The following is a 113838-nucleotide window of genomic DNA, read 5'->3' on the forward strand; positions in this document are numbered from 1 at the left end:
CCGGTGGGAAAGGCCAGATACCCGCTCGCGGCGAACCCGGTTGCCAACAGCGCCACCGCCGCCGAGCTTTGCAAGATGATCGCCAGGAAAACACCGGTCGTGCTGGCGCCGATCAGACTGTGGTTGTCTGTGAGCATCCGCTGGAACGAGGCACCAAAGCTGCGCTCGATCCCCGTGCGCACCATCCGCACGGCGAACAGCAGCAGCATGGTGGCACCCGCAAGGCTGATCACAAAACTCACGATGGCCATGCTACGCCCCCACCAGATGCAGAAGGTCGGCATGAAGTTTGGCAGTTGCGGCCGTCACGACGCCTGACGTGCCAGACGACAGGGACAATGGCTGACCTTCCCAATCCGTGATAATGCCTCCAGCCGCTTCGATCACTGGAACCAAGGGCAAATAATCATAGGGTTGCAGATCTTCATCCACCACAGCATCGACATGCCCCATGGCTACCAACGCATGAGGATAACAATCATAGCCGAACCGACGCGTTTGACCTGCCGACAGAAGACGGTTGAAGGCCTGAGGATGTCGTACAAATATCTTCTCGGCTTCGTTGATATATAGAATCGCCCGATCCAGCGAAGTTTGTGATGAGACGTGAATCTTGTCACCGTTCAGCATCGCAGAGCCACCCCGCACACCGATCACCGTTTCGTTCAGCACGGGCATTCCGATCACGCCAATGGTGGGCACACCCTTGTAAAGTCGCGCCAGAAGAAATCCGTACAACGGGTGGCCAGACAGGAAAGACCGGGTACCGTCGATGGGATCTATGCTCCAGACATGGTCACAAGTCAGGTCAGATTGACCGAACTCCTCGCCCAGAATGCCATCTTCGGGAAAGTGCTGATCCAAATAGGCACGCACGCGCAGTTCGACACTGCGATCTGCCTGGGTGACAGGGCTTTCGTCGTCCTTCAGCTCGATCTCAAGCAGATGGCGAAAATACGCCATCGCAGAACTGCCTGCCAGATCGGCAATGCGATTGGCATGAACGACGGTTGTTTCAGCCTCCGTCAGCATTTCACGACCTCCGGATGTACCGCCTTAACGCTGATGTCCCAATTGTCCAACTGCCGCGCCAATTCATGCTCCGGCACCTGATCTACGATCATCCGATCAATGCGTTGCGGCGTGAATCCCTGATGGGGTGCTTTCGATCCGAATTTATGATGAGTCATTGCCACAACTGCCGCATCCGAGCAGTCGATCACCACGGACGCCAGATCCGCTTCCGCCCTGTTCAAATAAAGAAAGCCGCGCTTGGTGTGCAACGCATCGGCGCTAAGAACGGACAGATCATAACAGAACTGTCGCGCCTGTTGTTCAGCCACGTGACCGAATGCGCCCAGTTCGTCGACATGCATTTCCCCGCCCAAAAGGTAGACGTGATTGTCGTTGTGGCCCACCAAGGTTTGCGCGACCTGAACCGAGTTTGTCGTTATTGAAAGGCTGCCACGGGTGCGTAATTCCTCTGCGACGAATGCGGTGGTGCTACCGACATCCAGAAACAACGTCATGCCGTCTTCAATCTCGCGCACAAGGGTTTTCGCCACAGCGCGCTTCTCTCGCGCATACTGCTCGATCCGCTGGAAAAAGCTCGGGTCGCTCTGGGTTCCAACAAGATAGGCGCCGCCATGAACGCGCGCGACCGAGCCCGTCTTTGACAACGCCTTGATTGTGCGGCGTACGGTTTCTTCCGAGACATTCAGCGCAGTGGCAAGGTCCGAATTCTTGGCAAACCCGCCGACTCTGCGAATGGCGTCGAGCAATTCCAGCTCTCGATAGGAGTGTTTTGTCTCGCCTGCCATATCAGCCCCCAAGCATGTGGCTTAACCAAATCCTTTGGTTTTCCACATTTTCACACAATTTTGTGGATTTTTGCCCGAATCAAGACAAAATACAAGCCAAAACCAAAATTCTAGCCAACAGCCGTGAACTTGTTGTGCCGAGTGTTGAAAGCGGATGTGATCTACGCGTCGCGTGCCAACGCAACCTGACTATCTTTGTCGGCCCGCCAACCGGTTCTGGGGACCAGGGACATCGGCGGATAGACTTGGTGCACGGAGACGGGCGGTCAAATGTTTGAAGCGCGTGATGAACGGGTTGTAACCGACCTCCACCACATGTTGTTTCTTGGCGGAGTTTTCATCCCAGAGCGGCGGGTCAGCGGACTACGAAATCAGCATGGAGCGCACCCGCGGCTTTGATGCTTTTCAGAATATCGATCAAGTCGCGCGGGGCGACCCCCAGAGCATTAAGGCCGGCGATCACGTCTGATAGTGACGCGCTACCATCGACCTCGGCCAGGCCAATGCCCGGTTCTTCTTCGATACCTGCACTGGTTCGCGGCACCAGGATCGGCTCCCCATTTGAGAACGGGTTGGGCTGCACAACAACGGGCGTTTCCTGAATTCGAAGCGTCAGATTGCCTTGCGAAACGGCAACGCGGCTGATCCGCACATCCGATCCCATGACGATGGTCCCTGATCGTTGATCCACAACGACCTTCGCCTTTCGCTCGGGCTGGACGCCTAGATTTTCGATAGTGCCAATGGCATGGGCCGGAGAAATCGCGCGCGTGGCGCTGATGTCGACGACCACGGTTCCGCTGTCCAGCATCCGTGACACGACGCGGTCAAACTTGGCGTTGATCGCCCGTTCAATGCGTTCGGCCGTGGTAAAGTCCGGGGTTCGCAGCGCCAGTCGGATTGACTTCAGCTTGGTAAAGTCAAAGTCAATCTCTTGTTCAACGCGCGCACCATTGGGGATGACGCCGCTTGTCGGAACCCCTTGCGTAACCTTGCCCGCATCGCCTTCGGCGACTGCGCCACCAGCGATGATCGTGCCCTGGCCAACGGCATAGATCTCGCCATCCGCCGCATTCAGCGGCGTCATGATCAGGGTACCTCCCAGCAGGCTTTTGGCATCTCCGATAGCCGAAACGGTAACATCAATCCTCGACCCAGCACGGGCAAAAGGTGGCAGGGCTGCTGTGACGAAAACTGCAGCCACATTCTTCGGTCGGAACTGTTCGCCCGTAATGTTGACGCCTAATCTCTCCAGAATGTTGGACATTATGTCTTCGGTGAAGGGGGCGTTTCGAATCCCGTCGCCGGTGCCGTTCAACCCGACCACCAGCCCGTAGCCCACCAGATCGTTGCCACGCACGCCGTCAAATTCCACCAGGTCTTTGATACGCACAGGATTTGCTTGAGCCACGGACAATGACAACAGCATCGAAAGCAAGAATACAGGAAGCCGGTTCATCGCATATAGTCCGTGAAAGTCAGGTTAGAGAGCCGGGCCGTCACCGTATAAAGGCTTTCCATCTGGTCATAGAGGGCCTGCAATGCGGTTGCCGTTTCGTATGGATCTGCTGCGGTCAGGCGATTATATGACAGTTCCAACGCAGATTTTTCTGCTACATTGCTGGCAGAGGCGGCTTCGATCCGCGCCTCGACACTACCGATATTCGCCCGTACATTGGTCAGGTCATCAATCGCGTTCAACAGACCATTCGATGATCTGCTAGCAAGGTCCTTTTGGGCGTCCAGGTCACCCGTCAAGACACCTTCGCCCATGACCGCAGATTTGGTGAGAGCGGCCAACAGGTCACGTATTTCGGGGCTGTTCGCCTTGACAGGCTGTGACGCCACTTCGCCATCACGCAACCGAAACGGTCCCAGATCTTGACCTGACCCCAAATATCCCAACGTGTCAAATCCGCCGCCCGGCGCCTTGAACCAATTGTCGATCTGATCCGCAATGCCGGCAGCAGTGGTTTCTCCGGAGATCGCCGACATCACACCCGAGAGGATAGCAGAGGCGTCTGCCAGGGCCGGACCATCCGTTGCCGTCCCCGCAAAAAGCGCCCGCCCGCCGAGGCTCGTGTTCAGGTTCGAGATTACCGACGACAATCGTTCCCGCGCGTCCACCCCCGTATCCTGGAACACTCCCGCATTCTGGGACCCAATCGCAATATGCAGACCGCCGGACAGTGTCTCGACCTGATCCTGGATGTTGCCAAGAACGGTTTGGGCACCTTCCAAAATCGTCGCAGCTTCTTTTACGCTTTGGGCATAGGCTGTTTGCAGTTTCAGGCTATGTTCGATACCTGCCACCGGACCAAAGTCGCCAGAAACCTGAGTTGCCATATCTGTCTTGCGACCGGTCGACAGCTCAAGCCCCAGACGCGCCATATCCTGTTTGATTTGCGCCGTCAGATGGCGGGTTTGAAACGTGCTGGCAAGATCACCGTAACTCGCGAATGTCATGTCGTCCCTCCTAGATGGCCAGTATGGTCTGGATCATTTCGTCAGCTGTCGAAATGACACGCGCGTTGGCTGCGTAAGCCTGTTCGATCTGCATCAGCTTTTGCATCTGCGCGTCGGTATCAACACCTTGCGACAGCTCCATCTGGCGCAGCGCCTGTTGTTGGGATGTGGCGAAGCCCAGGCGGGTTTCGGTCTGAAGTCGGTCTGAAGTCACGCTCGACAGCAACTCCGATGCCAGTCCGGCAGCAGATTGCGACGTGGCGGAGAACCCACCAGAAACTGGCACCCGCGTCGTGCTGAATGTGTCGATCAGACCATTCAGCAATGCAGCATCGCCAACATTCCCTTGCGCAGCAGCCCCAAGACCGTCGCGCAGCCGCCACAGTGCGCCGCCTTGATCCGGATCGACAGCGGCATTTACCGAAATCCGGGTTGCCAGCGCCACTTCATCCACCGCAGCAAAAGTGGCCCCTGCATCGGTAAAGAGACCTGGGTCGCCCGGTGCGCGGGTCGCGTCCAGCGCGGGATCTTGAAACCGTTCAAGCAGGTCGCGCGCAAAACCATCTACCCGCACCTGCGCAGTGACGGCGATCTGATCGCGCACGGCAAACTGACCCGCAAGCGCGCCACCGGCAACAAGGCTGCGTTCACCTGCGCTGTCGATCGGTATGCCGTTAAGCGTCAGACCGGACAAGGCACCGCCAGCAAGCGTCATCTCTGGCACAATCATGTTGACCGAAGTGAAGTCCAGCCGCGCGGCCTTGCCATCCAGCAACACAGCCCCACCGGTTGTGACGAGGGCAACCGCCCCATTCTCGCGTGGCAGTTGTCTGAACGGCACAATCGGAGAAAGCGCATCGATCTTCTGCTGTCGCAAATCCATCAACCCGGACGGGTCAGCGCCACGCGCCTGTGCGGTTTGTATCTTCGCGTTCAGCGCTTGAACATCGTCCAAACCGGCGTTCAGTGTTGCCACCATCTCCGCGATCGCCTGATCCGCATTCAAGCGCGCGTTCTGGATATGGTCGGATGTGGCGTTCAAATGAGTGGTCAGGCTGTTGGCCGCGTTCAAGACCGCAGATTGGCGCGTCTGACTGTCTGGTCGCGCTGCGGCTTCGATGAGCGATGCTTCAAACTGCGCCAGACGCCCGGATAAAGACCCGGGCTGGTCGGGTGTGCCCAGCACCTGCTCCAGATCAGTCAGAAACTGCTGCTGTGCGCCGTGGTATCCTGCCGCTGCGTCCGCAAGACGACGGTCACCGATCAACACCTCATCCACCTGCCGTAATACACCTTCGACCCGGACGCCAGCACTGCCCGGCGTCCGCGTAGACAGTTCCAGCGATCTGGCGCCGTAGCCTTGGGTCATCGCGTTGGCAACGTTGGACGAGACAAGCTCGGCCGCGCGTGACGATGCGGTAAGCCCTGACAGGGCGTTAGAGAAGGCGCCGGAAATGCTCATCGGTCAGACTCTGGGATCCTTGTTTTCATCACCGTTTGATGTTGGTGGTTTCTTGCAGCATCTCGTCCACGGTTTGAATGACCTTGGCGTTCGAGCTATAAGCCCGCTGCGTTTGGATAAGGCTGGTCAACTCACCTGCGACGTCCGTCGTCGACCCTTCGCGCGCGAAGCCAACGACTTCGCCGGTCGGACCATCCCCGGCATCCCACATGAAGAAAGAACCGCTGTCCGGGGACACCTGATAGGCCTGGTTCGAGATCGAAATCAGTCCGTTCGGGTTTGGAACGTCAACCAATGGCACCTGATATATCGTGCGTATGAATCCGGTGTCATAGGTCGCTTGGATATACCCGTGTTCGTCAATCTGAACTGCGGTCAGATTGCCGACTGGCGAGCCGTTCTTGGTAATCGCCACCGGTGCGAAGCTGTCCGACAATTGGGTCAGGCCGTTCGGATCCCCGATCTTGCCGATGGTCAGCGAAAGCGGCCCGCCAGCGACGGTCAGGTCAAGCGTTCCGTTCACAGCATTATATCCGCCACCTGACACGACGGCGACAGACGCAAGCGATCCACCATCCGTCCGCGAATCGTCGAAGGTCAGAGTGTATTCGCCAATGGTGGTCCCGCCCGAGGCGCTATCACTGATGACCATCGTCCATTGATTTGAAGACCCGGTTGCCGGAACGATGGGTGTAAACGAGAAATCGAGCGTCTCGGATGTGCCGAGGTTGCCAAAATACTCCACTGATAGAGGCCGCACTGTCCCAGCCGATCCGGCCTCGGTTTCGACCGCAGGAAGATTGACACCAAGTTTCATCGTGGTTGTCGGATCGCCCGCCGTTTGGTTGGCGTTGATCACGACAGGTTCAAGTCCCACGCCCGTATCACGGGGATAGGTCGCCACGTTACCATCTGCATCCGCAGGCCAGCCCAGGAGCACCAAACCCGTCTCGGTCTTCAGAACACCTTCGGAATCTGTGCGAAACGACCCGGTTGTGGTCATCATCATAGGGCGTTCGCCGGGATTGGCTTCGCGATAGACCTCTTGCGTGACGGGCAACATGCCGCGCCCGCTGATCGCGATGTCCATCGGGTTTGATGTCGAAATCAGTGGTCCGTGTTCGTCGATCAAGCGTTGAGTGGTGGTTCGCACCCCGCCTGCCGAATAGGTGCCTGCACCGGCCAGACCACCAATCACCAGGTTCTGGAAATCAGCCGTGGCGCGTTTGTATCCAAATGTCGATGAGTTCGCGATATTATCCGAAATCGTAGCCAGTTTGGTTGCGTGAGCATTCAATCCGGCGACGCCGGCACTGAGTGAGGAGGAAATCGTCATGGTGCGCCTTTCTGCTGCATCTACCTCTATGTCGATCTCCATCCATAGGGGTCTGACCTTAACAGGCGACTAACGGTTAAAATTGCAGGCATTTCCGACGCTGTCTTGATGGCACGGGCCTAGCTATTGCCCGGACCGCAATAAGATCAGCTCGATTCGATTGTTGCGGATGGCCATGGCATTCGCGACCGCTGGTTCACGATCCGCATGACCCGTGACGCGAGTGATGCGTTCAGGCGCCAAAGCACCATCCTCGAACATCTTGCGCAGTTGGGTTGCGCGCCCAGTCGATAGATCCCAGGCTGTGTTTTCAATCACGACAACCGGCTGAGTTGCCACATGGCCTTCGATCGCAACGCCATTTTCAACCAAGGTGAACACGCGGGCTATCATTCCGGTCAGTTCGGACAAAACCGCAGTGGGTGTGGTTGTATTCGGTTCAAACAGTGGCGCACCATCCAGATCAAACAGTTCGACAAGCAGGCCTTCATCGGTGACGCGTGTCACGATATGACGTGCGATTCCGTCGCTGGCCATGCTTTCGCCGCCTCGGGCGAACAACATCTCGTTCAACTCTTCCAATCGTGCGTTTTCCGTTGCGGCATCGTCCGCCATACCACCTTCGGTCAGGCCTGGATCGCGCGGGACACCACCATTTCCGGTTTGCGACAGGGTTTCTTCGACAAAGACGCTGTCGCCGCCGAACGACCCGTCGCCGCCGCCAGACACGCGCGTCACAGGGATGGTCGGATTGAAGTAATCCGCAATCCCTTTACGTTGCTTTTCCGTTGTTGCGTTCAACAGCCACATCAAAAGAAAGAAAGCCATCATGGCGGTCACAAAATCGGCATAGGCCACTTTCCATGCACCGCCGTGGTGTCCACCACCGCTGACCTTTTTCACCCTTTTGATGATCACCGGCGCATTTGCGTTTGCGCGCATCTCACCACCTCGTTCTTCACCCGGGATCAGTGATAGCGGGCCGAGGTTGATACGGGCTTAATCTTTCAAATTGTTGGCAATCTAATACTTCACCTGTGAAATGTCGCTTTTCCTTGACTTCATTTCAATCGCAACGATACCATTGCGGGGCAAACAGGATTGACCCTGCGAAGGGTATTGAAACGAGGCTTCAGATGAACCAGCACAGCTCTGGGCGCGACATGACGCGCGCGGTGTCCTCTGTCGGCACCGAAACACATTACATGCCTGGATGGGCAAATGATTTCGAAACCGAGGCGCTGCCCGGTGCTCTGCCACAAGGCATGAACAGCCCGCAGAAATGCGAATACGGCCTGTATGGCGAGCAATTGTCCGGCACAGCTTTCACGGCAAACCCGCCGGAACGAACCTGGACCTATCGCATCCGGCCATCGGTGAAGCATTCGGCACGCTATACGAAAATTGACGTGGCCTATTGGAAATCCGCGCCCTGTGTTGACCCGGATGTGGTCAGTTTGGGTCAGTATCGCTGGGACCCGGTCCCCACCACCCAGGGTCTGAACTGGATCACCGGTATGCGCACGATGACCACGGCGGGGGACGTGAACACTCAGGTGGGTATGGCATCGCATATCTATCTTGTCACAGAATCCATGGTCGACGACTACTTCTACTCGGCCGACAGCGAACTGCTGGTCGTGCCCCAACAAGGCAAGCTGCGCTTTTATACCGAGCTAGGGATCATCGACCTTCAACCTCAAGAAATCGGCATCATCCCACGTGGGCTGGTTTACCGCGTCGAGCTGCTGGACGGCCCGGCGCGCGGTTTCGTCTGCGAAAACTACGGCCAGAAATTCGAGATGCCGGGCCGTGGTCCCATCGGCGCAAACTGCATGGCCAATCCGCGAGATTTCAAAGCCCCGGTTGCGGCGTTTGAGGATCGCGAAGTGCCGTCGACCATCACCGTCAAATGGTGCGGCCAGTTCCACAAGACCGAGATCGGGCAGTCGCCGCTGGACGTGGTCGCGTGGCACGGCAACTACACGCCCTACAAATACGACCTGACCACCTATTGCCCGGTTGGCGCGATCCTGTTTGATCATCCGGACCCTTCGATCTTCACCGTCCTCACCGCACCTTCGGGTCAGCCGGGCACCGCGAATATCGACTTTGTCTTGTTTCGCGACCGCTGGATGGTGGCCGAAAATACCTTCCGCCCACCGTGGTATCACAAGAACATCATGTCCGAGCTGATGGGCAACATCTATGGCCAGTATGATGCCAAGCCGCAGGGCTTTGTCCCCGGCGGGGTCAGCCTTCACAACATGATGCTGCCGCACGGGCCGGACCGGGATGCGTTTGAGGGCGCGTCGAACTCAAACCTCGGCCCCGAGAAGCTGGAAAACACCATGTCCTTCATGTTCGAAACCCGCTTCCCACAGCACCTGACCGCCTTCGCCGCGAACGAAGCACCCTTGCAGGACGATTACATCGACTGCTGGGACAGCCTTGAGAAGAAATTTGACGGGACGCCGGGCAAAAAATGATGACGCTGTACGGATACTGGCGGTCCACGGCGGCCTATCGGGTTCGCATTGCGCTGAACCTGAAAGGGATCAGTGCGAAACAGGTGTCCGTGCATCTGGTGAAGGATGGCGGGCAGCAGCATACGCCAACGTATGTTCTGAAGAACCCGACGCATTTGGTGCCGGCACTGGAGCTGGCGGACGGCACGGTTCTGACCCAGTCTCTGGCGATCATCGACTATCTTGAGGCGTTGCAACCGGACCCGGCCCTTCTGCCCTCAAACCCGGTGGCGCGCGCCAAAGTGCTTGCCGCTGCGCATGTCGTCGCGATGGACATTCACCCGGTGAACAACCTGCGTGTCGTGTCCCATCTGACGGATGCGTTTGGCGCGGATGCCGAGGCCAAGCGCCAGTGGATGTGCCATTGGATGGACAAGGGCTTTGCCGCGCTGGAACAGATGGTGGCGAAAGACAGCAGGTTTGCCTTTGGTGACACGCCGTCACTGGCGGATATCTGCCTTGTCGCGCAATATTACAATGCACGGCGCTGGGGGCTGGATCTGGCACCCTATCCGCGCCTGACCGAAATCGAAGAAACCTGTCTGGCCCTGCCCGCCTTTGCCGCCGCAAAGCCCGAGGCACAGCCGGACGCCGAATGAGGATCACATGAGCAAACTAAAGAAATCATGGGTCGACAGCGCGAACTCCGCCGAGACACCCTTTCCCCTCAACAACCTGCCCTATGGCGTCTTCTCGGTTGATGACGAACCACGTTGCGGCGTTGCGATCGGCGATATGATCCTCGATATGCAAGCTGCCGAAGAAGCCGGTCTGATCGAAATTTCGGACGAGCCGGTTTTCGACGTGCCATTCTGGAACGAGTTGATGGAGCTGGGGCCGGACGCATGGGCTGCACTGCGGACGCGTTTGGAACAACTGTTGCGCGAAGGTTCATCCGAGCGTGCGACGGTTGAGCCGCTGCTGGTCAAACAGGCTGATGCCGACCTGCACATGCCGTTCCTCGTGTCTGAATACACCGACTTCTATGCCGGTCGCCAGCACGCCGCCAACATGGGGGCGATCCTGCGCGGATCACCCGATCTGCCCGCCAACTGGCTGCATATTCCGATTGGCTATAACGGTCGGGCATCCTCGGTCGTGATTTCCGGCACACCGATCCACCGCCCCAACGGCCAGCGCAAAGCGCCCGACGCCGAAATGCCAGGCTTCGGCCCCTCGATGCGTCTGGATATCGAACTTGAGATGGGCGCCATCGTCGGCAAAGCCTCCGACTTTGGCCAGCCGATCACGGTGGACGAGGCCGACGACATGATCTTCGGCTACGTGCTTCTGAACGATTGGTCCGCGCGCGACATCCAGGGCTGGGAATACCAGCCGTTGGGTCCGTTCCAGGGCAAGGCCTTCGGCACCTCGATCAGCCCCTGGATCGTGACCGCCGCCGCTCTGGAAGAGTTCCGCGCTCCGACACCCGAGCGTGAGAAGGAGCTTCTGCCTTACCTCGAAGGCTCGAAGGACGGGCTGTATGACATTGACCTTCAGGTGCTGATGCAGCCCGAAGGCGCGGCAAAAGCCAGCGTGATTGGTGAAACCAACTATACCCGCATGTATTACTCCGCCGCCGAACAACTTTGCCACCATGCGATTGGTGGCTGCGGGATGAATGTGGGTGATCTGCTAGGGTCGGGTACGATTTCAGGGCCGACAAAATCGGAATACGGATCGCTGATGGAGATGAGCTGGGCAGGCCGCGAACCTTTCACACTCGACACTGGCGAAAGCCGGACATTCATCGAGGACGGCGACACCCTGACCCTGCGCGGGGCCGCGAAGGGCGACGGGTTCCAGATCGGGTTCGGCGATTGTGTCGGGAAGATCCTGCCCGCGGTGACGTGGCCGACTTGACAGACCCAAGGGCGTGCCCACCGCGCCCACCCATTTTCAACTGAAACGACAACGCGCAACGAGGACAGACCCCATGGCAAAAGCATTCGCATCGCAAGGCGACATGACCGAGAAGAACATCAGCTTCACCGAAGTGGGCGACGGGCTGTATGCCTTTACTGCCGAAGGCGACCCGAATTCCGGCGTCATCATTGGCGATGATAGTGTGATGATCGTCGAGGCTCAGGCCACGCCCCGCCTGGCGGGCAAGGTTATTGAATGTGTGCGCTCTGTGACGGACAAGCCGATCAGCCACGTTGTGCTGACCCACTATCACGCGGTGCGCGTGTTGGGGGCCTCGGCCTATGGCGCGGATCAGATCATCATGGGCGATGCGGCCCGTGCGATGGTGGTCGAGCGTGGCCAGGAAGATTGGGACAGCGAATTCCAGCGCTTCCCGCGTCTGTTTGAAGGGCATGAAAGCATCCCTGGACTGACCTATCCGACCACCACCTTTTCCGATGACATGACCGTCTATCTGGGCAATCGCCGCATCGACCTGATGCACCTTGGGCGCGCCCACACGGCAGGTGACATCGTGATCCATGTGCCGGATCAAAACGTGATGTTCACCGGCGATATCGTCGAATATCACTCGGCCTGCTATTGCGGTGACGGGCATTTCAGCGATTGGGGCGACACGCTGGACAACATCGCCGCGTTCGATGTGGACGCCATTGCACCGGGTCGTGGCGACGCACTTGTGGGCAAAGAGATGGTGCACGCCGCCATCGAGAACACGCGCGACTTCGTGGAAAGCACCTATCGCCCAGTTGCCAGAGTTGCTGCTCGTGGTGGATCGCTGAAAGAGGCATGGGATGCCTGTCGCGCCGAATGTGACCCGAAATTTGCCGATTACGCGATTTACGAGCACTGCCTGCCCTTCAACGTCGCCCGCGCCTATGACGAAGCGCGCGGCATCGACACACCCCGCATCTGGACCGCCCAGCGCGATATCGAGATGTGGGAAGCCCTGCAAGGCTAATACCTGACGGGGTGCGATGACGGCATATCAGCGCATCCCGACCAGATTCGTAGCTTTCGCAACGAAATGCGTTAAAATGCGTATCGGCGACCATCGCCAGCCGAAGGAGAACCGCATGAACAAGATTTTCGAAGTCCCGCTTTATCCCTATGACCGCAGCCCGGATCAGGATGCCGCCGCCCCCGTGCGCCACCCCGTCGTGATCGTCGGTGCCGGACCCATCGGGCTTGGCATGGGGATCGACCTGGCGCAGCAAGGCGTCAAGGTTGTTATCGTGGATGACAACGACAAGGTCAGCTTCGGCTCGCGCGCAATCTGTTTTGCGAAACGGCCACTGGAAATCCTCGACCGATTGGGCTGTGGACAGGCGATGGTCGATAAGGGAGTCGAATGGGATGTGGGCAAGGTCTTCTTCGACGACCGCGAGGTCTACAAGTTTGAACTGTTGCCCGAAGAAGGCCATCAACGACCCGCCTTCATCAATTTGCAGCAGTATTACTTCGAAGAATATCTGGTGAACCGGGTTCGCGAGTTGGAAGCCGAAGGTGCTCCGATCGAAATTCGTGGCGCCAACAAAGTCACGGCCATTGGCACCCATCCCGATCATGCCACACTGGAAATCGACACACCTGAAGGGTCATACAACATCGAAGCCGACTGGCTGATCGCCTGCGACGGCGCGGGCTCGCCCACCCGACAGATGTTGGGGCTGGATTTCGTCGGTCGTGTGTTCGAGGACAACTTCCTGATTGCCGACGTGATCATGGAGGCCGACTTTCCCACCGAGCGCTGGTTCTGGTTCGATCCGCCCTTCAACCGCGGTCAGTCTGCTTTGTTGCACAAGCAGCCGGATGGCGTGTGGCGCATCGACCTGCAACTTGGCTGGGACATCAACAAGGAAGAAGAAAAAAAGCCCGAGAACGTGATTCCGCGTCTGAAGGCCATGCTGGGTGACGATGTGGAGTTTGAGCTTGAGTGGGTCTCGATCTACACGTTCCAGTGCCGCCGGATGGAAAAATTTCGCTATGGTCGTGTGCTGTTCGCCGGGGACGCCGCGCACCAGGTATCGCCCTTCGGAGCGCGCGGGGCAAACTCGGGCCTGCAAGACACCGACAACCTTGGCTGGAAGCTGAAACTGGTGATTGACGGCAAAGCGGACGAGAAACTTCTGGACAGCTATGACATCGAACGCATTCACGGCGCAGATGAGAATATTCTGAACTCAACTCGCTCAACCGATTTCATCACGCCTAAATCCGAGATGAGCCGCCTGTTGCGCGATGCCGTTCTTGATCTGGCGGAACATTACGAATTTGCGCGTCCACTGGTTAACTCGGGCCGGCTGTCGGTGCCCTGCACCTATGATGGCTCTCCACTGAACTCAGCCGACGCGCTGGACGGACCGATCAAAACACGGCCCGGTTCGTCCTGTCCCGACGTGCCGTTGGGGGATGAGTTTCTTTTGCCAAAACTGGGCAATAAATTCACGCTTCTTACCATCGACGCCGACGCGCCGGATATGATTGAAGAGGACGGGATCAAGGTGACGCGACTGGCACTGTCGGTAAAAGACGACCGAACCGGTGCTCTCAAGCAACGCTATCTGGGCCATGCGCCCAGCGCGGTCTATCTTATCCGGCCTGACCAGCACGTCGCAGCCCGCCGCCCCAGCTTTGATGAAAATCTGTTCCGCGCCGCCATCCGTCGCGCGACGGGGAAGGAGTAATCGCCATGACCGACCTTATCCTGACACCAAACATCAACCGCGCCGATGACTTTTATGCCGAACTGCTGGCCGCACATGAGGGTTTGTCTAAAGACGATAGTGACGCTTTGAACGCTCGTTTGATTCTGATCCTTGCCAACCACATCGGTGATCGCGAGGTGTTGAGCCAGGCTGTGAAAGCCGCAGGTCTGCCGGATTAGGGCTATCGAACATAAGAACGAAAAAGCCCGCGGCACCGACCGCGGGCTTTTGTTTTGGGCTGACAAGCTGATGTTAGCTGGGGTCAGCCGTGGTGCGCAGATAGGGCAGCTTGAAGTCCACCTTGCCGAACTTCTCTTTTGCCTCGTCGTCGTTCAACGACAGCGCAACAATCACATCCTGCCCTTTGACCCAGTTGGCGGGCGTGGCGATGGGTGTGCCGAAGGTGGCTTGCAGACCATCCAGCGCGCGCAGAACCTCGGCAAAGTTGCGGCCCACGGACATCGGGTAGGTCATGATCAACTGCACCTTCTTGTCCGGCGAAATGATGAACACCGACCGGACGGATGCGGAATCGGCCGCCGTGCGCCCGTCGGGCAGATAGGCATCGGCGGGCAGCATGTCGAACATCTTTGACACGGCCAGATCTTCGTCTGCGATGATCGGAAAACCGGCTTTGGCGCCCGAATAACCTTCGATATCCTCTTTCCAGCTGACGTGTTCGGCGGCGCTGTCCACGGACAGGCCGATCACCTTGGTGCCACGTTTCGCCCATTCATCGGCAAGCTGGGCAACCGCCCCGAACTCCGTCGTGCAAACGGGGGTGTAGTCTTTTGGGTGCGAAAACAGGATGGCCCATTCATCGCCGATCCAGTCGTGGAACGTGATTTTCCCCTGATCCGTTTCCGCGGTGAAATTTGGCACCGTGTCGTTAATGCGAAGTCCCATGTGATCTCTCCCGTCCTGATGTTAGCTTGTCTAAGAGTTACGATCTGTTTCCCATTTTTAAAGACCCTGAACGGAATCAAACGCAACTAAATCGTTGCACGAGGAAAATTTGATCAAATTTTGTTTCCGTGGGTTGCGCCGGACAATTCCCGGTGCCAGAGTGCGGACAAATCCGACCAAGGAGACTGGAATGATCGAGAAACGCGATTTCTATATCAACGGCAAATGGGTTGCGCCCGCAGCGCCCAAGGACCTGAATGTCATCGACCCGTCAACCGAAGACGTTTGCGCGGTCATATCGCTGGGCGATCAAGCGGATACTGATGCCGCCGTTGCTGCTGCCAAGTCGGCCTTTGCCGACTGGGCTTTTTCCAAGAAACAGGATCGGCTGGCCCTGATCGAAACGCTTCTGAAGGTTTATCAGAAACGTTCGGACGATCTGGCCGAGGCGATGAGCATGGAAATGGGCGCGCCCATTGATCTGGCCCGCACCGCGCAGGCTGGATCGGGCACCTGGCACATCCAGAACTTCATCACCGCGTTCAAGGATTTCGAGTTCGACAAGATGCTGGGGGCACATGCGCCGAATGATCGTCTGCTTTATGAACCTATTGGTGTTTGCGCGCTGATCACGCCGTGGAACTGGCCGATGAACCAGGTCTCTCTCAAGGTTGTGGCGGCAATGGCGGCAGGATGCACCATGGTGCTGAAACCGTCGGAAATCGCACCGCTATCTTCGATCGTCTGGAGCGAGATTGTGGACGAAGCCGGCTTCCCCGCCGGGGTCTATAACATGGTGAATGGCGACGGCATGGGCGTTGGCACACAATTGTCCACACACCCCGATGTGGACATGGTCAGCTTCACCGGCTCGACCCGCGCGGGCATCGCGATCTCCAAGGCCGCCGCTGATACATTGAAGCGCGTCAGCCTTGAACTGGGCGGCAAGGGGGCCAACATCATCTTTGACGACGCCGACGAAAAGGCTGTGAAGCGGGGCGTGATGCACATGATGCAAAACACCGGTCAAAGCTGCAATGCGCCGTCGCGGATGCTTGTTCAGCGCGACGTGTATGACCAAGCCGTCGAAACCGCGCGCGAAGCGGCCGAGAAGGTTCAGGTTGGCCCTGCCAGCCAGGAAGGTCGCCATATCGGCCCGGTGGTCAGCGAGGCACAATGGAACAAGATCCAGGATCTTATCCAGATCGGCATCGACGAAGGCGCGCGCCTGATCGCTGGCGGCACGGGACGCCCCGAGGGTCTGAACAAGGGCTATTTTGTAAAGCCGACGATCTTTGCCGATGTGAACAACCAAATGACCATCGCCCGCGAAGAAATCTTTGGCCCGGTGATGGCGATGATCCCTTTCGACACTGAAGAAGAAGCAGTCGAGATTGCCAACGACACCGTCTATGGCCTGACCAACTATGTCCAGACGCAGGACGGCACCCGCGCCAACCGCGTGGCCCGCCACCTGCGCTCGGGTATGGTCGAGATGAACGGCACCTCGCGCGCCGCAGGCTCGCCCTTCGGTGGCTACAAGCAGTCCGGCAACGGGCGCGAGGGTGGCATTCTGGGGATCGAGGATTTCCTTGAGGTGAAGGCTGTGTCCGGCTGGTCGAACGGCTGACGCCCCAAAACCAAACTGCGAAAAGGTCCGCCTGCGCGGGCCTTTTTCACACAAGATCAGAACTTTTCGAACACGATGATCGCTTCGCCTACTGTGACGCCGAATTTCTTCACATAGGCGCGGTTCAAGACGCGATCATCTGACAGAAGCCACATCCAGTCATCGAAATCGACACGCATGGTCTTGCCGTCCCGTCCGGGCAGGTCGATCCGGTATGTCCAGTTGAAGGTGTCTCCGCGCTCCTCGCCATTGGCCTGACCGATGACGCCGGGGGCAGTGCCCGACCACGTGCCGTCCCCCGTCTTGTTCAACGTCCAGATGCGTTGTTCGGTGCTGCCATCGGCATAAGTGAAATCTTCGACCAAGGTCAGGGTCTGCCCATCCCAAGTGCCGTTTATGGCGACCTCAAAGCGTCGCTTCACGTTGCCGAACACATCCTGGAACTGCCCATGGGCGACGGTCTTGCCCTCAAAGAACTCTTCAAGGTTCAGATTTCGAGTGCTGAGCTTGGGATCATCCAGATCAGGTGCTCCTCCGCAACCGATCAAAAGCGTAAAAGCCAAAGCAGAAAGTTTCAGTTTCATGTCGCCCTCAGCGCGTTATTACGTCAAGAGGGTTACGCTGAAAGGTCGGGCTTGGATCACTTTTCACCGTCAGGCGCGGCGCACCACCACCGACCCAACCGAATACCCCGCCCCAAACGAACAGATCACGCCCGTATCCCCCGGCGCCAGATCATCCGAGTATTTCGAGAACGCAATAATCGACCCTGCGGATGAGGTGTTGGCATAGTCTTGCAGGATGTTGGGTTGTTCGCCGTCTTCCGGTGTGCGGCCCAGAACCTTCTTGCCGATGAAATCATTCATGGTCTTGTTGGCCTGATGCAGCCACAGTCGTTTCAGGTCATCGGGCGCGACGCCTATGTCGCCGATATGTTCCAGAATGTGTTTCGAGACGATGGGCAGCACCTCTTTGAACACTTTCCGCCCGTTCTGCATGAACTGCATATCGCGTCGGTCGGGCAGGTCATCCCCTGCCTCGCGTGTGCGGCGCAGGAAACCATTGTTGTTGCGGATGTTGTTGGAAAACTGCGTCAGACAGCGGGTCGACAGGATATCGAAATGGTCGCCTCTGGCGTCCTCTTTCCGTTCGATCAGGGTTGCGGTCGCCACGTCGCCGAAGATGAAATGACAATCGCGATCGCGCCATTCCAGATGGGCCGAGCAGATTTCCGGGTTCACCACCAGCGCCCGTTTGACCGAGCCTGAACGGATCATGTCCGCCGCTGCCTGTATGCCGAACGTGGCCGAGGAACAGGCGACGTTCATATCAAAAGCAAACCCGCCCGCGCCCAGCACCTCTTGGATTTCAATGGCAATCGCGGGATAGGCGCGTTCGTGGTTCGACGCGGCACAGATAATCAGGTCAACTTCGGTCGCGTTGCACCCCGCCTGCGCCAGTGCTTTCTCGCAGGCATCCACGCCCATCTCAGTCATGATGCCCGGTTCATCGTCTGATCGTTCGCGCAGTGTCGGGTGCATGATGTCCGGGTCCAGCACACCGATCTTGTCCATGACATAGCGCTGGTGGATGCCCGAGGCCGAGACAATGAAATCTTCACTGGAATGGTCGATCGGCTGAACCTCACCCGCCGTTATGGCCTCCGCGTTTTCGGTGTTCTGTTTGTCGGCATAAGCGTTAAATGCAGCGACAAGTTCAGCATTGGTGATGGTTTGTGCGGGTGTGAACACCCCGGTGCCAGAAATGACAGGCTGGATCATGTGGGACTCCTCGAAAGTTGGTCCAGTCAATCAGGAAGCACTCTTGGCGACAAGGGGAACTGACTCTGGGTCATGACCTCTAAAAGGGGCACTTTGCCTTGAAGGTCAGCCCTTTCCCCCCATCAGGGTGACGCAGGCGCAGGCTTTCGGCGTGCAACATCAGGCGCGGGGCATTGCGCGCCTGGCCGTCGGCATAGAAGGGGTCGCCCAGAATGGGGTGCCCGATTTCCTTCATGTGCACCCGCAACTGATGACTGCGCCCGGTCTGGGGAAACAGGCGTATACGCGTGGCTTGATCCTCGTATTTAAGAACCTTCCAGTCAGTGATTGCGGGTTTTCCGTTCTCGAAATCGACATGCTGCTTGGGGCGATTGGGCCAATCGACGATCAGGGGCAGATCAACCGTGCCTTCGCGCTCGGACACGCGTTCCCAGACCCGCGCCACATAGACCTTTTTGACCTGCCGCTTTTCAAATTGAAGCCCAAGATGCCGTTGGGCGTGCGAGGTCATGGCGAACACCATGATGCCGGACGTGTCCCGGTCAAGCCGATGCACCAGAAGCGCGTCCGGAAAGACCGCCTGAATGCGGGCGATCAGGCAATCCGCAAGATGCTCCCCCTTGCCCGGCACCGACAATAGTCCTGCGGGTTTGTCGACCAGAAGCAACTCGTGATCCTGGTGGACGATCACAAGCGGATCATCGGGCGGGGTGTATTCATCTGACATGGGCGCCAGATAGCCTGTGTGGCGGACGCGGGCAAGGCTCAGCGGCGGCGACGCATCCCGCGCAGCATTGACGTGGTATAGATTACCAGCGCCAGCCAGATCAGCGGAAACGCGATCCGCTTTGCGCCTTCAAACGGTTCGTCAAAGACAAACACCGCGACCAGAAAGATCATCGTCGGCGCGATGTATTGCAAAATCGCGATGGTCGACAGCCGCAAGAGCTTCGCACCATTGGCATAGAGCATCAGCGGCACAGCCGTCACCACACCGCAACCAAGCAAAAGCGCCGTGTCCAACCCGGTCAACAGGAAATGGCTTTGCCCCCGTGCCGTTAGCCAAGCCACAGCTGCCAGCGCAGGGATCAGAAGGATCAACACCTCAAGCATGAAGCCTTGATTGGGGCCGATGGGCAGGGATTTCTTGCACAGCGCGTAAAACCCCCATGTCAGCATCAGACCAACCGCCACCAAGGGCACCCGCCCCGCATCAAGCGTCAGGATCAGCACTGCAAGGAAGGCCAATGCCACCGCCAGCATCTGTGCACGGTTCATCCGTTCGCCCAGCAGAACCGTGCCAAGAAAGATCGAAAAAAGCGGATTGATATAATAGCCTAATGCGGCCTCTAGTGTCTGTTCATGCGCAATCGCCCAGACGTAAATGCCCCAGTTGAGCGAAATCAGCCCGGCGGTCAGAACCGCCAGAAGCAACATACGCGGATTGGCAATCGCTTCGCGCAAGGCGCGGGTGCGGCCCGTGGCAATCAGGATGACCCCCGCCACCGGCACCGACCAGATCACACGATGCGCGACGACCTCGACCGCCGGCATATGCGCCAGTGCCTTCATGTAAAGCGGCAGGAACCCCCACAGGAAATAGGCCGACATGGCCAGTCCCAGCCCCTGCGGCGTATCCTCGTTCGTCGATCTGGTCACATCCGTCATCTCGCGCTCCTGGTCCGTCGTTTAGGCCAGTAAAGCGGAAAGCGATAGCTCGATTTCTGTGTGCCGCGTCATAAGAAAACGTGATCAATCATCAAGTCTTGCCGGTAACGCCCTGCCGCGCCACCTTGACCCGCATCCACGCGTCGCGTTCCAGAACGAAGCAAAGCCATGGTGCAGGTGTGCCAGCGCCGATCAGATCCAACGCCGCGTCGGCCATCCGGACCGCGCCGAGCTTTGCAGTGGCTCTCTGCGACCGGGGATTGGTCGAATCAATATGAAACCAAACTCGGTCGAACGTCGCGAAAGCATGATTCAGCATCAGCGTCTTCATCTCGAAATTTGTCGCGCCGCCCCGATAGTTGTGGTTCAGAAATGTGAAGCCGATGGCGATATCTTCTGGCGCGTCGGGACCAACATAATACCGCGAGCAGCCGATCAGCGTGCCGCTGGCCTTGTCTGTCACAACACAGGCGCCCCCAGCGCGCAGCAGGAAGTCGAAATAGGGGGCAAAGACCGCGGTCTTGTACCTGTCGCGCGAAGGATGGCCCGCCCAGGTTTCCGCGTCCTTGGCCGCACCAGTCAGCATCGCGCGGTCGCTTTCAAGCATCCCGCGCAAAGCGATTGTTTCGCCTTCCAAACCTGGTTGGTCGTCAAAGCTCATGCGCGCACCCGTTCCGATTTTGGGTCATACATAGGCTTCAATGATGCCTCGGCCTTGACCCGCGTGCCAGCCACGTCGATTTCGTAGCTTGAGGCCAGAACATCCGCGACCGTTTCGCCTTTGCACGGCACATAGCCCATCCCGATGGCCGCTCCAAGGTGGTGCCCGTAGCCACCTGAGCTCAAGTAACCGACAATCTCACCATCACGGATCAACGGTTCGTTGTGATAAAGCAGGTGGTCCGGGTCGGTTAACTTGAACTGAACCAATCGCTGCGACAGGCCCTCGTCTTTCTTGGCCAGCACCGCGTCGCGCCCGATGAAATCCGGCTTGTCGGTCTTGACCGCGAAGCCCAACCCGGCCTCAAGCACATGGTCCTCGCAGGTGATGTCGTGGCCGAAATGGCGGAATGCCTTCTCGATCCGGCAACTGTCCATCATGTGCATCCCGCAAAGCGTCAAGCCCACGTCCTGCCCGGCTTCGAATATCGTCTCGAACGCATGAGCGGCCATGTCGGACGAGATATAGATCTCCCATCCCAGCTCGCCCACGTAAGACACGCGGTGAGCGCGGGCCAGGCCCATGCCCAGCTCAATCTCTTGCGCGGTGCCGAACGGATTTGCATCATTGCTGAAATCCGCCGGGCTGACGCGCTGCAACAGCGCACGGGAATTCGGCCCCATAACGGCCAGCACGCCCTCGCCTGCCGTCACATCGGTGATCATGACGCGGGCTTCGCCGACATGACGGCGCATCCATGTCTCATCCGCCAGACGCGTGCCGGAGGGCGTGACCACCAGATAGGCGGTTTCGGACAAGCGGGTGACGGTCACATCCGCCTCGATCCCCGCGCGGGTGTTCAGGAACTGGGTATAGACAATCTTGTCGACGGGCACGGACATGTCCGCCCCGCAAACGTGATTCAAGAAGCCTTCCGCATCCGGGCCTTCGACACGGATTTTCCCGAAGGACGACATATCATACATGCCCACGTTTTCGCGCACCGCTTTATGTTCGGCGGCGGCGTTGTCGAACCAGTTGGGGCGGCCCCAAGTGTATTCGTATTCGCGGGCCTGATCATCACGGGCAAACCAGTTGGCGCGCTCCCACCCAGCCGTTTCACCCATGACAGCGCCTTGATCCAGCAGGTGCCGGTGAAACGGTGTGCGCCGCACACCACGCGCGGTGGCTTTCTGGCGGAACGGGAAGTGGTCGGCATAAAGCAAACCCAATGTCTCTTTTGACCGCTCATAAAGGTAGTGCTGATTGCCTTGGAACGGCTGCATCCGACTGATGTCGACATCGCCCAGATCGAAGGGTTTTTGCCCATCCTCCATCCACTGTGCCAACGCCATTCCGGCGCCACCCGCCGACTGGATGCCGATCGAATTGAAACCTGCGGCCACCCAGACATTGTCCATCTCGGGTGCCAAGCCAAGGTGATAGGCATCGTCCGGCGTGAAGCTTTCGGGTCCGTTGAAGAAGGTGTGAATGCCTGCCTCGGCCAGCATCGGCATCCGATTGCAGGCAGCTTCCAGGATGGGTTCGAAATGGTCGAAATCCTCGGCAAGCTGGTCAAATTCAAACGTGTCGGGAATACCGTCCATCGCCCAAGGCTTGGCATTCGGTTCAAACGCCCCGAGCAGGATTTTCCCCGCGTCTTCCTTGTAATAGGCGCATTCGTCCGGCACCCGCAGCACGGGCATCTGGGTCAGGCCCGAAATCCCCTCGGTCACGATATAGAAATGCTCGCAGGCGTGCAGCGGCACGTTCACACCGGCCATCTTGCCGACCTCGCGGCCCCACATCCCCGCGCAATTGACGATCATGTCACAGGCGATCGTCCCTTGGTCTGACCCATCGTCAGACACCCAGTTCACGCCCGTCACCTTGCGCCCATCCCGAACAACGCCTGTCACCTTTGTGCGCTCTTTGACCACCGCGCCCCGCTGTCGCGCGCCCTTCACCAAAGCCAATGCGATGTTGGCGGGATCGGCCTGCCCATCGGTGGGCAGCCAGATGCCACCTGCCACACCGTCCAGATTGATGTGCTGATAGCGCTCTTTCACCTCGGCGGGCGACAGTTCTTCACACGGAACACCAAAGGCGCGGGCCATGGCGGCGCTTCTGTAAAGCTCCTCTTTGCGCTCGTCCGTCAGCGCGACCGATACCGAACCACACTGCCGCATCCCGGTCGCAACACCTGTTTCTGCCTCGAGTCCCAGATATAAATCCGCCGAGTATTTGGCGAGCTTGGTCATGTTCGACGACGACCTTAACTGCCCGATCAGGCCCGCCGCATGCCATGTGGTGCCGGACGTCAACTGCTTTCGTTCCAGCAGAACCACATCTTTCCACCCCAGCTTGGTCAGGTGATAGGCAACGGAACATCCGATGACGCCGCCACCGATGATGACGACACGGGCATGATTGGGAAGGCTCATGATCTTTCACTCCATGTGGATCTGGTTCACGGTTGCATAATTGCAGGGACCCGAACCCATACAATCCGTCATATTTGTCGGAAATCTGTCATCCTGCCGGTGCCCGTGTTCGTCTCAACACGGTCGGCGTGATGCCGAAATGCCTTGCGAACATGGATGAGAACCCGTTGGGAAACCCGCAAGCCAGCCCAACTTCGCGCACGCTTATGGAAGTTTTCAGTAACAAAGTGTTGGCCTGGTTCAGGCGTAACTCGCGGTAATAGGCATTGGGTGTGGTTCCGAAATGCTTGCGAAACTGACGCTCCAAAGATCGTTCCGAGATGTTCAAATAGCCCACAAGCTCGGATATCCGCAGCGGCTCTTCCAGATTGGCCTGCATCAGCTCGATACACTGGTCCAGTGAGCGATTGCCGCAGCGCGACAGTTCCTTGCCCCCAAAAGGCTGGAGTGTGGCGGGGGTCCGGATGGTTTCATGCAGGAAGATATCCGCGACCGTCGCCACGGCGGCGGCGCTGATGTGGCCCCCAAGCATCCCCAACACCAGATCATAGGTCGCCCCCATCCCCGCGCTAGTGGTGATCTGCCCATCATCGGCGGCAAGGGCATAAGACCCCATGCCGGGCGTGCCGCGTTCATTCAAGAGCGCGCGATTTTCCCAATGGGTGGTGTGGCTCATCAACTGCTCGCCGGTTTCGGCGATATAACGGCTGGCTGCTTCCGACAGCAGAATGACGCGGGTGCCAGCCCATTGATAAGCCTTGATCTCGCGCCGCAGCGACAGGTCGGGCGCGTCAGGGTCAGAGTTGCCAAGCACGAACACGTAATCCGCCGTTGGCTTGGCCTCGTACGGCGTTGTGTCGATGGTGATGCCCGCGCGGCAGGTGATCGGACCGCCGCGTCTGGACAGCCATCGCCAGCGAAAGGTCTCTCTCGCCGTCACGCGGTTGGCGGTGCGCAACAGCTCTACGGCGGCAGTGAACTCGGTCAGGACAAAACCGTCTGCGACCAGTATATCAACCTGGATGGGTGATTTCGGCGTTTCACCTGTCACGCGCGCAAACGCTTATTGTTCGGGTCCCAAAGCGGTTGATCCGGCTGCACAACGGCATGGCACCGCTCGCCATAGATCTCGACCTCAAGCTCGGTGCCCGGCTCAGCCAGATCGGTCCGCACCATGCCCAGCGCAATCGACGCGTTGACGCGATAGCCCCAGCCGCCGGACGTGGTTTCGCCGACAATCTGACCGTCATGCCAGATGCAGGACATATAAGGCGCGTCCGCATTGCCCGCGTCGACGATCAGGGTGACGAACCGCTTTTTTGATCCGACCTTCGCTTCGGCCTTCAAAGCGACTTTGCCGGGGAAATCCTGCGGCTTGTCCAAGTTCAGGAACCGATCAAGACCAAGCTCCAACAACGAGTAGTCCGTCGACAGATCACCCTTCCAGGCCTTGTATCCCTTTTCGATTCTCAACGCGTCCAGGGCATACATCCCGAAGGGTTTGACACCCTCGGCCAAAAGCGCGACCCAGATTGCGGGCATGGCCTCTGGGGAGGCATGGATTTCCCAGCCAAGTTCCCCTGCAAAAGACACCCGCAAAAGCGCGGCGTCCTGTCCAGCAACGCAGCCTTCGAAGCTGGCGGACAACCACGGCAAATTCAGGTCATGGCCCTCGACCAGCTTGCTTAGGATGTCGCGCGCTTTCGGTCCCGTGACCAACAGGCATTCCACGTCCTTGGTGTGATCTGTCACGGTGATGCCATCCGGCGCCTGCCGCGACAGGATCTCGGCATCGTGCCACTGGGCAACCGCTGCGGTGATCAGCCCGACCTCGTCCGGGCCGTGCACCATGACCGACATTTCCGTCAGGCACCTTCCACGCGCATCAGGGAAATAGGCAAGGCTCACACGCCCTTCTTTCGGAAGGCGGGATGCGGTCAGACCGTCCACGAAATCACGCGCGCCCGGCCCTTCGACCTTCAACCGCGTGAAGCCGGTAATCGGCAACATCCCGCAATGATCGCGCACCGCCTCGCATTCTTCGCGGATGCGTGCCTCCCACGGGCCGGATCGGCCCCATGTGTGCGTGGCCTCAAGCGAAGTGTCGTCGCCGGGTTTGGCAAACCAATTCGCACGCTCCCAGCCGTTGTAGGCCCCAAAGACCGCACCTGCGTCTTGCAGGTGAGGATGCAGGGGCGACAATTTCCTGTCACGCGCGGCGGGCCATTCGTGGCGGGGGAAATGCATGGCGTATTCGTTGCCATAGACCTCCATCCCCTTCTGCACGCAGTAATCATGATCGGTGTAGTCGGTATAGCGGCGTGGATCGCAGGCCCACATATCCCATTCGGTCGCCCCGTCCACGATCCATTCGGCCAGCACCTTGCCCGCCCCGCCGCCTTGGGCGATGCCGAAGGTGAACACGCACGCCTCGAACGCGTTTTTCACGCCGGGCATGGGACCGATCAGGGGAAGTCCGTCAGGCGCATAGGGTATCGGGCCGTTGATCACGCGCGACACGCCCGCTGTGCCCAGCGCAGGGACACGCTCCATTGCATCCGTGACGATATCCTCGATCCGGTCCAGATCGTCGTTCCAAAGCTGAAAGCTGAAGTCGTCGGGCATCGGGTCGTCGTCAGTTGCCCAATGCGCCTTGCAGTTTGGCTCATAGGGTCCAAGGTTGAAGCCGTGCTTTTCCTGCCGCAGGTAATACGAGACATCCACGTCCCGCAGCAGGGGCAGCTTCTTGCCGGTTTCCTTGGTAAAGGTTTCGATCTCGGGGATTTCTTCGGACAGTAGGTATTGATGGCTCATCACAATCATCGGCACCGTGCGCCCGCCATAGGGCTTGAACCATTCGCCCACGCGCTGGGCATAATACCCGGCGGCATTCACCACATAGTCACAGGCGATGTCGCCCTTGGGGGTGTGCACAGTCCATGTGCCATTGTCATGCTGGGTGACACCTTGTGCCGGGCAAAACCGCACGATCCTGGCCCCCATGTCCCGCGCACCTTTGGCCAAGGCCTGCGTCAGCTGCGCCGGGTCAATGTCCCCGTCATGCGGGTCGTAAAGCGCGCCGACAAGGTCATGGGTTTCCAGGAAGGGATAGCGTGCCCTGGTTTCCTCGGGTGTCAGGATCTCGATATCCATGCCCTGATAACGACCCATGCTGGCAGCGCGCTGAAACTCCTGCATCCGCTCTTTCGAATGGGCCAGCCGCAGCGATCCGGTGACGTGATAGTTCATCGGATAGTCAACCTCGTCCCCCAGTCGCGCATAGAGCTCGGTCGAATAGCGCTGCATGTTCATCACCGCCCACGAGGTCGAGAAGGTTGGAACATTCCCTGCCGCGTGCCATGTGGACCCGGCAGTCAACTCGTTCTTTTCCAGCAGAACGCAGTCGCTCCAACCTTTCTTGGCAAGGTGATAAAGCGACGAGGCACCGACGACACCGCCGCCGATGACGACAACGCGGGCTTTCTTCGGGAAATCAGGCATGAAAGTCTCCAACTGTTCGGGTTTCTATGCGCTTTGCGGCACGCCGTCGGTGATGTCGTAATAGTCACCCTTGTCGGCAACAAAGATGTGCTTTTCGAGCGTCAGACCCGTCGGGCCGTCCGCGGCGCCCAGCGAAAAACTGATCGTGTTCTCATCATTGGCTTTCCAGAACAGGAACGATCCGCAGGTCGGGCAACTGCCCCGTTTGGCAGTTTCGCTTGACGTGAACCAGTTGACCTCGCCTTCGATGTGCAGATCGCGTTCGGGCACATAGGCGGATGACCATACGCCACCGGATTGTCTGCGACACTGGCTGCAATGACACATCGACACGCCCTTCGGCGGAGACATGGTCTCAAACCGGATCGCGCCACACAGGCAACTTCCCTTCAGCATTGCACTCTCCTTAATACACCGGCGGGGCAATCACCCAGATTGCGATGGCCGGTTCGTCATAGGGGTTGGCCCATTCATGCAGTTCGTTCCGGATGCGAAAGCTGTCGCCCTGCGCCACGGTGAAACGGCGGCCCCCGATGGTCAGATCAAGTTTGCCGGACACCATGTAACCCAGTTCCTGCGTGGGCCTCAGCGCCGGGGTCTGCATTTTCGAGCGGGGTGTGAAGGTGGAATGCACCACCTCGAATTCATCGGTCAGGTCGGGGGACAACAGTTCCTCGATCAACCCTTCGTCACGCGACCCCATCGGACGGCGCGCACCGGCGCGCACGACGTATCCCTGCTCATCCGCCGGGGCCGAGGCATGGGCAAACAGAAGTGACATCGGCACACCCAGCGACTGCGCCACCGCGCGCAGGTCGGAAATCGACGGATCGGACATGTCCCGCTCTACCTGGCTCAGCCAGCCAACGGACCGATCCAACGCACCGGCCAGATCACTCAGCGTCAGCCCACGCGACTTGCGCAACGCGCGGATATCCGCGCCAAGGCTTCGGGTTGTAACGGGGTCACTGTGCAACATCCTGTCCGCGCCTGCTCCGCCATGAAACTTTACGTGAAATTTTCACGTCTTTTTTCACGATGCGGCAAATGGATGATTCGACGCAAGCGAAATTGTCAGTCGCGGTCAGGTTGCGAATGTGGATTTCAGGATGGCCGACAGGTGATCGGCATCGTCTTGGGTGAATGCGTCGGGCTTGTCGCTGTCAACGTCAAATACCGCAATCAGATCGCCCGCGCGGTTCCAGACCGGCAGGACAAGCTCGGACCGCGTCGATGATGCACACGCGATGTGGCCGGGGAAAGCATCGACATCCGGCACCAACTGCACGTCACCCGTGCGCGCCGAAGCCCCGCACACCCCGCGCGAGAACGGGATTTGCAAGCAGCCATGCCCGCCCTGATACGGGCCTATTTTCAGAAGCTCAGGCTCCGTCACGCGGTAAAAACCTGTCCAATCAAAACGATCATCAGAATGATGCACTTCACAGGCCAGTGTGGCCATCAGGGCGACCTCGTCACGCTCGCCTTCGGTCAGCGATGCGATCACCTGGGCAAGCTCGGAATAGTTGACGTGTCCCATGGGGCCTCCGATGCGAACGGGCGCACATGTCCCGCGCCCCTTGGTTTCCAGACGTTGGTTCAGACGCGTTCGATCGCGATGGCGGTGCCTTCACCCCCACCGATACAGATCGCCGCCACACCGCGTTTCAATCCGCGCTTTTCCAGCGCGTTCAGCAGTGTGACAATAATCCGCGCGCCAGAAGCACCAATCGGGTGGCCCAGCGCGCAGGCCCCGCCATTCACGTTTACCTTGTCGCGCGGCAGACCGAACTCATGCATGAATGCCATCGGCACCACGGCGAAGGCCTCGTTCACCTCCCACAGATCCACATCGTCCGTTGTCCATCCCAGCCGGTCCAGCAGCTTTTGCGCGGCGGGGACAGGAGCGGTCGGGAACAGGTTGGGTTCCTGCGCGTGGCTGGTATGGCCCAGAATACGCGCGCGGATCTTCAGGCCGTTGGCCTTGGCGGCATCTTCAGACGCGACAACCAATGCCGCTGCGCCATCCGAAATGGAGGAACTGTTAGCAGGCGTCACCGTCCCATCCTTGCGGAAGGCCGGTTTCAGCGTCGGGATCTTTTCGGGCAGCGCCTTGCCGGGCTGCTCATCTTCGGCCACCACAACGTCGCCCTTGCGGGTTTTGATCGTCACGGGAGTAATTTCGCCCTCGAACGCCCCGGATTTCTGGGCGTCGAGCGCATTGGATAGCGATTTCAACGCGTATTCATCCTGCGCCTCGCGGGTGAACTGGAAGGCTTCGGCGCAGTCTTCGGCAAAGGTGCCCATCAGGCGCCCCTTGTCATAGGCATCCTCAAGCCCGTCCAGAAACATATGGTCGATGACGGCACCATGGCCAATGCGTGCACCGCTGCGCATTTTCGGCAACAGATAGGGCGCTTCGGTCATGCTTTCCATACCGCCCGCCACCATGATGTCGGTGCCACCCAGTGCGACCTGATCAAAGGCGATCATCGTTGCTTTCATGCCCGATCCACACATCTTGTTCAGCGTGGTCGCCGGCACTTCTTTGCCCAGTCCGGCAGCAAAACCTGCCTGACGTGCCGGTGCCTGACCCTGACCTGCTGGCAGAACGCAGCCCATCAATACTTCCTGAATCCGAGTGGCCGAGGCACCGGCATCATCCAACGCGGCCTTGATGGCAGCGCCCCCCAGCTCTGCGGCTGCAACACCTGTGAAAGCGCCCTGAAACCCGGCCATCGGCGTGCGCGCGGCACCTGCGATTACGACATTCTTCATCGTCCACTCCATCCCATATGCAAATTCCTGACCACGCTTACCGAATGGTAACGATCGCCGTCTAGACTGTAGTTCTACCAATCTCGGGAAGGAGAATACAGTTGGAACTTGCTCATATTGACACCGCCGGGACGCGGGTGATCACTGTTGGCGAACATAGGATCGACGCCGCCATTGCCATCAGCTTCAAGGATCGTATGCGCGAACTGACCGATGGCGGCCCGGCCCGCATCGTCGTGGACATGGCGCAGGTCGATTTCATCGATTCCAGTGGGCTTGGCGCAATCGTCGCAGCAATGAAGCAGGTCGGTCCGTCCAAATCGTTTGAATTGGCCAGCCTGTCCGGTACGGTGCAGAAGGTGTTCAAACTGACCCGCATGGATACCGTGTTCACGATCCACGCCAATATTGATACCGCTTTGGCCGGCCCTGTCGCAGATGTCGGCTGAGACGCTTTGCTTCATGGGGCGAGCAAATCACCGGCATAAATCGGCGCTTTCGCCAGAAACGGACGAGATGAGACTTGTTTTTCCGGCCCGTCCGATGGCCGTGCGTCGGGCGCTTCAGGCGTCGATGACCGGTCTTTCCCGCCTCAACCTGACGGCAGACGAACGCGGCGTTATCGAGATTGTATTGGCCGAAGTTTTGAACAACGTGGTGGAACACGCTTATGACCATCACAAGGACGGCGTCATCGAATTACAGGTAAGGCGAATGCAGGACAGTCTGAGCTTCACGGTTCTCGACGACGGTGTTCCCCTGCCAAAAGGCAACCTGCCGGAGCACACCAGAAACAAGCTGGATGGCCCGGTCGAAGAGCTTCCGGAAGGTGGCTTTGGCTGGTCACTGATCCAGGATCTGACACGGGATCTGCACTATGTTCGCAGCGATGTCAGGAACAGGCTGGATTTTACCATTGTCCTTGCCGACACGCGGATAAGCTGACTTCTCAGGTGTTTGGCATGGATCGCCGCCATATCGACGCAAAGGCCGCCAAACCGCGTCTTGGCAAGGGTTGCATCACCTCATAGTCTGCGCAAAAGCGAAGCTGAGAGGTTCCATGCGAGACTTCCACCTGCCCGGACGGTCGTCCGTCTTTACTACAAACGGTATGTGCGCGACGTCCCACCCCCTTGCGGCGCAGGTTGCCGTGAGCGTTCTGAAATCCGGCGGAAATGCCGTCGATGCCGCGATCGCTGCCGGGGTGCTGCTGGGCTTCTGCGAACCGCAGATGACCGGCATCGGGGGGGATTGTTTCGTCCTGCTGGATGCGCCGGGACAGAAAGACATAATCGCCTTGAACGGATCAGGGCGCGCACCGGGCGGATTTTCCGCAGAGGCCTTGCGCGATCGTGGCTTGGCGCAGATCCCGGAACGTTCGGTTCATGCGGTGACGATCCCCGGCGCGGTGGACGCCTTTTGCACCCTGTCAAATGACTGGGGCCGCCTGTCGCTTGCCGAAACGCTTGCCCCGGCCATCCATTATGCCGAAACAGGCGTACCCGTCGCCCCCCGGGTCGCGATGGATTGGAAGATCGCGGACCGCGATGCGTGTCTTTCCGGCGTCGCGCGCGATTTCTATCTTCAGAATGGATCCGCACCACAAGCGGGCGACGTCTTCCGCGCGCCGATGCAGGCCAAAGCACTCCGCGCCATCGCCCAGCACGGGCGCGCCGGTTTCTATGAAGGCGAGGTGGCCGGGGATATGGTTGCCAGCCTCACCGCCTTGGGCGGCACACACAACATGAAGGATTTCGCAAAGACACACGCGTTCTATACCGATCCGATTTCCGGGACCTACAAGGATGTTGACCTGGTCGAACATCCACCAAACGGACAGGGGGCCACGGCCATCCTTTTGGCAAATATCCTGTCTCATTTTGACCTTGCCACGCTTGATCCGTTCGGAGCCGACCGCGCTCATATCGAAGCCGAAGCCACCAAGCTGGCCTATGACGCCCGCAACCGGATCATCGCCGACCCGGATGAGACCACACGGCTGGACCACATGCTGTCACATTCCACCGCCGAAAAGCTGGCGGCGCTGATCGACCCGCGCAAGGCGATGCCTTCTGCGACCCGACTTTGCGAAGCCGTGCACCGCGATACGGTCTATCTGACCGTCGTCGATAAGGACCGAATGTCGGTTTCGCTGATCTATTCGATCTTCCATTCCTTCGGGTCCGGGTTTGCATCGGAAAAGTTTGGCATTCTGTTTCAGAACCGCGGCGCGGGTTTCAACCTGAAAGAAGGCCACCCGAATGAAGCTGGCGGCAACAAGCGCCCGATGCACACGATCATTCCCGGAATGCTGCGCGAAGGCGGCGCGGTGACGATGCCCTTTGGCGTGATGGGTGGGGCGTATCAACCGAACGGTCATGTGCGCTTTCTAAGCAATATGGTAGATTTCGGGATGGACGCCCAAACCGCCATCGACGCCCCCCGCAGCTTTGCAGACCAAGGTGTTTTGAAATTGGAACGCGGCTATGGCCCCGATGTTCGGAAGCAATTGGCTGATATAGGGCACGAGATCGCTCTCTCTGATACACCGATTGGGGGCGCACAGGCCATTCGCATTGATCATACGCGCGGCATCCTGATCGGGGCATCTGATCCCCGCAAGGACGGTTGTGCGATCGGATATTGACGCGCTATCAGTTCAATTGAACGTGCAGCGGGTACTGGCCGTCTTCCAGATCTCCGAAAAATTCGGGCACATCGGGGTGGCCAACAGGTTCGCCGGAATAGTCTGCAACCAGATTTTGCTCGGACACATAAGCAACATAGTAGCTTTGGTCATTTTCAGCGAGCAGGTGATAAAACGGCTGATCTTTCTGGGGGCGGCTGTCCTCGGGGATGGCATCATACCATTCCTCGGTGTTCGAAAACATGGCATCCACGTCAAACACGACTCCCCGGAAGGGGTGCTTCCGGTGACGGACAATCTGTCCGAGAGAATATTTGGCGCGCGTCTTTAACATATATTAAAGCTCCTAGTTTCGTAATTAGCGCCTCTGGGGGGTATTTGTCCATGGAAGCGGGGCCAGTTTCTACGAAACAGATTGTGTAGTGGTCTGCGGCGCCATTTTACGGAGACGCGTGCGCGGGTCGCTGCTGGTCGCAAAATTTTTGACAATCTTGGAATTCCCAGCCTCGACAGTTTCGGCTATAGTTCTAAAAAACAAAAGATTGCGAGAGGCAGATGAGCAGACTTCTTCGCACGGCATTGATATTGGTTTTCCTAGCGTCATGTGGAGGTGACTCCAAGGCGCCGCGAAATCTGAACAATGCGTGCAGCATTATCGAGCAACGCCCGAAAATCTATCGGGCCATGAAACAGGCTGAGCGGAGATGGAAAGTTCCAGTGCCGGTTCAGATGGCGATGATCTATCAGGAATCGAAATTTATCCGGGACGCGCGCACCCCGATGAAATACACGCTCGGCGTGTTGCCCATGGGGCGCCAAAGTTCTGCCTATGGATATGCCCAGGTTCTGGATGCGACGTGGAAAGAATACCAACGCGATGAAGGCGGTCGCGGTGCGCAGCGCACTGACATCAAGGACGCCACAGATTTCATGGGCTGGTACATGAATGAAACGCGCGCCAAGACGGGAATCCCCCTGACCGACGCGCGCAATCAATATCTGGCCTATCACGAAGGGCGTGCAGGGTATTTGCGTGGCAGCCACAATTCGAAATCATGGCTGCTTCGGATCGCGTCCGAGGTGCAAGCCCGTGCCATTCTGTATCAGTACCAACTGGCAAGCTGTCGACGCTGAACTGACCTTAACGTGCTCGCTGCTGGATCGCTGCTGTAATGGAAAACAGCGAGCTTCGCAGCGGCGCGCCTTTGGTCAATTCACCCAGCAAGACGGTGGTTTTAGACCCGGCGTTGTCGGTGATGATCCACTGGCGCAACTCTGTCGGGTTTGCGGTGAACTTCAACTCGATCGTCCCGATCTCGGGGTTCTGCGGGTCTTGCGCCAGCACCGTGGTCGCTGTGCCGTCATACCCATGCCCAATCACGGTCTTCGCCTGATTCAGGTTCACGTTGCGCGCAAGGATCAGGTTCAGCGGCGTGCGGTTCAGCGGGTATTGCTGCGGTCCGGCGTTGGATTTGCCGTCAAAGATCGCGACTTGTGATCCCCCCGCCACGACCAGCGCATCCGTCGGCGGGTTATATTCAAACCGCGCCCGCCCCGGACGTTTCAGGTAAATCGTCCCGGTCGAGATCGTGCCGTCATCGTTAATCTGCGTAAACGAGGCTTTGGCCGTATCCAGCCCGTTCAGATATTGCGAGATCGCGTTCAGCGAGAGCTTTTCAGCCATCGCTGGCGCGGCACTCAGGGCCACCGCCGCGGCGGCAATTGTCATTCGAAAAGGAGTCATTCATCCTGCCTTTGCTGATCGGGCACACTCTATCCCGTTACATATGGGAAGATTAAGTCCGATCAGAAGATGATAGGCGATAACACGCCGCTCAATTCAAGGTGTTATTGCGCGACCGCAGCGGTCACGATGACCTCGACCTTGTAACCCGGTGTGGCCAGATCGGCGGATCCGGTGGCGCGGGCGGGCGCGTGACCCTTCGGCACCCAAGCATCCCATACCTCGTTCATCGCGGCGAAATCCTTCATATCTGCCAGCCAGATCACCGCCTGAAGCATGTGTTTCGTGGACGACCCCGCTTCGTTCAGCAGATTTTCAACACGGGCCAGACATTCGCGCGTCTGTTCGGCAACGCTGTCACCTGCATTACCGACCTGGCCTGCCAGATAGATCACGCCTTTATGGGTCACACTCTGGCTCATCCGGTCGGTCGTATGGCGTCGTTGAATCATCTTTTGCCCCAATGCTGCTGTTGGTTGACCGCGCACCCGCCCATGCGGGTGCGGCGGTTCTTATTGTTCCGGGATCAAAATCTCGCGCTTGCCCACATGGTTGGACGCAGACACCAGACCTTCGTCTTCCATCTGTTCGACCAAGCGCGCGGCCTTGTTATAACCGATGCCAAGTTTGCGCTGGATATACGAGGTCGAGCATTTGCGGTCTTTGATCACAATTGCCACAGCCTGATCGTATTGCGCGTCTTCACCCGTGGTGTTGCCGCCAGTGTTCAGACCCAGAACCGCGTCGATATTGTCGGCTTTGTCATCCGGCGGGCCTTCAACCACGCCACCCACATATTCGGGTGCGCCAAAGCCTTTCAGGTAGGTGACAATCTCTTCCACCTCCTCATCCGACACGAACGGGCCGTGAACGCGGGTGATCTTCGATCCGCCCGCCATGTAAAGCATGTCGCCCATGCCCAGAAGCTGCTCGGCGCCCTGTTCGCCCAGAATGGTGCGGCTGTCGATTTTCGACGTCACCTGAAACGAGATACGGGTGGGGAAGTTCGCCTTGATCGTGCCGGTGATCACGTCCACTGATGGACGTTGCGTTGCCATGATCAAATGAATGCCCGATGCCCGTGCCATCTGCGCGAGACGTTGGATACACGCCTCGATTTCCTTGCCCGCGACCATCATCAGATCGGCCATCTCGTCCACGACCACCACGATATAGGGCAGTTTCTCGGGCGCAAATTCCTCGGTCTCGAAAATCGGTTCACCGGTATCGTCGTCGAAACCTGTCTGCACGGTGCGCTCGAACATCTCGCCCTTGGCAAGAGTGTCAGCGACACGGCCGTTATAGCCTTCAATGTTCCGAACCCCCATCTTGGACATCTTGCGATAGCGGTCCTCCATCTCGCCCACGACCCATTTCAGGGCGACGACCGCCTTTTTCGGATCGGTCACAACCGGAGACAGAAGGTGCGGGATGCCGTCATAGACGCTGAGCTCCAGCATCTTCGGATCGATCATGATCATCCGGCAGTCTTCCGGTGTCAGACGATACAGAAGCGACAGGATCATCGTGTTGATCGCCACGGATTTACCCGACCCGGTCGTCCCTGCGATCAACAGGTGAGGCATCTTGGCCAGGTTCGCGACGATCGGATCGCCGCCAATGTCCTTGCCCAGCGCCAGCGGCAAGCCGTGATTGCCATCGCCAAAATCCCGGGTCGACAGGATTTCGCGGAACGACACCATTTCACGCTTTTCGTTGGGCAATTCGATCCCGATCACGGACCGGCCCGGCACGGTCGAGACACGGGCCGACAAGGCCGCCATCGAGCGGGCGATGTCGTCGGCCAAACCAATCACGCGACTGGCTTTCAAACCGGGTGCGGGTTCCAGTTCATACATGGTGACAACGGGGCCGGGACGCACGGAAACGATCTCGCCTTTCACACCGTAGTCATCCAGCACCGTTTCCAACATCCGCGCATTTTCTTCCAGAGCTTCGTCCGACAGGTGGTGACGCTCGATCGTGATCGGATTCGCCAAGAGGTTCAGCGGCGGAAGCTCATACCCCGGATGGGTTTCTTCGAAGCTCAGCGACGGTTGCGCCTCGGCTTTCGCGCGGGCCGATGGCTGCACGGGCTTGGGCGCAGGATGTTGAACGACCTTCTTGGCAGGTTGCGACAGCCCGGCATGTGGCGGGGTGTAAACACGCGGCTCGGACGCGGCGGCATCTGGGGCCATCAGGTCTTCGACAACCATATCGTCGTCCTCGATCATGTCGGGTGCAGGCACGATCCGAGCCTGAGCCGGTGCCTGATGGGAATCCGCCAGCGGCACCACATTCAGGATCATCGGGTCGGGGCTGCGACGATGGCGGGCAACGGCGCGCGCAAGCGGCGGTTCAGCCCGTGTTGGATCGCCAAAAGCTGGTTGATGCGTCCGGTTTTTCAGGGCCGATGCAATCTTGGCCCGGATGCGATCCTCGCCACCCAAGCCGTCGGGGATATCGCCATCAAAGGTGGGTTGCTCCACCAGTTCCGGTTCAGGGGTCCGGCGGAACAGGGCGTTCAAAAGTCCCGGCTTGGCTGGTGTGGGGGCAGGTTCTTCAATCCCCTCGCCATAGGTCGCCGAGGCACCGCGCAACGGCGGCTCGGGTCGCATCACGCGGCCAGCGCGCAGGGGTGGCGGCGCGGTGAACTCTTCGTCATAGGCCTCATCTGCCTTGACTTGTGCAAGACGTTCCTCTTTGCGGGCCGCTTGTCGTGCTTGCATTTGGCGGGCTGTTGCCGCCGCCCCTTGGGCCGCGCCCTTGGCACCCTTGCCCAGCAAGGATACGACGGCCGCATAGCTCATCACGACGCCGACCATCAGAAAATGGCCGAAGCGTTGCATTTCGAACCGGTCCGCACCGATCACGAACAGAACGGCAACCAAGGCAGCGATGGCCGATACAACAGACATCACTTTCAGGCCCAACCCAGCACTCACTGGCAGCCCTGCCAGCAAAGCGCCCAACACGGTATCACCGAACAGACCGCCCAACCCAAAGGAATGCGTCCAGCCCGCACCCGGCACCAAAGTCGAAGCATAGATCGAACACAGCGCCACCGCGATGGGGGCAAAAATCATCCGCCCAAAAACGCGGTCCTGACCGACATGGAAGGTTAGGCGCAGCCCCCAAACGGCAAGGATCAGCGAAAGGGACCATGCGCCCAGCCCGGAAATGACGGCCAACGGCGAAGCGATGAAGGCACCGACCCGCCCCAATGCGTTCTGCGCGGGCGTATCTGTGGCCGACATCCAACCGGGATCTTCGGGCGAATAGCTGCCAAGGATCAGCGCCAAAATGACCCCAAGGGCAATCAGCCCCAGCCCCAGAAGCTCTTTCCCACGTCGTTCGATCACAGCCTGCGTGTTGCTGTCAAAGATGGGATCCCGTTGTTTCGCCTGATACGCCATACCACCACGTCCTTACGTAAAGAGACAGTCACGGATCTGAATCAACCCGCGCTGCATTTCTTGTTTTGGGGCCACCATGGCGACCCGTATATACCCCTTGCCGGGGTTTTGATTGCTCACATCCCGCGACAGATACGCACCGGGCAGAACCCGCACGCCTGTTTCGGTCCAAAGTTTCATGGCTGCTGCTTCGCCGTCCTCGACGGGCAGCCACAAGAAAAAACCGGCCTCTGGCCCCTGATAGTCTTCGACGCCTGCAAAAACCTCGTCCGCCAGCGCGTATTTCTCCTGATAGAGCGCGCGGTTGTCGGCCACATGCGCCTCGTCCGCCCAAGCGCGTTCCGCCACCCGTTGCAGGGGCAGCGGCAACGGCGCACCCGCATAAGCGCGCAACTGGCGCACCCGATGGATGCTTTCCGGTCCGCCAGCAACAAACCCCGACCGAAGGCCGGGCAGGTTCGACCGCTTTGACAGCGAGTGGAACACCACCACGCGGTCCGTGTCGGCACCGCCTTCGCGGGCCACCTCGAGCGCGCCCGGAGGCGGTGTGTCGCGATAGATCTCCGAATAACATTCGTCCGCGAAAATCTGAAAATCGTATTTCTCGGCCAAGGCGATCAGGTTCGCCCAGTAATCCCGATCCGCCACAGCGCCCTGCGGGTTTGTGGGCGAGCAGATATAAGCAATTTCGGTCCGGTTCAGGGTGTCGGGCGACAACTGGGAATAGTCCGGCAGGAACCCGGTTGCAGCCGATGTGGGCAGGAACACCGCGTCCGCCCCAACTGTTGCCGCCGCAACCGCATAAACCTGATAAAACGGGTTGGGGATCAGCACCACAGGCCGTTCACCGCGCGCCGTCCGCTCTGGGCAAAGCGCCAGAAGCGCGTTGAACAACCCCTCACGCGTGCCGTTCAACGCCATAACCTGCGTGGCGGGATCGATCTGCACACCGTAGCGTCGCCGAAGCCAGTCGCTGATTGACTGCAACAGTTCGGTCGATCCATCGTTCGGTGGATATTCTCCAAATTCTTGAACATGTTGGGCAATCACCTGCGGCACCCATTCAGGGAATGGATGTTTCGGCTCGCCAATCGTCATATGCATGACTTCGCCGCCCGGTCTATGGGCGTCAAGAAGGCTCCGCAGGCGCGGAAATGCATATTCGGGCAAGCTGGAATACCGCTCGGGAAACGTCATTGGAACGTCACTATACTGCCTCAAATCTCGGGATCATTTCGCCCCGTTTGATCCAAGGATAGCCCGCAATCAACGGCGGGTCCAGAAAAAGGCCGCAATTTTCGATGGTTGAGGGTGTCGGTTGTGGCTTTTAGGCCAACACGGCTTCCGCAGCCGCCCCCAGACGCAACAATCGCTCCTCGGCCATTGGCGCACCCATCAACATGATCCCGGTCGAAGGCAAGCCGGTGGGCAGGTTCAGGCCGCATGACCCCATAAGGTTGCCTATGCGCGTGTTGCGCAGCGCCCACAGGTTTTCCTCGACATAATAGTCGTGATCGTCCATCAGCCGCGAGACAATGGGCGGCATGATCGGAGAGGTCGGCAGCACCACAGCGTCATACCCGGCAATCGCGGCGTGATACTCATCCCTGATCTGATCCAGCCGTTGCCAGGCCCGGACATAGTCTGCCCCGCCAAACTGACCCCCCGCGCGGAACCGTTCCAGGATTTCGACGAACATCAGATCCGGGCGCGCTTCGATCTCGTCCTGCCATGTCGCATAGGCTTCGGTTGTAAACAGAACGCCGGACATGGCCAATGCTTCGTCCACAATGGCTGAATGGGCGCGCCGGATCACAGCGCCGCCGTCCATCAAACGCCCGATGGCGCTTTCGAATCCGGCTTTCGGTTCGCTGCGCGCACCTTCCAGCCCGTTTTCCAAAACCAGAAGGCGCGTGCCTTTCAGGCTGGCCCCACGCAGATCTGCAGCCGCGCCGCCCTCCAGCACTGCCAGCATCAGGGCGGCGTCTTCCACCGTGCGGCACAGCGGCCCAACCGTGTCGAACCGTGCGGCCAATGGCACAACCCCCTTGGACGACACCCGACCAGAGGTGGTTTTCAACCCCACAAGATCATTCCACGCCGCTGGAATGCGCACCGATCCGCCGGTGTCAGACCCGACAGCCCCCGCCGCCAGACCAAACGCCACCGACGTCGCCGCCCCCGAACTGGATCCACCCGACACCGCGTCATAGTCGTTCACACAAGGGCTGGTCGCCGTCACAGGGTTCAACCCAAGGCCCGAAAAGGCCAGTTCGCTCATATGCGTTTTGCCAAGGCAGACAAGCCCCTGCGCGGTCGCATTGTGCAGCACTTCGGCATCGCGGTCCGGCACCCGGTCCTTCAAGAGAGCCGATCCCGCTTCGGTCGCGACACCGGCTGTGTCAAACAGGTCTTTCCAACTGATCGGCACGCCGTCCAGCAAGCCTAAACGATGCCCGGATGCCGCACGTTTGGACGCCGCTGCCGCTTCGGTCAGTGCGCGGGATTCGGTAAGCCGCGCATAGATGCGATCCTGAAACTTGTGCGCCTTGATGGCGTCCAGAAAGGTTTCGGTCAGGGCAACAGGGTCAATGTCGCCTGCACCGATTCCCCGACCCAGATCGCCCATGCTCATGGTCAGCCACTGGTTGCTCATCAAACCCTCCTGTCCGGTATTGTGGTGACGGTAGCGACGCTTGCACACATGGACAATCCCCGACAACGGGTTCAAAAAGGTGATATGAAGATTGATGCCGATATTCTGATCGTTGGTGGCGGGTTGAACGGCCCGGCCCTGGCGCTTGCGCTGGCCGATACCGGCTTTAGCGTCACAATTATTGACGCGCCGCCAAAGGGCACGCGTGGTAGCGATGATTTCGATGGGCGTGGCTATGCGCTGGCGCTGGCCTCGCAGCGACTATTGTCAGCCATCGGCGTTTGGCCCAAGGTCGCCCCCAACGCTCAACCCCTGCTGGATATCCGTATCTCGGACGGTCGTCCCGGAGAAGGGACCGGGCCCTTCGTGCTGGAATTTGACCACGCCGAGATCGACGAAGGCCCAATGGGATACATGGTCGAGGACCGGGTCCTGTCGCGCGCCCTTCTGGGCGCAGTCGAGGCGCATCCAAAAGTAACCTTACTGGATCAGGAAACCGTGGTAGAACAAGCGGTTGGCCCCGCTTCGGTTACATTGTTGCTTGCGTCGGGCAAGCGCCTGACCGGACGTGTGGTGGTGGGCTGTGATGGACGTCTATCCGGCACCGCCGAACGGGCAGGCATCAGGCGGTTTGGACATGACTACGGGCAAACCTCGTTGGTGTGCGCGATTGATCATGAATTGCCCCACAACGGTGCCGCGCATCAATTTTTCATGCCATCCGGCCCGCTGGCGATCCTGCCGCTTCCAGGCAATCAAAGTTCGATCGTCTGGACCGAAACCCATGCGGAAGCTGCCCGCATTCATGCGCTGGATGATGACGGGTATCTTGAGGAATTGCGCCCGCGTTTCGGGTCGTTCCTCGGTCAGATCAACCTTGCGGGCAAGCGATTTACTTATCCCCTGAACCTGACCGTTGCGAACGCCTTTTTCGCGGATCGACTGGCGCTGGTGGGGGATGCCGCCCACGGTTTGCACCCAATTGCCGGACAAGGTTTGAACGCGGGTCTGAAGGATGTGGCAGCACTGGCCGAAGTGCTGACCCACGCCCGCCGTCGCGGTGAAGACGTCGGACGGTTGGACGTGCTGGAGCGTTATCAACAATGGCGGCGTTTTGATGTGGCGCAGATGGTGGCCGCGACCGAAGCCACCAACCGCCTGTTTTCAAACGACAACCCGATATTGCGAACGGTGCGCGATCTGGGTCTGGGGGTTGTAAATGCGATGCCGGGCCTGCGGCGCGGGTTCATCCGCGAAGCCGCTGGCTTGACCGGCGATTTGCCCCGGCTGTTGCAGGGTCGCCAAATCTAGCGCATCAATCCTCGATCTTGCGGGCTTCGTCCACCAACATCACCGGGATACCGCCCCGAATTGGAAACGCCAGACGCGCCGCTTTCGACACAAGCTCTTGTTTGTCAGCATCATAGCGCAGCACTGTTTGGGTAACGGGACAAACCAGCGCTTCAATCATGCGGCGGTCAAATTCTGGGGCGGGCGCCTCGGTCATTGCACTTTCTCCTCGCCTACACCTTTGCGCAGGGTAAATTCCATCAACGTGACCAAAGTCTCGCGGCGGGTGCTGAGGGACGGTGCCTCAAGCAACGCCTGCTTGTCTTCGGGGTCAAACGGGCACAGCATCGACAAGGCGTTGATCATCAGTTCGTCTTCCGCGGTTTGCAGACTGTCCCAGTCGGTTTGCAGCTCTTCCAGCTCGAAATAGCGCTCAAGTAGCTTGAAGAAGGCATCCCGATCCAAACCAGGGTCATGTTCGGCTGGGCCGAGGTCGCGATCAAAGCCGCGCCAATCGGCCTCGGTTCGCAGATAGGGCATGAACCCCTCTTGCACCGCGCCAAGGCGAAAGCGCGAGACGCCGGTAAGCGTGATCATATACCGTCCATCCTCGGTTTCGGTGAACGAGGTGATGCGTCCGGCACACCCAATGGCATGTAACCGGGCCGTGTCCTGATCGCTGTCACCGATCGGCTGTATCATTCCGATCAATCGCTCGGGTGTCTTCAAAGCATCATCGAACATCGCCAGATAGCGCGGCTCGAACACATGCAGGGGAAGCCTACCGCGCGGCAACAGCAGTGCGCCCGGCAACGGGAACAGCGGCAGGAAATCTGGCAGGTCAGCGGCTGACATCATGATACCACTGTAACGCGGCTTGTCCGATCACACAAAGATCATCGACGACAGCTTGCGCCGACCCGTCAAGGCGATGGGGTCTTTCGCGTCCAGCGCGTCAAAAATCGTGAACAGCTGCGCCTTGGCCGCCCCGTCGTTCCAGTCTCTATCCCTGCGGAAAAGCTCCAACAACTCATCGACAGCAGCCTGCACATCACCTGACGCATTCAAAGCCACGGCCAGATCGAAGCGGGATTGATGATCGTCCGGGTTGGCATCCACGGCTGCGCGCAATTCAGTCACAGGGCCAGCACTTTCCGCCTGACGCGCCAGTTCGATCTTTGCGCGGGCGGCTTCCAACTCGGGCGCGTCCGAGATTTCGGCAGGGGCACCATTCAGAACAGCCTCGGCCTCGTCTGTATTGCCCTTGGCAATATGGGTGCGGGCCAGTCCGCCGAAGGCCGCGGCGTTTGCGGGGTCTTCTTCCAGGATGGCGGCATAGGTTTGCGCGGCATCGTCGATGGCGCCTGCCTCCAACATCTCGTCTGCGGCGGCAATGGCATCCGTCAAACCGTTATCTGCATCTCCACCCAAAGCGGCCACCCGATTGACGAATTCTTTCACTTCGGAGGCAGGCAGCGCGCCCTGAAACCCGTCAGCGGGCTGTCCTTGCCAAAACGCATAGACGGTCGGGATCGACTGCACGCGCAACTGGCCTGCGATCATCTGGTTTTCGTCCACGTTGACCTTGACCATGCGCACCTTGCCGCCGGCTTCGGTCACGGCGGCTTCCAGCGCCGGACCAAGCGTCTTGCACGGGCCGCACCACGGCGCCCAGAAATCGACGATGACCGGCACCTCTTGCGAGGCTTCGACGACATCCTGCATGAAGGTCGCTTCGCCCACATCCTTGATCAGATCACCCGCGGCCGGTGCGCCGCCCAGTTCAAGTTCCATCGCTCAAGCTCCTTCAAATGCGTTGAGGCTTATATGCCCCCTGCCCTGCGGGTTTTAAAGGTCGAAAGTCGCAAAGACCGGTGCGTGATCGGATGGCTTTTCCCAACCGCGCGCATCGCGCAACACGCGTGAGGCATGACCAGCGTTCGAAATGTCCGGGGTGGCCCAGATATGATCCAACCGACGACCCTTGTCTGCTGCATCCCAGTCCTTTGCGCGATAGGACCACCAAGAATAAAGCTGCCCTTCGGGAATATCCTGCCGGGTGATGTCGACCCAATTCGCAGCGTCCTGCACTTGGGCCAGCGCTTCGACCTCGACCGGCGTGTGGCTGACCACTTTCAGAAGCTGTTTGTGGGACCAGACGTCATCTTCGCGCGGGGCGATGTTCAGATCGCCGACGAGGATCGACTTGCCCGGCTTTTCGGCAAAGAAATGGTCGCGCATATCGGTCAGATAATCGAGCTTCTGGCCAAACTTCTCGTTCACTTCGCGGTCAGGCACATCGCCGCCAGCGGGCACATAGAAATTGTGGATGATGACCCCGTTTTCCAGCTGCCCCGCGATGTGCCGGGCATGGTCCAAGCCGGCAAAACCGAAGCTCGCGACCTCTTTCATCGGTAGGCGTGACAGGATCGCAACGCCGTTATACCCCTTCTGCCCACGCGCCACCATGTGGGTGTAGCCCAGGGCGTGAAACCCCTCCATCGGGATCTTCTCGACCGGGCTTTTGCATTCCTGAAGGCACAGAACATCGGGGCCTTCTTCGGCCAGAAGCTTCTGCACAATCGGTTCGCGCAACCGCACCGAGTTGATGTTCCAGGTGGCAAGGGTGAAGCTCATTCTATCCTCCGGTGATCGCGCGTTTGGCGTGACCATAAAGGACGGATCAAAAAGTGAACAGGGGCGAGTTTGACCCCGCCCCGTTTCGTTAGGTGTAGGAGACGACCTCCCACTCGACCCCATCATGATCATCGAAATAAAACCGCCGCCCCGGTTCATAATTCCCATGGTTGTGCGGCCTGAACCCGGCGGTTTTCACCCGTTTTTCGACTGCGTCAATGTCATCCACCGTTACCCCTACATGGTTCAACCCGGCGCGGGTTGTATAAGAATGCTGCGGATTATCTATGGCCCTGTTGGGCGTGTATAGAGCCACATAGCTTCCCTCATCCCCCACATGGGCGGTGTATCCGCCCGATATCGCGTCGCCTTCCCAACGGATTTTCCAATCAAACACGGCCCCCAGCCAGACGGCGGTCGCCTTGGGGTCTGATACGGTCACATTCACATGTTCCAGAACTGCCATTTTGGCCTCCTTGATTTCAGTTGCGACTCGATTGATAATTCCTAAAGCTAACTTTAGCTCAAGCTTTTTCTTTGGAGTTTCTCATGGAGCGCAGAAACGAGATTTCGATCGGCACGTTGGCAGGCCGCACAGGGCTGGCCGTGTCCGCGATCCGGTATTACGAAACCCAAGGGCTGGTCGCGCCGGAACGCAACGCAGGCGGGCAAAGGCGGTTTCTGCGCTCAGACATACGGCGACTAAGCTTCGTCATGATCGCGCAAAAGTTCGGGTTCACCCTGGATCGCATCCGCGAGGTGCTGTCCCGCCTGCCCGCAGGCCGAACCCCCACGGCAAAAGACTGGGCCGGGATTTCCCAAGACTTTCGCGCGGAGTTGGACGAACAAATCGAAGCCCTCACCCGCCTGCGTGACAAGCTGGACGGGTGCATCGGGTGCGGGTGCCTGTCGCTGGATCGCTGCGCGCTTTATAACCCTGACGATGTGGCGGCCGAAAAAGGCGCTGGGCCGCGGTATTTGCTGGGAGATGAGGCGGTTCGGCCTGAAAACTGAGGGCGCACGAAGCCGCGGCATTGATCTGTCTTAAGGCAATCTGACCGCTTCCGCTGCAAACTGACCCCAATGGAGGTCAGCTATGTCCGATCATGGTCACAGCCATCAGGAAATTGCCGCACGCATTGGCGCACCCCCGGGCAAAGGGGTGCTGCGCGATGCGGTCTATGGTGCCATTGACGGGTCAGTCACGACGTTTGCCATTGTGGCTGGCGTGGCGGGGGCCGGATTGTCGCCGTTCATCATTGTGGTTCTGGGTTTGGCCAATGTGCTGGCTGATGGGTTTTCGATGGCCGCCGCTGCCTATTCCGGCACCAAAGCCGAGCAAGACAACTATCGCCGCATTCGTAAGATTGAAGAAAAGCATATCCGGTCCCATCCGAAGGGGGAATGGCTCGAAGTGCGTGAAATCCTTGCCCAAAAGGGACTAAGTGACCGTCTTCTGGACGATGCCACCGACGCAGTGACTCAAGACAAAGAGCGTTGGATCGACTTGATGATGGAAGGTGAATATGGACTGAGTTCCAGTGATCCGCACCCGATGCGTTCAGCCACGACCACATTCCTGTCCTTCCTTGTGGCCGGGATGATCCCTCTATCGCCCTTCATCCTGAAACTTGACGGCGCTTTTTCCCTGTCCGCATGGATGACCATGGCGAGCTTCTTTTCCATCGGCGCACTGAAAAGCCACTGGTCCCTCAGCCCTTGGTGGCGATCTGCGGTTGAAACCCTGCTGATCGGCGGCGCCGCAGCCGGGCTGGCTTACGGCGTTGGGACATTGTTCAATGTTTGATGGCGTGAGGGCAGGGTGTAGTTGTTTTACTGATTTGCTGCGTGCTGTCTAACGACACGCGTTGGTTCATTGTTTTCAAAGTTTTAGCTTCATATGGATCACCCGCTCATCATCGCCGTGAAACGCCTCCGGGTCAGTAAACCTGAAAAATCCCAGACTTTCGTATAGCGGAAGCGCCTCATCATGACGATAGAGCGCATCAAGCCAGACCATGCCGACGCCTTGCGCCTGCGCCTTTGACAACAACGCTTCGCCCAGCTTACGACCTATCCCCTTGCCGCGCGCAGTATCCCGCACATACATCCGGTTCATCTCGGCATCATTGGCGCCCTTAGGTTTCATAAGCACGATCCCGACTGGCTCATTATCAAGCAACGCTAGAAAACACTCGCCATGTGGGGGCAAAAAATGGTCTGCAAAGTTCTCAAGCTCGCCTTTGACGTTCTGCTCCTCAAGGTATTCGTCTATCGTATCAAGCATTTCAGTATACCTGGCACGAAGGCCATCGAAAAACTCCCACACAAGCACTCTGACTTGGTCAATCTCTTCAGGGGTGCGGGCAAGGATAACTTTGGCTGACATATTGGGCCTCCAAAATCTTAGCTTAGCCGCACTTTCCAAGTTCTCCAATCGCATCAAAAAAAGACCGGACCCAAAGGTCCGGCCAGTCCATCAGGGAGGAATGTGCCCGCAACCCCGGACACCAGGGAACCTTATGCGTTCAACCGATACCCGCCGCTTTCCGTCACCAGAAGCCGTGCGTTCGACGGATCGGGCTCGATCTTCTGGCGCAGGCGATAGATATGTGTCTCTAACGTGTGGGTTGTGACGCCTGCATTATAACCCCAGACCTCGTGCAGCAGGACATCGCGGGCCACCACACCGTCGTTTGAGCGATAGAGGAACTTAAGGATATTCGTCTCTTTCTCGGTCAGGCGCACTTTGCGGTCATCTTCGGTGATCAGCATCTTCATCGACGGCTTGAACGTATACGGCCCAAGCTGAAACACGGCGTCCTCGGATTGTTCGTGTTGGCGCAACTGGGCACGGATACGGGCCAAAAGCACCGGGAACTTGAAGGGCTTGGAGACATAGTCGTTTGCGCCTGCATCCAGACCCAGAATGGTGTCGGAATCGGTGTCATGCCCGGTCAGCATCACAATGGGGCATTTCACACCCTGTTTGCGCATCACGCGGCACAGCTCGCGCCCATCCGTGTCGGGCAGGCCCACGTCCAGAATCACAAGATCATAGATCGCTTCCTTCGACTTGATCAGAGCCTCAGATCCGTTTCCGGCCTCGAAGACATCGAAGTCCTCGGTCATCAGAAGCTGTTCGGCCAGCGCGTCGCGCAGATCCTCCTCATCATCAACAAGCAGTATCTTTTTCAGTGTGGACATGTCGCCCTCCTCCGTCGTGTTGCTCAAACAGATGTTCCTCCCTCACGCGATTGACAAGATTTGTAACAGCGGTCTCACGGCCTCGTGTCAATTCACTGGTAAATGTTTCATATCGTGACAGTTCATCCCAAAGCGCTTGGCGAAAATCGGTGATTCAAGTTCGTCGCAAAACGCTTTAACTATAGGTCGTGAAAGGATGCCGATGAGACTTGCCCCCAATCAGACCGAGCTTCTGGCCCGCGCCCGTGCCGATTTGCGCATGGGAGTCCCGGTGGTGCTGGCGCGTGATGGACGCACCGTGTTGGTTGCGGCCGCCGAAACATTGTCATCGGGGCGGCTCAGCGAGATGCGTACACTTGGCGCGCCAGTTCTTGCCATAACACCCCGGCGGGCGGCCACGCTGAAGGCCCGCGCTTATTCCGACCGCGTGGCCCGGATCGAACTGCCGCATGATGCCGGAACCGACTGGATCGCATCCGTCGCCGATCCCGCAGATGATCTGACCCACCCGATGAAAGGGCCTTTTCGTACCCTGCGCGGTGGGGATGATGGGCTTGAGGCGCAGTCTGTTGCCCTGTGCAAATCCGCCCGCCTGTTGCCCGCCGCTTTGGTGATAGATGTCTCTAACACGCCCGAAGTCGCCACCAATGATAACCTGACCGCCATGTCCTTGGACGATGCGATGGTCGAGATCATGTCCCTCGCGCCTGTCATCCACGCCCGCTTGCCCCTATCGGTCAGCGAAGCCGGACGCCTGCATATCTACCGCCCGGACGATGGCAGCGAAGAACACTATGCCGTGGAAATTGGCCGCCCACCCCGCGATAATCCGGTCCTTGCACGCCTACACTCGGCCTGTTTCACCGGCGACGTGCTGGGCAGCCTGAAATGCGATTGCGGCCCGCAACTTCACACCGCTCTTGCGCGGATCGGACAGGAGGGCCAAGGCGTGTTGCTTTACCTGAATCAGGAGGGACGCGGCATCGGGTTGGCCAACAAGATGCGCGCCTATTCCCTGCAAGATCAGGGGTTTGACACGGTGGAAGCAAACCACCGCCTTGGGTTTGAGGATGACGAGAGGGATTTCCGCATCGGCTCGATGATCCTCAAGTCACTGGGCTTCTCATCCGTTCGCCTGATGACCAACAACCCCCGCAAGGTTGCGATGATGAACGAGACCGGCATTCAAGTCACTGAACGGGTGCCGCTGAAGGTTGGAAAAGGCACCCATAACGAAGCCTACCTTGCCACCAAAGCTTCCAAATCCGGGCATCTGCTGTGATCCCGCGACGAACGGACATGGTGGTATCGCGCTGGGATGCGCGCTTCATGGGCCGCCGGTTCCGTGTCTCCATCGGGCGCGGCGGAATGACGGACAACAAGCGCGAGGGCGATATGGCCACCCCGCGCGGGAAATGGAGGATCGTCGGCGGCTACTTCCGCGCTGACAGAATCGCACCCCCAGACACATTGCTTGACCTTCACCCGATAAACCCACGGGACATCTGGTCCGACGACCCCGCTGATGCCGCCTATAACCACCCGCTGCGCGCCACGAACCACCCGTTCAGCCACGAAAAACTACGCATGACTGCCCGACTTTACGACGTGGTGTTGATCAGCGATTGGAACTGGCCCGACGCACAACCCGGCAAAGGGTCGGCCATCTTCATCCACCAATGGCGCAAACCACGCCACCCCACCGCCGGATGCCTGGCCTTTGCACCGCAAGATCTGCGCTGGATCCTGTCTCACTGGACACAACACAGCCGCATCATCGTCCGCTAGGTCTTTTTCTTGTCCAAAATATCCTGGGGTGAATGCGCAACGCGCAGAGGGGCAACGCCCCTAATCGTAGTCCCGCGCGCCAAAAATCGCAGACCCTACCCGCACATGTGTCGCACCTTGTACAATCGCACGCTCGAAATCGCTGCTCATCCCCATTGAAAGTTGCTCCAACCCGTTGCGTTTGGCCATCTTGGCCAGCAGGGCAAAATGCAGGGTCGGCTCTTCATCTACCGGCGGAATGCACATCAACCCGACGATTGGCAGTCCCAGATCGCGACATTCGCTGACGAAATCATCCAGATCGTCGGGCATGATCCCCGCTTTCTGAGGCTCCTCGCCTGTGTTCACCTGAATGAACAACTGCGGGCAATGCCCTTCTTCGTTGGCAATACGCGCTATGGCACGGGCAAGCTTTGGTCTGTCGACCGAATGGATCACATCGAACAGACCCATGGCCTGGCGGGTTTTGTTGGATTGCAGCGGACCAATCAGGTGCAGTTCGACACCATCGAACCGTTCCTTCAAATCTGGCCACTTGCTTGCGGCCTCTTGAACCTTGTTTTCGCCAAAGACACGGTGGCCCTCTTCCAAAACGGCAACAACCCGCTCCAGCGGCTGCACTTTGGACACTGCGATCAACTGAGTCGATCCGGGTGCGCGGCCCACGCGCGCTTCTTCCTTGGCGATACGGTCGATGATGTCGGAAAGTGGCATGGAACCCCCAGAATCTAAAGTCTCAAAAACAGGTGTCCCAAAAGAAAAGAGCGGGCACAAGGCCCGCTCTTCCCTAAGTAATAATCCGTTAGGATTAGAACAGCATGATGATACCGAGGTCGGCAACGGTTTCCGAAACCGAAATACCACCAGCAGTGGAGGTGATTTCACCCACACCAGCATTGACCGAGGCGCCGCCACCCAGGTCATAGGAAACACCCAGACCATAGGCTTCTACATCAAGAAGGCCAGCAAAGTCAGCATTCGAGTAAGCAGCGGTCACACCAACTGCACCCATGGTGTAGCCACCGGTGATGCCGTAGGAGGTGATGTCGTTGTCATCGTTACGCGAATACAGAGCATTCAGCGAGAAGTCAGAGATATCAGCGCCAGCTTTCACGTGGATGGTGCTCGACGTGTCGATCAGGCCCCAATCGTCGTAACCCAGGCCAACGTTGAAGTCACCCATCGAGTAGGTGGCTGCAACCGAAGTGATCTCGGTGCCGTTCAGGTCGTGCGAGATCGCAACGCCGAAATCACCAAAAGTGCCTTGGTACATCAGGTTGCCGGAGTCAGCAGCGTCAACCAGAGCTTCTGCAACGTTATCAACGCCGAGACCCGAGTAACCGATGTCCGACAGACCCAGTGTTGCGTCAACAGCCGAACCAACGGTACCGACCGAGAACTTGCCGAAGCCGCCTTCGATATAGACAACTTGGTTGTCAGTAGCAGCAGCGCCGCCATTGTCGAAGGTCAGGTCAAGGTCAACACCAAAGCCCAGGCCACCATCAGTTTCACCAGTCATGTCGATATACAGAGTGGTGTAGTAGTCAGCGTTCCAGTCGCCTGTTGGGTCGTCGTAGACAAAGCCCATACCGGCTTCGCCGGAGAAGCTGATTTCAGCGGCGGCGAAGCCAGCCGATGCAACCAGTGCGGTCGAAGCGAAGAGAATCTTTTTCATTTCGTTTTCCCTCATGTGTTTCAATAGTGCACCTCAATTCAGGGAAATCCGAATTGAGTATGATGGTTCAATCTACCTTTCCGCCGGGGTTTGCAAGAAATGCGAAACCAGTTTTCGGATTGCGGCCGAAATTGGTGCTTCTATGCCACAGTTTCCCAGACTGCATTTCCCGGATCGCGGTATTCCCACTCGTTTCCAGCGTCTTGGCCCGCAGATACGGCATTTGGGAAAACGCTTGCCCGCCTGTATGGCCTTATATACTAACAAGAGGAAATTGAGGAAACGGGGCTTATTTATGCGCATCTTCAAGTCTGTCGCATTCGGAATTTCATTGATTGGTGTGCTCGGGCTGTCTGCCTGTGGCGGCGGCCGCGGATCGTTGGGGATCGGCGGTGGTCAGCAGCAGGCAAATACCGTCCAGCATTCGCCCCAAACGGAAGAGCGGCGCGAAACCATCTGGGATTTGTTCACCAATGTGGACGACCCCAACACCACGGTCGAAGTAAACCGTTATATCTGGAATGCCTCGCTGGATGTGCTGAGCTTCATGCCGGTTCAGGCCGCCGATCCCTTCTCGGGTATCATCGTCTTTGGCTTCGGTCGTCCGCCCGGCGGCGGCTCCACTTACAAAGCCACCGTTCACGTGCGCGACCCCGCGCTGGATGCGCGGTCGTTGTCAGTCGCACTCTATACACGGTCCGGCCCCGCCAGCGCCGAAGCCGTGCGCAAGGTCGAAGATGCGATCCTGACCCGCGCGCGCCAGCTTCGTATTCGCGACGGCAACCTCTAGACCCGGATCGACCATCGGAATAAGACAAGCGCCGGGCCAGTTGCCCGGCGTTTCTACATCAAGGACCAAGCCGCATGTCGCGATACACAGCCGCCGATATCGAACCGAAATGGCAAGAAGCCTGGGACAAGGCCGGAATTTTCACCGCCAAGCGCGATGAAACGCGCCCCAAATATTATGTGCTAGAGATGTTCCCCTATCCATCAGGCCGTATCCATATGGGACATGTGCGCAATTACACGATGGGCGACGTGATCTCACGCTATAAATCTTCTTGTGGTTTCAGTGTGTTGCATCCAATGGGCTGGGATGCCTTCGGAATGCCTGCCGAAAACGCCGCGATGGCTCAGGGTGGTCATCCCGGCACATGGACCTATGACAATATCAAGACCATGAAAGGTCAGATGAAGCCTTTGGGCTTGTCGATTGATTGGAGCCGCGAATTTGCCACCTGCGACCCGGAATATTACGGCCAGCAACAATCCATGTTCATTGATTTCATGGAGCGCGGACTGGTCTATCGCAAAAACGCCACGGTGAACTGGGACCCGGTCGATATGACCGTTCTGGCCAATGAACAGGTGATCGACGGCTGCGGCTGGCGGTCGGGCGCACCGGTCGAACGCCGCGATCTGACGCAGTGGTTCTTCAAAATCTCGGATTATTCGGCCGAGTTGCTGGAGGCGCTGGACAGCCTGGACAACTGGCCTGAAAAGGTGCGCACCATGCAGGCCAACTGGATCGGCCGCTCGCAGGGTCTGCAATTCAGCTTTGAACGTGTGGATGGCGGCGAGATCGAGGTCTATACGACCCGTCCCGACACGCTGATGGGCGCGTCCTTCATCGGTATCTCGCCCGACCACCCAATTTCCAAGGCGCTTGAGGCCGAGAGCCCCGGGATTGCCGCCAAACTCGCCGAAATGCGCAAGGGCGGCACCACGGAAGAGGCCATCGAAACCGCCGAGAAGCTCGGGTATGACACCGGCATCCGCGTGAAACATCCGCTGGATCCGAATTGGGAACTGCCAGTGTGGATCGCCAACTTCATTCTGATGGATTACGGCACCGGCGCGATTTTCGCCTGCCCGGCCCATGACCAGCGCGACCTTGATTTCTGCCGCAAGTATGACTTGCCGGTAATCGACACTTTCCTGTCGTTGGAAGACCCCTCGCCCGTCGATAAAGAGGCCTTCGTGCCGCCAAAATCCGAAAAAGTGAAATGGATCAATCATTTCGCCGGGTTGGACGAGGCCACAGGCGAAGAAGCGCTTGAGGCCACCATCACATTCGCCGAGGACGCCGGCTGGGGCAAAGGCGTCGAAAAGTTCCGCCTGCGCGACTGGGGACTGTCCCGCCAGCGATACTGGGGTTGTCCGATTCCCGTCGTGCATTGTCCCGATTGCGGTGTTGTGCCTGAAAAGAAAGAGAATTTGCCGGTCAAACTGCCCGAAGACGTGACCTTCGACGTGCCCGGCAACCCGCTGGACCGCCACCCGACATGGCGCGACTGCGCCTGCCCGTCCTGCGGCAAGCCCGCCCAGCGCGAAACCGACACGATGGACACCTTTGTCGATTCGTCCTGGTATTACGCGCGCTTCACCTCTCCGAATGCCGACACGCCTACGGATCTGGACGACGCAAGCTATTGGATGAATGTCGATCAGTATATCGGCGGCATCGAGCACGCCATTCTGCACCTGCTCTATTCCCGCTTCTTTGCCCGTGCGATGAATATCTGCGGCCACCTGCCCGACAAGGCGATCGAGCCGTTCAATGCGTTGTTCACCCAAGGCATGGTGACGCACGAAATCTATGTCACGCGCGACGAAAACGACAGGCCTGTGTATCATCTGCCAGAAGAGATCGAATGGACGGAAAGCGGCGCGCGCCTTGGGGCCTGCGGGACCGAGGTTGAGGTCATCCCCTCGGCCAAGATGTCGAAATCCAAGAAGAACGTCGTGGATCCGGCCAACATCATTTCGTCCTTCGGCGCCGACACTGCGCGCTGGTTCGTGCTGAGCGATTCGCCCCCTGAACGCGATGTGGAATGGACAGCCTCGGGCGCGGAAGCCGCTGCCAAGCACTTGGCCCGCGTGCACGCCACTGCCGTCAAGATCGCGGAAATGGATGATGCAGACGGGGACGATACCGATCTTCTGCGCGCCATGCACAAGGCGATCCATGATGTGACGATGGGTATCGAAAGTTTTGGTTTCAATGCCGCCATCGCAAAGCTCTATGCCTTCCAGAACACCATTTCAAAATCGAAAGCGGGAGGGCGCGCGCAAAAACTGGCGATGCGCACGCTGGCACAGTTGATGTCCCCAATGACGCCACACCTGTCAGAAGAAATCTGGTCGTTGCTGGGTGGCGAGAGGCTGATCGCGCAAGCCCCCTGGCCAAAAGCGGACGAGGCGATGTTGGTCGAAGATACCGTCACCATGCCCATCCAGATCAATGGCAAACGGCGTGCGGAAATCAGCGTGCCGAAAGATATGGACAAAGCCGAGGTTGAAAAACTGGCGCTGGCCGAGGATGCTGTTGTCAGGGCGCTTGATGGCAAGTCGCCCAAGAAAGTCATCGTGGTTCCGGGGCGCATTGTGAATGTCGTGGTCTGATCGCCGTTTTTTCCTGACTGCACTGGTCGCCACGGCGGCGCTTGGGGCCTGCGGGTTCACCCCGGTCTATGCGCCCGGCGGTTCGGCGGATGGTCTGCGTGGCGCGGTGACGGTAGCCGCACCCTCTGACGCCAACAGCTATGAGCTGGTGAAACGTCTGGAAGAGCGGTTGGGCCGCAACCTGTCGGCCCCGTATGATCTGAGCTATACCATCACCACCCGATCCGAAGATGTCGGCGTGACCCCCCGGCAGGAAATCACCCGCACGCAAATCCTCGGCGCAGTTGAATTTTCTGTGACCTCATCCGCAACAGGCGAGGTTGTGGAAAGCGGCAGCTTGTCGAACTTCACCTCGTATTCGACCGAAGGGTCCACGGTGTCAACCGCATCGGTCGAACGGGATGCAAAGCGGCGATTGATGGTGTCGCTTGCCGACATGATGGTTACGCGATTCACCGCCACCTTCTCAGGTTGGGGCAAATGAAGCTCGCGCCGCGCGAAGCCGTTAAGTATTTTGCCAAGCCCGACCCCCGCCGCACCGGTGTTCTGATTTACGGGTCGGACGCGATGCGTGTCGCCCTGAAGCGGCAGGAGTTGATTGCCAACCTGATCGGCCCACAGGGCGAAGAAGAAATGCGCCTGACGCGGATTCCAGCAGGTGATCTGCGCAAAGACCCCGCGATGCTGTCTGACGCGATCAAGTCACGAGGCTTCTTCCCCGGTCCCCGCGTGGCCTTTGTCGAGGACGCGACCGAGACGACCGCTGGCGTCATCGACGACGCGTTGGAGGATTGGCAAGATGGCGATGCGCAACTCGTCGTCACCGCGGGCAATCTGAAAGCCCGTGGCGCGCTGCGTAAACTGTTTGAAATCCACCCAAATGCCTATGCGGTCGGGATCTATGACGATCCACCAACGCGGGACGAGATCGACGCCGACTTGAAACGCGCCGGGGTCGCGGACATTTCACCCGAGGCGATGAACGAGCTGACCAGCCTGTCACGCGACCTTGATCCGGGGGATTTCCGGCAGACCGTGGAAAAGCTGGGACTGTATAAGCTGGGCGATCAAACCCCCGTCACCCCCGGTGATGTATTGGCGGTCTCGCCCACCTCGACCGAGGCCGGTTTGGATGACCTGCTTCACGCCACCGCCGAGGGGCGCTCAGGCGAAATAGGGCCTGTTCTGGCCCGGCTTCAGGCACAAGGGGTCGACCCGGTTGGCCTGTGCATCAACACCACCCGCCATTTCCGCGCGCTGCATGCGGCCTGCGCCGACCCGGCCGGACCAGCCCAGGGTATCAACCGGCTGCGCCCACCTGTGCATTTCAAAAGCCGGGACCGCATGGTGCGGCAAGCCCAGCAATGGGGGTTGCGACGCCTGGAACAGGCGCTGGAAATTCTGGTCGAGACAGACCTGACGTTGCGGTCAGCCCAAAAAGCGCCGGTGATGGCGCTGATGGAGCGCACCTTGATTCGCTTGGCCATGCTGGGAGCTAAAAGATGACCTACACCGTGATCGGGCCGACCGTCACCCGTACCTTCCGCGTTCTGTGGATGCTGGAGGAGTTGGGGCAAAGCTATGACCGTCTGACCCATGCTCCGCGATCAGACGCGCTGCGCAAATTCAACCCGGCGGGCAAGGTGCCGGTGTTGTTGGATGGCGACGCCGCCCTGACGGACAGCACCGCGATCATGCACTACCTCGCTGACAAACACGGCGCGCTGACTTATCCGGCTGGCACGCTCGACCGCGCACGCCAGGACGGGTTCACCCATTTCCTTCTGGATGAGATGGACGCCACCCTGTGGACTGCCGCGCGCCACACCTTTATTCTGCCCGAAGAAAAACGCGTTCCCGAGGTGAAACAGAGCCTGAAATGGGAGTTTGCACGCGCGGTGAACGAGCTGATGCGCCGCAAGGGGGACGCACCGTTTTTGATGGGCGATCAGATGACCGTGCCGGACATTATTGCCACCCATTGCGGAAGCTGGGCCATCGCGGCGGGTTTCCCGCTGGAGAACGACGCTTTCCGCGCCTATGCCAAGCCCTTGCGCAGCCGGGCGGCCTATGTGCGGGCTTCTGCCGCCTGATCTTGCGCCCATTTTGCGGCGGCGCGCCCTGCATGCCGCCCCGTCGCCAGACAGGTGGTCAAAAGATACCCCCCCGTTGGCGCATCCCAATCCAGCATTTCGCCGCAAGCAAAGACACCGGGCAGGGTCTTGACCATCAACCCTGCATCCAATGCCTCGAAAGGCAGCCCGCCCGCCGTTGAAATCGACTCGTCCATTGGGCGCGGCCCGTGGTGGAGAACCGGCAGTGCCTTTATCACAGAAGCCAAAGCCGTAGGGTCGGTCGGCAACGGGCGGGCAAATTCCTGCAACAGCGCGATCTTGGCCGGGTCCAGTTTCAGGGTCTTGCGCAAGTGGTTTGTCAGGCTGGCTTTGCCACGGGGTTTTGCCAACCGGGTCGCCACATCATCGACGCTGCGATCGGGCGTCAGATCAACGAACAACACCGCCCCGTCCCGCATCGCACGACTGACGGCATAGATTGCCGATCCCTCGACCCCTTTGGACGAAATGACAAACTCCCCCACCACCGACGTGTCACCTGCGTGCAGGCGCACAGGCTTTATCGGCACCCCGAAATGGCGCGTCATGTGATCTGACCAAGCCACCACGAACCCCATGTTCGACGGCTGGAATGGCACGCAGGCTACCCCATTTTCCGCAAGGATAGAGACCCATTTTCCATCCGATCCCAAGCGCACCCAGCTGCCGCCGCCCAGCGCCAGAACGGTCACATCGGGGCGTAGAGCTTGTTCGCCGCCAGGGGTCGCAAACACCATGTCGCGCGCCCTGATCGCAGTCCAAACCCAGCCGCGCCGCATTTGAACACCCATTCCGCCCAGTTCAGCCAACCACGCGCGCAGCAAGGGAGAGGCTTTCATCGCCTTGGGAAAGACGCGGCCCGACGATCCGGTGAACACCTCTTGCCCCAGCCCGCGCGCCCAGTCCTGAACGGCTTCGGGCCCGAAATCCGCTACGATATCGTGAAGCTGCTTCGGCCCAAGTATTTGGCTGAGAAACTGCTCCAGCGGTTCGGCTTTGGTCAGGTTCAGCCCGGACTTGCCCGCCATCAGGAATTTGCGCGCGGGCGAGGGTTTTGCCTCGGCAATGGTGACGGACAGACCGGCCCGCGCCAGTTCACCCGCCGCCATCAAGCCAGCAGGCCCTGCACCGATGACCAGAGCTTGTGTCACGCGGTGTCCTGAGTGGGGGCTTTCATCTCGACCACGCGATGCGGATAGGGGATTTCGATGGTGTTGGCCTTGAGGGTCTTCCAGACCTGCATCATCACACGCGGCGTAAACTTGTTGCGCCCGTCGTCGATGCCGTTCACCCAGAACTCCACCGCGAAATCCACTCCGCTATCACCGAAGGCACGCAGCTCGCAGTCCGGGCGGTGTTCCTCGGTGTCGGTCAACACAAAATCCAGTTCCGCCACGGCGTTTTCAATCAGTTCGGGGATCGCTTCAATATCGGAGTCGTAGCTGACCGAGAACGGTGCCTCGTACCTGTTGGCGCTGCCCGCATCCGAGTAGTTCACAACGCGGGTGGTGATGAAATGCTCGTTCGGAACAACGATCCAACGGCCGTCAAACGTCTCTAATATGGCGGCGCGGGCGGTCATCTTCACGATTGTGCCCGCCTCGCCCCCATCCAGTTCAACATAATCCCCGACGGTGGCTTGCCCTTCCAGCAGAAGGATCACGCCGGAAATGAAGTTCGATGCAATCTGTTGTAGCCCAAAGCCAAGCCCGACACCGATGGCACCCCCCAGAACCGCAAGCGAGGTCAGGTTTATGCCCATGATGTTCATCAGCACCAGGAACGCGACGCCGAAGATCGCGATCTCGGCAGCCTTGGCGGCCAGTTCTCGCGTTGCCGGGCGCATTTCCTTCTGTTTCTTGATCGCCTGCCGCGTCTGATCGTTAGACCACCGCCCCAGCCAGAAGATCGTGCCGCTGATCACGACAAACTTCACGGCGAACAGCAGCGAGAAGCTCATGTTGCCCAGCGGCACAACGGTTTCTTCCAGTTTGGTAGTGACCGGCGCAAGCAACCCAAGCACATAAAGCGCCGCCACGGGGATCAGCACATACCGGCCCAGCAGCTTCAGGAACGGATCCTTGAGGATCTGCTTCACAAAGGCTCGCACCGCAAGGAACAGGAATATCCGTTTACCCAGTGCGATCACGGCTCCGGACCCGAACAGGGATCGCGTCACTTGTTCACCAATCCCCGTAAACGCCCATGCCAGCAGGGGCAGGGTCAGCGGAAGGAATATCAGCAGGAACAACCGCGCCTTCGACAGCAGGGATTTTTGGTTGCCGGCGGGTGACAGCAACCGTGTAATGAGAGGGGTCAGCTTTCGCGCAACCAGATGCGCCGCCAGATAGGCCACGACCAGCAAGCCGAATTGCGACCACGCCGCCGGGGACAGAAGCCACCCTTCGGCAAGTTCCCACGCTTGGTTGAAATAACCTATGGCCTGATCCAGAATTTCCGGGCGGTTCTCCATACGTGTCCTCTTGCCAAAATGGGGATGTTTGCAAAACTATCCGGCATGGATAGCGATCTGGCATCAAAGGGCAAGGATTCGGTGCCCATTTGCGTGTTATGCAGCAGGCCGATTCCGCCTCACGTGGTGCAAAGCCGGCGTCATCTTGTGCCGAAGTTGCGTGGCGGCGAGGGTGGGCGACAATGCTTCTGCATCAAATCTGCCAAAACCAAATCCATCTTGAACTGAGCGAGGCCAACCCCGCACGCAGTTTCAACGCCGCCGCAGCACTGCAATCGCATGCTGCGCTGGCACGGTTCATCAGGTGGGTGGCGAAACGTCCACCGGATTTCTATGACATACCCAAGAGGTCGCGCCGACCATACCGTCGATATCAGGCTTGATTAGAGCCTGCATCCGGGATCATCCGCTTCATTTCAGCGACGTGATCCGCGCGTTGGGTTCGCGCCGCCTCTGCAAGCTCCAGTGCTGCCTCCAACAGCGTGGCGCGCGGGACAAGACGATCCACCAGCCCCCATTGCAGAGCCTCGTCTGCCTGCACTTTCTGCCCGGACATCAGAATGATCTTGGTGCGTGCGGGACCGATTAGCCCCACCATCCGGCGCGGATCGGACGGCTGTGGCAGGAACCCCAGCTTCATCACCGGATAGAAGAACGACGCCTCGGGCACCGCGATGCGGATGTCGCAGGCCAGCGCCATTCCAAAGGCGCCGCCCGCCAGCGTGCCGTTCAGGGCCGCGATGGTCAGGCAAGGGGCTGCGGACACTGCGTTTGACAGACGTTCCCACACCCCATCCACGGCAAGCCCGGCGCGTGCCTCATCCAGATCTGCCCCGGCGGAAAACACATTCCCGGCACCCGTCAGGATCATAACGCGCGCTTCACCCGATGCTTCCATAGCGATCTTCGCCAGATCTTCCAACATCGCCTTGGTCAGAGAATTTGCCTTTTCCGGGCGGTTTAGGGTCACAATCCAGACCCCGTCCTGCTTTTTGACGTCGATCATCCACGCACCTGCGCGCGCGCTCGAATGTCCTCGTCCCGAAGCGAGATTTCTTCGCCAAGGAAATCGTCTGCATCCTCGGTGCACATCCACAACAGCGCGCGGGCGACCCATTCTGGCGGGATGTGTTCGGACCATGAAAGCTGGGCAACCGCGTTGATACCCGACCCTTTGATCTCGCGTTGCATCTGGGTGGCAACGGTGCCTGGCGACAGGCCGATTGCGCGGATGCCCTTGCCCGCGCCCTCCCGATGCAGCGCCTTGTTCAACATATGCACGCCTGCCTTCGACGCACAGTAATGCGCCCAGCCTTCCAGCGCGTTATGCGCGGCACCCGAGCTGATGGTCAGTACTGACCCACCGCCTTGCGCCGCCATGATCGGCATCACTGCCCGGATACCATAATAGACACCCTTCAGGTTCACGTCGATCACATGACCCCATTCGGCCGGATTAGAGTCTATCAATGGTCCAATCGGTTCGATCACGCCTGCGTTGTTTATCAAGACATCGACATTGCCGAATCTGGCGACCGCCGCGTCAACGGCAGATTTCACATCCTCCCATTTTGATACGTCACATCGCACCGCGAGGGCGCGGTCGCCAATTGCGGCAGCAATCGCGTCGATCTGGGATTTCCCACGCGCCGTCAGCACGACATTGGCCCCGGCCTGGGCAAAGATATGGGCGGCGGCCTCGCCGATCCCGCGGCTGGCACCGGTAATCAATACGGTTTTTCCGGTCATGTCTGTCATCGTCACTCCTCCTGTCCCCTAAGTGCTAGCCCAGCAAAGTGGTTTAGGCCAGAGTCACGTCTTGCGACCACGCGCCCCTGACGTTACCTCAGGGACACGACCGGGAAAGGGACCGACATGACAAATTCGCTTGACGATCTGACACAGCAGTTGCTGGACGCCGCCCAGAAGGCCGGGGCCGATGGGGCGGATGCGCTCGCGGTTGACGGGACATCGGTGTCGATCGACGTGTTGCACGGGAAACTGGAACATGCCGAGCGATCAGAGGACATCGATATCGGTCTGCGCGTTCTGGTTGGGCAGCGGCAAGCCTGTGTTTCCGCATCGGACATTTCGACACAAACCATTCAGACCATGGCGGAACGCGCAGTCGCGATGGCCAAGGAAGCCCCCGAAGATCCCAATATTGCGCAGGCCACAGCCGAGATGCTGGCCAGCGACTGGGATCTGGCTGCGTTGGACCTGCAAGACCCGACGGCCGAACCCGACCCGGCTGATCTGGAACGCGATGCTGCCGAAGCAGAGGCCGCTGCGCTGGCGGTCGAAGGTGTGACGCAGGTATCCAGCAGTTCTGCCGGATATGGGCGACACCAATTCCATCTGGCGACAAGCAACGGGTTTTCCGGCGGATACGGGCGCACCCATCGCGCCATTTCTACCGTTGCAATCACTGGCGAAGGGGCCACGATGGAGCGTGACTATGCTGGCGAAATGCGCAGTTTTCAGGCCGATCTTCCTTCGGCGGTCGAGGTTGGCACGAAGGCCGGGCGGCGCACGGTGGAACGTGCGGGCGCACGCAAACCCCCAACCGGAGCCTTTCCGGTTCTCTATGACGAGCGGATTTCCTCGTCGCTGATCGGACATCTTTTGTCGGCGGTCAACGGTGCCATGATCGCCCGCGGTTCGTCCTGGCTGCGCGACGCGTTGGGCGAGCAGGTCTTGCCCGACGGCATTGACCTGATCGAAGACCCACACCGCCCGCGCATATCGGGTTCGCGTCCTTTCGACGGAGAAGGGCTGGCCACACGGGTCCGCAAGATCATTGACAACGGCACGTTGACCGGGTGGACGCTGGACATTGCAACGGCCAACAAATTGGGCCTGAACAGCACAGCCAGCGCATCGCGAGGCACATCATCACCGCCGTCGCCCTCAATCTCGAATGTGACCCTAACACAAGGCAAATCGACCAAAATGGACTTGACGGCGCAGATGGGAACCGGTTTGCTCGTCACCTCGATGATCGGCTCGACCATCAATCCGACAACAGGCGATTACTCACGCGGCGCATCAGGTTTCTGGGTCGAAAACGGCCAGATCGCTTATCCGGTCAATGAATGCACCATTGCGGGCAATCTGCGGGACATGCTGCGCCGGATCATTCCCGCCAACGACGCCGAGGCCCACCTGAGCCGCATGGTTCCCAGCTTGCTGGTCGAAGGAATGACCATTGCCGGAGACTGATGACCTGTCCCTGCTGATCGACGCCGCGCAGGACGCAGGCAAGATCGCCGCACGCTATTTCCATGGGTTCGCAGATCGCTGGGACAAACCCGGCGGCCAAGGCCCCGTGACCGAGGCCGATCTGGCGGTGGACCAGATGCTGCGCGAAGAACTTACCGCTGCGCGGCCTGATTATGGTTGGCTGTCAGAGGAAACTGAGGATGGCGCGGAACGGTTATCCGCCGAGCATGTGTTCATCGTTGACCCCATCGACGGCACGCGGTCCTTCATCGAAGGATCCACCACATGGGCCCATTCGTTGGCCATCGCCCGCAACGGTCGTGTCGAAGCGGCGGTGGTTTATCTTCCCCTGCGCGACAAGCTCTACGCCGCCGCCCTTGGTAAAGGGGCCACTTTGAACAACCAGCCCCTTGCGGTCAGCACCCGCGCAGAGCTGGACGGCGCAACTGTTTTGGCTGCAAAGCCCAATCTCGCACCATCGCGTTGGATCAATGCGACAGTTCCCCCGATCAGCCGCAAGTTCCGGTCATCACTGGCCTATCGGCTGTCACTCGTGGGTGAAGGCCGTTTCGACGCGATGATGACATTGCATCCCACCTGGGAATGGGATGTCGCGGCGGGCAGCCTGATCGTGGAGGAAGCCGGCGGCATTGTCAGCGACCGCGCGCGCCAGCCGACACATTTCAACAACCCGGTGCCAAAGCTTCCCGGCATGGTTGCTGGTGGAGCGATCATTCACGACGCGTTGCTGACCCGTCTGGCATGACGATGTTAGGCTAACATCGGTTTGAAAAGAGGTCATTGCCAAGAAAGACTTTATCGCTAACATGAGCGCATCCATTTACCTGCGAGGATGCCTTCGTGACCGACACAGCCCCTTCCCGAAATCGCCGCCCCCTTACCCTTCGTGATGTCTCGGAAGCGTCCGGTGTCAGCGAAATGACGGTCAGCCGGGTGTTGCGGAACCGGGGAGATGTCAGCCAAACCACCCGCGAACGCGTGTTGGAGGCTGCTAAAGACCTGGGCTATGTGCCAAACAAGATCGCTGGTGCTTTGGCTTCGCAACGGGTCAATCTGGTCGCGGTGATCATCCCGTCCCTCAGCAATATGGTATTTCCCGAGGTCATGACCGGTATCAACGAGGTGCTGGACGAAACCCCGCTGCAACCTGTCGTGGGCGTGACCAATTACAAGCCCGAACGCGAAGAAAAAGTGCTGTACGAGATGCTGTCATGGCGCCCGTCCGGTGTGATCATCGCCGGGCTGGAACATTCCGACGCGTCCAAAGCCATGCTGAAAGCCGCAGGCATTCCAGTGGTCGAGATCATGGACACCGACGGGCAGGCTATTGACGCCTGCGTCGGTATTTCGCACCGGCGCGCTGGGCGCAAGATGGCCAATGCCATCCTGAAAGCGGGCTATCGCAATATCGGCTTCCTTGGCACCAAGATGCCGCTGGATCACCGCGCCCGTAAACGGTTTGAAGGCTTTACCGAAGCGCTGGCCAAAGAAGGCATAGAAATCGTTGATCGGGAATTTTACGAGGGCGGATCGGCGCTGGCCAAGGGGCGCGAAATGACCGAAGCGATGCTGAAACGCACGCCCGAAATAGATTTTCTGTATTATTCCAACGATATGATCGGGGCAGGCGGATTGCTGTATTGTCTGGATCAGGGGATCAGCGTTCCCGGCCAAATCGGCCTTGCCGGGTTCAACGGGGTCGAGTTGCTGGACGGCCTGCCCCGGCAATTGGCCACGATGGACGCCTGCCGCGCCGAAATCGGTCGCGCCGCCGCCCGCATCATCGCCGAACGCAGCGCCGAAGATGGCGCAATCGGCGGTGGCGAGCGCATCGAACTGACTCCCAAAATACAGCCCGGCGACACACTCAGGCGCAGGTAGACCCGGCTGGACAAGCCAGTTGCCTGACACTATTCCAACCAAAAGACCCCGTGGCTCAACTGGATAGAGCAGCCCCCTCCTAAGGGGCAGGTTGCAGGTTCGAATCCTGCCGGGGTCGCCAAGAACACCTGAAAAATATGGCTTATCTACAGGGCTTTGCGCAGAAGCGTGCGGAAAGTCCCGCGAGTTTTCACGCCGAACTCGCCGGATAAGGGCGAATTCTCGTACAAAACCTGTACAAAATTCGCACGTCTGTGCGCCTTTTGGGGTGGTCCAATGAGCTGGCGGGTGGCGAATGCATGTGCCGAACGGAAGTTCGGGAGCGCCACGCGAAAACAGATCATCATGTTCCTGGCCGACAAGGCGAGCGACGATGGTTCGGGCATCTGGTGCTCGAAGGGGACGATTCAGCGGCAGACCGAACTAGGGGAGAGCACGGTCAAGCGGACGATCCGGGGGTTCCTGAAGGAAGGCATCCTGGTCGAAACCGGCGCGCGCGGATGCAAGAACGGATTCACCGTCGTGTACCGGATCGACCTGGCGAAGGTCGAGGCGTTGGAGCTGACCGTCGAGCCGGATATCGAGACGGGGGCCACAGTGGACCCCGTCCAGACCGGACCCGGAACGGGGGCCACAGTGGCCGGGGTACCGGGGCCACAGCGGCCCCCAAACCATCCTAAAACCATCCAAAAACCCCCTACGCGCGAGCGCGCGGCGGCGGAGGATGAAGAAGCCGAGAAGGTGCTGGCGGCCTATCCACCGGACCGGGTGCGGGGGAAGGCAGACAGCCTCAGGCGGATCAGGGAGGCCTTGGATGATGGGACAGAGGTCGAGGACCTGCTAGAAGCCGTGAAGTCTTACGCCACCGAGAGCGCGGGCTTCACCCGCTCGAAGGTCTGTTTCTCAGACAACTGGTTCAAGTCGGGAAGGTGGCGGACGTATGTCGAGGACGTCGCCAGGGGTCGTGAAGAGACGAAGGCGAAACAAGCCGGGATGCTGGCGGGCCTGGCAAGCTGGGTCACGGACCGCCATCCGCTTTGTCGTCACATCACCCCGGGCCAGGTCGATGCGTTGCTGGCCGCAAAGCTGGTGACACAGGACCAAATCCAAGCGGCGGGTCTCAGAACATGAGCGCCACCAGACCGACCGAAGCGCAAACAGCAAGGCGACCCATGTCATACGCTGGCGCTGCTGACACGGGACCTTGCGAGGGGCGGCAAGCCTCCCCTTCGAACCCCACCGGCGCGGGAAAAGCCCGCGCAAAGGAGCCGCTGACGGAGACCTTCGTCTTCCGTTGCACGGCGGCGGAGAAAGCAGAGCTGCGCGCCAAGGCCGAGGCCGCTGGCCTGCCCGCCGCGACGCTCCTGCGTGAGGCGCTTGGCCTGACCGAGGCGCGCCGCCGCAAGCCTGTGCCGCGCGTCGATCCGGCGCTGGTGCTGGCCGTGGGGCGCATCGGCGGCAACCTCAACCAGATCGCGCGCTGGCTGAACCGCGCGATGCTGGTAGGCCGCACCGACCTCGACAGTCTGACCGTGGCGCGCCGCCTGCTGGTGATCGAACGCCAGCTCGCCCAACTCCTCGAAGAGGCGCGGCGGTGCTGATCAAGTTCTTCCCCAACGGCAAGGGCGCGGGCGCGGGACCGGTCGGGTATCTCGTGGCCGAGCGCGTGCTGGCCTATGACGGCAATCGCGACCTGATCCGCGATGCCGACGGCCAGCCCTTGACCGTGACGCGCGATCCCCTGCCCGAAGTGCTGCGCGGCGATCCCAGTCGCACCGAAGCGTTGATCGACGCCAGCCGTCACCAATGGACCTACCGCGCGGGCGTGATCAGCTTCGCCGCCGAGGACGCGCCGAGCGAGGCGCAACAGGCTGATGTGATGGACTGCTTCGAGCAGCTGGCCTTCGCCGGGCTGGACGGCGAACAGTACGACATGCTCTGGGTCCGTCACAGCCACGAGGATCGCGTCGAGCTGCACTTTTGCACCCCGCGCCTGGAGCTGACCACCGGGCGCAGCCTCAACATCGCGCCACCAGGCTACCAGGACGCCTATGACGGCCTGCGCGACCTGATGAACCAGCGCCACGGCTGGGCCGACCCGATTGAGCTGGAGCGCGCCCAGGAGGTGCGGGACACCATCGAGGCCCCAACCCGCGCCCAGGGCCGGGACGAACTGCATGTGTGGATCCTCGATCAGATATCGATGGGTCTGATCGAGGATCGCTCCAGCATGGTCGAGGCGTTGACGGAGGCGGGCTTCGACCTGCCCCGCGTGGGCAAAGCCTACCTGACCGCGCAAGACCCCGAAACCGGCGAACGCTGGCGCCTGAAAGGAGAGATTTTCCATGAAGACTGGCAAGCCGACCCGGCTGAGCGAGAAGCTGAACTCGGAGCTGGACACGATACGCCAGGATTACGCCGCCTCGATGGCATCCCAGCTGGAGAGCTTCAGGACCGATTTGACGGCCATTGCGAGCGACGCGCGACGTACCATCGAGAGCGATACGCGCCACTTCCTGAACGAGCACAGGAGCTTGTTCGAGACGCGGACCGAACAGATCAGGCGCTGGCTGACGATCTCTCCCTGGGTGATCTCGGGGCTGATCGTGACGGGGATCGCCTCGATGATGGCCGCGAGCTGGTTCTGGACGGCCATGCTGACGCGCTCGGAGATGGCGGAACTGGGCCTGACGCGGATCGACCAGGGGGAAGAGACCTGGCTGACACTGGACCCGGACAGGACCGAGCTGAAGACCTGCACGCTGGCCGGGACGCCGGTCATCTGCATCAAGATCGAGGAGAGATGAATGACGACGCCCCTGACAGCCTTGGAGCGCGACTTGCTCGCTTGCGTCGAGCGGTTGGTGACGGCCTGCGAAACCTCAGCCGCGGAATTGAGCGGCTTGGAAGCGCGCTCGACGAAGAGGCTGCAAGCCCAGTTGGATGGTATCGCGGGCTGCGCGACGTTGCTCATACGCTCGCAGATCGCGTCAATGCAGGCGTTGCGTGGCTTGCTGAGCGAAGAGGCCACCTACAACGCGCTGGACACGAAGTTGAACGAGAGCTTGAGCTTAGCGAAGGCCGCAGAAGAACGGCTGAGACAGAGCTAGAGGTGCGGGATCGCGAAATGGATCGGGGGCTGACGCATTGAGCCATTTGCCAAGCTACAGGTTGGCAAATGCGCGCCCTTTGCCATGCTATGGTTTGGCGCGCGAAAGACCCTTGGGGAGTTCAGGCCGCGCCAGCACTATTCCGTGGGTCGGTTGCCGGATTGTCCGCGTAGAGGAAGTGCTTGGCATCTTCACGGATTTCCAGCGTCGCGCCGTCAATGACGCCAACGGCAAGACCAGCGTTGACCCTGCGCGCAGGCTTGCCGGCACTCAGCCATCTGGCAGCCTTCTCGACCGAGAAACGCCCCTTGCGCGTTCCTGCGCCCTTACCTTGCGCGGCTTCCATGATGACCACGGCAACCTCTTCCATACGGAACAAGCCGCCTTGGCTCGGCAAGGGCATTTTTCGCTTCTGGAGAGACTGGCGTGTCACGTCGAGCCGCTTTGCCACATCAGCGAGGCTGACCAGGTCCGGGCGCACTTCACGCAGTACAGACCCAGCAGGAAGCTGTTTCTGGACCGCGCGCGCGGCGTCTAGAATGGCGTCTTCGGCGTGATCGCTGGCAGCTTCCAGCGCGATCCCGATCATGCCAGGGACACCAGCGCCAACGATGGCGTCCTCGAATCCGGCCTCGAAGACCGCATCCATCAGTTCGAACGCATCGTGATCGCCTTCGGGAAGGGTGAAGACCAGTTCGAATTCGATTTCTGCCATGTCATTCATCCTCTTGAGCGCCATCATCGGCATTGCCTAGCTTCGTGCAGCCAAGCGCCCGATTCCTTAGTTGCCGGGCAAACCGGCCCGGATTCTGTGGCGTCGACCAGACACCCATCTGACAAAACTCACCGCACCGGCAGTCCGGATCGTTGTTCGGGCACCTGATCAGGCCCCAAGCATGCCCGCGCCCGGAACGCAGAGTGACCGTCCACCCCAAGGCTTCCAGCTCACGCAAGACCGCCTCGATCTCCTTGGACTTGTGCGGCTTACGGGACATGATATAGGCTTTCTGAGTTAAGTTGTCAATCGACAACCTTACGGGGCGGCGTTCGATCCAGATGCTTCAAGCATATTGACAGGGCAACAACAACGGCCCGGTGCGCCATTGCCTAATGCGGCTCGACCTGAAGCTCACCAAGTTCCATTTCAGGCTCATCTGACTTGAGCCAAGTTGCCACCATCTCTGCCGTTTGCGTCATTGCTTTGGGGTTCCGCAAAGCGCATTCCCAAACGGTGGCAACTCGCCATCCCTTCCTGGTCAACTTGTCGTGGACCGCAGCGTCTCTTGATACGTTTGCGGCGAATTTCGTCTTCCAGAATTCCACACGGGTCTTGGGGACGGTTGCATATCGACAACCGGCATGACGGTGCCAGAAGCACCCATGAACGAACACGACCGCGCGATACTTTGGAAACACGATGTCAGGCCTTCCGGGGACATCCTTCACATGCAGCCGGAATCGAAAACCCCGCGCGTGAAGAGCCCTTCTGAGAGCAAGCTCGGGCTTTGTATCCTTGCCGCGAATGTTGCTCATCATCTGTGAGCGGGTTCTGGCATCAACGATGTCTACCATTCCTACTCCTTGCCATGAGTCCGAAAACCTGGAAAGAGGAGATCGAGGAGTAATGCAGTGTCAAAACCCGTTCAGATAATTGATCTATTCTCCGGCCCGGGCGGCCTTGGCGAGGGATTTTCATCGTGCAAGCAGGCGGATGGTTCTCGTGCATACAAGATTTCTGTGTCGATTGAGAAGGATAGTGCTGCGCACAAGACACTCCGACTTCGCGCGTTCTTGCGCCAGTTCAGCGAGTTTCCACCCGAGTACTATTCATGGATTTCCGGAAAGCACGACTGCCCGGATTGGAAGAATCTCTTTCCGCGTGAATGGAATGCCGCCGAGAATGAGGCCGTTTGCGCGGAGCTTGGGAAGGCAGAAACCGCCGCGCTCTTGTCGGAGAGGATTTCCGAAACCAACAGAACAGCAGGCGATCGAACGCTTTTGATCGGTGGTCCGCCTTGCCAAGCATACTCTCTTGCCGGGCGCTCACGTAACGCAGGGATTGAGGACTACCGACCGAAAGACGATGAGCGCAACTTCCTCTATCGCGAATATTGTCGTGTATTGAATGAGTTGAGCCCCGCAGTGTTCGTAATGGAGAACGTCAAGGGCATGCTCTCTTCGTCTGTCGAGGGGCTGGCGATCTTCGAACAGGTCATGTCTGATCTCCAACATGCTGGTCCTGGCTACAGACTCATGTCCTTGTCGGCCAACATCCAGCCGGGAGATCATCCCGAACCGAAGGATTTCGTTGTTCGCACCGAAGACCACGGAGTGCCGCAGGCACGCCACAGAGTGATCATCGTTGGCATCAGATCGGATATTGACGCGGGTTCCGTGCTCAGACTTCGTCGGCGGAACACTAAGGCGCAGGTCAAGGACATGTTGACCGGATTGCCGCGGCTGAGAAGTGGTTTAAGCAGACGCGACGACGAACATGCCTGGTATGACGCTGTTGTCCATGCGATCGAAGCCGTTGGTCAGATCACTCGAGAATACCCAGGCGAGAACTTTCGCAGTTTTCGAGATGAGTTGGATCGTGTCGAGGAACGATTGCTGGCAACGTCACAGATGGGCCGAACGAACCACGCGCGAAAACCCCTATCAAGGAAACTGCAGCCAGAGCTTGCCGCGTTCCTCGACGACCCGAACCTGATAGGCGTTTCGGGTCACGAAACCCGTGGGCACATGCCGTCCGATCTTGCCCGATATCTGTATGCCGCCTGTTTCGCGAAGGCGGAGGGCCTAAGCCCGCGCGCGCATCAGTTTCCAGACATCTTGGCGCCGAACCACAAGAACTGGAAAACGGGCAAGTTCAACGACCGGTTTCGAGTCCAAGTTGGCAATGCTCCGGCTTCGACGGTAACGAGCCACATTTCGAAGGATGGGCACTACTTCATTCACCCCGACCCGACGCAGTGTCGCAGTCTTACTGTACGCGAGGCTGCGCGGTTGCAGACCTTCCCAGACAACTACCATTTCATGGGTAATCGCACCGAACAGTTCGTGCAGGTCGGGAACGCCGTGCCGCCGTTTCTTGCGCGGCAGATTGCACAGGTACTATTGCCGATCTTTGACAGTCTCTAGCATCGCCGTGTGTTCATTCAACAGCAGCCCTTCGCCGAACCTCGGCTCACTCGATTTCCAAGCGGTAAGTCGACGGTGACCGTCGGGCGGTCGAGATTGGTACACTGCCGTAGTTTTTCGACAGAACGCCTTCGAGGCGACGTCGGTAGTCGGATGGCATCCTCTCGCCCACCACGATTTGCGTGATGGCGTCAGCGGGGTACTTGCGCAGGATCGGCAATTCGTCGTCACGATCAGACTGCACCAACAAACGTCGTTCGCGTTCGTAGCTCCATTCGGCAGGCTTGGTACCGAAGGCGTGCCGCCAGATATCATGCATCATCCTGACAGCTTCAGCGCCAGCTTCTTCGTACATCGGAATTTCCGCCTGCAATTCCTTCCTTCCTTGGAATTCGATCGCTGTCGTTGTTTCATCGATAGCGGTCTGGCTGAACCAGTCTTGATCCCAAGATATCCCGTAAACCAAGCTGTCTACAGTGGGCGGCGCCTGCAGATAGGCCACATCAAACAAGTAACCGTCGGGGTCAGCATTCGCGATCGAAGGTTCGTCGAACACGATGCAAAACCCGCGAAGACCGTCGCCATAGTGGGACCACATCAGCAAATTGTCCTGTTCGGAACCGAAGCAGGCAATGCGAATACCTTGCCGCATTGCTCCAAATGGCGGCGCATAGTGCTGGCACTCGTCAAAGTACTCTTCCATGTTCTCAAAGAATCCTCGATCAACCATCAGCTCGTCGACTGAGTTCGCCGGAAACCCCCACGCCGATGCAGCGGCAAGAAATCTTTCTGGTTCGAGCTTTGGATCGGGAATGCCTTCGTAGATGTTACTCCAGAACTCGAATGGATCATTGTAAGCTGAGTAGTGCTGACAAAAAATCACCCCGTTCTCCAGGTTCTGAAGAGCGTACGCGGTTGGACCACTGAACTTGTACAGCTTCCTGTTCGAGTCAGGTTGCATCGACGCCCACGCCAGTTGAAAAACCTTCATCCTGAAGCTTTTTGAGCGCGCTCATCGCAATAGCGCACTGCTTGTCCGACGGCATCTTGCTTGGGATCGCGGCGCAGGTTTCCAGAACGCCATTTTCTCGCGGGGACAGAAGCCCACGCTCCCGCGCCCAATTCCGGGCTTCCGCCCAGAACGCGGCGCCAAGCCTGTGCACCTCCAACTCCGCCTCGACGCTGGTCTCGACAGCCTTGTCCGCGCGGGCCTCTCTCACCCGTTCATTGGCCAGGTCCGGAGAAATCAGAACGCGGTCGAACCCCTCCGGATAGATCAACTCACGATCCTCCAGCCACTTCCAGCATGGTTGCTTCTTTGCCCATTCGCTGAAATTGCGCACACCCTCGGGCGGGTGCGTGATCACGTCCTGCGCTTCTGCCGCTGCCACCAACAAGGCCGCCTTCAAGTCTGGAGAAACATCCTGGTATCTCCAGACAGCGTCCAGATCGACGACCATTTCCCGTTCCTCTGCATCATGGACGAGCTTGGCAATCGCGTAGGTCACGATGTTAGCGCGGTAACCTCCTTCGTACCATTCCGCGCCCGAAACCAGCTTTTCGGTGGCCCGGAAGATGATGGCCTTGGCGATCATGCGCCTGAACCAGAGCTCATCGAACGCCGCACCTTCAGAACCCCATCGCTTGCCGATATGCTTAGCGAATTCCGCGAAGTTCTTCTGCGCGCCGAGACTTACGATATGCGGCAGGCAGGCCCAGGTGTTCTCGAACTTGGCTAGATCGGTCTTCGTGAGGAACTGGGAGCGGGGGAACTCGGCCTGAAACTTCCGACTTTCAGCAGTTTGTCTTCCAGAACTCTTTCTCCGTCCGATTTCATCGGCATATTGCCCCCTCGCGCGCTCGTAGAACCATTTGGTGTCCCGATACCCGTCTTCTCCCCGCGCCAAAACCTTGCGCGACAGCTCTTCTATCCGGATGTGGAAGGGGTGGTTGGCGAAGAAGTCCGCAGCATTCACCTTGTTCTGGCTGTTAGCATACTCGGAAATGCGCGGGACGACGAGTTCGGACTGTTCGCGCGGCACGATGGTCAACTTCATCTGGACGTGGACCTGTTCAAGCTGCTCAGCGGAGGTTTTCCGAGCCGCATGCAGTGAGGCTGTCGTCTGCCCACCGTTGACGATCTGTAGATTGTCCGCCCGCACAAGCTGGAGGCCCTGATCGGTTTGCTCCACCTCGATCGCGTCTGCCGTCGCGCTGAGCCCGTTGTTGTAGGAAAAGAACATGTGCGGTTCATCGCGGATCGTGTCGCGAATGCCCCTGTTCACCTTGTTGCGCGCCTGAAGAAAGCTCCTGACGTTGGCTTCGAGGAGGCGCGGCCCCCATTTATCGTAGATTGCGGCCAGCTGTTTGCCCGGAATGACCGCCAGATAACTCTCGAGCGAAGTTTCGGCCCCGGATGCCGCGAGTAGCGGAATGCCGCCACCGAAATCCCTTTCGAAATCGATGGCCAAGTTGGCCCGCGCCTGCCCTTGCTCCATGTACTGCTTGAGGCGCTTCAGATCCCAGACACTCAAGGTTACCGGCTTGCTATCGACATCCGTCACCTTGGCTGCGTCGGCTTGTGTCCTTGAGTCAGCGTTCGAAACGATGATCAGTTTGATCTTCTCGATGTCTTTCCAGGTCGTGGCAATCAGATCAGCGACACCAAAGCCGGAACTCGTTTCCTCGAGCTGTTCCCTGAAATCAGGCTTCAAGCTTGCTTTGAGAAAGCGATGCAACGTGTTCAGCAGAACCTGGAGCCGATCCTTGTGAATAAGCCTGACTTCATCCGTGATCGAGAAGTCGCAGAGGATTAAGCTCAGCACTCCATCGCCGTCCCTCGGGTCACCACCGTAGCCGTCGATTCGTGCCGGATTACCGGAAACGCTCCCTTCGAAATACGCTCGGTTTGCGCCGTCCAATTCGCCAGCTTCCGTGAGCAACTCGCCAATCTTCTCGAAAAATGCCTCTACCGTGACGAGGCCGAGGACGTCAGCATCGCCCTGGATATCGGCGATAAGTTCATGATGGAATTCTTCCAGATCACTCATGGTCAAGCCCTCCTCGGATGACGTCGATCAGATCACCTTCCAGTTTGAACGGTTCGCAGGCATCGAGAGCAATCGCGTACCGGACATTCTCCACGCCCGGCGCAAGAGGTGTGCAAATCCGGGGAAAACCTTCTGTCACCTCGTAGTCGGTCGCAGCGCCAAGAAGCCATCGCCGCTCGTCGTAATCGTTCTCGGAATCATATCCTGTCGAATAGAGCGTCTCCTCCCACGCATCGAAGGCCGCGCCGTCTTCTTCGAACATCTCGGCCGTCATTCGCACGTGATCATGCAGGCTCTGACCTTCCGGCAGGACGGCCGACGCCACATTGACCACACGAAGGCACAGGCGGCTCCCTTCGATATCCGCAAGCTGGACTTCGGACGAAATGGCCACGAACGGCTTTGCAGCCACCCGCCTTGCCTTCACCTCGACGCAGCTTCCGATGAGCTCGAAGTCCTTCGCCGAGCCGGTCGGGCCGGTCCAGGCCTCGATTGCAGTCTCTGGGCCGAATGCGGACACTAGGTCCCGAACGAAGGCCAACTCGCCGACTAGCCCCCGCTGCTCTTCAACGGATAGTCCATTGGCCTTTCCACCGCGTAGGAGATGATACCAGCGACGTGTACGTTGAAGCGCTCTCGAGAGCGCTTCGTCCCGATCCGCACCTGCTTCCCCAGCCTCGACCACATCCCGGCAAAGGGTCTCGAAGATCTCGACCTGGCTTCTTTCCTTGAGGGCAAGAACGAATGCCGATCCACCCGAAACCGGTCGGAAGGAGGCAACAAGGTTCTTCAATTTCGGCAGGCGTGGGACTGGTTGTGGCAGGGCGGGCAGCTTCAACATCAGGCCGGGCATGCCGGCGTCCAGCACCACCCAGAAGAAATCGAAACGGCCCGCGACATCGACCCGTTTGGCTTCGTCCGGGTCCAGTCTTTCCCAGGGATCACGAGGTTTCAAGAGGTGCCTCCTGATCTTCGTCTTCGTCTTCTTCACCGAAGAGTTCCCGATAGCGCACCGTATTCACCACGTATTCAACGCGTTCGGCCGGGCGAGAAGAAACGGGAAGGCTTATGCCCCACGCCACAACGGGATCGGCAGGAATCAGGTCGACTTGCTTGGCATCTTCCTTTCCATCTGGCGCCTTTGCCTTGACGAAATGGAGAATGAAAAGGCCGCGATCTCTTTCGCGGCGGTAGATCGAGTCCGGATAGTTCACGCGTTCACCGTCTGTCTTCCCGTTTTCTTCCCGATACCGCGACTCGGCTGCCTCAGCCCTTGCCGGGTCTACACCAGCCTTCTCGATACCCCGAGACGCGACGCGCATTCGCCTCCCGCTGAATGACATGAAATCATGTTGCAGATCGTCCAGGTCCACATATCGCGTCGCGGGCACGATCGGCATGCCTAGCGTTCCGTCGGATTCGCCTTTGGTTAGGCTGGGCACTAATACATCCCAAGTTTGCAACTCGTCCGAACTTCGCGCATCGATGTATTTTCTGACCGGGTCCGGGTCAGTCGTTACGCTCTGCTCGGCGTTTCGCCACGCGGCAAGAAATTCGTCTATGAACTGGACCGGTACGCCGCGATACAACACCCCCCAAGACGATCGCTCCTCCTCTAAGCCCGCGCTCTTGAGCTTTAAAAACAAAGACTTGGTCGCATCAATATTCGCGGAAAGATCGGCCGATCTTATGCTTACTCTCGATGTCTCGACAAACTTGTTAGAGAGTCCGATCAGCGTCGTGACCTTCGTTCCCGACCCCATCTTGTTGCGTGCTGTGACGAGCAACGAAGCTGGATGACTTCGCACCGCCAGACCGAAATCCCTAGGAGTGGCCGTCGGAACAGCCGCCATATCGTGAATTTCTGAGTGCAATTCCTCTGTCGCGTTCGCAATGTATGCGTACCATCCAATAGCTTCGGCTGGCATCCAGATACGGCAAAGATCTTCGTATCCGGTCCGATATCCGAACCAACGCCCCATCTGCATGAGGGTATCGTACATCTTCGTGTTACGTAAAAACCAGGTTACTGTCAGCCCCTCGAGCGTTAGTCCGCGCGATAGAGAAAAACCGCCGACTGCAATGTATTTTCTACCCGCTTTGCCACGAACTTCATCGGGATACTCCAAGACATCTTTCGACTTGTAGTTCACCAACACGACCTGTGCTGCGGCTATTGCCTCATGCAGCGCAACCTGAATCTCCTCCCATGAGGAATAGGTCTTTTTGAATTCGCTTTCCCACACCTCTTTCAAAGCTGCAATCTCAGGGTCTGCAATTCCCTTGATACCAGTTGAACCGTTCACTCTGACAGCATTCTGAATCCTTTGAAGTACTTCATGCAACCGATTCCGCAGCTGTGATTGAATAGGGTTCCGAAAGCTTGCGTTCACCAACATCGAGCAGTGTTTGTGCTCTTGGTTTCTTAGCTTACGAATAGCAGCAGTCAGCACGAAGGCGCGAACAGCTCTCACCAACGAGTCCGGGAGTGCTTCCACGAAAAAATCCTGTGGATGTTTGACGGGAAGCACATCTTCATTGTCGTCGACATACCTCAACCAAGTTGGCTCCTCATCATCGGGCAAGCCTTCGACAAAGACTTTTTTGCCGCCGAAATAATTGGATGGCGCATCGAGGCCGATGATAAAATCCTTCGGAAACAGGTCTTCCGCCAGCATTTCATCGTCTTGATCAGGGTCGATGAAGATATTCGCGAAAGGAGTTGCGGTATACCCGACATAGCAACTCCGGTGGAAAGTGTTCAGAAGCTCGCGGATCAACCTATTTGTGGTTGTGACTTCCTCCTTATTGTACTTGGTATTGATCGAAGCGTTGTCAGCCTCGTCATCAATGAGCAGCATAGGCTGATCAATCATCTCACGGTCACCGCGGGCACTATTGTCCTTGAGCCATTGCAGCAGGTTGCGGAGTGTATTCGACTGCTTCTTGATCACGAGGACGACAGGAACCTTGTAGGAGTCAATCTCGCTCGTGTTAGTTGAGGCCGTGGCCTTGTTGAAATCCCGTAGAGTGTTGGTAAGGCTGACCGGTGTGTTGTTCGGGTCGAAATGGCCGACGCCGATGATGTGTTTTGCACCGCCCTTCTTGGTTTCCTGGGATTTCCCGGTATCACGACCGATGAAGCCCTCGTCGATCCGGGCCTGAGTCTGGTTTCGAAGGTTGTTGTGAATACCCGCAATAACGATGATCAGCCTGTACCCCGCATCTGCCGCCTTGCAGATCAGGCCCGTATAATTGGCGGTCTTGCCGCTTTGGACGTGGCCAACCACCATGCCACGCCGATCCCACGGCACGTGTTTCTCGGGGTTGCCTAGTCGGCTGAGAATTTTATCCGTAACCGTGTCCGTGGAAATCACCACGTCTTTAGGCAGGCCGTTTTGCAGGAGCAATTTTTGGTAACGGCTCCAGTAGAAAGGCTCGATCGACGGCTTCGCGTCATCCAGCCAAGGTTCGAAATCCTCGCTATCGACCACCGCACCAAGTCCCGCCTTGATACCCTGCTTGTGCTCGATCTCCCGCGCAATCTGCTCGATCTCTTCATCGCTGAGGCCCGGCGGTACCAAAGCTGCGACGCCTCGGATCATACTGCGCAACTCGTCTTCGGTCTTCCGTGCCTGATTGAACAGGCCACTTTCGACCATGTTCTTCACTGTCTCGATGGCATCACTCATGAATTTCGTGTCCTCAAGAATTCTTCCAGAATCGGTGCGGCGGCTTCCCACCGCACTCGCAAGAACGGGTTGCTCTGCATCGTGTCCGACAGGGCCTCGGAGGGCACACCGTTTTCCGTCAGTGTCACCGCAAGGGAATAGACCAACTCTTCGAGGTCGGTTGCTGAAGTCTCATCTGCCGTCACAGATTCCGCGTTTCCGACGAGTTCAGCATGCAGCGTCTCGATCGGCAGACCTGAACCGACAATGCGCAGGCAACGTTCGAAACCCTCTCGCAGCTCTTCTGGCAGCTGCTCGGCATAGGTTCGAAATACCGGGTGCTCCAGGTTGGGGCGAAAGACGATCTGCCCATCCTTCTGCACCCGATTCCAGATCGGAAAACGGGTCTCATCGACCAGCTTCTGGCCTCGGCTGCGATAGGTGCGCTTGGATGTGCCGACGAACCTTTCTACAACCTTCTTCAGTCGCTCACGCACCACCGGCGGAAGCTGGGCCGAAGCTTTCTTGACGTCGATCTTCCACTCCGCATCCATCGTGTTCGGGATATCGACTGCGATCCGGCAGAGTTTCGTGAGTTCGGTCTGGCGCGCGAGACCCAGCCATCCGCCCGCGATGATTAGACGTTTCTCACGATAGACGTAGAGGCCCTGGGCCTTCAGATGGCCCTCCGGGCCGCCGATTTCTTCCCATTCTTCCCGGCTCAGCCGCTTGTGATGGGGCAGCGTGTGGCACCTTATCAGAACGTCACCCTGACGCAGGCGAAGCACTTCTTCCGGGTCCTTCTGCGTCGCGACGTGTGTCGTTGCCATGGGGTCGATAGGTTTCAGCGGTCGACCGTTCAGCGACAGTTTCAGACGCGGCGTGGAGCCCTCCAGAAAGCGATGAAACACCAATCGCAGATGATGCTCTGCGCGGGACAGCTCCGAATTCATGTGCTCGGCCCGCTTGGTTCGGTCATGGGTGTAGCCGCCACTCAGGCGATCGAGTTTCTCCCAGATGACGACCGTTCCGGTCTCCGCAAGGAGGTCATGCCCTGTCACGAGTTCGGGGTTGTCGATGAGTTCGAGGCTCCAGTCGTTCCGTTTCGCGACGCGGTCCAGATCCCAGCGCGCGCAGGATGTGCGACCGTCTTGCCGCGTCAGAACCGTCAGACTTCGGCACTGCGAGAAGCTGGCACTCTTGAGGCCGAGGCCGAAACGACCAAGGTCTTCTGCCTCGCGCTCGTCTGTCGGGTTCTTCGAACCGAGACGCATGGCTTCGACCAGTTCGGTTTCCGTCATGCCTGAACCGTCATCAGCCAATGCGATCCACGGCTCGTCGGCAACGGTGTCGGCGATCAGCTCTACCGTCCGTGCGCCAGCGGTGATGGCGTTGTCGATGATGTCGGCGAGAGCTGTCTCGAGGTTGTAGCCGAAGTCGCGATGGCCCTCGATGAGCGATGCCGCATAGGGTGTTGCATCCACCTCCCGAACAATATGCTCCGTCACTTTGGCCTCCTTTCTCCGAGACCGGAACGAAGAGTGACCAGCTGATCGGGTGACAACTTCCTGGCGCATGAGAGTGCAGAAAAACTGCCCAGAACCAAAGCGTTGAAGACTGCACGGGTTGAAATTGAAAAAATGGACAATGTCATGTGCATCAATTGCTCGGCATGCCAATGCGCTCAGTCAGAAATTGCTCGAAGCTGGCGGCTGCGAGAGCTTGAGCGCTGTCGTTGAGTTCGGCAGTCACAATTGCCTGGATTAGGCCGAAAAGCCCGAAAATCGCGATGCCGGGCAGCATCCAGAGCCAAGTGGTCAACGATCCGAAGTCGTCAAACAGCACGGGATAGAGGAGCGGCCAGATGATGAAAGGAATAGCTGCGAGTGCCATGATCCTGAACGGTTTCAGCTTGCGATCCGCTTCAGTCGAAAGACGCTCGTGTGTTTCTGCCAGGTTGCGTTCCCATGCAAGATATTCGTCTTCGATCTGGCCAGTCAGGTAGTGTCCGCAGCGACAATATTCGCGCGTGATGTATTCGATCTGGCCACACCCGGCGCAACGGGCCGCGTTGACGCTATCAGCCTTCGGGCGCAATCCATTGGCCTGCCCTGCCTTCTTTGGGTCGACTTCCACACCTGCAACGCCTTCAAGCAGGCGTTCTACATCCGGGCCCAGCCGAAGCTTGCGCGGGCGCAGTTTTGCCACGTCGTCGGGGAGTTTTTCGTCCAGCATCAGCTTACCAACCTCAAAACGCTATCAATTCTCGTGGTGTCCGGTTCTTCGCCGCCTGCAGCGAGGACATCGGTGTTCAGGAACTCATCGAACAGGAAATCGATGGCATCCCATTTCTTTTCGGGGGTCACGGTCAGTCCGCGATCAATGATCCGGCGCTCGACCGCGATGCCGATCTTTCGATTGGCGGCGGCGATCTGTTCGTGTCTTCGGTTTTTGCCGTCCGTGGTATCGCCCTCGAGCATCCAGAGCGGATCGACGTCGAATTCCTCGTAGACTTTGAGCAACAAGGAGGCCGTCAAATCCCGTTGGCCGCGCTCATAGTATTGGTACGCGCTTCGGCTAGTGCCGAGGCGCTGCGCCATCTCCTCTTGGGAGAGGTTTGCTTCGCTTCGCACAGCCGCAAGGCGGTGCCCCAAGCCGGGAACTGTCATCCACAACCTTCTTAATGGTTGCATTGACCACAATACTGGTTATATGAATTACATATGACCATAAATCGTGGCAACGCGTTCGATTCACGTAAGATCAGCGTAAGTTTGTTTCATTCTGAACGCAAAATGAAATCGCCTGCCTCGATTTGTGAGCGCAACGATTGAGGAGGCGACGCGTGCAAAAGCTCTTGGAAACCCCGAAAGAACTGGCCGAGCGCGTCGGCATTCCGGTGTCCAACGTGCGTTACCTGATCCGCGAGGACATGCTGGACCACATCTACACGGCCCCAGGGCGCCGGAATCCGAAGATCCCAAGCGGGGCCTGGGAGAAGTACGTGGCGCAGTTCACGGTCAAAGCTGACTGCAATGCCGCCAACAAGAGCGGGGAGTGCTGATCCATGTCCGGTTCCGACTATGCAGACAGCTCGCAAATCTTGGGACTTGGCAAAACACCGGCGCAATGGGTCGAGGTCATGGCAGACATGGGGATCGACATCTCCGAGCGCACCTTGCGCGAGCGGGCAAATGACACTGGCGCATTCTACCGCCTTGGTCGGACCATGCTCATCACGCCCGCGCAGATTGATACGATTTTCGAAGGAGGCCAGTCATGCCGCTCCAAATCTACAAGAGGGGTCGCTTCTACTGGGCTAAGGGGTGGGTCGAGTACAACGGCAGGCCAATCGCAGGCCCATACCGGCGAAGCACTAAGGCATCTACAGAAGCGGGCGCACGGGACTGGATAAACCACGAAACAGAGCTGCAGATACGCCGTCATGTCGTTGGCGATGAGCCGAGCAAGACCTTCTCGGATGCGATCATGCTTTACAATGCCTCTCCCAAAACCGCGAAGCAGTTGATCCCGATTGTTGAAGAAATCGGTGACATGCCTCTAGGCGCAATCTCTGGTGCGCTTCTGAAGGGACTTGGCCCCAAACTTAAGCCAAAGGCTTCGACCGATACTTGGTGGCGCGAGATCGTGACGCCAGCGAGTGCGGTCATCAACAACGCGCACGAGTTGGAGGGTACGCCTCTGATCCGGGTGAAGCCCTACGACAAGTTCGAGCGGATCGCGCAGGACAAGCGCCGGGGGAAGATCAGCCGTGTCGAACGCAAGCCCGCCGACAAGGAATGGATAGAGGCTTTCTGCAGGGCAGCTGACCCCTACAACGCCGCCTTAGTACGTTTCATGTTCGAGACGGCGGCCCGGATCGATCAGGCTGTCTCGATTGAGCCTGACGATCTGCGGCCTACGGAGAACAAAGTCAGGGTGAAGGCGCAGAAGGGCCATCCGGAAAGCTGGATAACCGTTTCACCACAGATGATGGACGAGCTGCTGGCCTTGCCGCCGAAGCGGCCCAAGAACCGGAAGACCGGCAAGCTGATGAAGCCCCGCGTCTTCGGTTATGGCAGCTCGACAGGCTACAACACGCGCTGGAAGACGATCTGCAAGAACGCAGGCATCCCGTACCTCTCGGCGCACCCGGCAGGACGGCACGGGTTCTTCACGGAACTGGTCGTGCGCCAAGGCGTTGATCCGGTCACAGCGGCCAAGGCGGGCCGCTGGTCAGACCCCAATTTGCCCATGCGCATCTACGCCCATGCGGAGGCGGATGAGGCAGATGTCAGGGCCCGTTTTCGTACACACCACGTACAGCCGGACACCGTACAAACAACCAAGAGCAAGAAATCAAAGAAGGAATAGCGCTATGAACGGTTCCCTCCTAAGGGGCAGGTTGCAGGTTCGAATCCTGCCGGGGTCGCCACCCCCTCAGATCATTCGGATCACATCCTTGTCGATCGACAGCATGTAACCGCGGCGGGCGATGGTTTTGACCAGCAGTTCGCTCATCATCTGATTGCCCAGCGCATCGCGCAGGCGTTTGATCCGGGTGGCGCCTGCCGCCTCGTCGCAGTCGGCGGGGTCGCGACCGGAAATCAGCCCCTCAAGTTCGGACCCCGACAAAACCTCTTCGTCCATCCGCGCCTCAGCAAGGGCCGACAGGGTTTCGATCGCGGCTTCGGTCAGGGAAAATTCCATGTTGTTCAGATAGACCGTCCGTTCCTCGCGGCTGATCAGCAGCGAGTTGACCTGGATGCCCGCCCGCTCAATCTCGCCCATACGCCGGTTCAAGCCGATGATGGTCAACAGAAACACCAACGCAGCCACCAGCAGCGCGGTGGCGAACACCAGAAGCACGAAGATCACCATGCGATAGCTGGTCAGCGTGTCGGCAAACGCGGTGCCTGATTGGGCCAGAATTTCCAAGAGCTTTATCTCTGCCCCCGAGGTCAGGCCGTCATTTTCGACAAATATCCGCTCGACCCGTGCGTTGAACGCATTGGCGTCTGGCAGTGTCATGAACAACACGATGGCGGCGATCAGAAGTATCCCGACAATCGCGGCAATCCCCGCCACGACCACCCGGTTCGACACCCGTCGCGCATCAGAAGCGAAGGAAGAACTCTCCGGCACTTTCTTTCCTTTCGGTAAGACCTGACTCGTCGAAGATGGACTGAATCTTCAAAAGCAGCCACCCCTCGTTTTCAAGGCTTTGCCGCACCTGTCGCATGGCCACCTGTCGGTTGTTGCACGCGGCATCCGACAGCTCGATCACGCCGTAGTGTAGCCTGAGCGGGTCGTCCTGTTTCGCTTTGTAATCAGCATAACACCCGGCCTGAGACGGCAGAGCATAGGCAGAAAGCGCAAGGGCAAGAAGGATATGTTTCATCATGTTCAAACCATGCGGTCCACGCGCGGGATATTCAATATCAAACGCATTGATAGGTCATAACAATGAGGCGTTATTGCCTGACCTTTGCCCACGGCTCCACCATCGGTTCATCTGCCACGCGTCCCCAAGGATGCATTGCCGAAAGGACACAAGATGAAACGCCATTTGACAACCTCGCCTTTGAAGCTCGCGCTTAGTGCCACACTTGCTTTGGCCTTATCGGTCGCCCCCGTTTCTGCTGACAATTACGGTTCGCGATCAGACAGCCAGGATGCGACAACGGTGATTGGAATATTGCTTGGTCTGGCAACTGTGGGTGCATTGCTGTCCAGTCAGAAGAACTGGAAAGAGGACAAGGACAAACCCAGTCGTCCGCATAAACGTGTACGCCGCGTGCCGGATCATCTGCAACTGCCTGCCAATTGCTTGCGCACTTATCGAACGCAGCAGGGCAAACAGAAATTCTTTGCTCCGCGGTGCCTGAAGCGGAACTTCTCATATGCATCTGATCTTCCGCGCGCTTGTCGGGACACGATCGTCGCGCGCAACAAGAATGGCATTTATGTCGCTCGAAAAGTGTATCGCAGCGGATGCCTGAACAATCGCGGATACCGCACGAAGACCACCTATTAACCCAACATCGAGCAGCGGTGCGGCGTCCCCTAACCCATCGCACCGCCAAACTTGCGAGAGCTTCGGCTCTCGCTTTTTTTGCTTGCGGGCGGGCCAGCGATCGGCGACGCAGGGGCATGACCAAGCTCGTTCCCGATTACACATTCGAAACAGCGGCGATGACGCGCGGCTTTGCGCGGATCGCCGGTGTGGACGAGGTCGGTCGCGGACCCTTGGCTGGGCCGGTCACGGCGGCGGCGGTCGTGCTGGACCCCTCAAACATTCCCGACGGGTTGAATGATTCCAAGGTTTTGACTTCCAAGAAGCGTGAAGGTCTGTTTGACATCATCCTCTCATGCGCTGACGTATCAATTGCCCACGCGACCGTGGACGAGATTGATGAACTGAACATCCTGCGCGCCAGCCATCTGGCGATGGAACGAGCGGTGGCAGGGCTGGCAACCCCGCCCGACCACGTGCTGATCGACGGCAACATGACACCGCGCGGTTTGACCCTGCCATCCGAGACCATCATCAAAGGCGATGCCCGGTCGGTGTCGATTTCCGCCGCCTCGATCATCGCCAAAATCACCCGCGACCGGATCATGGTGGATTTGGCGCAACAGTTTCCCGGCTATGGGTGGGAGACGAACGCGGGATACCCGTCAAAAAGCCACAGGTTGGCGCTTCAAAATCTTGGTGTGACCCCACACCATAGACGTTCGTTTAAGCCGGTGCACAATATCTTGTATCAACAAGAAAATGTAAGTGACTGATTCAAAAAAGAATTTGACGGCGAATCGCCTTTGACTCATGCTGACCACATCAAAACGAGCGCAAAAAAGCGCCACCGATAAGCGCAAAATGCGCCGGGTACATGAGGCAGAAATGAAAACGAAAACCACAACAAAAGCGGCTGTCGATCTGCCGCTGAACCAGATTATTGACGGTGACTGCATCAAGGTGATGAACAGTCTGCCGGAAAACTCAGTCGATCTTATTTTTGCCGACCCGCCCTATAATTTGCAGTTAAAAGGCGATCTTCATCGACCCGACAACTCCAAGGTCGATGCGGTCGACGATGATTGGGACCAGTTCGACAGCTTCAAGGCCTATGACCAGTTCACCCGCGCCTGGCTGAAAGCCGCGCGCCGCATCCTGAAACCGGATGGTGCGATCTGGGTGATCGGTTCATATCACAACGTCTTTCGCATGGGCGCCGAGCTTCAGAACCAAGGCTATTGGATCCTGAATGATGTGGTCTGGCGCAAGTCGAATCCGATGCCGAATTTCCGCGGCAAGCGTTTCACCAATGCGCATGAAACGATGATCTGGGCTTCGAAATCCGAGGGCGCGAAATACACGTTCAACTATGAAGCGCTCAAGGCGTTGAACGAAGGCATTCAAATGCGGTCAGACTGGGTTCTGCCGATCTGCACCGGCCATGAGCGCCTGAAAGACGAAAACGGTGACAAGGCCCACCCGACCCAGAAACCGGAATCGCTTCTGCATCGTGTTCTGGTCGGATCGACCAATCCTGGCGACGTCATCCTTGATCCGTTCTTCGGCACCGGCACCACCGGGGCCGTGGCCAAGATGTTGGGCCGCGATTTCATCGGGATCGAGCGCGAAGAAGCCTATCGCAAAGTGGCTGAGAAACGTATTTCGAAAATCCGCAAGTTCGACAAAGAAGCGTTGATCACCACACCGTCAAAACGCGCCGAACCACGCGTGCCCTTCGGCCAACTGGTCGAACGCGGCATGTTGCGCCCCGGTGAGGTGCTGACCAGCCCCCGTGGCCAAACCGCCAAGGTGCGCGCCGATGGCACGCTGATCTCTGGCGACGCGCGCGGCTCGATCCACCAGGTCGGCGCGGCACTGGAAAGCGCGCCAAGCTGCAATGGTTGGACCTATTGGTTCTTCAAGCAAGACGGCAAGAACGTCCCGATTGACCTGCTGCGCCAGCAAATCCGCGCAGAGATGAACTAGCCTTCCCGTTTTTTGCAGAACGCAGATACATGCGCCTGCAACACGGTGTACCGCCGGTGCCTGTGGTCTGTTCCATGGCACTTTAACTGACCCCACCCTGCAAAGGGTGGGGTTTTTTTGATCTGCACAGGGTTGCCCACTTGCACCTCTTGTGTCGGATCAGGCAGGAATAGACCATGTTACCGATCCTTTATTCCTTCCGCCGTTGCCCCTATGCGATCCGCGCGCGGCTTGCGATTGCCAGCAGCGGTGTGCAAGTCGAACTGCGCGAGATCCTGTTGCGCGACAAGCCACAAGCGTTTCTCGACGCCTCACCCACGGCGACCGTGCCGTGTCTGGTGACGGCTAAGGGTGTGCTGGATGAAAGCTACGACATCATGCGCTGGGCCTTGGCGCAGAACGATCCCGAGGGGCTGTGCGACATGCCGGACGCCGGGTTTGACCTGATCGAATCATTTGACGGCCCGTTCAAACGCGCGCTTGATCTTACGAAATACGCCGTGCGCCACCCCGACAGCGACCCCGAGGTTACACGCGCCGAGGCCATGGCGATGCTGACCGGGCTTGAGGCGCAACTGGCCAATGGTTGGCTATATGGGCGCACCCCAACTCTGGCCGATTTCGCCACCCTGCCCTTCGTCCGTCAGTTCGCAATGATTGACAAGCCGCGCTTCGACACCCAGGCAACACCGCGCATTTCCGCATGGCTAGAGACGTTTTTGGCCAGCGACCGCCTTGCGGACGTCATGCAGAAATACCCTCCATGGCAGACCGGTGACACACCAACAGTCTTCCGCTAACGGACCCCCGGCGGCGGCAGGGTTCCGGCCTTGTAGGCGCTCCAATCCGTGATCTCGGGGTAATGCAGCTTGCGCCAGGCCCGCACACGCGGGTTCATCACGCGCCGCCACACGGGCGGGATCAATGCGGCGACGGTCATCACCGGATAGCCAAAGGGCAGTTGTGGCGCGTCACTGTCGGGATAGGTCTGCAACAGCGGAAATCGCCGCGCGGGTTTATAGTGATGATCGGAATGGCGTTGCAGGTTGATCAACAGCCAATTCGACGCGCGGTGATCGGCGTTCCAGCTGTGATGCGGCATCACACTTTCATATTTTCCATCGCCCAGATGTTTGCGGGTCAGGCCGTAATGCTCGACATAATTGGTCAGCTCCAACTGCCAGATGGCGATGAATCCCTGAAAGGCAAAAAGTGCCAGACCAAGCCAGCCGCCAATCAGGACAGCCAGAATACACGCCGTCAGTTGCAAGGCCCCATAGCGCCAAAACGGGTTCGACCCGTCCATGACCGACAAACCCCTGCGCGCCAGCATCGCCTTTTCCGCCTTCCATGCCGACACAGGCGTTTCATGCAGCACGCGCAGGAAATAGCGGTGAAAGCCTTCGTTGTATCGCGCCGTCACGGCATCGCGGGTGGTGCCGACATAGGGGTGATGAACCAACAGGTGTTCGGTGCGGAAATGGCTGTAGAGCACAGTGGCCAGCAACAGATCGGCCAACCACCGCTCCAACCGGTTGGATTGGTGCATCAGTTCATGGGCATACACGATCCCAACCGAGCCCGACAGAACGCCCACGCCGAAGAACACCAGGAATTTTTCAAGCAGCGACAGGTGGTCCGCGCCGGTGACATACCAGACCATCCCAAAGATCATCACGAACTGAATCGGAAACCAGATCAGCGTGATCAGTCGATACCAGAAAAGGTCTTTTTCAGCCGTGTTAGGGTCCGCATTGTCAGTGTATCGTCCGATCGCCGCGTCGAGAAGCGCGTAAAGCCACCATGTCCCCAAAGGCGGCAAAAGCACATACCACCCGCCCTTCACAGCCGCGATGCAGACCAAAATGGGCAACAAGAGCGAAACCCCGAAGGGTGCTGCATTTCGCACCCGGGATACTGTCGAAGCTGGAACCATGGCGATGTCCTTATCTGTTCCAATCAAATGTATAGCCCCAGCACCTGTGCGGCTCAATCCGGCAACGCGGCTTTCGCCACGTCAAAGGCCTTGCGCATCACGGTGGGCAGGTCAGTGGGTCGTATCTTCTGAAACTGGCCAACCGATGCCTGTGCGGCGTTGGAAACCGTGGCCAGGCGCAGCGACAGAATTAGATGAAAGTGCGTGAAGGTGTGGCGCACTTCGACACCCGGATCGCACCAGTCTGCCTGCAAGGGCTCTGCTTCAATTGCCGTGTCGCCCCACGCGGCCCCCGGCCAGCCCAGCATCCCGCCCAGCAGTCCCTTTTCAGGGCGACGTTCGACCAGCCACGCCCCATCCGCGCGCCGCGCTAGATAGGCGATGCCGTATCGCGTGGGTTTGGGGGTTTTCGGTTTGCGGGCGGGCAGCGCGACCTGCACCCCTGCCCTGCGGGCGCGGCAATTTCTGATCCATGGACAAATCCCGCAAGCGGGCGACTTGGGTGTGCAGATCGTGGCCCCCAGATCCATCACGGCTTGCGCATAATCACCGGGCCGCGCATTGGGCGTCAGGCTGGCGGCGCGCTGCTTCATTTCGGGCTTGGCGTCTGGCAGCGGCGTTTCGATCTGAAACACCCGCGCCATGACGCGTTCAACATTTCCGTCCACCACCGTTTCCGGCAGATCATAGGCGATCGCAGCAATCGCAGCTGACGTATAGGGGCCGACACCCGGCAAATCCTCAAGCGCCGAGCGGGTCCGGGGAAATCCGCCCATCTGCGTGACCACGCGCGCGCATTTCAGCAAGTTGCGTGCGCGGGCGTAGTATCCAAGCCCCGCCCATTCGCCCATGACATGGTCGTCATCTGCGGTGGCCAGATCCTCGACCGTCGGCCACAAGTCCATGAATCGGGTGAAATAGTCTCTGACGGCCGCCACAGTTGTCTGTTGCAACATGATTTCGGACAGCCATACGGCATAGGGGTCCGGCACAACGCCGGCTGCTCGATCCGAGGGGCCGACACGCCAGGGCAGATCGCGGGCATGGCGGTCATACCAGGCCAAAAGGTCGGCGGGCTGTGGTGCGTCACACAAGTGTTATTCCCTATCATTGCTTTGCACTGGCATAGCATCCTCAACCGCATAGAATAGGGGCAAAACCGGGATGTGCCAGACGTGAGTCAACCGAAGAACAAACAGCGCCGCAGAAAGGGCTTTGAGCGGACATCAAGTCTGCTGTCGACGCGCATTCGCAAGACGGGCGAAGCGCGTGGCTTTGCGGTAACGCGTGTGCTGACACATTGGGCCGAGATCGTCGGCGAAGACATTGCCGCCATCGCTAAACCTGTCGAGGTGTCTTATGCCCGGGGCGGCATGGGGGCGACCCTGACCGTGCTGACCACCGGCGCGCAGGCGCCGATGCTGGAAATGCAGAAAGAGCAACTGCGCGAAAAAGTCAACGCGGTCTATGGATATAACGCCATCGCGCGGGTAAGGATCACCCAAACCGCTCCGACTGGCTTTTCCGAAGGACAGGCGCAATTCACCCCGGCACCGAAAAAGGCACCGGTGATCGACGAGACAACCTGCACCCGCGCAGCCGAGGTGACGGAAGATGTCACTGACGCAGGCTTGCGCGAAGCGCTTGAAACGCTCGCACGTAATGTGCTGATGAAACAAAAACACGATAGAGGCTGACACTTATCATGATCCGATTCCACTCCTTCCTGCTTGCCGCCGTTCTGCTGATTGGCGGTGGTGCATATTATATGAGCCAGAACAACGGTTCGTTCCCCGGCGTTTCCATCGCCGAGGCGCAAGACGCAAACACCGAAATTGAACTGGCCCCTGATATGGTCATGGGGGACGAGAACGCGCCGCTGACGGTGATCGAATATGCATCCTTCACCTGCCCGCATTGCGCCAACTTCCATGAAAATGTCTTTAAGGATCTGAAGAAAAACTACATCGACACCGGCAAGATAAAATTCGTTTATCGAGAGGTATATTTTGACCGCTTTGGCCTGTGGGCAGCTATGATCGCCCGCTGCGGTGGGGAATCGCGGTATTTCGGCATGACAGACCTGCTCTACTCGGGACAGAAAGAGTGGATTGGCGATGGCGACCCCGGCAACATTCTGGATAACCTCCGCAAGATCGGCCGCACCGCCGGGATGAATGACGAACAGATGGATGCCTGCCTGCAAGACGAAGCAATGGTGCAAAGCATGGTGGCTGCTTACCAGAAAAATGCCGCTGCGGACGAGATCAACTCGACTCCATCCTTTGTGATCGACGGCGAAACCTATCCCAACATGTCTTATGACGACTTCGCCAAGCTGATCGACGAAAAACTGGAAAGCTGACGGCGCGGGCTAGGGTTGATACAGGCTCTAGCCCAGCCCAATTCGCTTCAATTCGACATCAACTGTCGTCCAGTCCGACAGCTCCAGCCGCACGGGCACGGTGAGCACCTTCCGTTTGAACGCGGCGGGCAGGCGCACCGCGTCCTTTTCGGTGGTGACAAGCTGGGCGCCCAGTGCCGTCGCTTCGATCTGTAGCCGTTTCATCAACGCACCGGTCAATGGCTGGTGATCCGCCAGCGACTCGGCCCTGACAAGATCTGCGCCCAGGTTCCTGACGGTGCCAAAGAACTTCTCGGGCAGGCCGATCCCGGCAAAGGCCAGCACCTTCATTCCCTGCCAGTCCATGCCGGTCTGAAGCGGCACAAGCTGACCCATGGCATGCGGGCAAGGGATTGCGTCTTTCCACTCTTGCAAAAACCGCTTCTGTGCCCCGTCGGGACCGATCGACAACAGCAGGTCAGCGCGGCGCAGTCCTGCCCAAACGGATTCACGCAGCGGACCGGCCGGGATGCAGCGCGCATTGCCGAAACCTTTCACTGCGTCGACCACAACAATCGACAGGGTTTTCTGAACAGACGGGTTCTGAAACCCATCGTCCATCAGGATCACATCGGCCCCGGCGGCTTCGGCAGCCTTCACACCCGCCGCCCGGTCGCGCGCGACCCAAACCTTGGTGAATGCGGCCATCAATAGGGGTTCGTCGCCAACATCTGCGGCAGTGTAAGTTCGTTCTTCCACCAGAACAGGGCCTTCGACCGTGCCTTTGTGCCCGCGCGAGACGACGTGCACATCAAGACCGCGCACCATCAAACGCTGCGCCAGAGCAATCGTGGTCGGCGTCTTGCCTGTACCGCCTGCGTTGATATTGCCGATACAGATCACTGGAACTTGCGCACGATACCCATCCTTCAAAGCCACGCGCCGCGCGGTTGCTGCGGCATAGATCCAACCAAGCGGTGCAAGAATGCGCGCGCGCCAATCAGGTTGTGACGGTGATGTGAACCAGAACCGGGGTGTCTTCATTGCAACCCCCTAGGTGCGGCGCATTTCCAGCGCGTCGGTCAGCTTACCACGCAAGAGGTCGCTGACCTCGGCTCCGCTGGTGGTCACATCCCAAGCTGCCATCGCCATATTGGCAGCTTCCTCGGGGGACAACAAATGCTCGACCGCTTTGGTCAGGCTGTTTCCGTCACTGATCTTGGTCGCAGCCCCCGCGCGTTCAAGCCGTCGATAGGATTCGAAGAACCCATTCACGTTCGGGCCAAACAGGACGACTGACCCCAATGCAGCGGGCTGAAGGGGGTTCAGATCGGTACCCACGCCCATGCTTCCACCCGCATAGGTGATCGGCGCAAGGTGCATCCACAGACCGGACTCTCCTGCCTGATCTGCGATGAACACCTGGATATCCGGGGTGGGATCTTCGTCGCGCGACCGGCAGGCAACGCCCCAGCCATCCGCCTCAAGCTCGGCGGCCAGTTCGGGGCCACGCTCTGCTTCGCGTGGCTCGATGATCAGCAAGAGCCGATGCGATTTGCGCACGAGTTGCTTGTGCGCGTCCAACAACGCTTGCTCCTCAATCTCACACACTCCGGAAGCAAGCCATACCGGGCGCGCCGCCAATGTCGCGGCGATCGCATCCCGTTCGGACATATTGCAGCTGGGAGGGACCACCTGAATCTGCAACGGACCCGATGTCACGATGCGATCCTTGGACGCACCGAACCTACGCAGTTCACGCGCTGCGGTGTCATTTTCCGCCATAATCGTGTCGAATCCATTCATCAACGACTTGATCGAGCCGGGCAACCAGCGCCATTGGCTTTGCACTTCTTTCGGGACATGTGCATTGACCCAATGTGCGGGAATCTTGCGGTCAAAAACGGCCGGCAGCAACGTCACATCCAGCTTGTCATCCATCCATAGCAGCACATCCGGCCGCCAGTGTTCCAGAAATGCCGTGACAGGCGCAGTGGCCGAGTAGGGCGCATATTGATGGACAAAGCTGGACCCGTTCGGCGGGGTGCCATCGTGGTGGGTCGTCGTAATCAGGATTGTCAGATCTTCGTGATCGGCCTGGAAATGCTGCACAAGCCCCAGAACCTTCTCTAACCCATCCGAGTTTTTCAGATGAATCCAGGCCAGCGCACCATCTGGTCGCCTGGCAAGCCCACGCCCCAACCGTTCCGCCCCACGCGTGGGGTGTTCCGTGCCGTCCTCGACACCGCGCCGCAAACGACGCTCAAGCCCCGCAGCGCCCTGCATGTTTTGCAGGCCCCGGAACAGTGAAATCCCAATGGGCGGCATTCTTACTGCACTTCCTCATTCCGCGATGCGTTATCCGCTCGCATTATTATGACCTTAGATTATGGCATATTCGGCAATGAGGGAAGCGTCACTCGCGCCATTCGCCCGTTGCGAGCATCTTTGTTGCGGCGACGATACGATCGAAACTGGCGCGCGCGCGCTGAACGCTGTGACGCGCGCGCAGATATCCATGCACCAACCCGGTCTCGTTGATCCAAACGGCCTGACCGCCTGCGGCTAGGATCGCGTCACGATAGTCGCGACCGTCATCCGCCAATGGATCACATTCGGCAGAGAAAATCACAGTTGGCGGCAGGCCCGTGAAATCCTTATCCGCAAGCGGTGTGGCGGTTGGGTCGTTTTGCGGCATTGCCCTGTCAAAACGCATCGATTGATAGAATTTCAAATCGTCCAATGTCAGCATCGGCGCCTGAGCATGATCACGATACGACCCGCGCATCATGTCGCCACCCAAACCCGGATAAATCAGAACTTGTCCGGAAAAATGCAGCGTCCCACGGCTTGCATGAGCCACTGCGGCCGCCAGGTTGCCGCCGGCACTGTCCCCGGCAAGAATATGCGATCCAGCCCAAGTTAGAGCCACATATTGCGTTGCGTCCCGAGCGTCCTGAAACGCTGCTGGATGCGGGTGTTCAGGGCAAAGGCGATAGTCGACGCTGACGACCCGAACACCAGAGCGCACGCATATCTCGGCGCAGACATCATCATGGCTGTCCAGCCCACCGACCACGAAACCCCCGCCATGAAAATAGATCAGGGTGACGCCATGGGATCCACATTCATAGATACGCAAAGGGATGGTTCCGACACGATCATCTCGTGCCGTCACACCTTCTGGATAGCCGGTGAAAAACGCACGGCACATACGGTTGTAGATTTCCCGCTGCGTGGCAACATCCGCAGAGATCATGTCCGGAGGATAATGGTCTTCCGTTCCGCGTATGAAAGCCCATGTTTCAGCGTCGATAAGCGTGTTGTAATCCATGGCTGGAAAGCTACGCTTCTGCATCTAAGCTGACAAGGAACCACTGGACGTTAATCGGGCCGCTGTCTGGCCATAAACCCATCGCCATCTGGACCTACCGGTGAGCTGGCCTGACTGTTTGGTTCTTGGAACTACAATTTGCGCGCAAACATCTTGTTTCGCCGCACCAAATTGTCTTCAACAAAAAGACCTTGCGACAGGGCGAACAGGTAAATGACGAAACCGGAACACCTTCAGATTGACACCTCGCCACCCGTATCGGACGAGTTGCGCAAGACGACGTGTTACATGTGCGCCTGCCGTTGCGGGATTAACGTGCATATGAAGGGCGGTCAGGTGGCCTATATCGAGGGCAATCGCGACCATCCTGTCAACAAAGGCGTTTTGTGCGGCAAGGGCTCGGCAGGGATCATGCAGCACTATGCCCCGTCACGACTGCGCGCGCCGCTGAAACGTGTGGGACGGCGCGGGTCAGGCGAGTTTGAGGAGATCACCTGGGACGAGGCGCTGGAGATTGCCGCCGGTTGGCTTGCCCCATTACGAGACACAGACCCGAAACGCATGGCGTTCTTCGCCGGCCGCGATCAGAGTCAAAGTTTCACGTCTTGGTTCGCACAAGCCTATGGCTCTCCGAATTACGCAGCGCATGGCGGGTTTTGTTCGGTCAACATGGCTGCGGCTGGCATCTATACGATAGGCGGCGCTTTTTGGGAGTTCGGGCAACCGGACTGGGACCGAACAAAGCTGTTCATGCTGTTTGGCGTGGCAGAAGATCACGATTCAAACCCGATCAAGATTGGTTTGGGGAAGCTGAAGGAACGTGGCGCACGGATCATCGGCGTGAACCCGATCCGGTCAGGTTATAACGCGATTGCGGATGACTGGGTGGGCATCACGCCGGGGACCGACGGGCTTTTCATTCTGGCGCTGGTCCACGAACTTTTGCGCGCGGGTAAGGTCGATCTTGCCTATCTGTCGCGCTATACCAACGCGGGCTTTATCGTCAATGAAGAGCCTAACTCACCAGAAAACGGCCTGTTCCTGCGTGGCGAGAATGGCAAGCCACAGGTTATGTGTCGTGCGACCGGCAAGTTGGCGGATTACGACACACCCGGCGTGATGCCCGATCTGGCGGCAAACTATCGACATGCCGGAATCTCGCACCGGCCCGTGTTCCAATTGCTGGCAGACCGTTATCTGTCCGACGCATATGCGCCCGACGCCGTGGCCCATCAGACCGGCATTCCCGCCGACCGTATCAGGTCGATCGCCGCGGAGCTGGCGCGGGTTGCCTTCGAGGAAGAGATCGTGCTGGACCAGCCGTGGACCGACTGGAAGGGCCAAAAGCATGACAAGATGATCGGACGGCCGGTCAGCTTCCATGCGATGCGCGGCATCTCGGCGCATTCCAATGGTTTTCAAACCTGTCGCGCGTTGCATATGCTGCAAATCCTGCTCGGCTCGGTCGAGGTGCCGGGCGGGTTCCGGTTCAAGCCGCCCTATCCCAAACCACCCGAAGCGCACCCGAAACCCCATGCGGGGGTCACGCCCGGCCAACCACTGGACGGACCCCATCTTGGTTATCCATTGGGGCCGGAGCATCTGCTGCTCGACAGTGAGGGCAACGCCAAGCGCATCGACAAGGCGTTCACATGGGAAAATCCGATGTCGGCACATGGGCTGATGCATATGGTGATTTCAAACGCCCATGCGGGCGACCCTTACAAGATCGACACGCTGTTCATGTATATGGCCAACATGGCGTGGAACTCGTCGATGAACTCGTCCGAGGTGATGGGAATGCTCACCGACACGGACGAAAACGGTGACTATGTGATCCCGCATATCATCTATTCCGATGCCTACAGTTCGGAAATGGTGGCCTATGCCGACCTGATCCTGCCCGACACGACCTATCTGGAGCGTCACGATTGTATCAGCCTGCTGGACCGTCCGATTTGCGAGGCGGACGGCGCGGCCGATGCGATCCGCTGGCCAGTGGTCGAGCCGGATCGTGATGTGCGTGGGTTCCAGACCGTGTTGATCCAACTGGGGGCCAAGCTGGGTCTGCCGGGTTTCGTCGCGAACGACGGCTCGCCGAAATTCAACGACTACGCCGATTATCTGGTGAATCACGAACGGCGTCCGGGCGTCGGCCCGCTGGCCGGATGGCGCGGAAAAGATGGCGAGGGCAGGGGGCGAGGAGAGCCTAATCCCGCCCAAATCGACCGATACATTGAAAATGGCGGCTTCTGGGTCGATCACATTCCCGAGGAAGCGCGGTTTTATAAACCGTGGAACAAGGCCTATCAGCAATGGGCGGTCGCCCGTGGCATATTCGATGCAGAGGCACCTTATGTGTTCAACCTCTATGTCGAACCGATGCGCAAGTTCCAACTGGCCGCCGAAGGGCATGGCGACATTCAACCGCCTGACCATCTGCGCGCCCGCATCGCGCAGACGATGGACCCACTGCCGATCTGGTATCCTTCGTTTGAAGATGCGAATGTCGACCCGGATGAGTTCCCAATTCATGCCCTGACCCAGCGCCCGATGCATATGTATCATTCATGGGGATCGCAAAACGCATGGCTCAGACAGATCACAGGCAAGAATTTCCTCTATCTGCCGACCGATCTTTGGCAGAACCACGGGTTCGCGGACGGCGACTATGCCACCGTGACCTCGGCGCATGGGTCGATCACCGTGCCGGTCGCCCATCACGCGGCGTTGAACCCAAAGACGGTCTGGACCTGGAACGCCATAGGTAAACGCAAAGGCACCTGGGCGTTGGATAATGATGCGACGGAAGCGACGGAAGGGTTTCTGTTAAACCACCTGATTCACGAATTGCAGCCGCCGAAAGGCGATGGGCTTCGTTGGACCAATTCTGACCCGGTGACGGGGCAGGCGGCGTGGTTCGATCTGCGTGTGAAGATCGAGAAAACAGACCCTAAACCAGCGGAAAGCCAGCCGACACATCCACCCATCACTTCGCCCGTTGGCAAAGGGCCAAATGTCGTGGCAAGGAAAATCTGATGACAGCTCTTCCAGAATCGACCGATAAGAAACTGGGTCTGGTGATCGACCTGGACACCTGCGTCGGATGCCACGGGTGCGTGACCGCATGCAAGGGCTGGAACACGCAAAACTATGGCGCGCCGCTGTCCGATACGGACCCTTACGGCGCGGACCCCGGCGGGACATTCCTGAACCGCGTGTTTTCCTATGAAGCGCAGGCCGAAGGTCGCACCGCACAGACCGTTCACATGCCACGATCCTGCCTGCATTGCGACGACGCGCCTTGCGTGACCGTCTGTCCGACCGGTGCCAGTTACAAGCGATCCGAGGACGGAATCGTGCTCGTCAACGAAGATCGCTGCATCGGCTGCGGCCTCTGCGCCTGGGCTTGTCCCTATGGCGCGCGCGAGTTGGATCGCGAGGCGGGCATCATGAAGAAATGCACCTTGTGCGTGGACCGGATATACAACGAGAACTTGCCTGAAGAAGACCGCGTGCCTGCCTGCGTGCGCACTTGTCCATCAGGCGCGCGACATTTCGGCGATCTTGGCGACCCGAACAGCGATGTGTCGAAGCTGGTGGCAGATCGAGGCGGATACGACCTGATGCCGGATCTGGGCACGAAACCTGTGAACAAATACCTGCCGCCGCGCGCCAGGGACACCCTGAACACCGTCCCGCTGGACTCCGTCGCAGACGAGCCGAAGGGCTTTCTGGGTTGGCTTGACAAAGCGCTCGAAAAGCTCTGACGGAGGATACGGATGCACCCCGCCCCCAGCGTCATTATCTTCACCACACTGTCCGGGCTTGGGTTCGGTCTGTTCTTTTGGCTGGGCCTTGGTGTGCCGGATGTCACTGGTGGGACCGCGTTCGCATTCTTCTTCATCGCCTATTCGCTGTCCTGCGCCGGGTTGTTGGCATCGACCTTCCACTTGGGCAACAAGAAGAACGCGGTCTATGCGCTTAGCCAATGGCGAACAAGTTGGCTGAGTCGCGAAGGTATCGCAGCGATCGTCACGCTTATCCTGTTCGCGCTGGTCGCCGTTCCGCGCATCTTCCTTGGCGCAGAGATGGCGATATCTGGCGCAATAGGGTCTATGTTGGCAGTAGTCACTGTTTTCACAACTTCGATGATTTATGCCCAGCTCAAGACTATCCCGCGCTGGAACCAGCCGCTGACTCCGGTGCTGTTCCTGCTGCATGCGCTGGGCGGCGGGGCACTGTTGGCGGGTGAGGTGAAGATCGCAGGCTGGCTGCTACTTGCGCTGACACTTGTCTTGTTTGCCGCGTGGCAGGTCGGGGATCAACGGGCGCGGGGGCGCGGCACGACCGGGGATGCCATCGGGTTGGCCCATCTGGGGGAAGTTCGGTTGCTGGAAAGCGGCCACACCGCGCGAAACTATGTTGTGGACGAGATGGTATACCGCGTTGGCCGCAAACATGCCCGGAAGCTCAGATGGATCGCTCTGGTCTTGGCGGGTGCGCTGCCCGCCGCGATCCTTCTGCTGACACCCTCTGGGCATATCACCGCTTTTCTGGCGCTTGCCCTTCATCTTTTCGGCACGATCATCGGGCGCTGGCTGTTCTTCGCCGAAGCCGAGCATGTTGTGGGCCTATATCACGGCAAATGATCCCTTTTCATTGAACCCGATCCCCACTGCGCCTATCAGAGGGAAAACGGAGCATGAGGGCGGATATGGCCAACCATCTATACAAACGTGACCTTCCCGATGGGCTGGACCTTGGGCCGGTCGTTGCAATCGACTGCGAGACGATGGGCCTGAACCCACATCGCGACCGGCTGTGCGTGGTGCAGATGTCATCTGGCGATGGCGACGCGCATCTGGTGCAGATCGAAAAGGGCCAGACCAGCGCGCCGAACCTGGAGCGGATGTTGACGGACCCTGATATCTTGAAGCTGTTTCACTTCGGCCGCTTCGATATCGCGGCACTGCTGAACGCGTTCGGCGTCGTCACCGCCCCGGTCTATTGCACCAAGATCGCGTCGAAACTGATCCGCACCTATACCGACCGCCACGGGTTGAAGAACCTGTTGGAGCAGCTTCTGAAGATCGACATTTCCAAACAACAGCAGATGAGCGACTGGGGCGCGGAAGACCTGACCGCCGCGCAATTGGACTATGCTGCATCGGATGTGCTGTATCTGCACCGCCTGCGCGAAGAACTGAATCAGCGTCTGGACCGTGAAAGCCGGACCGAGATGGCACAGGCCTGTTTCGATTTCCTGCCAATGCGTGCGCAGCTGGATCTTGCCGGCTGGCCCGAGATTGACATTTTCGCGCACTAGAGCGGCCATCGCCTGCCCTGTCCTTGGATCGGGCCGGTTGGTGCCTAAATATGAACAAGACAGAACAGCCGAGGTCACATGCTCCGGTCCGACAACCGTTATTCGCGCTTTATCGCCTGGCTGAAGATACTTCTGCCGGTCAGCGCACTTGCGTTGTTGTCGACGATGTTCCTGATCTCGAAGTCCGTCGATCCGACCACATCGCTGACATATGCCCGCGTCAATCTGGAAGAATTGACCGGCGAACAGCGCATCGACAGCCCCCGGTTTTCCAGCGTGACCGAGGATGGCGCAGCGATCACGTTTTCCGCCAAAAGCGCGGTGCCTGACCCGGACCAGACGAACGTGTTCAGCGCCGATGGGTTGGCGGCACGAATCGAAACACCGGATGGCGGGGCGGTTGACATCAACGCCTCGAAAGCCGTGATCAATGGCAGCTCGAACATCGTTGACCTGTCGGGCGGCGTCACGTTGGTGACATCAACGAATTACCACATCGCAACCAGCGGGCTGTCGACCGCAATGGATGCAACATCGGCCAAGACCCTTGGCCCCGTTAAAGCGGATGGCCCGATGGGGCATTTGACCGCAGGATTGGCAGAGATCACCCGCGAAGGCGAGGGAGGCGACACCTATCTTCTTGTTTTCAAAGGGGGTGTAAAGCTGATATACGATCCCAAGACAGAGGGGACTTACAAGTGATGAGATCTGCACGCATCGCGGCCTGTTTGCTTGCGCTTGGTTTGCCGATCGCGGCCCATGCGCAGGCCCAGGTTGCCTTTGGCGGTCTGAAACATGACAGCACCCTTCCCGTCGAGATTTCAGCAGATCAATTGCAGGTCGATCAATCGGACGGATCAGCCACATTCAGCGGAAATGTCCAGATCGGACAGGGCGACATGCGCCTGTCCGCGGGCAAGGTTAGGGTCGAATATGCGACCGGCGACGATACAACCGGAGAGATATCGCGCCTGTTGGCCTCCGACGGTGTCACCCTGGTGAACGGTGCCGAAGCCGCCGAAGCGCGCGAGGCGGTTTACACGATTTCCAGCGGCGTGATCGTGATGACAGGTGGCGTGATCCTGACCCAAGGGCAAAACGCGCTGTCATCCGAAAAACTGACGGTGAACCTTCAGTCTGGCACCGGCACGATGGACGGACGGGTGAAATCAATCATTCAGACAGGCGCGGATTGATGTCAGACACACCTGATCTGACCGTCGAAAACGGCGACGCCGGTCTGCGGATCATCGGATTGCGCAAAAGCTATCGAAAAAAACCGGTCATCCGCGAAGTGAACCTGGAGCTGCACCGGGGCGAGGTTGTGGCTCTGCTAGGCCCGAACGGTTGCGGCAAGACGACAACGTTCTATGCCATCGCCGGGTTGATCACGCCCGAAGCCGGTCAGGTTCTGATTGACGGGCGTGACGTGACGCTTCTACCGATGTATCGCCGGGCGAAATACGGCATCGGCTATCTTCCACAAGAGATGTCGATTTTTCGCGGTATGTCGGTCGAGGATAACATCCTTTCAATTCTGGAAATCTCGACTCCTGATCGCCACAAGCGGCGGGAACGGCTCGAAGAATTGCTGAACGAGTTTTCCATCAGCCACCTGCGTCGCGCCCCAGCGCTGGCCCTGTCCGGCGGTGAACGACGTCGCGTCGAAATCGCGCGCCTGCTGGCATCGAATCCCAAGTATCTGTTGCTCGACGAACCCTTTGCCGGAGTCGATCCGATTGCCGTGGGCGAGATCAGGTCCTTGGTTCACGAGCTTAAGGATCGCGGGATCGGCGTCCTGATCACTGACCACAATGTGCGCGAAACGCTCGAAATCGTGGACCGCGCCTATATTCTGCATGACGGCCACGTTTTGATGAGCGGCACCACCGATGAGGTGATCCAGGATGAGAATGTTCGGCGTGTATATCTGGGGCAGAATTTCTCGATCAAATAGGGACGCCGGGGTCTGATGTGGTTGACAAGCCCCCTCGACTCGTCGCCAAATGATGATAATGCAAGACCACCTGATCCTTTGTTCCTGCCCCCCCGAGTTCGGGAAATGCATGGCGGATCGTCCAAATGAATTTGGACGGGTAAGGTTGTTCAAAGCACTCACAACACTATGTAATTTATATAGGAATTCGCCTTCCCTCGTCCGAGAAAGGCATTTTTGAGGCCTGCACTACCATAGGAGGTATGGATGCAATATCAAATCAGTGGCAAGCAAATCGACATCGGTGATGCCCTTCAGGTTCACGTCAAGGAGGAACTGGGTGGTGTCGTTCAAAAATACGCTGAACGCCCCACGCGGGCCCAAGTGATCTTTTCAAAAAGCGCCCATGAATATGTGTGTGAAACGATCGTGCATCTGTCCACCGGATTGACCGCCCAGGCAAAGGGGGTCGCCACCGAAATCTATGCAGCTTTCGACAATTGCGCCGAGAAAATGGAGAAGCAATTGCGCCGCTACAAGCGTCGATTGAAGGATCACCATAAGGATCGTGTGGACCCGGTTGAAGTTTTCGGCGGGTCCTCGTATATCCTCGCCTCAGAAGAAGGTCAGGACGAAGCAGACGACGCCTCACTCCAGCCCATGATCATCGCCGAGATGGAAACTCAGATTCCATCGCTTTCGGTCGGCGAAGCGGTCATGCAGATGGAGCTGGCACATGCGCCCGTTCTGGTTTTCCGCAACGAGAAAACCGAGGGGATGAATGTGGTCTATCGCCGTGAAGACGGTAATGTGGGCTGGATCGACCCTAAAAATGCAGTGTAAGCCTCCCACCTGACAGGTGGGTGGGGAAAGTTGTTGGCGATGGAACTTTCGAGCATCCTCAAGCCGTCGGCCGTAAAGGTCGTATCGACAGTGTCTTCCAAGAAGCGCCTGTTTCAGGACCTTGGCGACGTTGTGATGGAATGTTACGGCATCAACGGTGGCGAGGCGTTCGCCGCACTTCAGCAACGCGAAACCCTGGGGCCCACCGGTGTGGGCCGCGGGGTGGCATTGCCTCATGCCCGCCTGCATGGGCTGGACAAGGTTGTCGGCTGCTTCATGCGGGTAGAGAAGCCGTTTGATTTCGGGGCTGTGGACAAACAACCCGTTGATCTGGTCTTCGCCTTGTTCGCGCCGGAAGATTCTGGTGTCGACCACCTGAAAGCCCTTGCCTTGGTATCGCGCACCATGCGGGATGCCTCGATCTGCACCAAGCTGCGCGCCAATACCGAGGCCGCAACCCTTCATGCGTTGCTGACCGAAAGCCTGTCGAACAAAGCGGCGTGATCGCGGATCAGTCCGACGCGCCCCAGGACCGAAATCCAAACATCATATAATCACGTTGATACGCTTTGCGCACAGCGGTCTCGATCTCGTCTGAATAGACCTGATCCAAGGAAAACGGCGCATCGGGTGACGCAGCGGGCAGGGTGGGCGCGGCGCCGGCTTGCACCTCGGCCAGTAAATGACCAAGCGCGGCGGCAAGCTGATCCTCCCGCAAGATGTGATCGGGCAGGGCAAACCCCGCAAAACCATTGACGGTTGCCGCTTGTGATGCCCAGCGCGGATCGACATTGATACCTGTCTGACCACCAAGCGACTTTGCAACAAACGCGATGAACCGCGCAAACGCGTCTTGGTGATCGGTCAGCGTCCAAGGCGCGTCAGGGCTGGTGGGCAACGCCACTCCATGATTATGCCGCAAGGCGTGCTTCAGATCCCAATCCGGGTCATTTTCTTGAAAAGCCACAAGGTCGCAAAACACCGAATGCAACCGCGCCACCGGGTGCCGTAAAACGGTGAAGCTGCGATGCGCCTTGTGCCGCCGCTTCCACTGCCGCAGGGCCTTTTGCGAGAAATCCCGGAGCAAGGGGCCAGCGGCCTCCATCCAGCCTGTGACCTGATCTGACGGCCCCCCTGCAATCGGCAGAAACACCAACTGCAATTCATCTGACGCCAGATATGTTTTCAAGGCGGGCGGGCGACCGGGCTCAAAACTCGGCGACTTGTGAAGATCAAATATATCAATTCGGGCGACCGTTGACGCCAACAGCTCGAAGTTCTGCACCTTGTCCGAGAGGGGTTCGGGATTCTGTTTCTTGAAGGTGCTGGCGAATTGCGTGATCTCGGTCTGTTCGCCCAGATATTTCGCCAAGCCGTTGATAACGCTTAGACTTTGCGCTTCTTCATAGTCGATGTAGAACGCCACCTGACCAGAGCGTTGTAGACGATCCTTGATCTTCAACTGAAAGCTCTTGAATCGATAAAACAGCTTCTCGAATTCGTCCGGGATGAAACGCGCCGGTTGCTTGCGGGCATCGCTCTGGTCGCTCAACTGCCATTGGTCAGTCGCCATCGCGATTCTGCGGGACACATAGGCGTCGACGGGGTTTCGGGTCAGCACGATCTTGGCGCAGCGCGGATCGTCGATCAGCGCATCGAACACACGCGGGTCATGGTCGTGAAAGAAGCGAAAACCCGGCAGACCGTCTGTTTCGGACTTCATTCGCTCCAACAGCAGCATCGGGTCCGCATCCCGCATCGCCACGGTGATGTCAAACAGCACTTCTGTCTTTGGCGTCACCATGAAATAGGGGTTGAACGCTTCGCCATAACATTTGAGGCCGGGAAACTGATCCAGATTGCTTTCCAGAAAGTTTGAACCGGTGCGCATCTCGGCGAAAATGATGAAACAATCAAACGGGCCGGTCATAAGATCACTTCACCAGATAGGGTTTGCGCTGAATGCGGGTGGTGGGCACAAGGTCATGCCCAGCCGGGAAATCACCCATCAGATAGGGATGCATCCCCTGATTCTTCAAATCCTGCAAAAATTGCCCAAAGCCGCGAAGAGGCTTCATTTTTGGCATGCTCTGCAAAGCTCCGGTTTTTCGCGGGCCAATGTCATCCACCACGCTTTGCAGAGGCTCTGATGGATTCAGCACGAAATCGGCCAGCGACCAGATTTGCGTGCGCGCCCGCGCATAGCTGGATCGCAGCGCAGTCAGGTGTTCGCTTTCAATCTTTTGCAAGCGCGCCGCCTCGCACCGGATGTCCGAAAAGTTGCGGTTTGAATGAAACAGTGGCACCGCCCAGGCCCCGGATACGACATAAACGCGTGCGTTCGGGTCTTTGGCCATAACCCAGGACAGGTCTTGATTGTCCTTTGGTCCGTACTGAAAGCACTGGCGCTCGCCTCGCGTGTTCCATATCAGATTGGTCAGAAAGGCTTTGGGGTTATAGTCTCGCAGGCTGGCAGAATCGGTGAGCGCGCCGAAGAAGACCTGCGCACCGCCCGCAAAATGTGCTTTATCTTCGGCAAACAGGTGGCCGTGAACACGGGCGCTGACGGTATCGGCCAACCATTGGTCAAACCCTTCGAACAGTTCGGAAAACCCTTCCAGAACGGTATAGCGCGCGGCGGTTATGTTACCTTCATGCCCGGCCCGTGGAAAACGGCTTGGCATATAAAGGCCAGGCCGTCCCTTCGTGCGCCTTTCGATGGCCTTGGTAAAGATTCGGTCGATCTTGCCGGGGTTGGGTTCGGCGCCGGTGAGGACGACCTTCTGTTCGGATAAAAAGCTGTCATACAACTTGTCTGCGTATCTCCACGCCTTGCGGGCAACAAAGCAATCGGACCGTCGCAACAGTTGCAGATGGTCATCATGAAACACGTGTGGCTTCCCCTGAAAATCAAACTTTGACAGAGTCAGCGACCGGCTCTCGATCCGGGTCGAATGACGGCGGGTCAGGGTCTGATAATAGCTTTCATCAGGGATCCAGACGCGCCTGAAATATCGGTCATAGGCAGGTCGATGCGGATCGTTCAGGATCGCCGTCAGGGTGGCCCGCGTCAAACACCACCACTGGCTGCCCAGATGCGGCACTATCCCATCCGGGATGGGGCGTTTGATCCTGAGCCTGCGCTGAATGCTGACGTATCGGTCGAACAGGCGGCGGTGTCGTTTCCACGAAAACGGAAACCGAAGCGTGAACCGTTCGATGTCCAGCCCGCCGATGGTCCACGGCACATCTTCGGTCGTGACGCTTTCGATAAAGTCGGTTTGCGGACGGTTGCTCAGATATGACCGCATCTCGGAAACGGGACGCAACGGCAGACAGCTACCAGATGCCAGCAGGACGTGTTTCACGTCGGGAAATGTCTCTAACATGGCTTCAGCGGCCGTCTGACTGGCCGCGACCAAGGACCATGTGCCCCATTCGCAGTGACGGCGTTTGCAGAACCGGACGTTGTCCAAATCACCCAACGCGGCAGTGAAATTTGCGAAGTCGTCACGCGACACAAAGGCATCGACATGCACGACGACGGGGCAGTCATGCGTCGCCCAATGGCGCACCAACTGCTCGGCGCGATCACGCGCGTCGTGCACCAGCATGACGATGCCAAGGCTCATGCCCAGTTTCCTTTCGACATCAGGCCCAGCATCTCAAGCTGGCGCCAGTTCAGATACTTCTCGCTCCAGTCGCACCACAGGTCGGTATCCTCGTTGGTGCCATCGTGATAGGCGCGGTATTCGTGACTGTTGGCATAGTGTTGCCCGCGCTTCAGTTCTTCCACCGACTTATCCTTGAATGTGTCCAGGAATTTGGCGTGCAGCAAGCAGCCCGAGGCTTTCTCACCGCCCCATTGATCATAGACAAGGTTCAGGCCCCGCGGCAAAAGCGCGTGGGTTGAACTGACATAGGTGTAGTTTCTGTTCCATTTCACCAGCGGAATCTTGTTCAGGGCGGGGGCCTTCTCGGGCTTGTCCCGAAAAAAGGCGCGGGCGCGGGGGCCGCCTTGTATCCACAGGTTTCCATATTTGGGATTCCTGGTAATGGTGTAGTTGCCGCTGTCAAACCAGTCCGCAACCTCGAACGGGTTTTGCCCGGAGACATAACTGAGACTGTGCATCGGACCTTTGGGATACATGTCCAGAAGCATGACGCCAAATGATCTGACACCCGAATTGTCCAACCAGTCGGTCAGCGCCCGGATCGGACGCGTGTCGCAAAAGGGATAGATCAGGAATTCATCAGGATCGACCACTAGCGACCAATGCCCATGGGCATATTTGCGTTGCAGCCATCCGGTCCAGTTCACGCCGAAATTGGCGTTCTTGTAGCTGGCGTCTGTGGACCACAACGAGACATCGGGCTGGTCTGCCAAATACGTGGGGCCGCCATCGTCCGATCCATTATCGACAAAGAAGAAATGGTTCACGCCAAGGTCGCGATAGTAGTTGAGGAAGAATGGAAGCCGGATACATTCATTGCGGATCGTCGAAAAGCACAGAATATCGTTTGGCGCGATAGCCTCGGTTCGATTGGCAATCTCGGTCAGTTCGCGCCGTTTGCGAAATGCCCGGATCTGGCATTGCTTGCGTTTCAGTCGCAGTCGGTATGATGTCCAGACGCCCAAGATCTTCCCCGTATCAGACTGGTATTACGCTATCACTTGTTTAGGCCCAGCCGCCATTGGAAATAAGCCCCATTTCCATCAGCGGACGCCAGCCTTGATAGGCCACCGACTGGTCGTGCCACAGATCGGGTGCGGATGAGAGCCAGTCGTAATAGGCATCGAAATCTTCGGGCTGTCCGAAATGCTCCTGCCGCATCTTCTCCTCGCGTGACCGGGTCACGACGTCCGGCAGGAACTTTGTGTGCAAAAGCGCGCCTGACAAACGATCGTCGCCCGAAATGCACGCAGGTCCGTCCCAAGCGTGATTCAGGCGCGGCGGCAGCGCCGAATGGGTCGAGTTCAGATAGGCGAAGCGTCTATTCCAGTGCACAAGCGGCAACTTGTTCAGGGTCGGGGCGCGGGCGGGGTGGTCGGCAAAGAAAGCTCGATCACGCGGCCCGCCCTGCACCCACAGATTCTGCGCGGGGAATTGCCGCTGCGCCCGATAAGGAGCGGCATCGAAATACTGCAATATCTCGGTTGGATCCTGACCCGGCGTGTATGTCGCTTGGTCCAGCGGCCCCTTCGGATACATATCCAGCATCAACGCGCCCATCGCGGTAGCATTCGTTTGCGCCAGACGTGCGGTCAGATCGGACAGGGTCCGGGTATCGCTGTGAGGATAGACCAACAGCTCGTCCACATCGACGGTCAGGCACCAGTGACGATTCCCAAAACGAAACTGAAGCCATGTGGTCCAATCGACCCCGAAGCGCGACGCCTTGTAGCTGTCATGGGTGCGCCACAAAGACACGTCGGGTTGGTCCGCAAGAAAGGCTTCGGACGCATCGTCGCTGTTGTTCAGAACGAACAGAAAATGCCCGACACCCAGGGTGCGGTAATGGGCCAGGAAATGTGGCAACCGCGTGTATTCGTTGCGCGCTGTAGAAAAGGCCAGCACATGGTCGGGATCGATCCGGTCCGTGCGATCCACCACCGATTCAAGGTCGTGGCGCGACCGGAGGGATCGCCAGATCAAACGGCGGCGCTTCCACCGCATCCGATAGGCTGACCACAGATCCCGTCCGACCTCTCGCACAGGGGATTACTCGGCAGCCTTTTGCTGTGTAACGATATCATGGAGATAGTCGGAAAACTCTTCCCGAAGCTCTTCGCGCGCCATGCCAAAGGCAACAGTCGCTTGCAAAAAACCCGCTTTGGATCCGCAATCGAACCGCTGGCCACGGAACCGATACCCAAACACATCGCGCCCCCGCTTGATTTCCGAGGCGATGGCGTCGGTCAGTTGAATTTCCCCCCCTGCGCCGCTTTTCATCTTGTTCAGACTGCGCAGAACATCAGGCGTCAGGATATAGCGGCCAATCACTGCCAGGTTCGACGGCGCGTTTTCGATGGCTGGTTTTTCGACCATGCCCTTGACCGACACCATGGTGCCCATGTCCTGCTTCACGTCAAGGACGCCATAGGCGCTGGCCTTCTCGGCGGGCACCTCCATGGCGGCCACCATGCAACCCCCTGTTTCGCGATAGGCTTCAACCATCTGTTGCAGACAGGGTTTTTCGGCGGCGATCACGTCATCAGGCAGGATGACCGCGAATGGTTCGTTGCCGATAAGACGGCGGGCGCACCAGACCGCATGTCCCAGCCCCAACGCCTTGTGCTGGCGTATATAGGCGATCGCGCCGCTTTCCATATTGGTGTCTTTCAGGATTTCCAACAGGGCGTCTTTGCCCTTTTTCCGCAATTCCTGCTCCAGAATGGGTGAATTGTCGAAATAGTCCTCAAGCGCGCCTTTGCCGCGTGATGTCACAAAAAGAAATTCCTTGATCCCCGCCGCGCGCGCTTCGTCGATTGCGTATTGGATCAACGGGCGATCGACCAGCGTCATGATCTCTTTCGGAATCGATTTTGTGGCGGGCAGGAAACGCGTTCCCAACCCTGCGACCGGGAAAATGGCCTTGGTGACCTTTTTGTGCGTCATAAAACACCTCTGTCTTGACCGATCCGTCTGAATATACGTCCGATGGGCCAACAATAAATTACCTGTGCAGGCTTAAACTATATACCGAACACCAATGGGCGAAAAATCTGACAACTTCATGGCAATTGTTCACGATATTGGGTCAATCAGCGGCTTTTCTCAAGGTAATTCCATTTTTCGGCGAAAAGGTGCGGTCGATTGCCCGCTGCGTATGCGAAGCGTCGGCAATGGCGTCGACCTAGGCCATGCCAAGCTCGCCCAGGATGCGTTCGATTCTCGTGACATCTTCGGGGTTGTTCAATTCCCAGAACTGTTGCCCGCGCGCGTCGACTTCGACACATTGCACGGGGTGATCCCTTTCCAGAAAGCGTAACTGCTCCAATCCTTCCAATTGTTCCAGCGGTCCGGGCGTCCAGCGCGCATAGGCTGCCAAGGCGGCGGGGCGATAGGCATAGACGCCCACATGGTGAAACACCGGGGTCACGGTGTGATCGTCCCATGCGCCGTCTGCGACGTGCGGGATCACCTCTTTCGAAAAATAGAGCGCTTTGCCCTCGGCCCCGAACACCGCCGTTGTCGCCCCAACCCGCCCGGCGCGGCGGTCGTCAAGAAAGCCACCAAGTGCCCGGCCATCACATCGCAGAACCGGTGTCGCCATCTCGGCAATCGGGTGGGCGTTCAACGCAGCAATCAGATCCTCGACAAACCAGGGCGGCGTCAGCGGGGCATCGCCTTGCAGGTTCACCACAATATCAAAGGCACCGCCCAACGCATCCAACGCTTCGGCACAACGCTCGGTGCCATTTCGACAGGTCGCAGATGTCATGACAACTTCGGCTCCGAAGCCTTCAGCCTCGGTGCGGATACGGTGATCATCTGTCGCAATGACAACGCGGTCCACACCGCCTACTGCCTGCGCCGCATCCCAACTGCGCTGGATCAGAGACTTTTCTTGCCCGGTCGCACCGCGCAGTGGCACCAGTGCCTTACCTGGATAACGGACCGAGGCGTAGCGCGCCGGGATGACGATCAGAACACTCATCCATCAGGCTTTCTTCAGGTCGACCCCTGGGGCGTAGGCAATGAAAAACGGGTTGGCATAATCCGGCTTGCCATAGGTCAGCGGCGCATGGTCGTCAAAGCGCACCACATCTCCACCCGCGCCTTTCAGCACCGCATGTCCTGCGGCGGTGTCCCATTCCATCGTGCGGCCGACACGGGGATAGATGTCCGCTTCGCCCGTTGCCACCAGACAGAATTTCAGCGAACTGCCCGCCGACCGCATATCCTTGACGGCATATTTTCCGATGTAATCATCCGTGGCCTGATCACGGTGCGACTTTGAGGCCACGACCATCAGCGCCGCATTATCCGGCGACGTGACAGAAATCGGGGACAGGGCCCCAACCGCGCCCCTGTCGAAAGGGCCTTGTTCCTCGACACTGCTGCCATCGGCGCGGGTGAAGAACATTCGGCCTTTTGCGGGGGCATAGACGACACCGCGAACGGGTGTGCCGTCCTCCACATAGGCGATGTTGACGGTGAAATCCCCGCGCCGGTGAATGAATTCCTTGGTGCCGTCCAAAGGATCAACGATCAAAAACGCGTCGGCCTGCTGCCCGTGGCTATCGGCTTGCTCTTCCGTCACCAACAACACGTCTGGAAAGGCGTCTCGCAAACCCGCCGAGATCACGGCGTCAGCCGCTTCGTCGGCAGCCGTCACCGGGCTGTCATCAGACTTCGACCGGACATCAAAATCATCCGAATTGTAGATCTCCATTATCACATCACCAGCCGCAAGCGCCAGTTTGCGCATAACGCTTTCCAAACGGTCAAAATCCAAGGTCTTGCTCCTTATCCGCCAAGCTGTGCGGCCCGGTTGATTACATAATTTCGCCCACTTATGATGATTGAGTAAAGGAACGGCAAGAATTCCCTGCGAGAATCCCCCCATTGCGGGCAAAAAGGCAGCGCCATGTTTGAAGTGAAAGTGAACAGAACCCGGTTGGAGGCTGCGGCCTCAATGGTGTCGGTGATCTATCACGCGACGGTCTATGACCTTCGAAAGTCACACCCAAATGCGATAGTCGGCCTGCTGATCAATATCCTTCAATCGCTTCTGATGGTCGCGATTTTCTTCGTGATGATAAGCGTGTTCGGCCTGAGGACAAGCGCCATTCGCGGGGATTTCCTGCTCTACATCATGTCGGGCATTTTCATCTTCATGACGAACATCAAAACCATGAAATCGGTGGCAACTGCGGCAGGCGCGACATCAACCATGATGCTGCATGGACCGATGAACACGCTCGTATCCATCACCGCAGCCGCCCTGGGGGCGCTTTACCTGCAGACCCTGTCCATCGTCGTGGTGCTTACGATTTACAGCCTGGCGTTCAAGCCGGTTGAAATATACGATCCGGGCGGGGCATTCATGATGCTGTTGCTCGGCTGGTTCAACGGCGTTTCAGTCGGCATCGTTTTCATGGCCCTGAAACCATGGTTCCCGCGATTCACGCAGGTCGCCACAACGCTTTACATGCGGGTGAACATGTTTGCATCAGGCAAGATGTTTGTCGCGAACACGTTGCCGTTTTTCATGCTGGCCCTGTTTTCGTGGAACCCGCTGTTTCATATTATTGATCAGGCACGCGGCTATGCCTTCATCAATTATGTTCCACATTACACAAGCTGGCAGTATGCACTGATCGTGTCGATCGTGTTGGCCTTTCTTGGCCTGCTGGGCGACAGCTACGGCCGCAGGTATGTGTCGGCCAGTTGGGAAGCCCGGCGTTAAACCTCATCAGATGCGGTTGGTGCGATCTCGACCACCCGAAGCGTCAGGTTGATCCGCCCACGGTCACGCAGAAGGTCGGAAGACCCAAAGCGCAAACGATCAATCCCGTGATAGGCCAGCCGCGAAGGACCGTCCAGCACCAGAACGTCACCGGAGCCAAGCCAAGCGGACTGCGTCGATCCCTGCCGCTTGATCCCGCCAATCCGAAACAGCGCATCATCGCCAAGGCTGATCGACACGACCGGAAACGAGAAATCACCTTCGTCCCGGTCCTGATGCAGCCCCATCCGCGCACCATCGCCGTAATAGTTGACCAAACAACAGTCGGGCAGCCGATCCGCGCCTGACACAGCACGCCAGACCTCAAGCGCAAGGTCGGGGATTTCGGGCCAAGGCGCGCCTGTCGGGTGGCGCGGCTCATAACGATAACCCCGCCGGTCCGACACCCAGCCCAGACGTCCCGCCGATGTCATCCGCACAGACATCTGCTTGCCCCATCGCGTTTCGGGGTGGAAAAAAGGTGCAACAGACACCACATCCCGCAGTGCAGAAACAAGCGCTTCCTGTGTTGGACGATCCAGCATCCGCTTGAAAAGCCTCGCCCCTGCCAGATCCATCGGGGGAATGTCGTGCGCAATCATAGGCAAAACCCTGAAAATGACTCGTTTTTTGGCCCTTTGCGGCCCCTTGAACGCTTGCAGGCCCCATTTCCCCTACTTATATACGCCCAGACGCCGGACTGGGGTACGCCCATTCGGTCAGAAATCTGGGATCAGGGGCCGATGCTTTGCAAGGTCGGCTCCCACAACATCGCCTAAGAGAGGATTTTGAGCATGGCTAAAGTCATCGGTATCGACCTCGGCACCACCAACTCTTGTGTTGCCATCATGGACGGCTCGCAACCGCGGGTCATTGAAAACGCAGAAGGCGCACGCACGACGCCTTCGATCGTCGCCTTCAAGGACGACGAACGCCTTGTTGGTCAGTCGGCAAAACGTCAGGCTGTCACCAACCCCGACAACACCGTCTTTGCAGTGAAGCGCCTGATCGGTCGCAACATGCAAGACCCGGCTGTCGAGAAAGACAAGAAGCTTGTCCCTTACGCCATCGTAGATGGTGGCAATGGTGACGCATGGGTTGAAGCTGCCGGGCAGAAATATTCGCCCTCGCAAATCTCGGCCTTCATTCTGGGCAAGATGAAAGAGACGGCAGAAAGCTATTTGGGTGAGGAAGTCACTCAGGCCGTGATCACCGTGCCCGCCTATTTCAATGACGCCCAGCGTCAGGCCACCAAAGACGCCGGCAAGATCGCTGGCCTTGAAGTGCTGCGCATCATCAACGAACCGACGGCTGCTGCACTGGCCTATGGCCTGGACAAGTCGGAAACCCACACCATCGCGGTTTATGACCTTGGCGGCGGCACGTTCGACGTGACCATTCTGGAAATCGACGACGGCCTGTTTGAAGTGAAATCCACCAACGGCGACACGTTCCTTGGCGGTGAAGACTTCGACATGCGCATCGTTCAGTATCTGGTCGACGAGTTCAAAAAGGAAAACCAGGTCGATCTGTCGAAAGACAAGATGGCCTTGCAACGCCTGAAAGAAGCCGCCGAAAAAGCCAAGATCGAGCTGTCCAGCTCGTCGCAGACCGAGATCAACCAGCCCTTCATCTCGATGGGGTCGGATGGCTCGCCCTTGCACATGGTCATGAAGCTGACCCGCGCCAAGCTGGAAAGCCTTGTGTCGGACCTGATCAAACGCTCGATGAAGCCCTGCCAGGCTGCGCTGAAAGACGCTGGTCTGTCGAAAGACGACATCGACGAGGTGGTTCTGGTCGGTGGTATGACCCGTATGCCGAAGGTCATCGAAGAAGTGTCGAAATTCTTCGGCAAGGAACCCCACAAAGGTGTAAACCCGGACGAGGTTGTGGCCATGGGTGCCGCCATTCAGGCCGGTGTTCTGCAAGGCGACGTGAAAGACGTTGTGCTTCTGGACGTGACCCCGCTGTCGCTGGGCATCGAAACGCTGGGTGGTGTGTTCACACGCCTGATCGACCGCAACACGACGATCCCGACCAAGAAGTCGCAGATCTTCTCGACCGCGGAAGACAACCAGAACGCCGTGACGCTGCGCGTGTTCCAGGGTGAGCGTGAAATGGCCGCCGATAACAAGATCCTTGGCCAGTTCAATCTGGAAGACATCCCACCCGCACCGCGTGGCATGCCGCAGATCGAAGTGACCTTCGACATCGACGCCAACGGCATCGTGGAAGTGGGAGCCAAGGACAAAGGCACGGGCAAAGAGCAGAAGATCACCATTCAAGCCTCGGGCGGTCTGTCGGATGACGACATCGAAGCCATGGTGAAAGACGCCGAAGCCAATGCCGAGGCCGATAAGGAGCGCAAAGAGCTTGTCGAAGCCAAGAACCAGGCCGAAAGCCTGATCCATTCGACCGAAAAGGCGATGGAAGAACATAACGACAAGGTCGACCCGACCACGATCGAAGCGATCGAGCTGGCCATTGCCGCGCTGAAGGATGTGATGGAAGAAGACAATGCCGACAAGATCAAGTCGGGCATCCAGAACGTCACCGAAGCGGCCATGAAGCTGGGTGAAGCGATCTATAAGTCGCAACAAGAAGAAGCGGCTGGCGAAGAGCCCGAAGACGCCGACGGCCCTCCGGCGGTGGATGACGACATTGTCGACGCCGACTTCGAAGACCTTGACGACGAAAACAAGCGTTAAGTCTGAATAGGTAACGGGCGGGGCTGCCCTTGCAGCCCTGCCCCCTCCCAAAGGGAGATTTCCATGTCAAAGCGTGATTATTACGAAGTTCTCGGAGTGTCGAAGGGCGCGTCTGCGGAGGAGCTGAAAAAGGCTTACCGCAAGAAGGCAAAAGAGCTTCACCCTGATCGCAACTCGGACAACCCTGATGCCGAAGCCCAGTTCAAAGAGGCGAACGAGGCTTATGACGTGCTGAAGGATGCCGACAAGAAAGCGGCCTATGACCGGTTTGGGCATGCTGCCTTTGATGGCGGCATGGGCGGCCGTCCCGGTGGCGGGCACCATGGCGGCAATGGCGATTTCGCCAGTGCGTTTTCCGATGTGTTCGACGACCTGTTCGGTGACTTCATGGGCGGCGGTCGTGGCGGCGGCGCGCGCGCGCAACGAGGGTCTGATCTGCGCTATAACCTGCGTGTGACGCTGGAAGAAGCGTTCGCAGGGCTACAAAAGACCATCAACGTGCCGACATCCGTGTCCTGCGACGAATGCAGTGGCACAGGGGCCGAAGCGGGGGCCGAACCAACCGTTTGTCCGACCTGTTCGGGCATGGGAAAAGTGCGTGCCCAGCAAGGGTTCTTTACCGTCGAACGCACCTGCCCAACCTGTCAGGGCACCGGGCAGATGATCCAGAACCCCTGCAAAAGCTGCGGTGGCGCGGGCCGCAAGCACAAGGAACGCTCACTGTCGGTCAACATCCCGGCAGGGGTGGAAACCGGCACGCGGATCCGTTTGTCTGGCGAAGGCGAAGCCGGATTGCGCGGTGGTCCGACGGGGGATCTGTATATCTTCATCGACGTGGCCGAGCACCCGATCTTCGACCGCGAAGGCCCGCATCTTCATTGTCGCGTGCCAGTCTCGATGGCCTCTGCGGCGCTGGGCGGCGATATCGAAGTGCCGACCATCGACGGCGGCCGGTCGCGGGTGAAAATCCCGGCGGGCAGCCAATCGGGGCGGCAGATGCGTCTGCGGTCAAAAGGTATGCCGGGCCTGCGGGGCGGGCCGCGTGGCGATATGTATATCGAACTTGCGGTGGAAACGCCGGTGAACCTGACCGCGAAGCAAAAAGAGCTGTTGCGCGATTTCGAAAAACTGTCGGAAGAGAACAATCCCGAAAGCTCATCCTTCTTCACCAAGGTGAA

111 protein-coding genes, 1 tRNA gene and 1 pseudogene (2 of these 113 cut by a window edge) are annotated in these 113838 nt (G+C 58.6%); 49 read left to right on the forward strand and 64 right to left on the reverse strand.

The window, feature by feature from the left end; genetic code table 11:
* The 8 genes from AC13C8_RS11785 to AC13C8_RS11820 all read right to left on the reverse strand — a co-directional run.
* On the reverse strand, positions 1 to 251 hold the 5' end (the start) of the coding sequence (locus tag AC13C8_RS11785; protein ID WP_482847464.1) for a Na/Pi cotransporter family protein. 1429 nt of this gene lie to the left of the window's left edge; the window shows 251 of its 1680 coding nt (coding positions 1-251); the start codon lies at positions 249 to 251; the stop codon falls past the left edge of the window.
* Between the two features lies 1 nt (position 252).
* On the reverse strand, positions 253 to 1032 hold the full coding sequence (locus AC13C8_RS11790; protein WP_482847465.1) for an inositol monophosphatase family protein: 780 nt from the start codon (positions 1030 to 1032) through the stop codon (positions 253 to 255).
* A complete protein-coding gene (locus AC13C8_RS11795; protein ID WP_482847466.1) occupies positions 1026 to 1820 on the reverse strand; it encodes a DeoR/GlpR family DNA-binding transcription regulator in 795 nt (264 codons plus the stop codon). The genes AC13C8_RS11790 and AC13C8_RS11795 overlap by 7 nt, the downstream gene beginning before the upstream one ends.
* 355 nt (positions 1821 to 2175) lie before the next feature.
* The gene (locus AC13C8_RS11800) at positions 2176 to 3279 is read right to left on the reverse strand and encodes a flagellar basal body P-ring protein FlgI (RefSeq protein WP_482847467.1); all 1104 of its coding nucleotides are present in this window, start codon (positions 3277 to 3279) and stop codon (positions 2176 to 2178) included.
* Positions 3276 to 4286 (reverse strand): flagellin, encoded by a 1011-nt coding sequence (locus tag AC13C8_RS11805; protein WP_091427427.1) that lies wholly within the window; start codon positions 4284 to 4286, stop codon positions 3276 to 3278. Before AC13C8_RS11805 ends, AC13C8_RS11800 begins: the two co-directional genes overlap by 4 nt.
* 10 nt (positions 4287 to 4296) lie before the next feature.
* Positions 4297 to 5748, reverse strand: a complete 1452-nt coding sequence (flgK, locus tag AC13C8_RS11810; protein ID WP_091427429.1) for a flagellar hook-associated protein FlgK — start codon at positions 5746 to 5748, stop codon at positions 4297 to 4299.
* Positions 5749 to 5776: 28 nt separating this feature from the next.
* Positions 5777 to 7084, reverse strand: a complete 1308-nt coding sequence (locus AC13C8_RS11815) for a flagellar hook protein FlgE (protein ID WP_091431887.1) — start codon at positions 7082 to 7084, stop codon at positions 5777 to 5779.
* 123 nt (positions 7085 to 7207) lie between these two features.
* Entirely contained in the window at positions 7208 to 8026 is an 819-nt protein-coding gene (locus AC13C8_RS11820; RefSeq protein WP_091427431.1) for a flagellar motor protein MotB, read from the reverse strand.
* A gap of 194 nt (positions 8027 to 8220) precedes the next feature.
* On the opposite strand from AC13C8_RS11820, the gene hmgA reads away from it, so the two are divergent.
* The 6 genes from hmgA (at position 8221) to AC13C8_RS11850 (ending at position 14425) form a co-directional block, all read left to right on the forward strand.
* The gene (gene hmgA / locus AC13C8_RS11825; RefSeq protein ID WP_482847469.1) at positions 8221 to 9573 is read left to right on the forward strand and encodes a homogentisate 1,2-dioxygenase; all 1353 of its coding nucleotides are present in this window, start codon (positions 8221 to 8223) and stop codon (positions 9571 to 9573) included.
* Positions 9570 to 10211, forward strand: a complete 642-nt coding sequence (gene maiA, locus AC13C8_RS11830) for a maleylacetoacetate isomerase (RefSeq protein WP_245744616.1) — start codon at positions 9570 to 9572, stop codon at positions 10209 to 10211. The genes hmgA and maiA overlap by 4 nt, the downstream gene beginning before the upstream one ends.
* Positions 10212 to 10218: 7 nt before the next feature.
* The gene (gene fahA, locus AC13C8_RS11835) at positions 10219 to 11475 is read left to right on the forward strand and encodes a fumarylacetoacetase (protein ID WP_482847470.1); all 1257 of its coding nucleotides are present in this window, start codon (positions 10219 to 10221) and stop codon (positions 11473 to 11475) included.
* Between the two features lie 73 nt (positions 11476 to 11548).
* The gene (locus AC13C8_RS11840; RefSeq protein ID WP_482847472.1) at positions 11549 to 12499 is read left to right on the forward strand and encodes an MBL fold metallo-hydrolase; all 951 of its coding nucleotides are present in this window, start codon (positions 11549 to 11551) and stop codon (positions 12497 to 12499) included.
* A 115-nt stretch (positions 12500 to 12614) separates the two neighbouring features.
* On the forward strand, positions 12615 to 14225 hold the full coding sequence (locus tag AC13C8_RS11845) for an FAD-dependent oxidoreductase (protein ID WP_482847473.1): 1611 nt from the start codon (positions 12615 to 12617) through the stop codon (positions 14223 to 14225).
* Positions 14226 to 14230: 5 nt separating this feature from the next.
* Positions 14231 to 14425, forward strand: coding sequence for a DUF2783 domain-containing protein (locus AC13C8_RS11850; protein ID WP_091427437.1), 195 nt, complete (start codon positions 14231 to 14233; stop codon positions 14423 to 14425).
* A gap of 73 nt (positions 14426 to 14498) precedes the next feature.
* On the opposite strand, the gene AC13C8_RS11855 is transcribed toward AC13C8_RS11850, so the two are convergent.
* Positions 14499 to 15152, reverse strand: coding sequence for a peroxiredoxin (locus tag AC13C8_RS11855; protein ID WP_091427439.1), 654 nt, complete (start codon positions 15150 to 15152; stop codon positions 14499 to 14501).
* A 190-nt stretch (positions 15153 to 15342) separates the two neighbouring features.
* On the opposite strand from AC13C8_RS11855, the gene AC13C8_RS11860 reads away from it, so the two are divergent.
* Positions 15343 to 16782 (forward strand): aldehyde dehydrogenase family protein, encoded by a 1440-nt coding sequence (locus tag AC13C8_RS11860; RefSeq protein WP_482847474.1) that lies wholly within the window; start codon positions 15343 to 15345, stop codon positions 16780 to 16782.
* Between the two features lie 56 nt (positions 16783 to 16838).
* On the opposite strand, the gene AC13C8_RS11865 is transcribed toward AC13C8_RS11860, so the two are convergent.
* The 12 genes from AC13C8_RS11865 to AC13C8_RS11920 form a co-directional block, all read right to left on the reverse strand.
* Positions 16839 to 17366 (reverse strand): DUF3833 domain-containing protein, encoded by a 528-nt coding sequence (locus AC13C8_RS11865; protein ID WP_091427443.1) that lies wholly within the window; start codon positions 17364 to 17366, stop codon positions 16839 to 16841.
* 69 nt (positions 17367 to 17435) lie between these two features.
* Positions 17436 to 18563, reverse strand: a complete 1128-nt coding sequence (locus tag AC13C8_RS11870; protein ID WP_091427444.1) for a beta-ketoacyl-ACP synthase III — start codon at positions 18561 to 18563, stop codon at positions 17436 to 17438.
* A gap of 79 nt (positions 18564 to 18642) precedes the next feature.
* Positions 18643 to 19290: an RluA family pseudouridine synthase gene (locus tag AC13C8_RS11875; protein ID WP_482847476.1), complete on the reverse strand. Its 648-nt coding sequence runs from the start codon at positions 19288 to 19290 to the stop codon at positions 18643 to 18645.
* Positions 19291 to 19328: 38 nt separating this feature from the next.
* Entirely contained in the window at positions 19329 to 20231 is a 903-nt protein-coding gene (gene rarD, locus AC13C8_RS11880; protein ID WP_091427447.1) for an EamA family transporter RarD, read from the reverse strand.
* Positions 20232 to 20322: 91 nt separating this feature from the next.
* Positions 20323 to 20892: a GNAT family N-acetyltransferase gene (locus AC13C8_RS11885; RefSeq protein ID WP_482847478.1), complete on the reverse strand. Its 570-nt coding sequence runs from the start codon at positions 20890 to 20892 to the stop codon at positions 20323 to 20325.
* Complete coding sequence (locus tag AC13C8_RS11890; RefSeq protein ID WP_482847479.1) at positions 20889 to 23336, reverse strand: GcvT family protein; 2448 nt, start codon at positions 23334 to 23336, stop codon at positions 20889 to 20891. The genes AC13C8_RS11885 and AC13C8_RS11890 overlap by 4 nt, the downstream gene beginning before the upstream one ends.
* 88 nt (positions 23337 to 23424) lie before the next feature.
* Positions 23425 to 24387: a GlxA family transcriptional regulator gene (locus AC13C8_RS11895; protein ID WP_482847480.1), complete on the reverse strand. Its 963-nt coding sequence runs from the start codon at positions 24385 to 24387 to the stop codon at positions 23425 to 23427.
* Entirely contained in the window at positions 24384 to 26837 is a 2454-nt protein-coding gene (locus tag AC13C8_RS11900; protein WP_482847482.1) for a GcvT family protein, read from the reverse strand. Before AC13C8_RS11900 ends, AC13C8_RS11895 begins: the two co-directional genes overlap by 4 nt.
* A gap of 24 nt (positions 26838 to 26861) precedes the next feature.
* A complete protein-coding gene (locus tag AC13C8_RS11905; RefSeq protein WP_482847483.1) occupies positions 26862 to 27233 on the reverse strand; it encodes a GFA family protein in 372 nt (123 codons plus the stop codon).
* 10 nt (positions 27234 to 27243) lie between these two features.
* Positions 27244 to 27816 (reverse strand): helix-turn-helix domain-containing protein, encoded by a 573-nt coding sequence (locus AC13C8_RS11910; protein ID WP_482847485.1) that lies wholly within the window; start codon positions 27814 to 27816, stop codon positions 27244 to 27246.
* A gap of 105 nt (positions 27817 to 27921) precedes the next feature.
* Positions 27922 to 28377, reverse strand: a complete 456-nt coding sequence (locus tag AC13C8_RS11915) for a GAF domain-containing protein (RefSeq protein ID WP_482847486.1) — start codon at positions 28375 to 28377, stop codon at positions 27922 to 27924.
* A 59-nt stretch (positions 28378 to 28436) separates the two neighbouring features.
* Positions 28437 to 29615: a thiolase family protein gene (locus AC13C8_RS11920; protein WP_091427463.1), complete on the reverse strand. Its 1179-nt coding sequence runs from the start codon at positions 29613 to 29615 to the stop codon at positions 28437 to 28439.
* Between the two features lie 101 nt (positions 29616 to 29716).
* On the opposite strand from AC13C8_RS11920, the gene AC13C8_RS11925 reads away from it, so the two are divergent.
* The 3 genes from AC13C8_RS11925 (at position 29717) to AC13C8_RS11935 (ending at position 32262) form a co-directional block, all read left to right on the forward strand.
* Entirely contained in the window at positions 29717 to 30064 is a 348-nt protein-coding gene (locus AC13C8_RS11925) for an STAS domain-containing protein (RefSeq protein WP_091427465.1), read from the forward strand.
* Positions 30065 to 30131: 67 nt separating this feature from the next.
* Complete coding sequence (locus tag AC13C8_RS11930; RefSeq protein ID WP_177179265.1) at positions 30132 to 30560, forward strand: ATP-binding protein; 429 nt, start codon at positions 30132 to 30134, stop codon at positions 30558 to 30560.
* A gap of 115 nt (positions 30561 to 30675) precedes the next feature.
* Positions 30676 to 32262: a gamma-glutamyltransferase family protein gene (locus AC13C8_RS11935; protein WP_482847489.1), complete on the forward strand. Its 1587-nt coding sequence runs from the start codon at positions 30676 to 30678 to the stop codon at positions 32260 to 32262.
* Between the two features lie 7 nt (positions 32263 to 32269).
* On the opposite strand, the gene hspQ is transcribed toward AC13C8_RS11935, so the two are convergent.
* Complete coding sequence (hspQ, locus tag AC13C8_RS11940) at positions 32270 to 32596, reverse strand: heat shock protein HspQ (protein ID WP_091427472.1); 327 nt, start codon at positions 32594 to 32596, stop codon at positions 32270 to 32272.
* Positions 32597 to 32817: 221 nt separating this feature from the next.
* Here hspQ and AC13C8_RS11945 point away from each other — a divergent pair, with 221 nt between their 5' ends.
* A complete protein-coding gene (locus tag AC13C8_RS11945) occupies positions 32818 to 33396 on the forward strand; it encodes a transglycosylase SLT domain-containing protein (protein WP_482847491.1) in 579 nt (192 codons plus the stop codon).
* 7 nt (positions 33397 to 33403) lie between these two features.
* Here the strand turns inward: AC13C8_RS11945 and AC13C8_RS11950 are convergent, their stop codons facing one another.
* The 5 genes from AC13C8_RS11950 to AC13C8_RS11970 all read right to left on the reverse strand — a co-directional run bounded on the left by AC13C8_RS11950 (position 33404) and on the right by AC13C8_RS11970 (position 40078).
* Positions 33404 to 33991 carry a LolA family protein gene (locus AC13C8_RS11950; RefSeq protein ID WP_482847493.1) on the reverse strand — a complete coding sequence of 196 codons (588 nt, stop codon included), beginning with the start codon at positions 33989 to 33991 and terminating at the stop codon, positions 33404 to 33406.
* Positions 33992 to 34110: 119 nt separating this feature from the next.
* Entirely contained in the window at positions 34111 to 34458 is a 348-nt protein-coding gene (locus AC13C8_RS11955) for a RidA family protein (protein WP_091427476.1), read from the reverse strand.
* Positions 34459 to 34518: 60 nt separating this feature from the next.
* Complete coding sequence (locus AC13C8_RS11960) at positions 34519 to 37422, reverse strand: DNA translocase FtsK (RefSeq protein ID WP_482847495.1); 2904 nt, start codon at positions 37420 to 37422, stop codon at positions 34519 to 34521.
* Positions 37423 to 37434: 12 nt separating this feature from the next.
* Positions 37435 to 38619, reverse strand: coding sequence for an aminotransferase class I/II-fold pyridoxal phosphate-dependent enzyme (locus AC13C8_RS11965; protein WP_482847497.1), 1185 nt, complete (start codon positions 38617 to 38619; stop codon positions 37435 to 37437).
* Between the two features lie 130 nt (positions 38620 to 38749).
* On the reverse strand, positions 38750 to 40078 hold the full coding sequence (locus AC13C8_RS11970) for an amidase (protein ID WP_482847498.1): 1329 nt from the start codon (positions 40076 to 40078) through the stop codon (positions 38750 to 38752).
* 84 nt (positions 40079 to 40162) lie between these two features.
* On the opposite strand from AC13C8_RS11970, the gene AC13C8_RS11975 reads away from it, so the two are divergent.
* Positions 40163 to 41389 carry an FAD-dependent monooxygenase gene (locus AC13C8_RS11975; protein WP_482847499.1) on the forward strand — a complete coding sequence of 409 codons (1227 nt, stop codon included), beginning with the start codon at positions 40163 to 40165 and terminating at the stop codon, positions 41387 to 41389.
* A 4-nt stretch (positions 41390 to 41393) separates the two neighbouring features.
* Here AC13C8_RS11975 and AC13C8_RS11980 read toward each other — a convergent pair whose 3' ends face one another.
* From AC13C8_RS11980 to AC13C8_RS12000, 5 genes are all read right to left on the reverse strand, one after another.
* Entirely contained in the window at positions 41394 to 41585 is a 192-nt protein-coding gene (locus AC13C8_RS11980) for a Trm112 family protein (protein WP_482847500.1), read from the reverse strand.
* A complete protein-coding gene (locus tag AC13C8_RS11985; RefSeq protein ID WP_091427486.1) occupies positions 41582 to 42226 on the reverse strand; it encodes an LON peptidase substrate-binding domain-containing protein in 645 nt (214 codons plus the stop codon). The genes AC13C8_RS11980 and AC13C8_RS11985 overlap by 4 nt, the downstream gene beginning before the upstream one ends.
* A gap of 27 nt (positions 42227 to 42253) precedes the next feature.
* On the reverse strand, positions 42254 to 43162 hold the full coding sequence (gene trxA, locus AC13C8_RS11990; RefSeq protein WP_091427488.1) for a thioredoxin: 909 nt from the start codon (positions 43160 to 43162) through the stop codon (positions 42254 to 42256).
* Between the two features lie 54 nt (positions 43163 to 43216).
* Complete coding sequence (locus AC13C8_RS11995; protein ID WP_091427490.1) at positions 43217 to 44005, reverse strand: exodeoxyribonuclease III; 789 nt, start codon at positions 44003 to 44005, stop codon at positions 43217 to 43219.
* 88 nt (positions 44006 to 44093) lie between these two features.
* Positions 44094 to 44471: a VOC family protein gene (locus tag AC13C8_RS12000; protein ID WP_091427491.1), complete on the reverse strand. Its 378-nt coding sequence runs from the start codon at positions 44469 to 44471 to the stop codon at positions 44094 to 44096.
* Between the two features lie 83 nt (positions 44472 to 44554).
* Between AC13C8_RS12000 and soxR the strand changes: the two genes are divergently transcribed.
* Both soxR and AC13C8_RS12010 read left to right on the forward strand, forming a co-directional pair.
* Positions 44555 to 45019 carry a redox-sensitive transcriptional activator SoxR gene (soxR, locus tag AC13C8_RS12005; RefSeq protein ID WP_091427492.1) on the forward strand — a complete coding sequence of 155 codons (465 nt, stop codon included), beginning with the start codon at positions 44555 to 44557 and terminating at the stop codon, positions 45017 to 45019.
* A gap of 82 nt (positions 45020 to 45101) precedes the next feature.
* Positions 45102 to 45812, forward strand: coding sequence for a VIT1/CCC1 transporter family protein (locus tag AC13C8_RS12010; RefSeq protein WP_091427493.1), 711 nt, complete (start codon positions 45102 to 45104; stop codon positions 45810 to 45812).
* A gap of 75 nt (positions 45813 to 45887) precedes the next feature.
* Here AC13C8_RS12010 and AC13C8_RS12015 read toward each other — a convergent pair whose 3' ends face one another.
* Both AC13C8_RS12015 and AC13C8_RS12020 read right to left on the reverse strand, forming a co-directional pair.
* Positions 45888 to 46394 (reverse strand): GNAT family N-acetyltransferase, encoded by a 507-nt coding sequence (locus AC13C8_RS12015; protein ID WP_482847503.1) that lies wholly within the window; start codon positions 46392 to 46394, stop codon positions 45888 to 45890.
* Between the two features lie 131 nt (positions 46395 to 46525).
* Entirely contained in the window at positions 46526 to 47212 is a 687-nt protein-coding gene (locus AC13C8_RS12020) for a response regulator transcription factor (protein ID WP_482847505.1), read from the reverse strand.
* Positions 47213 to 47414: 202 nt separating this feature from the next.
* On the opposite strand from AC13C8_RS12020, the gene ribA reads away from it, so the two are divergent.
* Positions 47415 to 48494 (forward strand): GTP cyclohydrolase II, encoded by a 1080-nt coding sequence (ribA, locus tag AC13C8_RS12025; RefSeq protein ID WP_482847506.1) that lies wholly within the window; start codon positions 47415 to 47417, stop codon positions 48492 to 48494.
* A 17-nt stretch (positions 48495 to 48511) separates the two neighbouring features.
* Positions 48512 to 49000 carry a L,D-transpeptidase family protein gene (locus AC13C8_RS12030; RefSeq protein WP_482847872.1) on the forward strand — a complete coding sequence of 163 codons (489 nt, stop codon included), beginning with the start codon at positions 48512 to 48514 and terminating at the stop codon, positions 48998 to 49000.
* A 60-nt stretch (positions 49001 to 49060) separates the two neighbouring features.
* Here the strand turns inward: AC13C8_RS12030 and AC13C8_RS12035 are convergent, their stop codons facing one another.
* Together AC13C8_RS12035 and AC13C8_RS12040 are read right to left on the reverse strand one after the other, a co-directional pair.
* On the reverse strand, positions 49061 to 49714 hold the full coding sequence (locus AC13C8_RS12035) for a YggS family pyridoxal phosphate-dependent enzyme (protein ID WP_482847508.1): 654 nt from the start codon (positions 49712 to 49714) through the stop codon (positions 49061 to 49063).
* 94 nt (positions 49715 to 49808) lie between these two features.
* Positions 49809 to 50675, reverse strand: a complete 867-nt coding sequence (locus AC13C8_RS12040) for a porin (RefSeq protein WP_482847509.1) — start codon at positions 50673 to 50675, stop codon at positions 49809 to 49811.
* Positions 50676 to 50970: 295 nt separating this feature from the next.
* On the opposite strand from AC13C8_RS12040, the gene AC13C8_RS12045 reads away from it, so the two are divergent.
* From AC13C8_RS12045 to AC13C8_RS12065, 5 genes are all read left to right on the forward strand, one after another.
* The gene (locus tag AC13C8_RS12045) at positions 50971 to 51465 is read left to right on the forward strand and encodes a DUF3576 domain-containing protein (RefSeq protein ID WP_482847511.1); all 495 of its coding nucleotides are present in this window, start codon (positions 50971 to 50973) and stop codon (positions 51463 to 51465) included.
* Positions 51466 to 51539: 74 nt separating this feature from the next.
* Complete coding sequence (leuS, locus tag AC13C8_RS12050) at positions 51540 to 54083, forward strand: leucine--tRNA ligase (protein ID WP_482847513.1); 2544 nt, start codon at positions 51540 to 51542, stop codon at positions 54081 to 54083.
* Positions 54070 to 54567, forward strand: a complete 498-nt coding sequence (gene lptE, locus AC13C8_RS12055; protein WP_091427502.1) for an LPS assembly lipoprotein LptE — start codon at positions 54070 to 54072, stop codon at positions 54565 to 54567. The genes leuS and lptE overlap by 14 nt, the downstream gene beginning before the upstream one ends.
* Positions 54564 to 55589, forward strand: a complete 1026-nt coding sequence (gene holA / locus AC13C8_RS12060) for a DNA polymerase III subunit delta (protein ID WP_482847515.1) — start codon at positions 54564 to 54566, stop codon at positions 55587 to 55589. Before lptE ends, holA begins: the two co-directional genes overlap by 4 nt.
* Entirely contained in the window at positions 55586 to 56176 is a 591-nt protein-coding gene (locus AC13C8_RS12065; protein ID WP_091427505.1) for a glutathione S-transferase family protein, read from the forward strand. Before holA ends, AC13C8_RS12065 begins: the two co-directional genes overlap by 4 nt.
* Here AC13C8_RS12065 and AC13C8_RS12070 read toward each other — a convergent pair.
* From AC13C8_RS12070 to AC13C8_RS12085, 4 genes are all read right to left on the reverse strand, one after another.
* A complete protein-coding gene (locus tag AC13C8_RS12070) occupies positions 56152 to 57348 on the reverse strand; it encodes a TIGR03862 family flavoprotein (RefSeq protein ID WP_482847517.1) in 1197 nt (398 codons plus the stop codon). The two genes, AC13C8_RS12065 and AC13C8_RS12070, sit on opposite strands and share 25 nt — an antisense overlap.
* A complete protein-coding gene (locus tag AC13C8_RS12075; RefSeq protein WP_482847519.1) occupies positions 57345 to 58670 on the reverse strand; it encodes a mechanosensitive ion channel family protein in 1326 nt (441 codons plus the stop codon). Before AC13C8_RS12075 ends, AC13C8_RS12070 begins: the two co-directional genes overlap by 4 nt.
* A gap of 373 nt (positions 58671 to 59043) precedes the next feature.
* A complete protein-coding gene (locus tag AC13C8_RS12080) occupies positions 59044 to 59676 on the reverse strand; it encodes an enoyl-CoA hydratase/isomerase family protein (RefSeq protein ID WP_482847520.1) in 633 nt (210 codons plus the stop codon).
* On the reverse strand, positions 59673 to 60428 hold the full coding sequence (locus AC13C8_RS12085; RefSeq protein WP_482847521.1) for an SDR family oxidoreductase: 756 nt from the start codon (positions 60426 to 60428) through the stop codon (positions 59673 to 59675). The genes AC13C8_RS12080 and AC13C8_RS12085 overlap by 4 nt, the downstream gene beginning before the upstream one ends.
* Positions 60429 to 60545: 117 nt before the next feature.
* Here AC13C8_RS12085 and AC13C8_RS12090 point away from each other — a divergent pair, with 117 nt between their 5' ends.
* From AC13C8_RS12090 to AC13C8_RS12120, 7 genes are all read left to right on the forward strand, one after another.
* Positions 60546 to 61892, forward strand: coding sequence for a TldD/PmbA family protein (locus tag AC13C8_RS12090; RefSeq protein ID WP_482847522.1), 1347 nt, complete (start codon positions 60546 to 60548; stop codon positions 61890 to 61892).
* Positions 61879 to 62658: an inositol monophosphatase family protein gene (locus AC13C8_RS12095; RefSeq protein WP_091427516.1), complete on the forward strand. Its 780-nt coding sequence runs from the start codon at positions 61879 to 61881 to the stop codon at positions 62656 to 62658. The genes AC13C8_RS12090 and AC13C8_RS12095 overlap by 14 nt, the downstream gene beginning before the upstream one ends.
* 95 nt (positions 62659 to 62753) lie before the next feature.
* Complete coding sequence (locus AC13C8_RS12100; RefSeq protein WP_091427517.1) at positions 62754 to 63794, forward strand: LacI family DNA-binding transcriptional regulator; 1041 nt, start codon at positions 62754 to 62756, stop codon at positions 63792 to 63794.
* 44 nt (positions 63795 to 63838) lie between these two features.
* Positions 63839 to 63915 (forward strand) — tRNA-Arg (locus tag AC13C8_RS12105).
* A 224-nt stretch (positions 63916 to 64139) separates the two neighbouring features.
* Positions 64140 to 64925, forward strand: coding sequence for a hypothetical protein (locus tag AC13C8_RS12110; protein ID WP_482847523.1), 786 nt, complete (start codon positions 64140 to 64142; stop codon positions 64923 to 64925).
* Positions 64922 to 65395 (forward strand): plasmid mobilization protein, encoded by a 474-nt coding sequence (locus AC13C8_RS12115; RefSeq protein WP_482847525.1) that lies wholly within the window; start codon positions 64922 to 64924, stop codon positions 65393 to 65395. Before AC13C8_RS12110 ends, AC13C8_RS12115 begins: the two co-directional genes overlap by 4 nt.
* Positions 65389 to 66945: a relaxase family protein gene (locus tag AC13C8_RS12120; RefSeq protein ID WP_482847527.1), complete on the forward strand. Its 1557-nt coding sequence runs from the start codon at positions 65389 to 65391 to the stop codon at positions 66943 to 66945. The genes AC13C8_RS12115 and AC13C8_RS12120 overlap by 7 nt, the downstream gene beginning before the upstream one ends.
* Before the next feature lie 80 nt (positions 66946 to 67025).
* Here AC13C8_RS12120 and AC13C8_RS12125 read toward each other — a convergent pair whose 3' ends face one another.
* Positions 67026 to 67619, reverse strand: a complete 594-nt coding sequence (locus tag AC13C8_RS12125) for a hypothetical protein (protein ID WP_482847529.1) — start codon at positions 67617 to 67619, stop codon at positions 67026 to 67028.
* A 560-nt stretch (positions 67620 to 68179) separates the two neighbouring features.
* A pseudogene (locus tag AC13C8_RS12130) lies at positions 68180 to 68476 on the reverse strand (very short patch repair endonuclease); the annotation flags it as partial.
* Between the two features lie 57 nt (positions 68477 to 68533).
* On the opposite strand from AC13C8_RS12130, the gene AC13C8_RS12135 reads away from it, so the two are divergent.
* A complete protein-coding gene (locus tag AC13C8_RS12135) occupies positions 68534 to 70048 on the forward strand; it encodes a DNA cytosine methyltransferase (RefSeq protein ID WP_482847531.1) in 1515 nt (504 codons plus the stop codon).
* Between the two features lie 46 nt (positions 70049 to 70094).
* Here AC13C8_RS12135 and AC13C8_RS12140 read toward each other — a convergent pair whose 3' ends face one another.
* The 7 genes from AC13C8_RS12140 to AC13C8_RS12170 all read right to left on the reverse strand — a co-directional run bounded on the left by AC13C8_RS12140 (position 70095) and on the right by AC13C8_RS12170 (position 79438).
* Entirely contained in the window at positions 70095 to 71039 is a 945-nt protein-coding gene (locus AC13C8_RS12140) for a DUF2971 domain-containing protein (protein ID WP_482847532.1), read from the reverse strand.
* Positions 70999 to 73098, reverse strand: coding sequence for an AIPR family protein (locus AC13C8_RS12145; protein ID WP_482847533.1), 2100 nt, complete (start codon positions 73096 to 73098; stop codon positions 70999 to 71001). The genes AC13C8_RS12140 and AC13C8_RS12145 overlap by 41 nt, the downstream gene beginning before the upstream one ends.
* Positions 73091 to 74053, reverse strand: coding sequence for a PD-(D/E)XK motif protein (locus AC13C8_RS12150; RefSeq protein ID WP_482847534.1), 963 nt, complete (start codon positions 74051 to 74053; stop codon positions 73091 to 73093). Before AC13C8_RS12150 ends, AC13C8_RS12145 begins: the two co-directional genes overlap by 8 nt.
* Positions 74040 to 76790, reverse strand: a complete 2751-nt coding sequence (locus tag AC13C8_RS12155; protein ID WP_482847536.1) for a Z1 domain-containing protein — start codon at positions 76788 to 76790, stop codon at positions 74040 to 74042. The genes AC13C8_RS12150 and AC13C8_RS12155 overlap by 14 nt, the downstream gene beginning before the upstream one ends.
* A complete protein-coding gene (locus AC13C8_RS12160; protein WP_482847538.1) occupies positions 76787 to 78277 on the reverse strand; it encodes an ATP-binding protein in 1491 nt (496 codons plus the stop codon). Before AC13C8_RS12160 ends, AC13C8_RS12155 begins: the two co-directional genes overlap by 4 nt.
* A 151-nt stretch (positions 78278 to 78428) precedes the next feature.
* The gene (locus tag AC13C8_RS12165) at positions 78429 to 79004 is read right to left on the reverse strand and encodes a hypothetical protein (RefSeq protein ID WP_482847540.1); all 576 of its coding nucleotides are present in this window, start codon (positions 79002 to 79004) and stop codon (positions 78429 to 78431) included.
* Positions 79004 to 79438 (reverse strand): helix-turn-helix domain-containing protein, encoded by a 435-nt coding sequence (locus AC13C8_RS12170; protein ID WP_482847541.1) that lies wholly within the window; start codon positions 79436 to 79438, stop codon positions 79004 to 79006. Before AC13C8_RS12170 ends, AC13C8_RS12165 begins: the two co-directional genes overlap by 1 nt.
* Positions 79439 to 79614: 176 nt before the next feature.
* Here AC13C8_RS12170 and AC13C8_RS12175 point away from each other — a divergent pair, with 176 nt between their 5' ends.
* Together AC13C8_RS12175 and AC13C8_RS12180 are read left to right on the forward strand one after the other, a co-directional pair.
* Positions 79615 to 79833, forward strand: a complete 219-nt coding sequence (locus tag AC13C8_RS12175) for a MerR family transcriptional regulator (RefSeq protein WP_146365256.1) — start codon at positions 79615 to 79617, stop codon at positions 79831 to 79833.
* Between the two features lie 215 nt (positions 79834 to 80048).
* On the forward strand, positions 80049 to 81143 hold the full coding sequence (locus AC13C8_RS12180) for a tyrosine-type recombinase/integrase (protein ID WP_482847543.1): 1095 nt from the start codon (positions 80049 to 80051) through the stop codon (positions 81141 to 81143).
* Between the two features lie 66 nt (positions 81144 to 81209).
* On the opposite strand, the gene AC13C8_RS12185 is transcribed toward AC13C8_RS12180, so the two are convergent.
* On the reverse strand, positions 81210 to 81914 hold the full coding sequence (locus AC13C8_RS12185; RefSeq protein ID WP_091427519.1) for a winged helix-turn-helix domain-containing protein: 705 nt from the start codon (positions 81912 to 81914) through the stop codon (positions 81210 to 81212).
* The gene (locus tag AC13C8_RS12190; RefSeq protein ID WP_091431903.1) at positions 81886 to 82170 is read right to left on the reverse strand and encodes a hypothetical protein; all 285 of its coding nucleotides are present in this window, start codon (positions 82168 to 82170) and stop codon (positions 81886 to 81888) included. The genes AC13C8_RS12185 and AC13C8_RS12190 overlap by 29 nt, the downstream gene beginning before the upstream one ends.
* A 156-nt stretch (positions 82171 to 82326) precedes the next feature.
* Between AC13C8_RS12190 and AC13C8_RS12195 the strand changes: the two genes are divergently transcribed.
* The 4 genes from AC13C8_RS12195 (at position 82327) to AC13C8_RS12210 (ending at position 85574) form a co-directional block, all read left to right on the forward strand.
* Positions 82327 to 82806, forward strand: coding sequence for a hypothetical protein (locus AC13C8_RS12195; RefSeq protein ID WP_143064265.1), 480 nt, complete (start codon positions 82327 to 82329; stop codon positions 82804 to 82806).
* A 17-nt stretch (positions 82807 to 82823) separates the two neighbouring features.
* Positions 82824 to 83561 carry a ribonuclease HII gene (locus AC13C8_RS12200; protein ID WP_482847545.1) on the forward strand — a complete coding sequence of 246 codons (738 nt, stop codon included), beginning with the start codon at positions 82824 to 82826 and terminating at the stop codon, positions 83559 to 83561.
* 112 nt (positions 83562 to 83673) lie between these two features.
* Positions 83674 to 84774, forward strand: a complete 1101-nt coding sequence (locus AC13C8_RS12205; protein WP_091431906.1) for a site-specific DNA-methyltransferase — start codon at positions 83674 to 83676, stop codon at positions 84772 to 84774.
* Between the two features lie 176 nt (positions 84775 to 84950).
* On the forward strand, positions 84951 to 85574 hold the full coding sequence (locus AC13C8_RS12210; RefSeq protein ID WP_091427522.1) for a glutathione S-transferase: 624 nt from the start codon (positions 84951 to 84953) through the stop codon (positions 85572 to 85574).
* Here AC13C8_RS12210 and AC13C8_RS12215 read toward each other — a convergent pair.
* Both AC13C8_RS12215 and AC13C8_RS12220 read right to left on the reverse strand, forming a co-directional pair.
* Positions 85571 to 86710: an alkane 1-monooxygenase gene (locus tag AC13C8_RS12215; RefSeq protein WP_091427523.1), complete on the reverse strand. Its 1140-nt coding sequence runs from the start codon at positions 86708 to 86710 to the stop codon at positions 85571 to 85573. The two genes, AC13C8_RS12210 and AC13C8_RS12215, sit on opposite strands and share 4 nt — an antisense overlap.
* A gap of 53 nt (positions 86711 to 86763) precedes the next feature.
* On the reverse strand, positions 86764 to 87804 hold the full coding sequence (locus tag AC13C8_RS12220) for an A/G-specific adenine glycosylase (protein WP_482847548.1): 1041 nt from the start codon (positions 87802 to 87804) through the stop codon (positions 86764 to 86766).
* A gap of 72 nt (positions 87805 to 87876) precedes the next feature.
* On the opposite strand from AC13C8_RS12220, the gene AC13C8_RS12225 reads away from it, so the two are divergent.
* A complete protein-coding gene (locus tag AC13C8_RS12225) occupies positions 87877 to 88407 on the forward strand; it encodes a DUF721 domain-containing protein (protein WP_482847550.1) in 531 nt (176 codons plus the stop codon).
* An 8-nt stretch (positions 88408 to 88415) separates the two neighbouring features.
* A complete protein-coding gene (locus AC13C8_RS12230; protein ID WP_091427528.1) occupies positions 88416 to 89075 on the forward strand; it encodes a DsbA family protein in 660 nt (219 codons plus the stop codon).
* A gap of 27 nt (positions 89076 to 89102) precedes the next feature.
* Here the strand turns inward: AC13C8_RS12230 and lpxK are convergent, their stop codons facing one another.
* From lpxK to AC13C8_RS12245, 3 genes are all read right to left on the reverse strand, one after another.
* The gene (lpxK, locus tag AC13C8_RS12235) at positions 89103 to 90098 is read right to left on the reverse strand and encodes a tetraacyldisaccharide 4'-kinase (RefSeq protein WP_482847552.1); all 996 of its coding nucleotides are present in this window, start codon (positions 90096 to 90098) and stop codon (positions 89103 to 89105) included.
* Positions 90099 to 90107: 9 nt separating this feature from the next.
* Complete coding sequence (locus AC13C8_RS12240) at positions 90108 to 91382, reverse strand: 3-deoxy-D-manno-octulosonic acid transferase (RefSeq protein ID WP_482847553.1); 1275 nt, start codon at positions 91380 to 91382, stop codon at positions 90108 to 90110.
* Positions 91383 to 91470: 88 nt separating this feature from the next.
* Positions 91471 to 92388: an alpha/beta hydrolase fold domain-containing protein gene (locus tag AC13C8_RS12245; protein ID WP_091427533.1), complete on the reverse strand. Its 918-nt coding sequence runs from the start codon at positions 92386 to 92388 to the stop codon at positions 91471 to 91473.
* A 213-nt stretch (positions 92389 to 92601) separates the two neighbouring features.
* Between AC13C8_RS12245 and AC13C8_RS12250 the strand changes: the two genes are divergently transcribed.
* The 9 genes from AC13C8_RS12250 (at position 92602) to AC13C8_RS12290 (ending at position 101000) form a co-directional block, all read left to right on the forward strand.
* Positions 92602 to 95427, forward strand: coding sequence for a molybdopterin-dependent oxidoreductase (locus tag AC13C8_RS12250; RefSeq protein ID WP_482847554.1), 2826 nt, complete (start codon positions 92602 to 92604; stop codon positions 95425 to 95427).
* The gene (locus AC13C8_RS12255; protein ID WP_091427537.1) at positions 95427 to 96158 is read left to right on the forward strand and encodes a 4Fe-4S dicluster domain-containing protein; all 732 of its coding nucleotides are present in this window, start codon (positions 95427 to 95429) and stop codon (positions 96156 to 96158) included. The genes AC13C8_RS12250 and AC13C8_RS12255 overlap by 1 nt, the downstream gene beginning before the upstream one ends.
* A 12-nt stretch (positions 96159 to 96170) precedes the next feature.
* On the forward strand, positions 96171 to 97040 hold the full coding sequence (locus AC13C8_RS12260; protein ID WP_482847556.1) for a dimethyl sulfoxide reductase anchor subunit family protein: 870 nt from the start codon (positions 96171 to 96173) through the stop codon (positions 97038 to 97040).
* 65 nt (positions 97041 to 97105) lie between these two features.
* A complete protein-coding gene (locus AC13C8_RS12265) occupies positions 97106 to 97717 on the forward strand; it encodes a ribonuclease D (protein ID WP_482847557.1) in 612 nt (203 codons plus the stop codon).
* Between the two features lie 78 nt (positions 97718 to 97795).
* Positions 97796 to 98419: an LPS export ABC transporter periplasmic protein LptC gene (locus AC13C8_RS12270; RefSeq protein WP_482847559.1), complete on the forward strand. Its 624-nt coding sequence runs from the start codon at positions 97796 to 97798 to the stop codon at positions 98417 to 98419.
* Positions 98419 to 98913: an LptA/OstA family protein gene (locus AC13C8_RS12275; protein WP_482847561.1), complete on the forward strand. Its 495-nt coding sequence runs from the start codon at positions 98419 to 98421 to the stop codon at positions 98911 to 98913. Before AC13C8_RS12270 ends, AC13C8_RS12275 begins: the two co-directional genes overlap by 1 nt.
* Positions 98913 to 99674 carry an LPS export ABC transporter ATP-binding protein gene (gene lptB, locus AC13C8_RS12280; protein WP_482847562.1) on the forward strand — a complete coding sequence of 254 codons (762 nt, stop codon included), beginning with the start codon at positions 98913 to 98915 and terminating at the stop codon, positions 99672 to 99674. Before AC13C8_RS12275 ends, lptB begins: the two co-directional genes overlap by 1 nt.
* Positions 99675 to 99920: 246 nt before the next feature.
* Entirely contained in the window at positions 99921 to 100496 is a 576-nt protein-coding gene (gene hpf, locus AC13C8_RS12285; protein WP_091427549.1) for a ribosome hibernation-promoting factor, HPF/YfiA family, read from the forward strand.
* Between the two features lie 39 nt (positions 100497 to 100535).
* Positions 100536 to 101000: a PTS sugar transporter subunit IIA gene (locus tag AC13C8_RS12290; RefSeq protein ID WP_482847563.1), complete on the forward strand. Its 465-nt coding sequence runs from the start codon at positions 100536 to 100538 to the stop codon at positions 100998 to 101000.
* 7 nt (positions 101001 to 101007) lie between these two features.
* On the opposite strand, the gene AC13C8_RS12295 is transcribed toward AC13C8_RS12290, so the two are convergent.
* From AC13C8_RS12295 to cysQ, 7 genes are all read right to left on the reverse strand, one after another.
* Positions 101008 to 102426, reverse strand: a complete 1419-nt coding sequence (locus AC13C8_RS12295; RefSeq protein ID WP_482847565.1) for a sulfotransferase family 2 domain-containing protein — start codon at positions 102424 to 102426, stop codon at positions 101008 to 101010.
* A gap of 4 nt (positions 102427 to 102430) precedes the next feature.
* Positions 102431 to 104128, reverse strand: a complete 1698-nt coding sequence (locus AC13C8_RS12300; protein WP_482847566.1) for a DUF5927 domain-containing protein — start codon at positions 104126 to 104128, stop codon at positions 102431 to 102433.
* Positions 104125 to 105135: a glycosyltransferase family 2 protein gene (locus tag AC13C8_RS12305; RefSeq protein WP_482847568.1), complete on the reverse strand. Its 1011-nt coding sequence runs from the start codon at positions 105133 to 105135 to the stop codon at positions 104125 to 104127. Before AC13C8_RS12305 ends, AC13C8_RS12300 begins: the two co-directional genes overlap by 4 nt.
* A 40-nt stretch (positions 105136 to 105175) precedes the next feature.
* The gene (locus tag AC13C8_RS12310) at positions 105176 to 106174 is read right to left on the reverse strand and encodes a glycosyltransferase family 2 protein (protein ID WP_482847569.1); all 999 of its coding nucleotides are present in this window, start codon (positions 106172 to 106174) and stop codon (positions 105176 to 105178) included.
* A gap of 45 nt (positions 106175 to 106219) precedes the next feature.
* A complete protein-coding gene (galU, locus tag AC13C8_RS12315; protein WP_091427563.1) occupies positions 106220 to 107116 on the reverse strand; it encodes a UTP--glucose-1-phosphate uridylyltransferase GalU in 897 nt (298 codons plus the stop codon).
* Positions 107117 to 107354: 238 nt separating this feature from the next.
* Complete coding sequence (locus tag AC13C8_RS12320) at positions 107355 to 108158, reverse strand: 3-deoxy-manno-octulosonate cytidylyltransferase (RefSeq protein ID WP_091427566.1); 804 nt, start codon at positions 108156 to 108158, stop codon at positions 107355 to 107357.
* Positions 108159 to 108161: 3 nt separating this feature from the next.
* Entirely contained in the window at positions 108162 to 108959 is a 798-nt protein-coding gene (gene cysQ / locus AC13C8_RS12325; protein ID WP_482847570.1) for a 3'(2'),5'-bisphosphate nucleotidase CysQ, read from the reverse strand.
* A 132-nt stretch (positions 108960 to 109091) separates the two neighbouring features.
* On the opposite strand from cysQ, the gene AC13C8_RS12330 reads away from it, so the two are divergent.
* Positions 109092 to 109913, forward strand: a complete 822-nt coding sequence (locus AC13C8_RS12330) for an ABC transporter permease (protein ID WP_091427572.1) — start codon at positions 109092 to 109094, stop codon at positions 109911 to 109913.
* Here AC13C8_RS12330 and AC13C8_RS12335 read toward each other — a convergent pair.
* On the reverse strand, positions 109910 to 110554 hold the full coding sequence (locus AC13C8_RS12335) for an alpha-ketoglutarate-dependent dioxygenase AlkB family protein (protein WP_482847572.1): 645 nt from the start codon (positions 110552 to 110554) through the stop codon (positions 109910 to 109912). The two genes, AC13C8_RS12330 and AC13C8_RS12335, sit on opposite strands and share 4 nt — an antisense overlap.
* Before the next feature lie 192 nt (positions 110555 to 110746).
* Between AC13C8_RS12335 and dnaK the strand changes: the two genes are divergently transcribed.
* Together dnaK and dnaJ are read left to right on the forward strand one after the other, a co-directional pair.
* Entirely contained in the window at positions 110747 to 112660 is a 1914-nt protein-coding gene (gene dnaK, locus AC13C8_RS12340; RefSeq protein ID WP_482847573.1) for a molecular chaperone DnaK, read from the forward strand.
* A gap of 63 nt (positions 112661 to 112723) precedes the next feature.
* Positions 112724 to 113838, forward strand: the 5' portion of a protein-coding gene (gene dnaJ, locus AC13C8_RS12345; protein WP_091427580.1) for a molecular chaperone DnaJ. The gene runs 28 nt beyond the window's last position; only the first 1115 of its 1143 coding nucleotides appear in the window; the start codon lies at positions 112724 to 112726; its stop codon lies beyond the right edge, outside the window.

It is taken from the genome of Aliiroseovarius sp. B-4 (assembly GCF_056857795.1).

What these genes read in the sequence shown, in the direction of transcription:
- AC13C8_RS12180 (WP_482847543.1), top strand. Translation starts at nt 80,049, where the DNA reads ATGCCGCTCCAAATCTACAAGAGGGGTCGCTTCTACTGGGCTAAGGGG.
- AC13C8_RS12035 (WP_482847508.1), bottom strand. Translation starts at nt 49,714, where the DNA reads ATGCCACTTTCCGACATCATCGACCGTATCGCCAAGGAAGAAGCGCGC.
- AC13C8_RS11950 (WP_482847493.1), bottom strand. Translation starts at nt 33,991, where the DNA reads ATGACAATTGCCGCCGCGGCGGTGGCCCTGAGTGCCGCGCCAGCGATG.
- AC13C8_RS12170 (WP_482847541.1), bottom strand. Translation starts at nt 79,438, where the DNA reads ATGACAGTTCCCGGCTTGGGGCACCGCCTTGCGGCTGTGCGAAGCGAA.
- AC13C8_RS11890 (WP_482847479.1), bottom strand. Translation starts at nt 23,336, where the DNA reads ATGAGCCTTCCCAATCATGCCCGTGTCGTCATCATCGGTGGCGGCGTC.
- AC13C8_RS11910 (WP_482847485.1), bottom strand. Translation starts at nt 27,816, where the DNA reads ATGTTGCACAGTGACCCCGTTACAACCCGAAGCCTTGGCGCGGATATC.
- AC13C8_RS11865 (WP_091427443.1), bottom strand. Translation starts at nt 17,366, where the DNA reads ATGAAACTGAAACTTTCTGCTTTGGCTTTTACGCTTTTGATCGGTTGC.
- fahA (WP_482847470.1), top strand. Translation starts at nt 10,219, where the DNA reads ATGAGCAAACTAAAGAAATCATGGGTCGACAGCGCGAACTCCGCCGAG.
- AC13C8_RS11970 (WP_482847498.1), bottom strand. Translation starts at nt 40,078, where the DNA reads ATGAGCAACCAGTGGCTGACCATGAGCATGGGCGATCTGGGTCGGGGA.
- AC13C8_RS12080 (WP_482847520.1), bottom strand. Translation starts at nt 59,676, where the DNA reads ATGATCGACGTCAAAAAGCAGGACGGGGTCTGGATTGTGACCCTAAAC.
- AC13C8_RS12275 (WP_482847561.1), top strand. Translation starts at nt 98,419, where the DNA reads ATGAGATCTGCACGCATCGCGGCCTGTTTGCTTGCGCTTGGTTTGCCG.
- AC13C8_RS11795 (WP_482847466.1), bottom strand. Translation starts at nt 1,820, where the DNA reads ATGGCAGGCGAGACAAAACACTCCTATCGAGAGCTGGAATTGCTCGAC.
- AC13C8_RS12090 (WP_482847522.1), top strand. Translation starts at nt 60,546, where the DNA reads ATGACAAATTCGCTTGACGATCTGACACAGCAGTTGCTGGACGCCGCC.
- AC13C8_RS11820 (WP_091427431.1), bottom strand. Translation starts at nt 8,026, where the DNA reads ATGCGCGCAAACGCAAATGCGCCGGTGATCATCAAAAGGGTGAAAAAG.
- AC13C8_RS12165 (WP_482847540.1), bottom strand. Translation starts at nt 79,004, where the DNA reads ATGCTGGACGAAAAACTCCCCGACGACGTGGCAAAACTGCGCCCGCGC.
- AC13C8_RS12320 (WP_091427566.1), bottom strand. Translation starts at nt 108,158, where the DNA reads ATGAGTGTTCTGATCGTCATCCCGGCGCGCTACGCCTCGGTCCGTTAT.
- AC13C8_RS12145 (WP_482847533.1), bottom strand. Translation starts at nt 73,098, where the DNA reads ATGAGTGATCTGGAAGAATTCCATCATGAACTTATCGCCGATATCCAG.
- AC13C8_RS12115 (WP_482847525.1), top strand. Translation starts at nt 64,922, where the DNA reads ATGAGCGCCACCAGACCGACCGAAGCGCAAACAGCAAGGCGACCCATG.
- AC13C8_RS11790 (WP_482847465.1), bottom strand. Translation starts at nt 1,032, where the DNA reads ATGCTGACGGAGGCTGAAACAACCGTCGTTCATGCCAATCGCATTGCC.
- AC13C8_RS12085 (WP_482847521.1), bottom strand. Translation starts at nt 60,428, where the DNA reads ATGACAGACATGACCGGAAAAACCGTATTGATTACCGGTGCCAGCCGC.
- AC13C8_RS12290 (WP_482847563.1), top strand. Translation starts at nt 100,536, where the DNA reads ATGGAACTTTCGAGCATCCTCAAGCCGTCGGCCGTAAAGGTCGTATCG.
- AC13C8_RS11985 (WP_091427486.1), bottom strand. Translation starts at nt 42,226, where the DNA reads ATGATGTCAGCCGCTGACCTGCCAGATTTCCTGCCGCTGTTCCCGTTG.
- lpxK (WP_482847552.1), bottom strand. Translation starts at nt 90,098, where the DNA reads ATGAAGACACCCCGGTTCTGGTTCACATCACCGTCACAACCTGATTGG.
- AC13C8_RS12125 (WP_482847529.1), bottom strand. Translation starts at nt 67,619, where the DNA reads ATGGCAGAAATCGAATTCGAACTGGTCTTCACCCTTCCCGAAGGCGAT.
- soxR (WP_091427492.1), top strand. Translation starts at nt 44,555, where the DNA reads ATGGAGCGCAGAAACGAGATTTCGATCGGCACGTTGGCAGGCCGCACA.
- maiA (WP_245744616.1), top strand. Translation starts at nt 9,570, where the DNA reads ATGATGACGCTGTACGGATACTGGCGGTCCACGGCGGCCTATCGGGTT.
- AC13C8_RS11875 (WP_482847476.1), bottom strand. Translation starts at nt 19,290, where the DNA reads ATGTCAGATGAATACACCCCGCCCGATGATCCGCTTGTGATCGTCCAC.
- AC13C8_RS11900 (WP_482847482.1), bottom strand. Translation starts at nt 26,837, where the DNA reads ATGCCTGATTTCCCGAAGAAAGCCCGCGTTGTCGTCATCGGCGGCGGT.
- AC13C8_RS11805 (WP_091427427.1), bottom strand. Translation starts at nt 4,286, where the DNA reads ATGACATTCGCGAGTTACGGTGATCTTGCCAGCACGTTTCAAACCCGC.
- AC13C8_RS12215 (WP_091427523.1), bottom strand. Translation starts at nt 86,710, where the DNA reads ATGGTTCCAGCTTCGACAGTATCCCGGGTGCGAAATGCAGCACCCTTC.
- lptB (WP_482847562.1), top strand. Translation starts at nt 98,913, where the DNA reads ATGTCAGACACACCTGATCTGACCGTCGAAAACGGCGACGCCGGTCTG.
- AC13C8_RS12190 (WP_091431903.1), bottom strand. Translation starts at nt 82,170, where the DNA reads ATGAAACATATCCTTCTTGCCCTTGCGCTTTCTGCCTATGCTCTGCCG.
- leuS (WP_482847513.1), top strand. Translation starts at nt 51,540, where the DNA reads ATGTCGCGATACACAGCCGCCGATATCGAACCGAAATGGCAAGAAGCC.
- AC13C8_RS12010 (WP_091427493.1), top strand. Translation starts at nt 45,102, where the DNA reads ATGTCCGATCATGGTCACAGCCATCAGGAAATTGCCGCACGCATTGGC.
- AC13C8_RS11845 (WP_482847473.1), top strand. Translation starts at nt 12,615, where the DNA reads ATGAACAAGATTTTCGAAGTCCCGCTTTATCCCTATGACCGCAGCCCG.
- AC13C8_RS12000 (WP_091427491.1), bottom strand. Translation starts at nt 44,471, where the DNA reads ATGGCAGTTCTGGAACATGTGAATGTGACCGTATCAGACCCCAAGGCG.
- AC13C8_RS11965 (WP_482847497.1), bottom strand. Translation starts at nt 38,619, where the DNA reads ATGACGTTTCCCGAGCGGTATTCCAGCTTGCCCGAATATGCATTTCCG.
- hpf (WP_091427549.1), top strand. Translation starts at nt 99,921, where the DNA reads ATGCAATATCAAATCAGTGGCAAGCAAATCGACATCGGTGATGCCCTT.
- rarD (WP_091427447.1), bottom strand. Translation starts at nt 20,231, where the DNA reads ATGACGGATGTGACCAGATCGACGAACGAGGATACGCCGCAGGGGCTG.
- AC13C8_RS12075 (WP_482847519.1), bottom strand. Translation starts at nt 58,670, where the DNA reads ATGGAGAACCGCCCGGAAATTCTGGATCAGGCCATAGGTTATTTCAAC.
- AC13C8_RS12020 (WP_482847505.1), bottom strand. Translation starts at nt 47,212, where the DNA reads ATGTCCACACTGAAAAAGATACTGCTTGTTGATGATGAGGAGGATCTG.
- AC13C8_RS12110 (WP_482847523.1), top strand. Translation starts at nt 64,140, where the DNA reads ATGTTCCTGGCCGACAAGGCGAGCGACGATGGTTCGGGCATCTGGTGC.
- AC13C8_RS11920 (WP_091427463.1), bottom strand. Translation starts at nt 29,615, where the DNA reads ATGAAGAATGTCGTAATCGCAGGTGCCGCGCGCACGCCGATGGCCGGG.
- AC13C8_RS12030 (WP_482847872.1), top strand. Translation starts at nt 48,512, where the DNA reads ATGGTGGTATCGCGCTGGGATGCGCGCTTCATGGGCCGCCGGTTCCGT.
- AC13C8_RS11935 (WP_482847489.1), top strand. Translation starts at nt 30,676, where the DNA reads ATGCGAGACTTCCACCTGCCCGGACGGTCGTCCGTCTTTACTACAAAC.
- AC13C8_RS11860 (WP_482847474.1), top strand. Translation starts at nt 15,343, where the DNA reads ATGATCGAGAAACGCGATTTCTATATCAACGGCAAATGGGTTGCGCCC.
- AC13C8_RS11840 (WP_482847472.1), top strand. Translation starts at nt 11,549, where the DNA reads ATGGCAAAAGCATTCGCATCGCAAGGCGACATGACCGAGAAGAACATC.
- dnaK (WP_482847573.1), top strand. Translation starts at nt 110,747, where the DNA reads ATGGCTAAAGTCATCGGTATCGACCTCGGCACCACCAACTCTTGTGTT.
- AC13C8_RS12045 (WP_482847511.1), top strand. Translation starts at nt 50,971, where the DNA reads ATGCGCATCTTCAAGTCTGTCGCATTCGGAATTTCATTGATTGGTGTG.
- AC13C8_RS12250 (WP_482847554.1), top strand. Translation starts at nt 92,602, where the DNA reads ATGACGAAACCGGAACACCTTCAGATTGACACCTCGCCACCCGTATCG.
- ribA (WP_482847506.1), top strand. Translation starts at nt 47,415, where the DNA reads ATGAGACTTGCCCCCAATCAGACCGAGCTTCTGGCCCGCGCCCGTGCC.
- AC13C8_RS11885 (WP_482847478.1), bottom strand. Translation starts at nt 20,892, where the DNA reads ATGAGCTTTGACGACCAACCAGGTTTGGAAGGCGAAACAATCGCTTTG.
- AC13C8_RS12300 (WP_482847566.1), bottom strand. Translation starts at nt 104,128, where the DNA reads ATGAGCCTTGGCATCGTCATGCTGGTGCACGACGCGCGTGATCGCGCC.
- AC13C8_RS11855 (WP_091427439.1), bottom strand. Translation starts at nt 15,152, where the DNA reads ATGGGACTTCGCATTAACGACACGGTGCCAAATTTCACCGCGGAAACG.
- AC13C8_RS12195 (WP_143064265.1), top strand. Translation starts at nt 82,327, where the DNA reads ATGAAACGCCATTTGACAACCTCGCCTTTGAAGCTCGCGCTTAGTGCC.
- AC13C8_RS11980 (WP_482847500.1), bottom strand. Translation starts at nt 41,585, where the DNA reads ATGACCGAGGCGCCCGCCCCAGAATTTGACCGCCGCATGATTGAAGCG.
- AC13C8_RS11975 (WP_482847499.1), top strand. Translation starts at nt 40,163, where the DNA reads ATGAAGATTGATGCCGATATTCTGATCGTTGGTGGCGGGTTGAACGGC.
- AC13C8_RS11800 (WP_482847467.1), bottom strand. Translation starts at nt 3,279, where the DNA reads ATGAACCGGCTTCCTGTATTCTTGCTTTCGATGCTGTTGTCATTGTCC.
- AC13C8_RS11995 (WP_091427490.1), bottom strand. Translation starts at nt 44,005, where the DNA reads ATGAGCTTCACCCTTGCCACCTGGAACATCAACTCGGTGCGGTTGCGC.
- AC13C8_RS12040 (WP_482847509.1), bottom strand. Translation starts at nt 50,675, where the DNA reads ATGAAAAAGATTCTCTTCGCTTCGACCGCACTGGTTGCATCGGCTGGC.
- AC13C8_RS11870 (WP_091427444.1), bottom strand. Translation starts at nt 18,563, where the DNA reads ATGATCCAGCCTGTCATTTCTGGCACCGGGGTGTTCACACCCGCACAA.
- AC13C8_RS11905 (WP_482847483.1), bottom strand. Translation starts at nt 27,233, where the DNA reads ATGCTGAAGGGAAGTTGCCTGTGTGGCGCGATCCGGTTTGAGACCATG.
- AC13C8_RS12255 (WP_091427537.1), top strand. Translation starts at nt 95,427, where the DNA reads ATGACAGCTCTTCCAGAATCGACCGATAAGAAACTGGGTCTGGTGATC.
- AC13C8_RS12065 (WP_091427505.1), top strand. Translation starts at nt 55,586, where the DNA reads ATGACCTACACCGTGATCGGGCCGACCGTCACCCGTACCTTCCGCGTT.
- AC13C8_RS12260 (WP_482847556.1), top strand. Translation starts at nt 96,171, where the DNA reads ATGCACCCCGCCCCCAGCGTCATTATCTTCACCACACTGTCCGGGCTT.
- galU (WP_091427563.1), bottom strand. Translation starts at nt 107,116, where the DNA reads ATGACGCACAAAAAGGTCACCAAGGCCATTTTCCCGGTCGCAGGGTTG.
- hmgA (WP_482847469.1), top strand. Translation starts at nt 8,221, where the DNA reads ATGAACCAGCACAGCTCTGGGCGCGACATGACGCGCGCGGTGTCCTCT.
- trxA (WP_091427488.1), bottom strand. Translation starts at nt 43,162, where the DNA reads ATGGAACTTGAACTGGGCGGCGCACCGGCCGCGGGTGATCTGATCAAG.
- AC13C8_RS11815 (WP_091431887.1), bottom strand. Translation starts at nt 7,084, where the DNA reads ATGACGATTTCCTCCTCACTCAGTGCCGGCGTCGCCGGATTGAATGCT.
- AC13C8_RS12240 (WP_482847553.1), bottom strand. Translation starts at nt 91,382, where the DNA reads ATGCCGCCCATTGGGATTTCACTGTTCCGGGGCCTGCAAAACATGCAG.
- hspQ (WP_091427472.1), bottom strand. Translation starts at nt 32,596, where the DNA reads ATGTTAAAGACGCGCGCCAAATATTCTCTCGGACAGATTGTCCGTCAC.
- AC13C8_RS12210 (WP_091427522.1), top strand. Translation starts at nt 84,951, where the DNA reads ATGTTACCGATCCTTTATTCCTTCCGCCGTTGCCCCTATGCGATCCGC.
- AC13C8_RS12265 (WP_482847557.1), top strand. Translation starts at nt 97,106, where the DNA reads ATGGCCAACCATCTATACAAACGTGACCTTCCCGATGGGCTGGACCTT.
- AC13C8_RS11915 (WP_482847486.1), bottom strand. Translation starts at nt 28,377, where the DNA reads ATGGGACACGTCAACTATTCCGAGCTTGCCCAGGTGATCGCATCGCTG.
- AC13C8_RS12335 (WP_482847572.1), bottom strand. Translation starts at nt 110,554, where the DNA reads ATGATTGCGCACGACATTCCCCCGATGGATCTGGCAGGGGCGAGGCTT.
- AC13C8_RS11930 (WP_177179265.1), top strand. Translation starts at nt 30,132, where the DNA reads ATGAGACTTGTTTTTCCGGCCCGTCCGATGGCCGTGCGTCGGGCGCTT.
- flgK (WP_091427429.1), bottom strand. Translation starts at nt 5,748, where the DNA reads ATGAGCATTTCCGGCGCCTTCTCTAACGCCCTGTCAGGGCTTACCGCA.
- AC13C8_RS12330 (WP_091427572.1), top strand. Translation starts at nt 109,092, where the DNA reads ATGTTTGAAGTGAAAGTGAACAGAACCCGGTTGGAGGCTGCGGCCTCA.
- AC13C8_RS12295 (WP_482847565.1), bottom strand. Translation starts at nt 102,426, where the DNA reads ATGACCGGCCCGTTTGATTGTTTCATCATTTTCGCCGAGATGCGCACC.
- AC13C8_RS11850 (WP_091427437.1), top strand. Translation starts at nt 14,231, where the DNA reads ATGACCGACCTTATCCTGACACCAAACATCAACCGCGCCGATGACTTT.
- AC13C8_RS12015 (WP_482847503.1), bottom strand. Translation starts at nt 46,394, where the DNA reads ATGTCAGCCAAAGTTATCCTTGCCCGCACCCCTGAAGAGATTGACCAA.
- holA (WP_482847515.1), top strand. Translation starts at nt 54,564, where the DNA reads ATGAAGCTCGCGCCGCGCGAAGCCGTTAAGTATTTTGCCAAGCCCGAC.
- AC13C8_RS12310 (WP_482847569.1), bottom strand. Translation starts at nt 106,174, where the DNA reads ATGCGGTGGAAGCGCCGCCGTTTGATCTGGCGATCCCTCCGGTCGCGC.
- AC13C8_RS12245 (WP_091427533.1), bottom strand. Translation starts at nt 92,388, where the DNA reads ATGGATTACAACACGCTTATCGACGCTGAAACATGGGCTTTCATACGC.
- AC13C8_RS12230 (WP_091427528.1), top strand. Translation starts at nt 88,416, where the DNA reads ATGATCCGATTCCACTCCTTCCTGCTTGCCGCCGTTCTGCTGATTGGC.
- AC13C8_RS12140 (WP_482847532.1), bottom strand. Translation starts at nt 71,039, where the DNA reads ATGAAGGTTTTTCAACTGGCGTGGGCGTCGATGCAACCTGACTCGAAC.
- AC13C8_RS11945 (WP_482847491.1), top strand. Translation starts at nt 32,818, where the DNA reads ATGAGCAGACTTCTTCGCACGGCATTGATATTGGTTTTCCTAGCGTCA.
- AC13C8_RS12270 (WP_482847559.1), top strand. Translation starts at nt 97,796, where the DNA reads ATGCTCCGGTCCGACAACCGTTATTCGCGCTTTATCGCCTGGCTGAAG.
- lptE (WP_091427502.1), top strand. Translation starts at nt 54,070, where the DNA reads ATGTCGTGGTCTGATCGCCGTTTTTTCCTGACTGCACTGGTCGCCACG.
- AC13C8_RS12205 (WP_091431906.1), top strand. Translation starts at nt 83,674, where the DNA reads ATGAAAACGAAAACCACAACAAAAGCGGCTGTCGATCTGCCGCTGAAC.
- AC13C8_RS11955 (WP_091427476.1), bottom strand. Translation starts at nt 34,458, where the DNA reads ATGATTCAACGACGCCATACGACCGACCGGATGAGCCAGAGTGTGACC.
- AC13C8_RS11960 (WP_482847495.1), bottom strand. Translation starts at nt 37,422, where the DNA reads ATGGCGTATCAGGCGAAACAACGGGATCCCATCTTTGACAGCAACACG.
- AC13C8_RS12155 (WP_482847536.1), bottom strand. Translation starts at nt 76,790, where the DNA reads ATGAGTGATGCCATCGAGACAGTGAAGAACATGGTCGAAAGTGGCCTG.